Genomic DNA, 115,343 nt, shown 5'->3' with positions numbered 1-115,343 from the left:
ATTCTTCTTGCCCTGTGGCCGGGGGCTTTTGAACGCACTGAGGTTCTTGCAGATAACGTACCCGGTCAGACAGCCATTTCACGTCGTGACCTAGCAAAGCTGGTACAAACCCATGTCGAGCGGGTCGATGGTGTTCACAGCACCAGGGTTCGAGTCCGTCGAACGCGCGTGAATGTGACCGTGTTCAGCGTTCTGGATGACCTCGAACCTGTGCGTCAGGCAGCACAGAAGGCAGCTGAGCAGGCTATACAGACCTTGAAACCCGTCGGAACCGCACACAGCCGAGTGCGTATCCAGCACACGAGCTGAAAGAGAGAAAACCATGCGTTCTGTATCTGGAATTCTCAATAGGATAGTCCTTGCGGTATGCGGTTTGCTGATCACCGCAGCAGCCCTCTGGGTTGTGGCTTCCGGCATAAGTTTGGATCAATCATGGCCCACGCTTAGCTCGGTTCTCGCCAAAGCTGACACCCGGGTCGGTACCTGGGCCGGGCCCCAGGCGAACTGGCTGTTGCCAGCTGCCGCCCTCGGGTCGGTTCTTCTCATCGCGTTGGGCTTGGTTCTGCTCATTAAGCAGGTGCCCCGTAAAGCTGCCGCGTCTTCCTTGCGTCTGACAGGCTCCGACGGCACACTGCTGGCCACACTCAGCCCCGATGTCATAGCCCAAGCGCTGTCTGAGCGGGCCGAAGACGTCCCTGGGGTTCAGCGGTGCTCAGTATGGGTCACCGGTTCACCCAGCAACCTGTGGGTGCAGGCAACCGTCACCGTAGCAGAGAACAGCGAGGTTGCATGGACCGTGAGCGAGCTCAGGAACCGACTTGACCACGACGTTAGTTCCTCTCTGGGAAAGCACGCTCGTCAGATCGACGTACTGCTGCACCTAGAACAAGCCACCAAACCCCAGAGTGCAGCCCATGCTGTGGCCGGCAAACACTCATTAGAAAGCGGCGGTTCTGATAATCATGACCGATGAAAAGCGCAGCAATGCAGGGCAGTCCACCGGTCCGCCCACCGACCCTGTGCCTCATCCGAACACTGCGTCTGAGGGCAAAGACAGGTACCTGGTGCTGCGAGCCCAGGACGGCGACATTGACGCGTTCGAAAAGCTTGTCGAACGTTATCAAGGACGTCTGTTCCGCACCGCCTACATGATCGTGCGCAACCGCCACGACAGTGAGGACATCGTCCAAGAGACCCTTGTTCAGGCGTGGCGGAGCCTTCATCTGCTTCGGGATCCTGATGCCTTCCGGGGTTGGCTCATGCGCATCTGTACGAATAAGGCCACCAGCAGCATTCGTCAGCACCAGCGCCGGGCCACTGACCCTTACGATTCAGAAGGTCTTGAGAGCGCGAGCATCCTACCTGACACAACGTCGACAGCGACCGAGGATCCGGCGCAGTCCAGTGAGGTAAACGCCCAGATAGAAGCATTAGCCAAACTGTTGGCATCCGCTCCCGAAGAGCTGCGCATCGTCTGGGTGCTTCGAGAGGTTGATGACATGTCCTACGAGGAGATATCCCAAACCCTAAACCTAACCGAATCCACAGTCCGGGGGAGGCTGGCACGCGCCCGCTCCCTCGTGATGCGCCACATGAAGGAGTGGGAATGATTTCCACCACCCGCATCCCACACGAAGAACCGCGGCACGCACAGTCGACTCAGTCTTATGAGCTTGACGAAGCCTCCACACGGGAGTACCTGCGTCTAATCGCTTCACTCCACAAGACCTGGGACACATTGGAATCACAGTCGAGTCCATCGGTTATGCCTCAGCGTCATATGATGGATGCTGTCATCGCCGAAACCCGCCATGGTGCTCAGGTAGAGATGCCGCCGACCGGCTTAGGACCATATAGCATGTCCGAATTCTCCCTGCGCGCCCTAGTGCGACGCAGTGTAGACTCCGTACCCGGAGCTCATGCACTAAAGTCTTCCTTTAAGCATGACCCAGCACCCGAAGGTCAGCGGGAGTTGGGAATACCGAATACAATCTTCTGCCGTATCTCCGCACAAGCTACAACCAGTAGCCTCTCCCAACTTGCTCAACAGGTCCGTGATGCGGTACGCCAGGCGTGTTATGAGAACCTAGAATTGTCCCCAACCGTCAATATTCATATTGAGGATCTGCACGATGACGATTAAACTCTCAGCAGCCGAATTGACTCATGTAGTCACGGCCGTTCCCGGAGTGCGCGGCATTGAACCGGGAGTCGGCTCCACGCTGAAAGCTATCGGTAGCCGTATGAGCGGCGACCCTGCGGCCGCCCGATTCGGGGTTATCATCAAGTCGGGCGGGCAGAAGGTTCTTATCGAGATTGGAATCGATGGCTCTCGTAAGGTCAAAGAAATTGTCCACAATGTTCAAGAGGCAGTTCTAGCAAGTCGAGAGGGCGGCGCTTCGGGGTCAGGCTCCAAGCCCCGGCCTCAGGTCAGGGTGCGAGTACAGTCCCTTCTCTGAACGCGGCGTATCGCAGAACCCTCTCCCGTTTCAGGGAGCACACATACCGCTAAGGGTATAGTCCGTTCGCCATAGATACTGTGGGGTCGCCAGTCGATGCCTCAACGCGATGCGTAAGCTAGAAGACCGTGAAAACACTTGTCCTCAACGCCTGAATTCTGCGTAAACCCCGGAAAAAATTAAGCTTTAATCCACACGTCCGAGGCGGCGCGGCGGCCAAAGATGAACGCCCGCACGCCCTGGTACCACAGGATATATGCCGCCCACAGCCCCAGATACCCCACCGTGGCGCTCAGCAGGCCACTGGAAACCGCCCAGTAGATCCCGAAAATGACGGGCGCATAAACAACCAGCATTACAAATGAGCCAATAGCCAGGTACTTCACGTCCTGAGCACCCATGAGGATACCATCAAGAACGAATACATATGCGGCTATCGGCTGCCCCACACCAATCACGAGGGTAGCCCACGCGAAGAGGGCGGCGACGGGCGCATCCTGCGTGAAAATCCAGTTCCCACAGAAGCCAATCACGGGCGCAACAACGCCGGTAACAACCCCGTACACCAGGCTCATACGCACCAGGCGATTCTTGAGCTCACGCACTTTCGCACGCCCGGATTCAGCCGTCAGGTCGCGTTCCCCAAGTTCCTTACCCAGCAGCGCCTGCGCCGCAATTGCAAGAGAATCCAGGGCGAAGAGCAGCAGGTTGAACACGCTCATACCCAGCTGATATGCCGCCGTCTGCTCGTCGCCCAGGCGAGCCACCACAAATACGGTAGACAGCAGCGCCAGGCGCATCGAGAGGGTGCGCAGCATCAGCCACGAACCGAGGGATAGCACGCCGCGCATCCCCGCAATATCGGGACGCCACGTCACGCCCTGCGGGCGCATCTTAAGATGAATAAATATACCGAGTGCAAGTGCCATGCCCCACTGCGTGAGCGATGTGCCCGTCGCCGAACCGGCCACGCCCCAGCCGACCGGGTATATCAGCACCCAGTTCAGCGCCACATTCACTACGGTGCCCACACCCGCAACTTTGAGCGGGGTCACGGTGTCTTGCAGCCCGCGCAGGGTGCCCATGAGCGCCAGAATCATCATCATGGGCGGAATGCCCCACAGCGAATGGTGCAGGTAGTCGCGCGCATAGCCGATGGTTGCGTCGTTCGCGCCCATGCCGCGCAACGCAGGATCGGCAAAGATATAACCCACACCCATAATGAGCAGGCCGAGCCCAAGCGCAACCCACACGCCGTCCACGCCGATGCGGTAGGCGTGCGCCAGCCGATGCGCCCCGAACGCGCGCGCAACCGCCGGGGTCACCGAGTATGCGAGGAAGTTCATGAGCCCCACCACGGTTGTGATGAGGGTTGCCGCAATGCTCATGCCCGCCAGGGTTTCGGTGCCCAGCTGCCCCACGAGTGCGGAATCGGCGAGCACGAACAGCGGCTCGGCAATCAGCGCGCCGAAGGCGGGTACGGCGAGCGCCAGAATACGCCTGTTGAGCGATTTTTCGGGTTGGGTTTTCCCGGAGTCTGCGTCGCCTTCCCCCAGGTGAAGGGGTATGCTGCCGGTACGTGGGGTCGCATCCAGCAGGTTTTGAGGTTCGTGTGTGCCGGCGGTGCTGTCGGATGTGTTCGCGGCGCCTGATGTGTTGGGTTCTGAGGCCTTGTTGCTCATAGGTACAGCCTACTCCCGCACGTATGGCACGTCAGCGATGCGTTTATCTGTCTCACGCTATGACCGCCTCTTATTCCGCGAGCAGGTGGTTTTTGGCTCGAGCAGGTAGGAAAAACTCACCTGTGCGGCCAAATCCTACCTGCTCGCGGTTCTTAACGACGATCGCGGGGTGAGAGAAAGCGGAACTGGGCTAACCTTTTCGCCCCCGCAGCTCGTCTAGGGCACGGCGTTCTTTCTTGGTGGGTCGCCCGGTGCCGCGTTCGCGTTTGGCGACCGGCGGCATCGACAGGTGCGCGGGGCGCGGCCCCGAGAGGTCTTCGTAACAGGTGACGGCGATCGGCGCGCCCACCCGTTTGGTGATGAGTTTTTCGACCTTAAACACGCGTTCCCAGCCGGGGTAGCGCACCCGCACGATGTCGCCTCGTTTGAGTTTTTGTGAGGGTTTTGCGGATGCATCGTTCACGCGCACGTGCCCGCCTTTGCATTCGTCGGCTGCGAGTGCGCGGGTTTTGAAGATGCGCACCGACCACAGCCAGACGTCGATGCGGGCGCTGGTGATCTCTTCGCTCATACTTCCCATTCTAGGAATCTCCCCCATGCGGCGCGAGCAGATAGTATTTTGAAAATACTATCTGCTCGCGGATCTACTTGGGGGCGAGGTCGCTATATGTTTGCCGTTTTCCAGGGAATCTCAACGTTGTCCGGCACGTCTGCGTTCTGCTCGGTCTTCGTCTCAGTTTTCGCACCGACGCTCGCGGTATCATCCTCTGCGCTCATGTGAGTTGCTCGGCGTTCCTTCCACGCCCAGCCGATCGCCCCGGCGAGAAGACCGAACCCTGCCCAGCCCAACAGCACAGCCCATTGCAGGGAGTTTGAAGCATCCGGGAAATAGGCGATATTCCGCAGCAACGTGTTGGATGCGCCCGGCACCATCAGCTGCCCGAGGGCGCCCCAGGGTGCGGGGATGAACTGCCACGGCATGTTTGCCCCGGAGAGCGGGTTGCCGATGAACATGGAGATCACGGCACCAAGACCGATACCGACGACGTCGGCAAACAACGCGGACATTCCGACCATGAAGGAGGCCGTCGCGAAAACGGTCATGCCGAAGGTCGCCCACAGTGCCCCGAAATCGCCGGGAACAAACCCGAACCAGGTTCCTAGAATAAGGGTCATGAAGAGTCCGCCAAGAATCCCGTAGAGTCCTGTAGTCGCGAAGCGTCGCACGGTTCCTTTGACAAGAGAGATACTGAGAACCCCGCCGATTATGCCGCCCATAACAAGCGGGAATGCGGCAACCGCCAGACCCATACCGTTGGGGTCACCGTCGCCGAGTGGCACGACTGCGGTGGTTTTGACCTGCGCCTGCTGCAGTTTTTCCTGCTCGGTTTTCAGCTGTTCGAGCTGCTGGGTGGCGATAGCGCCCTGCTGCCCGCCCGCCTGGGCGGCCTGTTGCAGTGCCTGAGTTTTGGCTGCGGTAGCTTGCTGCTGCACTTGAGCGTTCATCTGCTGGGCTACGCCAGTGAGCATCTGGTTTGCGGATGCGTTTGCGGCGGGCGCGGTCATGACCTCGGGCGCCGCACCTTCGGTGAAGACGATCGCGCCGTAGGTTTCACGTTCTTTGATCTGCCGTTCGGCGTCTTCGCGCGAGGATGCCTGTTTGAAATCGAAGGTTTCGATTCCTCGATCTTTGAGTCCTTGCTCGAATTGGCTGACGGCTGCTTCCGGTCCCGCGATGGAGACGGGCAGGTTTTTCGCCTCCATGGCTTTAGTGGGCCAGGTGAAGGCGAGAATCACGATGCTGACGATGACAGATGCCAGCGTGGCGATGGCGATAACTTTACGCCAGGATGAGGGCGTGATCGCCTCGGTTGTGCGTGCCATGAAACTCTCCAAACAAAATAGGTGTTTTGTTTATCAACATGTAAGACTCTACTCTGCATAAAGACCAGATGCAAACACAATAATCATTTTGTTTATAATCTCACAACAGAGAATAAACATTCTATTTTTATCTAGCGCAAACTCCTCGGAGAGGTATAGTCTTAAGGCATGCCACGTCTGACCGAAGCCACTAAACAGGCACGTCGACGCCAAATTATCGACGCCGCCTTCACGTGTTTTACCGCCAAGGGGTACACCCATACCTCCATGAGCGACATTATTAAAGAATCTGGGCTTTCCTCGGGTTCCATCTACTCGCACTTTGACGGCAAAGGCGATATTCTGCATGCCACCGTTCAACAGCGTATCGATATGATCACCGCTGCTTACCAGGAACTCAATACTCCCTCACCACGCGATATTATGCGCATGATTTTTAGCACCTCAGCCGTCGAAGCGAACTTCACCTCAATGTTGCGTATCCGCCTGGAAGCTTTTACTGTTCCCGAGGTGCAAGAATCCACCAACACGCTTTTTACTACCCTGCACGATATTGTTGCCCGCTCGCTCACCCCTTGGGGTCAGCAGTATCTCAAGGCGAAAAATAAACGCAAACCTTCTGCCGACGAACTGCATTCTTTCGTCAGCGACACAGCGGATGCGCTCATCCTCACTTTCCAGGGGTTTATGGTGCGCTCAACCCTGTCAGCCTCAACCAATCGGGAGCATCTCTTCAACATTGCACTGAACCTGCTACCTGAATAGAAAAGCAATCTACAGAGATTGTTTACGGGGTTTTAGGTTCGATAGTTAACAGTATGCGCCCGGGCAGGAAACCACCTGCCCGGGCGCGGTATTCGCTGCGCCTCAGCACTATAGGCGTATCACACCAGCTCCTAGGGCACCTCAAATGCCCACACATTATGGATATAGGGGCGGCTACTGAAATCACCATTCCAGTCCACCTGCATCCCGTTTCGCTCTAAAACAGGCACCACTTTATCGCGCATCATAGCGACAGACAGACGCTCATATATTTCGTCTTTTTCTTCCTCACTCATTGCTTCGAACTGTTCTTTCGTGCAGTGAGCGGGCCAAAATATGCCATACCCCAGGAAAACACCCCGCCCCTGTGGGATGGCTTCGGCATCTTGCTGGTGGTAGAACACATACCCGTACCAGGTGCGGGAACTATCGTGCTCATCAACAATTTCGTAGTTGCCGCAGGTGCCGCAGCAGGTGAAGTTGCTGCGCCCCAGAATGCCCTCTTCTGCCAGCTGTGCAAAGGCACGCTCGAGGTTGCCGTCTTCACGGGTAATGCCGAGCTCTTGAGCTAGGCTGCGGTGCCGCTCAATCACTTGGCACGCATAAGCATTAATGGCTTCTTCGGTGAGGCAAGACGACTTTTCAGTGTCCTGATCGTTGTCAGACAGATAGTCGATACTATCTAGAATCACCTCCGCGTACAGCTCAGGGTCACCTACTCCCCTCGCGAGGTGGGTGCGAATATCGTCCTCAATTACCTCACGCGTTTCTTGATCGACACCCCATTCGGCGGGCACGGGTGGGTCGAGGGTAAGACAATGGTTATACCAAGTGGTAGCGGTTTCTTCAGTAATTTCTTGGCTCATGCCCCCAGTGTACAAGCTCTGCTGTGTGCTGGCTCGTGGTTTCGTCACGCCAGCGGGCACCATAACTTCGCACACAATAACCCAGTGATACACAGAGAATACCGCGCGGAAAATATTGCCCAGAGTATGCGAATGCGGGGTGCCGCCTACACTTTAGGGGGCACCCCACATCCTTCATATCCCTAAAAAGCAACCGCTAACAACTGCTTTTTGCTGTTTCACGTGAAACATTTGCCGATTAGCTACAGCATGATGCCGCCCGGCCATCAAGCACTATGCCCACGATTCGCGCGCAACCATTCTGGTCAGCGCCAACGGACCACCATTGCTATTACCGTGGTACCGGCCGAAGTGCACATAAGGGCCGCGGTGTGCAGTATCATTCAGCCGCGGCGAGTACTGGCCATTAATCACGTAGTAGAAGAAATCCTTCTTAACAATAATCTTTCCGTCAATATTGCGGTTGGCCGCTAGAGGCTTCTCCAGCTTCATGGTGTGCAGCACCACCGGCTCCTTGCCGCGTTTGGCCGGGTCATAACGGAGTACCTGTGCAATATCGCCGCTGAGGTACTTGCCGTTTTCATCGCGCACGCGGCCGCCGGGGCGCAGCGTCAGCACATAGCACCCGTCGGTGGCCTCACCCCGGAATTTTGAGGCAATGCCGAACGGCCCATCGTGCTCGCGGCCAAATACCAGGTAGCCGTACTGCCAGGTGGTGGAGGGCAGCCTGTTTTCCCAACGCATCGAAAAGTCTAGGGTGTAGTTCTGGCGCGTGGTCATACTCACCAGCGGGCCCAGCAGCACCGACTCATCATGGGGCTGACTGTGCACGAGGGCCCCACGGGAATAGTCGGGCATATCACGCGGGTTCGTAACTTCAGCCGGAATCATCCCGTGCAGGCGGCGCCCCTCCCCCAGCTTTAGGTTGGGGTCGAGGTTACCGCCGGTAATCCAATACGGGTCCGGGCACATAAACCCGCGCACACCCAGAGCACGGAAACGCTGGTGCACACTACGGCGGTGAATCTCCCACACAATCACGGGCTTGCCGTAACCTACCACCTTACGCACATTCTCCACAGACATGGAGCCGGATGCGGTACCGCGCGTGTTCTCGTAGAAGGGCACTCCAATAGCGTCCACAGTGGCGGAGGCGGCCATGCGCTGGATTCCAGGCTGGCTGTCATTGGCATCGAAGTAGCACCAGGTCTGGCATCCTGCTGCCTTGGCCTGGGTGAGGAAGCGAGAGTTGGGGTCGTATTTACCATTGCCGTCACGGTAGACTTTTACGACGGTGCGGGCGGCAAGATTGCGGCGCTTAATCGTCTCAAGCAACAGGCGCTGGCCTTGGCCGTCTTTCGCTTCAATGAACAGAATGGTGTTGCGGTTAATGGCATCGATAGAATCCAGTGCCTCATCCAGTGTAGGAATCAGCTCCAGCGGGGCGCCTTCACCGAGGGTTTCACGCATGTTCACGTATACGCTGCGCAGCCGCACGTAGGTATTGTGGCGCACTACCATATTTGACCCCGTAGTGCGCTGCAGGGTTTCGTCGTGCATGCACACAAGCCTGCCGTCCGAGGTAGTGCGCACTGAGATTTCGACGGCTTCCGCGCCGCGCCGCACGGATTCTGCGTATGCGTAGGCGGTGTGTTCGGGGTTAACGTCTCCTGCGCCACGGTGGGCGATGAAGAATTCCTGACGGCGGATAAAGTTGTGTGCAGCAGTTGATACGGCACCTGGGAGTGTCCCCTGCGCCTGCGGGGCGGCGTTTTGCCTCGCTTCTGCGGCAGATGCACTGCTTGCCGTCCCAAAGACGCTTGCGGCCGCTCCTAGTGTTCCGGCGCCAATAAAGGCACGACGGTTCAAGTTAAAGTTGAATGTTGTCATCGGGTAGTCTCCCTCGTTCATTCGTTGTTAATTCAGTTTTACGTGTGTTATGTGTGTGCATTAAGCCCTACTTGTAGTGAACTTATGCTTTAAGTAGCATATCTATTTTTAAGCTGTCTGTCTCTGTTTTCTAAAGATTTATGCGTGTTTTTTGCATCAGAAAATAAAGCCCCTAGTCAGGGGTATAAAATGGTTTCGGGTAGCAGCCGTTCTATCCGGAGCATTACGCGGCTAACAGGGCCTCCAGCGCCCGGCAAATACGCAAAGTACGCATAAAAATAGCCCGCCGGGCGGGTATCGGAGGGTCTCGATACACGCGACGGCGGGCGAGATTAGGTGCGGAAAAGTGAAATTTACTATTTCTTGGTGGCTTCAGCAACGCGGTCGCCAGCTTGAACGGTGCGGCGAGCGTCAGATTCCTTAGAAATATTGAACTTCGCGGTATTAGTAATCATCACCATGGTTTCTTTTGAGGGGATGCGCCCTTCAATTGCGGCCCAGTCCACCTTCACAATGGGGTCGCCTGCATCAACCTTATCGGCGACTTTAGCCAGACCCTCAAAGCCTTCACCACCAAGGTCTACGGTGTCAATGCCGATGTGCACCAGCACCTCACCGCCGTTAGGGGTGCGAATCATAAATGCGTGCAGGGTGTCCTGAATGAGCGCAATCTCGCCGCTAACAGGGGCGCAGATAACACCATCGGTGGGGTCCACAGCGTAGCCATCACCCATCACACCCTGCGAAAAAACAGGGTCTGAAACCTCGGCGAGAGGCAGGTATTCACCGCTGACAGGTGCTACATAAATTTCGGCGGCAGGCTGTTCTGCAGCTTCTTTTTTCTTGCCGAATCCAAACATATAATCTCCTTCAGTGGGGTGGGGTGGTCATGAAACCGATGCGATCCCCTGCGGCGATCTGGAACACGTTTCTGCATCAAGGATACCGTATTCAGCGGGTGAGGGGTGTGGCCAAAGCCCCATGACGCATTGTGGAAGATGTGCCGCACCACTCGTTTTACAGGTTTCCCGGCCTGGGGGTTAGGGCAGTTAAGCCGTGCGCGCATCCTTGCGGCATCCCCCTGTCAGCACGGATGCAACGCGAGTAAACTTAGGAGCAAGTTCAGGCACATGATGGTGCACCAATCAACAATGGCGGAGTGGGTATGAGCGAAGAGCAGCCAACAGGCACTATTCTTGAGGTCTTCATCCCGGGCCCGGGAGAGAACCCCAATGACCCGGGCGATGTGGAACGCAGCGCCTTTTTAGGCGCGGCGCAGCAGGCTTTGGATGACGGGGTTGATATTGAGGTATTTGCCACCGACACCTACCCCTCAGCGTTTGAGGAGTGCGAACCGGTGGCGGAGCAGATTTCTATGAGCGGCCTTGAGGTTCTGCCTATTATGTTGGTAAATGGCGAAGTAAAAGTATCATTCATGTACCCCACCGCTGAGCAGCTGAAACGTTTTGCAAAGGCACACACGGTCAAAAGTCCGAAGGTTAATGCGGCTGCGGCTGCCTGTGGGCCAACCGGGGGCGCGGGCACCCCGGTGCCTGACTTATCGCCGGGCGGGTTACGTGAACCCGCCGGGTTCGCGGCTACTCTTGCCGGGAAGAAGCCTCAGGTGGTGGGCGGTCCCGATATTGGTAACCGCGTGAATCTCATGGGCGGGGATACCGGTGACGGCATTCCCACAGAGGGTTCTGTTGCTACCAAGTCCGGCGGCTGCGGATGTGGTGGCTGCGGGTGTGGCAGCAAGTAGCCCGCCATCAACCAGCAGCTAAATATTTAACACCAAAACATGGGCCTCACCCTTCACGGGTGAGGCCCACACTGCTATTGGTAGTAATACGGTGGCTGCTGCTCGTACCCTATTTGGGTGTATTGCGGTACCACCCCGCCCCCATATGCAGGGTAGGCTGCAGCTGCTTGCTGCATGGCTAGCCGCTGATGTTCACGCTGCCTCTTAATGTCCTGCATATGCCGTGCACAGTCTACCGAGTAGAGAATGCAGACCGTCATCCCCAACAAAGACATAAGACCACCACTAATTAATTCTACTTTTCCGCCCTCAACCCCCAAAAAGAAAAGGAAGACAACAGCGATTCCCGCAAGTACCGCACCGTAAATATTTATACCCATGGCCAGGCCAAAAAGTTTTCCGCGCTGATACATAATAGCGCTAATAATCTGCAGGATAATATACAAAATATAGGGGGTGCCTAAGATCAAAAGCATGATACCGATGACCATGCCCAAACCTTGTTCATAGTCGGTCGACCCTGATCTAAGAGTTGCTACTATAAAAATCCAGAAACCAATGTGTGCTGCATGCACAATAAAACGTAACCAATAAAAAACAATATATATAGTATTGGGTTTCTGTGCATTTGGCATATACGGCGCTACGGCGGTCGGGGGCACCTGAGGGGGCACTCCCATGTAAGGGTTCTGCGGGAATCCAGAAGTATTCATATGGTATGTATCCTTAAAATTTTAAAAAACTGTAACTATGTGCTACCGGCCACTTTGACGGCGTTATCTATTGAGTGCGCTCCTGATTGGGGCGCACGTCCGGGGTGGCGGGTGGGTATGGATAGGGTGTCTGACCGGCCTGTTGAGCTGGAGGGACGGGGACGGCGGACGGGTACGCATACTGCTGTGGCACCATGCCATTACTGCCGAGATACATCGGCTGCGAGGCGAACATACGTGCCGCCTCTTCCTGCCGCCGATGGCTTGCTATTTCTAACATGTAAAAGATTCCCATAGCAATGTCAAACACCAAGAACGGTAAAATAAACGGGTTTATCGCAAAAGCTACAACCATAGGTAACCCACAGGCCACGAATCCATAAATATTAATGGCCCGTACTACACCTAACAACTTTCCTTTACTATAAAAATAAGCACAGAAAGCCTGCAATATGATGTTCACCATATATGTTATATTGGGTACAACAAACAGGATGGTTACAATAAAGTAATATTCTTCTGCACCGCGAAGAAAGTTAAAATATATACACCATAAGCCCAGAAGCATAATAACCATTGGTACATAAGCACGCACCCAGTATAAGGCAACATATTTAAGCGGTGAGACCTCTACAACAGGCGGCGACATAGCTCCCTGCGGCGGCAGCGGTGCGGCTGGAAAAGCAGGTGGAGCATAGGCGGGAGGCTGCATCTCGGCCCCCTGTGATACAAACTGATACTGAGTCTGCTGATTGACTGGCCCATAAGGGTGCACCGTATGCGATGATTGCACCGGCGCCTGAGGCTGTTCGTATAACAGCGAGTAGGGAAGGTGATCTACATCGTACACAGACTCTTCAGTGTGTCGTTGCTGAAATATGTTATCGGCACTCATGTAGGCATCCTAAACACCCAACCTGAAGGTAAGCTGGCAATCTGGCGTGGAATTATTAAAAAACATCAAATATCAACCCAAAATATCAAATAGTGAGAAATTTGCGTCTTCTCCGAACCCGCCACCCCCTCCACTAGATTACTAACACACGGGTGGAATGATGTGCTGTTTCCCAAGGTTTTACAACGGCCGGTGCCAGCCAGTGCTCACCCGCACAATGCGATATGCAGGCGTTTAGTGATCGTGGGTCTTATGTTGCTTGGAACTTGGGTGGGATTGCGGCGACAGTTGAGAGCGTTGGGCTTGCTGCACCAGATGCTCGGGAGCAGGAGAAAAAGAACCGGACTCCAATAAAGACTTTAAAGGTACGTACAATCTTGGCGAGCGTGTACGCCTCAGCCTTAGTCTTGGGAGGAACGATAGAGGTTTCTGACGCTCCTCCAGTGGATGCAACACCAGCAGACACGCGGTTTGTCTGCTTAGCGTCCTCGCTAGCAGGTGCGGGTTTTTCGGAGGTCTCATCCGGCTCCCCCTGTGTGCTTTGCTCCGCATGGTCATTGCGGCGCGTATCTTCATCCGCCGATTGAGGCGCCTGATCGTTTTTGTCCGTGTCTTCTGGCTGGACACCCTTCCCTGTTTGCTGTACGGTTCGGTCTTCTTCTTTGTCCTGCGTTTGCTCCCGTGCTTCTTCTTCGGCGGCTTTGTTCTCAAGCTGTTCAGCCAGCTCAAGCAGTGAAGGTACAGCGTGTAATTCCTCATTGTTTTTTGACATGCGCGCTCCTTGCCAGTCTGCAGCTTTTACGATGAGCCGATATTTTCAGGGTATTCTGCACATCTGAAGGATGACTTAAAAACAGGCGCGCTTTGAAGGCTTCAGTCTTTGTATTTGCTGGCAGTTCTCCGGGCAAAGGCGCAAAAAGCGGAAAGCAGCATCAAGAAGGCCCGTTGTAGCTAAAATACGTATGCCCCGAACCGTCCATAGTTCGGGGCACTCATGTACTTTCACAGCTTGCGAGTATCGGCTACATTAGGAGCTACGCTCCCTGGGTTCAAACCGTTTTATTCTTCCGGCGGCGAGAATATTCACGAACCGTCACGAAGATAAAGACGATGCACAGGGCTACATCTATGAAATCTATGAAATATAGACCCCAGTTGAGGTACCCCAAGCCATTGGTGTACTGAAAGGAGCCACCCGCAAGGGAAATGCTGAACAGTTTAATGAGTGATGCTACTTCTGTACCTTGAAGGAACAAACCAATAATATTGATGCTCAGAATAAATCCCAGCGCTTTAGACTTGAGATAGAAGATAGCGGCGAGTATCTGAAGGCTATAATATACCAGAAATGCACATGTCAATACTACGTGCAGAAAATATTCTGCGTCCCAATACTTGAATCCATACTCAGCGATAAACTCCACAATGTTATATATGCTCCACACGGACATCCCCAGGCTCACCATCATGAACGCAATACGCACCCCGTACAGCCAACGGAGCGGAAATTTAGGGTATGCCGTCGTCACGGCTATGGGCGCTTCCGTTTGGTTCGCGGCTCCCAGGTATGCATACTGCCCCGGTACCGTCGAAGCTTGAGAACCGGAAGACTGCGACGTCGTCCAAGGCTTTACCGCATCTTGCGGGTTTTGTTCGGCAGAGTTGTCTTTCGATGATTGCTCGCTCATAAATTTAAAACTACCATGTATATCTTTCACGTCCCACTATTTTTGCCTCTTCGCAGGACTCGTACGACAAATTCTCCGCACATACTAAAAAGGCTCTTTATGTGATAAAGCATTACAGTTATCACATAAAGAGCCTTTTGATGCCGGGGCAATCCGGCTAAGAATTACCTACTTGTTCAGCGAGGTGCCTACCGAACCGAGCTGCTGGCAAGCCTCGACCACGCGAGCTGCCATGCCCTCTTCAGCCTTAGCGCCCCACACGCGGGGATCGTATGTCTTCTTGTTGCCGACCTCGCCGTCAACCTTAAGCACACCGTCGTAGTTGCTGAACATGTGACCGGCAACCGGGCGGGTGAAAGCGTACTGGGTATCGGTATCAATATTCATCTTGATCACACCGTAGGAAACCGCATCCGCGATCTCCTGAGCGGTCGAACCGGAGCCGCCGTGGAACACGAGCGAGAACGGCTTCTCCTTACCGTACTTAGCGCCGATCTCGTCCTGAATCTGCTTGAGCAGTTCGGGGCGCAGGTGCACGTTACCGGGCTTGTACACACCGTGCACATTGCCGAAGGTCAGCGCCGCAATGTAGCGGCCCTTCTCACCCAGCCCCAGAGCCTCAACGGTCTTCACGGCATCATCAACGGTGGTGTACAGGGTGTCGTCAATAGCGCCTTCAACGCCGTCTTCTTCACCACCGACGGCACCGATCTCAACCTCAAGCACAATCTTTGCCTTGTGAGTGCGCTCCAGCAGCTCGGCTGCGATCTTGAGATTCTCGTCAAGATCGATAGCGGAACCATCCCACATGTGGGAGTTAAAGATGGGGTCTTCGCCGCGGGCCACAGCCTTCTCAGACTCGGCGAGCAGGGGAAGAACGAAGCCGTCCAGCTTATCCTTGGGGCAGTGGTCAGTGTGCAGTGCAATGTTCACGTCGTACTGCTTTGCAACCTCACGGGCGTATGCGGCGAACGCCAGGGAACCAACAACCATATCCTTCTTCGACGCACCCGACCAGTACGCTGCGCCACCGGTAGATGCCTGAACAATACCGTCAGAACCAGCCTCAGCGAAACCGCGAATAGCGGCGTTAAGAGTCTGAGAAGAGGTGACGTTTACTGCCGGGTATGCGAAGCCTTTAGCCTTCGCGTTCTCCAGCATCTCTGCGTAGACTTCGGGGGTTGCAATAGCCATGCTGACTCCTTGACTAGGATTCGACCACCCGCTTCAGGGGCGGCTCATATTGTTGGCGCACTCATGCGCCACCTGCACCCTCCATTTTAGCAAGGGCAGACCGATTTTCAGAGAGCAAAATAGGCGGTTTTTCCGCTCAAACACAGGTAAAGTAAGGTGTAATCGCACCTTAAGGAGAGACCCCGGACTATGGGTACCCAAGACAGTAACACCCAGCCCCAATCGCCCCTTCACCACAAATTAAACGCGGTGCAGGCACGTATTGACGCGCACGTTTTCGGCAGCGGACCCATGGCACAGTCGCTGGCGATTATCGAGAAGATGCGCGCCGAAGGTGCCACCGACCATGAGATAGACACCACCCTCCACAAGAAAAAACTGCCGTCAGTAGTGGATGTAGGCCGTAAATCTGTACGTCACCTGCCCAGCTGGTGGTGGTTAAACCGCCGCAAGAGAAGCCTGGAGAACAAAATCAGCAAGCGCACGAAGCGCAATTAAGCACCCTCACCTTCTCCGACATATCATGCCGTTCAAGGTCACCTATGGCACGGTTTTGCGTAATTTATCGACCAATATATCCGACTGAGATTCACGCCTCAAAAGGAATATTCTATGTATTTACATCAGAGGTGTCCTCGATTACATCCTAAGAATTTTTCTGTTATAGTCATTGACATACTATCTCGTGGGTTGCGCCACAAACTTGTGGTGCGATCCGCTGCTTATGCGTTGCGCTGCACAGGTTGCAAAGCCGCACGGGGATCACCGACCCCGAGCTGCGCAATCCAAATAGGAATGAGGTTTCAATGAGCGCCCAAAAGTCTACGGACGCACCAACCACAGCGCCTCCCCAAGAGGACGCCTTCGCCCATGAGCAGGAAGGACTGCACAAGGGGCTAGGGGCACGACAGCTCCAGATGATCGCCATCGGATCAGCTATTGGTACTGGTCTATTCTTGGGCGCTGGAGAAAGTCTTCAAAAGGCAGGCCCCATATTGGCCCTTATCTTCGCAGCCTGCGGTTTCTTCGGATATCTAATTCTGCGAGCCCTTGGCGAACTCATCCTGCACCGACCGTCCTCAGGTTCTTTTGTCTCATACACCCGCGAATTCTACGGCGAGAAAGCAGCGTTCGTCTCCGGCTGGTTATACTGGCTCAACTGGGCAGTAACCGCCGTGGCAGACGCCACCGCAATCGCTATCTACGTCAACTGGTTTGGTCGGTACAACCAGTTTTTCTATGACCTGCCGCAGTGGCTCACCGCGTTTATCGTGGTGATTATAACCGTCAGCTTCAACCTAATCTCGGTCAAGATCTTTGGTGAGCTTGAATTCTGGTTCGCCCTCATTAAGATTCTGGCACTGTTGACCTTTATGGCGGTTGGTATCTGGTATCTCTTCTTTGGCCAGCCTATTGATGGCGTGCAGCCGGGATTGCCTCTCATCACGAGTAGCGATGGGCTATTCCCCCATGATGCCCTCACAACACTCATCGTGGTGCAGGGTGTGGTGTTCGCCTATGCCGGTATTGAGCTGGTGGGCACCACCTCCGGCGAAACAAAAGACGTACAAAAGGTCATCCCGCGTGCCATTAATGCTGTGGTGTGGCGCATCGCCATCTTCTATGTAGGATCGATTACACTACTATGTCTACTCATGCCCTACACCGTCTACCGTGATACTGAATCCCCCTTCGTGACCTTCTTCGACAAGATCGGTGTGGAAGGAACAGCCCCGATTATGCAGCTGGTTGTGATTACCGCAGCCGCCTCCTCACTGAACGCAGGCCTGTACTCAACCGGACGCATTCTACACTCCATGGGTGTTGCCGGCTCGGCACCCCAATTTGCCACCAAGGTCTCTAAATCCGGCGTTCCGGTGGCGGGTATTCTACTGACCGGCGTAGTAGGGCTTTTCGGTGTGGTACTAAACTTCTTTATCCCCGAAGAAGCCTTCTCTGTGGTTGTCAATATCGCCTCATTCGGAACCATGGCTTCGTGGGCAGCCATCGCGTTCTCCCACCAGAAATTTCTCAAACTGGCCGGAGAAGGCAAGTACAAACGTCCCAGCTACCGAGCCCCCGGCGGGCGCTTTGCTGACTGGTCAGTCATAGCATTCATAGCATTTGTGGTTGTACTCTTGGCGATAAATTACCCTGTAGGCACCTACACTTTCGCATCCTTGACCATCCTTATTCCCTTACTGGTTATTGGGTGGTTCACGGTTCGTAAGCGCGTGTACGAAATTGCTCGTGTGCGTGAGGGCTACACCGGTTCGGCGCCGATCATAGCTCAGCGCCCTGTGGTGCGCAAACTCGTGCACGAGCCGCGCGTACACGTTGATATTGAGGGACTGGGCGTTGAAGATACACCGCGCAGCCACCGGCATGATGACAAGCCGAAAGACAACGATAAGTAGCCTGTAGCAGGGGCGGGCGGTGTGTTCAACGGCCAATTCTGCGGGATTACCCAGCACGCCGCCCACCCCAACACTCCCAACATAAAACAATACAATCACATGATGTGAATTACTTTTATAAGCTTTAGACATAAAATCATCATTGTGATTGGAAAAACTTTTAAGCCGCGTACGCCGGGTAAAAATGCATTGCTATAATGACACGAGCACCCGCTACTACTGCCAAATAAAGGAGAATTAATGAGCGATCACAAAGTTGAATTCGTGGATGTTGCAGCTATGGCGCAGTGGATTCAGAAAGACGGTGTTGGGAACATCATCGCCGGAATGGTGGATTTCCTGGAAGAAGACTTCAAGAAATGGCAGAGCTTCGATAAGATCCCGCGCGTGGCATCCCACACCCCCTTCGGCGTGATTGAGCTAATGCCCACCTCAGATAACGTCACCTATTCCTTCAAGTACGTGAATGGGCACCCCTCGAACCCTGCACGCGGGTACCAGACCGTGACCGCGTTCGGTCTGCTGGCTGATGTGGATAACGGTTACCCTGTCTTCCTTGCAGAGATGACCCTGCTGACCGCCCTTCGTACCGCCGCTGTTTCAGCCATGGTGGCCAAGCACCTGGCGCGCAAGGATTCGCGGAAGATGGCGATGGTCGGCACCGGTTCGCAGTCCGAGTTCCAGGCCCTTGGGATGCGCGCCGTCCTCGGCATTGAGGACCTTGCGGTGTACGATGTTGATCCCGCCGCTATTGAGAAGTTCCGCCGTAATCTGGAGCCACTAGGGTTCAGGATTCATGCAGCATCCAGCGTGGACGAGGCCGTTGCAGACGCCGATATTATTACCACCTGCACCGCCGATAAACAGCAGGCGAAGGTGCTTCTGAACTCGCAGGTGAAGCCCGGCGTGCACCTGAATGCTATTGGAGGCGACTGCCCCGGCAAAACCGAGCTGGAGAGCGAGATTTTGGATCGTTCGACCGTGTTCGTGGAGTTCCCGCCGCAGACCCGCATCGAGGGTGAAATTCAGCAGAAGGACCCGGACTTCCCGGTGGTGGAGTTCTGGAAGGTTCTGACCGGCGAGGAGCCCGGGCGCGTCTCGGATGAGCAGATTACTCTCTTCGATTCGGTGGGCTTTGCGATCGCTGATTTCTCGGGTCTGCGTTATGCGCGTGCAGCAACTCAGGGTACCGATCTGCAGCAGTTCATTGACCTGGTGGCGAACCCGGACGATCCGAAGGATCTTTTCTCGCTCGTGAACGTGAACGTCCCGGTAGGCTAGGATCCACTCCCCTACACAACACCGCGAGCAGGTGGTTTTTGGTTCGGGCAGGTAGGATTTTCCTACCTTTTCGACAAAACCCTACCTGCTCGCGGTGTATTTGTTTTAAGGTTTCTGTCCGAAAACGTGGCGGCGCACCCAGGCGTGCATCGCGATCCCGGCGGCGGTTGCCGCGTTCATCGACCGGGTTGAACCGAATTGCTCGATCGAGAGCGTATCGCGTGCGGCGGCGTGAATTTCCTCCGACAACCCTGGGCCTTCCTGCCCAAAGACCAGCACACAGTTCTTCGGCAGATCATAGGTTTCAAGCGGCACCGAATCCGGAAAAATATCGATGCCGATAATGTCCAGTCCCTCGCCCTGCGCCCACGCCACAAAGTCCTCAATCGTGGGGTGATGCCGCACATGCTGGTACCGGTCGGTCACCATCGCACCGCGACGGTTCCAGCGTTTCTTACCGATAATGTGCACTTCCTTCGCTAAAAAGGCATTCGCGGTGCGCACCACGGTACCGATATTCAGATCGTGCTGCCAGTTCTCGATCGCGACGTGAAAATCGTGGCGGCGCGTATCAAGGTCGGCGATAATCGCCTCCATGCTCCAGTAACGGTACTTATCCACCACATTGCGACGGTCGCCCTCACGCAGAAGCTTTTCATCCCAATGCTCGCCCTCGGGCCACTCGCCCTCCCAGGGTCCGACTCCAACCTCAAACCGGGGCGTTCCGAAAGCCTCGCTTTCGGGGTACTCCCGCGGTATATTCTGCGGCTCTGCAGACTCGCTCACGCGGGAATCCTGCCCGGAATCTGAGGGGTCAAGGGGGGTCTGATGGCTTGGGGAACTCATAGTTTCTTTCTGATGGCGCGTACATATAGTGCCGGATGCGCGGCGAATGAATCTGGGGGCGGGCGGTGCGGCAATGCCCGCACGCCGCTAACTACCGGCACGCGCGGGCACCTACAAAGCCCCTAGTCGAGCCCTAAATCATCCTTGGAGTAGGCGTAGAAGCAGGGAACCCCGGCAACCTCTTCGATATGTTCTTTCGCCCCGGTTGCACGGTCTACGATGACGGCGACGGCGACGACCTCGGCGCCCGCTGTGCGCAGCGCATCCACGGCGGTTAACGCAGACCCGCCAGTGGTGGAAGTATCTTCAACGGCGACCACACGGCGACCCTCAACACTGGGACCCTCAACCTGGCGACCCATGCCGTAGGACTTTTGTGCCTTACGCACCACAAACGAATCGATAGCGCGGTCCTGATCGCCCGCCGCGCGCATAATTGCGGAACCAACGGGGTCGGCGCCCATCGTCAGACCACCGGCGGCCTCAAATTCGATACCGTTGCGGTCGAGCAGATCGAGCATCACCTGACCGACCAGGCGCGACGCTTCGTGATGCAGGGTGATACGGCGCAAGTCGACGTAGTAGTCGGCTTCTTTCCCGGAGGCAAGAGTCACTTTACCGCGCACCACGGCAAGCTCGGAGATGAGCTGGCGCAAACGTTCGCGGGCTTCTTCGATGGGCAGGGTTTCGGAAAGTTTAGTCATATTTCAAGTTTAGCGGGTGACCCTACGATTCAGGGGTGTGCTGGGGGCAGACCCGCTGCGTCGTGGTCCGCCCCGTACTGCAAAGACCCCTAGCAGGGAAGGGTATATATGTGTTACTCCTAGTTCGATTTTTGAGGTTGAACATGCTGTGGGTGCACAATTACCGGCTGAACCGAGGGATTCTGCGCCAGACGATACACCTTAGAGTTGAACATAAAGGCATTGGTACCGGGCAGCCACAGGAACACAAACAGAACGATGTTCACAATAAACAGCGTTATGTAAATTATCAGGAGCGTGTATAGAATAGCGGAAATTCCAGGCGTCCTTGCTAACCGTTCTTCCCTCAATCCGCTTATCAACAGCTCCGTGGAAAATCCATAGAAGTATACGCTGGCAAAAGCCAGAAAGGCCATGGCGCTCACAACAACACGCGCCCAGTCGTAGCCCCGGAAAATATAGAAACCACACACAATATACAGAACAACACTGAGGAACAGTGGAACAGAAATGACGAGCAAAAATGACCAATTATTGCTATACCGCTGATCACTCATCTCGCCTGCGGAGTGCAGAGAGTTTATGGTGGCTACCATGATCGTGAACTCCATAATGCGCAGCAGCGCACATAGCAGCGTGGTGATAAAAACGGTCTTGGCCGTAGCCGTGATTTTAGGGCGTGCAGTCGGTGCCGGTACTGCGAACGCATACACTGCCGGTGTGGACTGTTGAGTAAAAGCCTGAGTCTGTTGAGGTAATGCGTATATTTTCAGAAGTACAGATTTCTGAGGGTCTTGGTGGTCCGTAGTCGCACTCTCACTCATGGCGCATATTCCTTCATAGATGTAGTGGCACACAGAAACTCGGGCATCGAGTCATTGCACATAAGCATAGCCGAAACTAACGCTGGCAAAGAACATCATGGCCGCACACCAAGATTTCATGAACATAATAAGAATGTAGAAGCTACCGCTCGTAGCGCTGTCCCGTCACAGACTGTGCTGTTGTGTTCAAGGCTAAGCGGTATGTCTTGGCCTGACGCATAAAAATGTTGGTTCCGGGCAGCCACAAAAATACCAGAAGGACAATATTAGCAATAACCAATAGCTCATAGATTACTGTGAGTATAGAAAAAGTGGGCGCAAGATCGGAAGCATATGTTAGCCATTCACGCGCTATGTGTACAGAAGCCTCACTCACAAAAACTGCGTGCAGAGCAAGACTTATACTATTCCCAATAGCAACAATAGTCATAATGATACGTGCCATATTATATCCACGATATACATAAAAACCGAGCATGACGTAAAGTAAAATACTGCATAATATTAAAAATAAAAGAAAATGTGCAAATGATTGAAAAAATTGATAATTACGAAGACTATCTGGGAACGCCGAGTCAACTGTAGATTTTAGAATACCTAAAGCAACTATCATAAAACCGAATTCGGCCAAACGCACCAGTGCGTATACCCACGAAATAATAGCAGCGGTTAAGGGCAGTGTCGTGATTTTAGGGGGAACAGCCACCATAGTAGCGGTAGCATCAGCATTGGCGGCCGATGCAGACTGCCAAGCGGGCGCTGAGGTTTGCGCCGATGCCGGTTTTTGCGGCTTGGGGTGGCCTGGGGTCACGCTCTCACTCATGGCGTATATTCCTTCATAGATGTAGTGGCACACAGAAACTCGGGCATCGAGTCATTGCACATAAGCATAGCCGAAACTAATGCTGGCAAAGAACATCATTACCACACATCCATGTTTTATAATTGCTGCCGCCGGGAGCCTGTGAACCATTATTTGCACCGCTGCCTCATCTCGGGCTAAGCCATAGATTTCTGCGCCAGGCGGTATATCTTAGAGTTGCGAATAAAGGCGTTAGTGCCGGGCAGCCACAAAAATACCAGAAGGAAAAAATTCGTGATAATCAGTGATGCGTAGATAAATACTAGGACAGGAATCATAGACTCAAACTCAAAGTGGGGCACCGGCAGCCCTGACTGAATTAATTCTTTTCCCTCCTCAACCATGTAGTGCTGAATGTTCAACATGCAGAGAAGATGCAAGGTGCTACCTATTATCCCAAAAATAGCGATAATAGCCATCAGAATACGAGCCCAGTTACGCCCACGGTAGACAAAAATACCAAGTGTAAAGTATATGGCAACACTTATCAGCAATAAGATATTCAGAACTTGCAGAACGTGACTAATCCCATTACTAGCAGAGATAACATCTTGCGCCTCTCGTGTATGTGAATCTGCGAAGAATTGATACACGAGGCTGTTATAAGAGTTAACCATCTGAGTGGATGCAATAAGCTCTGACACCCGCAAAACGATGCATATGGCACATATAATCAGCGTGATAATGGGCGTGATTGTGAGTTTAGGACGGGCCACCGGAGCAGGCTGAAGCACACCCGCATACACCGGAGCATAGGGCATAACAGGAGGCTGTGAATATGCAGGGGGCTGATGTGCAGGGAGCTGGTATGCAGGGGCCTGATTGTAGTAGGGGGAATTCTGCGGCACCGGATAACTTGGCTGCCCCGCAGGATCGGGCAGGTGATATTGGCTCATCGGTGATGCTCCTTTTGATGTATAACAGCTATTCGCTGTAATGAAGTCGCATATTGAGCATAACCCACATTAGGTTCATGTGATGGTACATCATGCGTTTCCCTGCAATAATTATCCCTTCATACAAGAAGATAATTGTTTTTAGGGTTGATACTGGAAGATCAGAAATCCTCCGCGAGGGCGCGGATGGCGGCGGCGACCGCATCCGGATGCGGGTCCACCGTCAGATCTGCGAGCGGCAGCAGGGCTTTATGCGAACCCACCGCGACCGCATACTGAGCACCCTCAAGCACCCCTGCATCGTTCATATCGTTGCCGAACGCGATATAAGGGTCGGTTTTTTCGCCCGGACGCGTGCCAAGCGCCTGCGGGAGAGCCGAAACTTTATGCACACCCCCGGGTGCCAGGTCAATACTCGTGGTGGCGTCCTGATGCTTAGTCACATGCAGGTTTAGGCTCGCAATGGTCTCTTCAAGCTCGGCGTAAAGATGCGGATTATTGATGTCAAGCAGAATTATTTTGACCGGATTCTCCAGGTATTTCAAGGAAACTAGGCGGTCCGTTCCCTCGGGGTTTAGCCGTTCCACGAGCACATGCGCATCGGGCAAATCAAAGGCGTAAGAGTCCAGGGAGTCCGCGATATAGTGCAGCCTGTGACGTTCGATAAGGTCCCGAATTTTCGCATAACTATGCGCATCTAGGTGTTCCCGCGCCCGCAGATGCCCGTCCCGGTACAGCAGCGAACCGTTCGCGCCGATCAGCGCCAACCCGCTATGCGTGCGCACATCCTCAGAGAGCATGGGCAGAATATCGCGCACCGGTCGGGCGGAGGCAAAAACCACGCGGTGGCCCGCCCGCAGCAGCGCATAAATTTCGCGCTCAATGGCGGGTTCGATCACCATGCCATTAAAGCTAGTGGTGCCGTCAATATCGAAGACAAAATTCATAATACCCCTGAGTTTTCTCGGTCGGTCGCGGCGACGCTCTGCTTACTCACACCCTTTTCAACGATGCGCCCCACACTCAGCGGAAGCGCCGCACGTAGTTTCGTCAGCATCTCTTCGTACTCGGCGTTCGGATCTGAATCGGCGACAATAGCGCCGCCAGCGGCGAGGGTTATAAGCCCGTTATCGTGCGCGACCAAGGTGCGTATAACAATGGAGAGATTGGCACCACCATCCGCCGAGAAAAATCCGAGAGCACCCGAGTATACGCCGCGGGGGTGCGCCTCTAGATCCTCAATAATATTCATTGTTGAGGGCTTAGGTGCGCCGGTCATAGACCCGCCAGGAAAGCACGCCGCACTGGCATGCACCGCAGAAATTTCGGGTTTAAGACGCGCAGTGACGGTCGAAACAAGCTGATGCACCGTTGCATAACTTTCCACGCTCATGAGCACAGGAACCTGAACGCTCGCGGGGTCACTCACCGTCGAGAGGTCGTTGCGCAAAAGATCGACGATCATCAGATTCTCGGCGCGGGTTTTTGCATCGTGCTGCAACCAGTGAGCCGCAGCGGCGTCTTCCTGAGGATTCGCACCGCGCGGGCATGTCCCTTTAATCGGCTTTGTTTCGGCGTTTCCGTGCGTATCAACCATCAGAAAACGCTCGGGAGACGATGAAAGCACCGAGAAATCGCCACACCGCAAATAGGCCGCGTAAGGTGCAGGATTATGCCTGCGCTGAGTGCGGTACAGCTCAAAAAGCTGATCTGGCGTGAGAGGATGTTCTACCCGCGCGGTGCTTTCAGCACTCAGGCAGACCTCATAACTATTCCCCTCATAAATATGCCATTGTGCGCGCTCAATATCTGCGCAATAGCTTTCGCGGTCAGGGGCTTCAAAAAGCAGATGCTCCACGTGCTGACTCAATGGCTTATCGCCGTCATGTGCGTTATCACCCGGTATCTCACGCCAAGAATCCCGCGCCAATTCGCGCAAACGCGGCTCAATTTTCTCAAGCCAGGGTTCATCGCCAAGCAGCCACGCGCGGCGAGTTTCATGTTCATAGACCAGGTACCGCACGGCGGGCATCCAGAGAGAATCCGGGGTTTGTGCCGTGTGCCGGGGTGTGTATCCGATGCGCCCGGGGTGCAGGGCGGCGCGCGCCTCATACCCGAAATAACCCACGTAACCACCGCGCAAACCTTCGGGCAGCTCGGCAATGTCATCGGGTTCAGGCATACTGGCAAGCGCGGTATCGAGGGCATCCCAAGGAGTCGTGTTTGTTGCCTCACGTGCGTTTTCGATGCGCAGCACAGCCGCCCAATAAGGGACGACGCCCACATACGAGACGCGAGACATAGGCGATTCTTCTCGTGCGGAATCAAGCCAATAGGCGTACCGAGCACCCGCAGCAATCACGGGGTATGCGGCCTCGGGCGTTATCTCAAAGTCGAGGGCACGCACGTGCAATGTTGGGTATTGATCGGGCTGAAGAATCACGTTTCCTATTGTAGAGTGCGTTGCCGTTGGTCTTGAGCGGTGTGGCTTTGACCCAAATACAAAGGATGCGGCACCGGCAGCCGTTTCGGGGGCTGGAAGCACCGCATCCTTATATATAGTTTTAGCTATATACACTAGTCAAACCGCATATATTCCAAACTTTTATGATATAGCGTCATTAGTGAACGACGGCGGGATCCTTCCCGTTTTCACTATCCATGGGTAGGTTTGCCTCAAACCAGGCGGTCGTTCCTCCCGCAATATTGTTTGCCTGGTACCCGTTCTCCCGCATGTACTCTGCTGCCCGGTTGGACCGCCCACCACCGTGGCAAATAACGTAGAAGTCCTCACCCTTGGGAAGCTCACCCAAGCGTTCCGGGAGCTCGCTGAGCACAAGATGCTGCGCACCCGCAACATGGCCAGCTTCCCATTCGTAGTCTTCACGAACATCAATAATCGTGGCTCCTGCGGGCACATTAGTGGGGTTTACCTGGGGTACATCACTCATGATTTTCTCCTTAACTTCCGGTGTCGATTGTATTTCAATTATTTATCTATTCTACTCCTGATAATTGGGGTTGCGCGAAAAAATGCTTTTGTGCAAAGGAGTATATTCCAAGCTATTTTTAGGTAAAAAATACTTCTTCCAGCAACATTACTCCGCCCCCGCTCGCAGCCTGTAAATCCCCTTGTGGAGGGGTATATTCGCACTGTGAACAGCGGAATTTTTATTCTCGAAACTATATACATTTTCTAAGGCATACTCTAAAATTCAGGTAATAGAGCCGGTTGTGACCGGGAACCTATTCGGGAGGTGAGCCATGTCAGCCACTACACCCGTCACAGAACATCAGCAGCACAATAGAACATTCTTCGGGCATCCACCGATGCTTGCCAGTCTCTTCACCGTGGAGATGTGGGAACGGTTCTCATTCTATGGCATGCAGGCACTTGCCATTTACTACCTGTACTACTCCATTGATAAAGGCGGGTTAGGGATACCCGAAGAAGCGGCAACCGGCGCTATGGGAGCGTACGGGGCAACCGTTTACCTCATGGCAATCCTCGGCGGTATTTTGGGCGACCGCGTCCTGGGCCCCGAACGTACCCTCTTCTATTCCGCGATTGGTATTATGGCGGGCCATATTGCCCTCGCCGCCATACCCGGGGCAGCTGGCGTACTCATAGGCCTTCTTCTGGTCGCGATCGGTTCAGGCTGCCTCAAAAGCAGCGCATCGGTTCTGGTTGGCTCGCTCTACAACAAAGATGACCCCAAACGCGAAGCAGGGTTCACGCTTTTCTATATCGGCATCAACATCGGTGCGCTTTTAGGCCCGGCACTGACCGGCTGGGGATGGGGCTGGTTAGGCTTTCACTTCGGCTTCGGAATTGCGGCTATCGGCATGGCGGCAGGACTCATCCAGTATGCGTTCACCCGCAAGAACCTGCCCGAGTCGGTGCACGAAGTGACCGCCCCTTTCACCCCGCGTCAGAACGGTATTCTAGCGGGCACCCTGCTGAGTATAGCTCTCATAATATTCCTGTTGGTCACCATGGGGTGGATCACCACCAGCAACATCTCCACATGGGTGGTGAGCGCCGTTGGCATTGGTGCGGTGGCCCTATTCGTTCAGCTGCTCACCGCCAAGAACGTGACCAGCGACGAACGCTCACGGGTGTGGGCATTCATTCCCCTCTGGATTGCCAATGCTATTTTCTGGGCACTCTACCAGCAGCAGTTTACGTTTATTCCCGTATACTCCGAAAAGCGGCTCGACTGGCATATTCTGGACAGTGACCTGCCCCCGACCCTTGTCAATTCTCTAGCCCCCATTTTCGTGATTCTTCTAGGCTCAGGGTTCGCCGCCATGTGGACCAAGCTGGGCGACCGGCAGCCACGCACAACCACCAAGTTCTCGCTCGCACTCGTGACTATCGGCCCGGCATACTGGGTTTTCCTCACACAGGTGGGTGTCCCTAAAGTGGCAGTCTATTGGATGGTCATCATCATGTTTATCTTTACTGTTGCGGAGCTTACGATTTCGCCTACGGGCATGGCGCTGACCACCCGGCTCGCGCCCGAAACCTATAAGGTGAACATGATGGCGCTCTACTGGACCTCTCTGGCGATGGGGAACGCATTTGCGGGCTGGTGCGCACAGTTCTACAGCCAAGACACCGAGGTTCCCTACTTCACCTATGTGGGTGCCGTCTCGGTTATTGCTGGTATCGTCCTCTTCCTCTGCCGCGCACCCGTGCAGAAACTCATGCGCGGAGTGAACTAGAACGCCCATTCGGTGCCACAGACGTATTCTGCTCCACCATCTGTACCGTAAGGGAATACCCTAAAAATGAGGGAAGTACAGGCAGCTAATGAGAATCTGGAACTCTATGTTCTCAATAAGGCTCTTATTGAGAACATAAAGTCCTTATTTCTCACTAAGGCAAGCTACTGCACGCTATTCAGCCAGCAGGGACAAGGGCAGAACGAGCACCCCATCCGCACGCCGATACACCTGGGCTCCCGTTGTAATAACCACCAAGTTTGTAACACTATCGGGCATTTTATCCCGCAACCACAGCAGGTGCCGTACGTCAGTGTCGGTAATAACTGGCGCCAGCTTCACTTCTATGCCCAAGACCTCCCCCTCGGGACCCTGCACAATCAAATCTACTTCGTGATCACCGCTCTTAGTGCGCAGATGACTCACCGTTGCCTCTGCAGCCTGCGCAGCAACACGCACACTGAGAGTAACCAAAGACTCAAAGAGCGGCCCCAACATATGCGCTCCCTGTGAAGAGGTCAGTGTTGATGCCGAAAGCTGCAGAAGACGTGCAGCCAAGGCCGGATCAGCCAGCTGGTGCTTGGGAGATACTGTAAGACGAGTAAACTCGTTGCTAGCGGGAGCCCATCCTGGTACTGGATCTAATATCCACAGTTTTGTGAGGAAATTACGATACAAATTAGTAGTGGTCTTAGCAGGCTGTACACCGTCCCCGGCCGTTGTAGCATCTAAAATTCGTGCATACGATGCGGTGCTAGATGAGGCAGCTGCATACGCTTGCATCCAACGTTTTAAAGTTTCGGGGTATCGCACAGAATGCCCAAGCTCAGGTATGTCCCTATCGATAATACGTTGCACATAAGCATCTAAGTAGGCACGGCAGACCCTATCAGGCTGGCCTAACGTAGCGGGAAAACCCCCTTCAACAATGGCCTTCACATAGTCATTGAGCGATACGTCCGTAAAGCCTTCTATAACAGGTTGTTCACCCCTCAAAAGACTGCGGAGACTAACCGGATTTGAAGGTCGGTATCGCTCGTAAAACGTTAGAGGCCGCATTCGGGCCGATAAAATCCTGCCCGCCCCACTATGGGTTCCGCTCTGGTCAACGGGAGTAGCACTACCAGTCAGAAGAAAACGTTTAGCGGGAGCTCCTTCATCTACATTGCGGCGAACTGAGTTCCAGATTTCAGGTAGCTGTTGCCATTCATCCAACAGAACTGTTCCAGAAGGTAACGACGCAAGAAGGAAGTCAGCCTGTAGGAATTCTCTCTGCGCTGCGTTATCGAGGTAGTAGACTTGATCAGCCCTTCGGAGAGCAGTAACAGTTTTCCCAACTGCTTTAGGTCCATCAATTGCAATGGCAGGAACGAAGGGGAAAAGCTCATCAAGCTCTAAATCTAGGCTTCTTTTCAAGTAGCTCATACATCTACGCTACCAAAAGTCAGGTGTTTACGCTACCAAAAGTCAGGTGTTTACGCTACCAAAAGTCAGGTGTTTACGCTACCAAAAGTCAGGTGTTTACGCTACCAAAAGTCAGTTTCTGCTCCTCGGTGCCCCTAACCCGCTACCTCCAAACCCTTCCCCGAACACCAGAGGCGGATGAATATTCCCGCCACCGGACAAGATGACGATTTATGTAGATTCGTGACCTCATGTGACGGGTGAAAGGTTCTTAAACCTTCGTTTTAGGACTTATAGCGAAAAAATATTAGGTGCCGTGCCCGCGACCGGTTTAGGGTATATGCCAGACCCGCCGCACAGGCGGGTAAAAGACAACGTTCTACCTGAGGAGAAAACAGACATGGCACTGTACCTGATCGAGCTGACCCCCGCGAACGCCTCCAAGGATGAGGCAACCGCGCTCATCGAAACCGTTTCCAACTCCCTGAGCGAAGGCGCGGAGCTCATCGAAACCCAGGTTTCCGCCGATCACAAACTGATCTTCGCCATCATTGAGTCTGAGAATACCGCGTTCGCGCCCGCCCTCACCGCGGCTATTGGCGAGCACGCATCCGTGGTTGGCCCCGACGAGGTTCGCTTGGTGGGTGCCGATCTCGACGACATCAAGAAGCTCAAGAAAGATGCAGACTACCTGGTCGAGTGGGATATTCCTGCCGAAATCACGATGGAGCAGTACCTGACCCGCAAGAAGGCGAACGCACCCAAGTACGCCGAGGTGCCCGAGGTTTCCTTCCTGCGCACCTATGTGCGTGAGGATACCGCTAAGTGCCTGTGCTTCTACGACGCACCCGATGAGGATGCGGTGGTGCGCGCCCGCGAAGCCGTGAGCACCCCCATCGACCGCCTGTTCAAGCTACACGCATAAACGTGCAAGGAGCCTGCTATGTCTAATGTGACGGTTGAGCCTCTCCACAGCTATCCCGAACGTGAGCGTGTGCTTGCGCTTGCCGCCGAACACGCTGATGCCGTTGATGCCGGTGAGCGTTCCCCGTTTGAGAATCTGCGCGAGATTGCGAAGGATGGTCTGCTGACTCTGGGGCGCACCGGCTCCCTCGTACCGCAGGCTGCGGTGGCGTATGATCTTGCTTCGCAGGATGCCTCCACCGGGTTCTCGCTGTGGGCGCATCGTTCCACGATTGCGTTCTTTGATGCGGTGAACCGTGAGCTGCCCGAGGGTTTGACTGAGGCCACCACAAGCGGCACCACCGCGATGGCCGCCGCCTATAAAGAGGCCGCAGGTATCGGCCCGATCAAGGTGCTGGGCACCCTGGTAGAGGGCGGTGTGAAGCTTAACGGCACGGTGTCGTGGGCTTCTAACCTGTACCCGAACGGTGTGATTGTGCTGCCGGTGGCGGTGCAGAATGCGCAGGAGGGGCATCCGGACCGGTATATTGTGACGGTTCGCCAGGATACTCCGGGGTTGAAGGTTGCATATCACCGTAACCTGCTGGCGCTCAACGGAACCGAGTCTGGCACGATCATTTTTGAGGATGTTTTTGTGCCGACCGAGGATATCCTGACCAAGGACTTTGCGGGGTTCTTAGCGAAAGTAACCGCGCCGTTCTTACTGGTGCAGTCCGCGTTCTGCTTGGGTCTTGCCGCCGGTGCGTTACAGAGTGCGGCGGAGCATCTTCAGGTGTCGGGCGGCATCTTTAAACAGGAGTTTGAGGGGCTTCTCGGTACGTACCGTACCCTGCGGGACACTCTGCTGCGTCTAGCAGCTGAACCTGAGAACGCCCAAAAACGTGACTTGCTGCAGCTGCGTTTGGATGTTTCGCACCTGGCGACGGCGGCAACCCATTGTGAGCTGCAAACCGTGGGCGGGGCCGGGTACGTGGCAGGCTCACCCACGGCACGCCGAGTGCGTGAGGTCGCGTTCCTGCCGGTGCAGTCGCCGACCGAGGGGCACCTGCGGTACGAGCTGGCGAAGCATGACCACCCGGAGGGTTTGCAGGCGGCACTGTAGTGGCTTCCCCTCCCCGCTAATAAAGGCTCTTTATGCGAATAAAGCAGATTTTCTAACGCTTTATTCACATAAAGAGCCTTTTTACAACGCGCATACCAGGCTCAACGGGTGTAGAATTACTGGGAATTTTATCCTCACCTTCACCTGGAGAATCGCATCCCATGAGCACACAGAAATCCGGTTTCGGCTGGCGCCTGCACGGCGACGGCAGAAGCATTAAACCCGGCTCGGTCGTGGCACCGAGCGAACGCCTCGCCTGGCCTATTACGATCGGCATCGGCGCCCAGCATGTGGTGGCGATGTTCGGCGCAACCTTCCTCGTGCCGTTGCTGACCGGGTTCCCGCCCGCAACCACGCTGTTCTTCTCGGGCCTGGGCACCGTCTTGTTCCTGCTGATCACGCGCGGGCGTGTGCCTTCTTATCTGGGCTCTTCCTTTGCGTTTATCGCACCCTTGGCGGCGGCGACAAACCAGCACGGCCCGGCGGGTGCGCTCGGCGGCATCGTCATGGCGGGCCTGTCGCTCTTTTTGGTGGGCGTTATTGTGCAGTTTGCGGGTACCGGCTGGCTGACAAAGCTCATGCCGCCCGTGGTAACCGGCGCGATCGTGGCGCTCATCGGCTTCAACCTGGCACCGAGTGCGAAAGCGAACTTCATGAAGGCGCCCATCACCGCGCTCGTAACCCTTATCTCGATTATCCTGATTTCGGTGCTGTTCAAGGGTATTATTGGTCGCCTCTCGATTCTGTTGGGCGTGATTATCGGGTATGTGACTGCGGTTGTGCGGGGCGAGGTAGACTTCTCGACCATCGAGCAGACCGTTCAGCAGCAGGGCATTATCGGCCTGCCGCATTTTCAGAGCCCCGAGTTCCACTGGGAGCTTGCCGGGCTGTTTATCCCCGTGATTCTGGTGCTGGTTGCCGAGAATATTGGGCACGTGAAGTCGGTGGCGCTCATGACGGGCGAGAACCTGGATAATTACTCGGGTCGCGCTCTCATGGCGGACGGCCTGGCGACCACTGTCGCCGGTTTTGGCGGCGGTTCCGGTACAACCACCTACGCCGAGAATATCGGTGTCATGGCGGCAACCAAGGTGTATTCGACGGCGGCATACTGGGTGGCTGCGATTTTCGCGATCGCTCTCTCGCTTTTCCCGGCGTTTGGCGCGGCGATTGCGACCGTTCCGGCGGGTGTTCTTGGAGGTGCCGCAACCGTGCTGTACGGCATGATCGGGATGCTCGGCGTGCGCATTTGGAGCGAAAACCGCGTGGATTTCTCAAACCAGATTAACCTGACGACCGCCGCTGTTGCGCTGATTGTGGGCATCGCGGATTACACCTGGGAATTCTCAGGCTTGTCGTTCGCGGGTATTGCACTCGGTACGGCGGCGACCTTGATTGTGTTCCACCTGATGACGTTCATCGCCAAACGCACTAGGGCGGCGGGCGACCCGCTGGAACCCTTCACTGACAGGGACCACGACGAGCTGGGACACTAACTGCTGGGCTTGCCCACAATCCCTTGAGTTCCGGGAGCGTTTTCTTCATTCGGGAGCGGTTAAAGTGCTCCCGAATGAAGAAAACGCTCCCGCTTTTGTCCCATCAAGAAATATCAGTAGTTTGCCCTCCGGTTAGCAGCGTCCTCATGAGCATGAGCAACAACGAGCTTGAAGTTCTCTTCGGAGTCCTTCATGTACTCAACTGCGGGGCGATTATCGTAGAATTTCGACGGACGAGCAAGCCAAAAAGCTACACCCCACTCGGTAAGACCGCTATCTAACAATATTTTAATAACCTGCCGAACCTGCGGATCCACTGCCCCGTCTTTGAACTGAAAAACCGGATATCCGTTACGTCCCGCCTTGTTTTTGAGGCGCAGAATATTGTTCTTGCGCACCCTATCGTTGAGGGCCTGCAGACTGATGCCGCCAAGGTATTCGCGGGTGCTGCGGCTATCTTTCACCTTGCCAATATATTTCCCAGACCCCCGCGCGCCCTTGCGCACCTCAACCGTATGCGAGAGCGCATTCGAGAGCTCCTGCATAGACTCGGCAGTGGGAGTGATTTCACCCCGATCGATCTGTTCACGGATGCGCCGCTCAGTATCGTGCAGAACACCTGTGATGAACTCTTCGGTCGCTAAACTCTTAGGCATGATGCACTCCTTCCCTTGTACACATCACCCTATCAGCTTTATATAGCTTTATAAAGATGCGAACCAAAAACATTCAGCTGCTTAGCTCCCGCACCGTTTGTGTTGCACGCTCAAAACGCGGGCGCATCACAGAGGCGCTGGGCGCATCCACCCCATAGCCGCGAGCGCGTTCCGAGGCACGTTCCAGCAGAGGGGCTGCGGTTCGCAGCCAGCCGTGCGCATCCTGCTCAGATACTCCAAAAAGAGAAAGCGAATCTTTAGAGACAAGCGCGGAAGATTCATACGAGGGGTCGCCGAAGAGAGCCAGCTGATGGGCATCACCGTCAGGGGTTGGATTCATATCGAAACACGGGGCTATTTCCCATTCACGCCCAAACCGCAAAAACCCGTGGTTACGCAAATGGTCGTCGGTATTCCCCACAAGCACCCCAAGCATAGCGCGCTTCCACAGCTGCTCGGTATCTGCGCCTTCTTCTCGGGCGTATTCCACCACATCGACCCAGTCCCCGCCATCGCCGTCGGACGCTTCCAGTGCCGTCATCGCAGAAATATAGGGGATGCGCTGCCGACTGTCCTGCAGACGGTCAAAACGACGCGCCACATAGATATGCCGATCTTCACCATTAATATCGGTAATTTTCAGCAGGCGCGCTTGCGGCACGATAATACCCAGATCAGCGCCCAGGCGGTTGAGAGTGTACTCCCACCCCATGAGATCCCACTCATCACCCACAGGCTTAGGAAACTTTGCGAGCCACAACTCGCCGTTGATCAGCACATTTGCCTTTGGGCGGGCGCCGCCAAGCGAGCCGGTAGCACGGAAAAGGCGACGCGCCTGAATATCATCTACAGCAGACGGATCAAGCTCTATAGCATCCGCTGTCGTCAGTAGTTCGGGCAAATCCAGCTCATGGGGTATACCTGTACCATCGGAGCTTAACGGGGTATCGTTTATCCAATATCGTAAAGATCCCTGACGCCCGGCATCATCTACCCCCAGAAGATAGTCGAACTCACTGAGCGAGGTGCGTTTTCGTGCACGCTGCAAGAGTTTACGTCCCCACCTATCAGGGGCAGAATCGCTCAAACCGCCCAACCCATCAAGGGGCTGTGCGCCAGCAACAAGAGGGAGCGATGGGGCAAGAGCGTAGGCGGCAGGGTTCGCTAGATATGCTGCATCGTAGTGAAATACTCCGGTTCCACGGTTGATGAAAAGGCGACCAGCGGTTACCTCACGGTCGCCTGTCATTGTAGTAACCTGCACTGTTTCACTCATAGTTACCAGCCCATTTCGCTTTTGGGGATGCGCACCGACTTGGGGAGTTTTTCGCTGGCACGCAGGCGACCGACGTCCGTGAGGTACGGGTCGGTGGCGGTGACGACCGCATCCAGCATGCCGAGCACCCGCAGCACACGAAAAAGCACGTCAGTACGCACCGATTCGCCCTGCTCAATACGCCGCAGGGTCACGGTCGTAATGTCTGCACGTTCCGCAACCATCTGCGCGGTCAAACCCATCAGTTTGCGTTGGATGCGCAGCTGCTCGCCGATCGTCCGCGAGGCTCGGTGCACCTTGGTGGGAATATACGCCATAATCTCCATACCCTCATATAGAAAGAACTATTTCTAGTATAGGCGATAATAGAAAGAATTATTTCTATATAGACGACCGTTTTATGCCCAGCACGCACTCTCGGGGATTCCCTCATCCAAAAAATACGCCTCTCATCTAAAAATTTTTAGATGAGAGACAAAAATTTAGATGAGGATTTGGATGAGACCGCACGGCTCGCAGCCGCGCGAAGGCTACACCGTTCGGGGCTCTGCCTCTTCGTGTTCCTGAAGCATTGCCTCGATCACCTGCGCCACGCCGTCTTCCCCGAAGGGCGGGCAGGTGCGCCCCACCTTCTCAATCAGTGCGGGCTGCCCGGATGCCATCGCATACCCGCGGCCCGCCCAGCACAGCATCTCGGCATCGTTCGGCATATCGCCGAAGGCCATCACCTCGTGCGCCTCAATACCGTGCCGTGCAGCAAACTGGGCGAGAGTGTACCCCTTATTCACGGTCTTCGAGCCCATCTCAATCAGCGGCTCACCCACAACCCCGCGCGTGACCGACACCAGCTCACCCACGGTCTGCGCCACACGCGCCTGCAGAATATCTGGGTCCATGCCGGGCACATGCACCAAATATTTAATCACCTGCTCCCCCGCAAACCCGTCTAGCGCGCCCAGCAGATGCTGCTCCACCACGCGCGCACCCTCAAGCACTTCCCCGCCCTCATACGGGCCCTGAATGTAGACGGTATCGACGGTTTCAAGGGTATATGTGGCGTTGGGAAAAACCGGCTGCAGCAGCTCGTGGGCGCTGCGGATAGCGTGCGCCGGGGCCCCGTTCACAGTTTCCACCTCGTCAGCGCCCAGGTGATAGATGACCGCCCCATTCGAGCAGATGGCGTAGGAATCGAAATCGGTTTGTTCCCTAATGGGCGTGAGCCAGCGGCTGGGGCGCCCGGTCACGAACACGATCTGGATGCCCGCCGCCCGCGCAGCCTGAAGGGCGTGCAGGGTGCGGGGGCGGAACCGGAAATCCTTCCCAATGAGTGTGCCGTCAAGGTCGCTGGCGATTAGTCTAATCATGCGGTAACGGCTAGTTTTCCTCGTAGGTGACAGTCAAAAAGGCGCGCGCAATGCCGTGGAAGAAGAGTTTAAAGTTCACGACGGCAGGTGAGGTGTTCTCGTCTACCTCAAGTTCGGGTACGTCCACGGCGGTCACGCAGAAAATGTACCGGTGCGGCCCGTGCCCCGCCGGAGGTGCCGCGCCCAAAAACCCGGGAACACCGGCGTCATTGCGGTGGGTGAGCGCACCGTGCGGTGCGGCTGCGCCCGCCTCAAGAGAGGTAACAGCAGCCGGGATGTTCGATACGGTCCAGTGCCAGAACCCGCTGGGGGTGGGGGCGTCCGGGTCGTAGCAGGTGATAACGAACGACTGAGTGTCTGCGGGGAAGCCGCTCCACGACAGCTGCGGAGAAAGGTCCTGCCCGCCGGGCACGCCGAACAGCGCCGACAGCATTGTTGTCGGTGCCGTGCCGCCATCAGTAATGTCGGTGGAGGTGAGCGTAAATTCGGGCAGTTTCGTCAAACCCTCGTAGGGGTCGCGGGGCAGGGGTGCGTGGCTGGTGGGGGTGTAATCGGGCATAGCTACTCTCCTTATATTCTGTATCCGGAATGAAGGTTTTTAGCCCGCTATAACGCGGATCTTTAGCCGTTGAGTACGGCAAGCAGTTCGTGACGGTTTGGCGGGTTCGCCCCGGATCGAGAAACTGTAATACCGGCTGCGGTCGCCGAAAAACGCAGCAGCTCAGAAATCTCTTCACGCTCAAGCGCCGCCACCTTCGCACGCGCACCTGAGCCAGCGATACCGCGATCGAGCAGGCCGCAGATAAGCGCCGCCATGAGAGAATCGCCCGCACCCACAGTATCGGCCACCTGCACACGGTACGCAGGCTCCTCAATACCCTCAGGGTAGGTGCGGGTGTAGGCAATTGGCCCTCTCTCGCCGCGGGTCAGCACCACCAGCTCAGCCCCAAGCGCCACCCAGGCGCGTGCCGTCTCCGCAAGGGAACGGTCGGGGTACAGCCACGTGAGGTCTTCATCGCTGGCCTTCACCACAGAGGCGAGCCCCACAAACCGTTCAGCCCACTCCTGTGCGGCGGCGCGGTCACTAACGATACTGGGGCGGCAGTTCGGGTCGTAGCTAATGAGCGCGCTCTCACGGGCGGCGGTGAGCGCGTTAGCGACCACATGCGCACCGGGTTCGAGCATCGCCGCAATGGATCCGGTGTGCAGCGCCTGGGAGGTGCGGGCAAGTTCCACCAGTTCGTTGGCGAGCGCATCCAACGACCAGTCAATATTGAACTCGTATTCTGCGGCACCGTCCTGTCCAATGTGGGCTTGTGCGGTGGAGGTGCGCGCAGCGGTGGGGGCAAATGGCACGTTCACGCCGGAGGCCCCCAGGTGCTCGCTGATGGCACGACCATAGTCGTCGGTGCCGTAGTGCCCCACGAACTGGGTGGGGTGACCTAGGCGACTCACCCCGACCGCCACGTTCATGGGGGACCCGCCGGGGTAGGCGTGGGTTTGTTCGCCTTGTTTGTGGACGACATCTACGAGGGCTTCACCGATCACTGTTAGCATGTTTTCAATTCTACCTGCGAGCGGGCCTGCGTCGTGGTGCACGCACCACCTTCTTACCTGTCTTTTTGTGGGTTTTTGCCGTGGCTTCTTCCTCCTTTGCGAGGGGTTGTTTGGGTTGTTGCGCTCGTATCACAAATGGGCGTGTGACGTGCGCGTATTCCCGGGCGGTTCTGAGCGCACAAACCAGAATTACCCGTTAGACTTGAGGTGAAGCGGTCAGCACAGACCGGCACGAACCGCCCCTGGCATCCCGGGGTGCGGCGAGTATATTACTGACGACGATGTCCACCTAGGAAGAAGGTCAAGAGTGACGACTCCCGAAAACACTCACGCACAGTGGATTGCCCGCGAGACCGAGGCTGAGGAGCTAATCCCCCTCATCGGTAAGCTTAACCGTGAGAACGGCGTGGTGCTGAATATTCACGGCCGCAGCCTGGTCAATAAATCTGTAATTCAGATGCTGCGTTTGCATGATGGTGCCGCGAAGATCGACGGCGCGCCCCTGAATCCCGCGCACACCCTTGAGCTGGTCCGGGCCCTGGCCGACCTTGACCTTGGCCCCTGCTCCATTAATATTGCGTCCCTGCACCGTCAGCATGTTGATGCGGATTCCCCCGACTTCTCCATGTGGCTGCCCGAGCAGGTTGGCGCATCGGTTGGCAAGAAGGGCGAGACCGTCAAGCAGCAGGATGTGGTGCTCTACGGTTTCGGACGCATTGGCCGCCTGTTGGCGCGTATTCTGCTGGAGCGTTCCTCATCGCTGGGGGCAAACCTTCGTCTGCGTGCGGTGGTGGTGCGTAAGAACACCGAGAACGACCTTGAGAAGCGTGCTTCTTTGCTGGCACGCGATTCGGTGCACGGCCCGTTCAAGGGCACGATTAAGGTAGATGCCGAGAACGACACCATTATTGCTAACGGTCTTCCGGTTCGTTTCATCTACTCCTCGGATCCAACCACTGTGGATTACACCGAGTACGGTATTGAGGATGCGCTTCTGGTCGATAACACCGGCCGCTGGCGCGATGTTCCGGGCCTGACCCAGCACCTTGAGCGCCCCGGTATTTCGCGCGTTCTGCTGACTGCCCCCGGTAAGGGCGATATGAAGAATATTGTTTTCGGCGTGAACGATAACATCATTACTGACGACGATAAGATTCTTTCGGCGGCATCCTGCACGACCAACGCGATTACCCCCGCACTGAAGGTTCTTGATGACGTGTACGGTGTGGAACGCGGTCACGTGGAGACCGTGCACGCTTTCACGAATGATCAGAACCTGATCGATAACTTCCACAAGGGTGATCGTCGCGGCCGTTCGGCGGTGCTGAACATGGTGATTACCGAAACCGGTGCAGCGCGTGCTGTTTCTAAGGCACTCCCCCAGTTGGAGGGCAAGCTGACCGGTAACGCTATTCGCGTTCCCACCCCGGACGTTTCGATGGCTATTCTGAACGTGAAACTGGCTAAGCCCGCAGGGTCTAAGGATGAACTAAACGAGGTCTTCCGCCAGGTTGCCCTCAAGGGTGAACTTCGCCGCCAGATTGGTTACTCCGATTCACATGAGGCCGTCTCCACCGACTTTGTGGGTTCCCGCAACGCGGGTGTAGTGGATGCGCTTGCCACCGTCGTCACCGACGACTCGGCCATCCTGTACGTTTGGTACGACAACGAGTTCGGTTACTCCTGCCAGGTGGTGCGCGTGCTGGAACGCCTGGTGGGTGAAGAGGCCCCCTCATACCCCGCACAGTAGGTTTCGGCCTGCGCACTCGGCGGCACACCGGCGAGTAGCGACATAAGTGCTGCGGCGTCAAAAGACGGCTTAGGCTGCTCTTTTGACGCCGCAGCGTTCTCTGGGGGTATCCGCCGCAGCGTGCGAAGGAGATCAACTATGGGGGCGGAAACGCTCACGGGCAGAATCGTGAACACCATAGACCTTATTGACGGCATCTTAGACGCGGGCAGTATCCGCGACTATACGAGCCGGGACCAGCTGATGTTTATGCGGGAGCAGCTGACGAGCATGGCCTCCCACCTGCGGCACCACACCGCACCCGCCGCGGGCGTGCACGCCCTCATGAGCCGGATGGTGGTTGATTCGTGCCGCTCGATAGCACGCTCGGGCGGCAGCTGGTGGATATTGAGGATGACTACCTGGCGCTGCTGCAGGGCACCCGGAGGCACCCGTGACGGGCAGGATACGCAAGCTGCTTTCGTCATGCACCCGGTGGGTGTCGCGGGAGGTTAGGCAGGAAGAACTCAACGATTTCCGTGTGGCCGTCACAGAAGGCAGCGGCGGGGCGCGCATCAGGCTGTCGGGGCTGCTGGGCAATAGTGCACTGGGGATTTGCGCGGTGATGGTGCGTACCCACGGCGGTCGCGTCAATATTATTCTGCGCCAGAGGCTTTCAAACGGCGTGTATTCGGGCAGTTTTGACCGTGAGTTCAGCGTGCCTGCCGGTGTTCATGAGGTCACCTTCGGGAGCGGGAACGCAGTTATCTGGCGGCGGGAGCAGGGAAGATCTGGGTACGCCGCTGTTTCCTGTCAGTAGGCTGGCACGCACGTTGCACCAGCAGACACTCACGCCTTCACCTGCGGAAAATATGGTGCAGGCCCTCATCGGATGATGCCGCCTCGTCCTCGTAAACCTGCACGGGTTCTGCCTCACCGCATAGCAGGTACCCGTTATAGTTATCGTTCGGCACGTAGCACACAACCCCTGCGGCCCGTGATGCAGTGACCACTTTCTCCTGTATCTCTTCTGGGTTTGCCTCCACCCGGTAAAGGCTCACCAGCAGCGCCGCGTCTCCCGTTACATGCCAGTACAGGCACAGGCAGCGCAGGGCGTTGAGCTCCACCGGTGGGATGCCCTGCAGCTCGCTGGAGGTGACCACCAGCACGTTCTCCGCCGGGCAGCCCAGGGCGACGGCAATAAAAGCCGCTAATTCCTGCGGACTTAACCGGTTTTTCACGAAAAAATCAAACATGCGGCTCTTGTACCTGCCCTTCTCCCCTAACGCTCTGTGTACCGGCGTCACCACCGCTGTGGGTGTCTAAAAACTGCTGGAGGCGCCGGGACAGCCCGTCCGTTTGCGGCAGACTCACAGTAAAACATGAGCGCAGAACATCCAGCAGCGAAGCGGCATCGGTGATGGTGCGCACCCTGCGGGAACCGTCCGGGCGGTGCAGAGTGTAGCGGGTATTCAGCAGCGTGTGGCGGCTGCCGTCCGGGACGGCGCGGGCCGCCATGAGGCGGGTGCGGAACGGCGAGTGCGGGTGGGTGGACACGAACCAGTTACCCACCTGAAGGTCAATGCGGCGCTGCGGCTGGCGGTCAAAGGTGTACAGCAGCTGCTGCGTGGCACCGGTGACAGCGCATAAAACCAGGCCGTCCCGGTGCGGTTTTAGGCGGTACTGCCCGTGCGGGGTTAGCTGCGTCTTTTCGCTCTCAAGCAGCAGCGGGGCGGTTGGGGCCAGCCCGCCGAACCCCGCATCCACCAGCCACGGCTGCCCTTGAAGCGTCACCTGAAGCAGCATGTGGGTGCGCGCCCCAGCCTCCTCCAGCTGGTTATTGGGGATGACGCTGCCGGTGAGCGGGCGGGCCTCAAACCCGAGCAGGGTGAGCGCATCAAGCAGCAGCAGGTTCAGTTCGTAGCAGTAGCCGCCGCGCCGCTGCGCAACGAGCTTACGGAAGATGCTGCCGCTATCAATCGGTACGGGCTCGCCCAGGACGGTGCTCAGGGTCTGAAACGGCAATGCCGCCATGTGCCGGGTGAGCAGGGTTTTCAGTGCGGTAAGGTCGCACCGGGTGGGCTTAAACCCTATCAGGTGAAGGTACTCACCGAACTGTGCGGCGTCCATGGCATGTCCTCTACACGGTCAAAACTGTGGCCGTTCCATTATCTCAGGGGTTGACCCGCTGAATACGCAGATTCTCGCCGGGCTACAGGAATACTGGCGGCGCCCGCAGTCTTTCGGCCGCACCGCTAGGCCGGGCCGAACACCTTCTCCAGGTGGGCTATATAGTTCACAATATACTGTTCAACCTGCGGGTTTTTTATGACGTCATTACAGATGAAGGTGGGCAGCTGCGAGGTGCCGATGAACTCGTTAGCCTTATGGAACGGCAGGTATACGGCATCCACGCCCGCACCGCCGAAAAAATCACCGGCACGGGTGAACGCCTCAAGGGGTGCGTTCCAGGTGAGTGAGAGCATATGCTGACGGCCTGTGAGCAGGCCGCCGGTGCCGTACCCCTCGGTGGGGCTGGCGCTGCTGCGGCCGTCATTGGAGAACAGCATACCCGCGCCAGCGGTGAACACCTCGTCCATGTATTTTTTGACGGTCCACGGCGGGCCCATCCACCAGCCGGGCATCTGCCAGATCACCGCGTCCATCCACAGGAACTTATCTACCTCCTGCGGCAGGTCGTACCCCTCATCAATGACGGTTTCACGCGTTTGGTGCCCTTGAGCCTGTAGGGCGCTGCGGGCGGTCTGATGCAGGGTGTGGTTCAGGCGGCCCGCCGAGTGGCCGAATGCTTTGCCGCCGTCCAAAAGTAGGATATTCATGTGTTCGCTCCTTTGATTGCTCAAACCGGTACTCACTGAACAGCCTACCGATGCGCACCGCAAAAAACGACCCGTTTCTTAACCTGCCTACCCGCAGCACCCCGCCTGGGGCCTCAATGACCGGGCGTGCCCGGCGGCCCAGCACCCCGCTGAGTGCAGCATAATTCCGTCGGGCAGCGCCCGCGCATGACCCTACTTGCGGTAGAGAACCCCCTGGTGCGCCTGAAGCGTCAGCGTGCTGGGCGGGGTATTGCCGGCGGCGTCTTTGAGCCCGCTGGGCACACGCACCATGCGGGAGGTGGTGCCCAGGTTAATGGCCGCCCAGCCGTGTGTAAACGCCCGCGCATGCACCGCCCCGTCGCTTTTCACCGCCTCGGCGGGGGTGCCCAGATCGTACGACATTTCTGGGGAGAACGGGGTTCCGTTGTAACTATCGTGTTCGGTGGCGGCAATGCCCGTGAACCGCCCGCCGCCGAAAATCCAGAACCCCGCCAGCCCGTACAGCAGGTTCTCGTCTGTGCCCGTCACTGGTGCTTTCGGGCCGCCGGAGGGGGTGCGCAGGATCGTCACTTTCGGTGCTGTCCGATCGGCGCGCTGAAGCCCCTCGTCGTAGGCTAGGCGCACCTGCCCCTGGGCGCCGCGGCCAATGTGGCGGCTTTGCAGCATGGCGTAGGTGGAGTCCAGAAATTCTTGGGCACCCCAGCCCAGCCAGACTTCCTCAAAACCGCCGCCGTAGGCGCTGTGCGCCTCCCATTTGCCCCACCGCAGGCGCGCCTCGGCAATATTTGGCACCAGAATCTTACCGGCCTTGTTCAGCTCGGCGCCCGCGTACTCGATCAGGTGGTCTAGGCCCGCGCGTACAGTCGCCATGGAGTCGACGTTGCGGATAGGCAGGTTCAGCCCGTAGTAGTCGCTCTCAATATCGTTATCGCCCATCACCCCGTCAAATGGCGAGTCACGCAGTTCTTTGACGACCGAGTCCATCCAGTACCAGCGGTAGTCGGGGTTCCATACCGCCATCTGGTAGTGCTGGGGGTAGCCGCGCCACTCAATGAGTGAGCCGTCCGTACGGCGGGCGTACAGGTCTTTGCCGTTTTGCAGCGCCTGCTGCGCCGTATCCCAGGAGACCCCGGAGGAGTAGATGGGCCCCGGCTCGTAGGAGCGGGTGGAGGAGAGGCATTTATAGGCCAGTACCACCATATCCGGCGCATTCTTTTTCAGGTACAGTGCCGCGTCCTGCTCCCAGGGCTGCAGAATAGCAACCGAATAGTTTTGCACAGCAAACTCTAGCTGTTTCCGGGTGATCGGGTCCCCACCGTAGCGTATCCACGCACCAAAACGGCCGGGCACACCAGCCCGCAGAGCTGTATTATTAATCATTCCTCAGTATATTTTGACGGTCGTGCGGGCAGCCCACCAAGCTTACGGTAGATGCGGTTGTAATGCTCCATCACCAGGCTCAACTGGAAAAACTTCTCCACGCGCGCATACGCGTTACGGCTATACTGCTCATACAGCCCAGGGGTTTCCATAATGATGCGCAAGGCGCGGGCAAAACCGGTCACATCCCCCGGAACAGTTAAGATGCCGCAGTTACCAATTTCTTTCCCGTCGGAGGCGTCCAAAATATCGTCGATCAGCTGCGACATGCCGCCCACATCGGTACTCACCAGCGGTATGGACGCAGCCATCGCTTCCAGTGCCACGACGGGTTGCCCCTCATTATAGCTAGGCATTAGCAGCAGGTCGTAGTTCGCCAGCATCTGGCGCACCTTCACCGTACCGTGGAATGTGATGAACTGGCCCATCCCCAAGTCTTCAATCAGATTCAGGCACTGCTGGTAGTAGTCGATGCTGTGGTCGGTGGGACCCAGCACATCCAGGTGGAAGTTCATGATGCCGGCATCACGCATCTGCGCCAGGGTGCGAATCAGATCCGCCAAGCCCTTAATCGGCACCACGCGCGCAATGAACACGAACCGCCACACGTGGTTGCGGGCGTCCTCAAAGATTTTCATGCGCGCAGCCATGCGGGCTTCAAGGGCCGAGTGCACGCTCTCAATCAGCATACCGTTGGGCAGAATAATCGCGTGATCTTCACGATCGCCGGGGTTCAGCTGGTCGATGGGCGCACCCAAACCGCGCGCCTCTTCCAGGGCTTTGGGGTACAGGTAGGTGATCATGTCGGCGCTCGGGTAGCAGAACCTGCCCATCTCAATGAACCAGGTGACCCAGACTCGCTCGTCGAAGGTGACCGGGCGTTCCATGAACAGCTTATAGTCGGCCGTGACCGGCTTATCCATTGGGCGTTCAAGCTTCGTATTTGCCGTGTCGCGCACATACAGGTTGTGTTCGGTCAGCAGGAACTTAGACCCGTAGTCGCGCGCAGCGGCGGCCGCAATGAGTGAAGCGTACCCGGTGGTGTGCGCGTGGTACACGCGGGCGTACGGCATGTTCTGGCGCAGCAGGGCGTACAGCAAAGACGTGAAATCGCGGACTTTCCAGAACAGTTCGGTCAGCGGAATCTCGGAGAGGAACCCCCAGGTGCCCATCGCCTCCATGAACTCGCGGCTGCCCACCACCGAGAACAGCGGGAAGGAGCGGGTGCGCGGGTTAATACCCTCATCGTACAGGTCCCACAGCGGGTTCATATCCCCCTTCACCAGCGCGGAGAACGCCTCAAGGATGCGCCGCACCAGCTTTTTCCGCTGCCGCGCGTTCATGCGCAGGTGCGTGGGGTCGCAGTCGTGGGCGAATTCTTCCTTAAACTCCTCCATGCTCAGGTAGATCACACGCACCCATTTAACGTTCTCCGGCACGCCGTAGAGGTCTTCTTGGGGGGAGTTTGAGTCCCAGGCGATGTGAATAATCCCGAACGTCAGATCCGGGTTCTCCGAGACAATGTCGTGCACCACCGACGACACTCCACCCTTAAGGTACGGGTAGGTGGACTCCATGACGATAGCGACATCGACATCCGGGTAGTCGGGGTCTGGGGTGCGCGGCACCGGTGCTGGGCGGCGCAGAGGTTCATAGACGTTTCGCATGTGGTGTTCCTAGTGGGAAAGCTACCAGGCGAGCGCGCGACGCCAGAAGAGAGAATGCTCCGGCGAAGCCCACGCGCGGCGGTAGAAGGTGTAGGCAATAATGGCGAGTATGGCCTCCCCCAGGATAAGGGGGAAGTAGCCGCCCTCGTTGGGCATAATGGCGAAGATGATGCATACCAGCACCAGGTGCGCCACACCGATAAGCTGAGAGATACGGTACAGGCCCATGAATTCGATCTGGTAGTTGCACAGGGTAACCACCAAGAACAGCCCGGCGGCAATAATGCCGGCGAACCCTATGGGGAACACATGCGGGATGGCGACGAGCATGATCAGCCCGGTAATGACCGAGGCGAAAATGGCGACCGTGAGGCTGCGAACCATCGCGTAGTTCGACACGTGGGTTGCTTCTTTGGCGGTGTTGGTGACCTGGGCGAAGGGTTTCTCTTCGAAGGTGCTCCACAGTTTCTTAATGACGAGGTTCACCCGGTCTGCTTCGGCCACGAAGAAGTAGTTGTAGGCCAGCACGCACGGGATGAGGCTGATGTAGATGGCGACCACGTTAATCTGCCCGTGGGCGGCGACGAACAGCACGTACTTATCGGCCCACAGCACCGAGCCGGTGAGGAACCCGCGCAGCGCATCCTGGGCCACATGAATAATGGGGGTGCGGCTGAATACTTTGAGCTGGCGGATGTTCTTGCGCAGGCACAGCAGCAGCACAATAATGCCTGCGGTGGGCGGCAGGAACCAGAAGATGGGGAAGAACAGCAGCGCCGCCGCGTACCCGAGCCAGGCGAAGAACCAGTCCACCTGGTTTTTAGCCAGGCTCGGCAGCACGAGCAGCTGCGCGAAGGCGAGGTTAAGCACGCCGAGTATGAGGTAGGAGACAACAGCGGATGCGCTCCAGTGCATGATGAAGATCAGCGGCAGCGCAAAGAGGATAATGAGGGGCAGGGTGGTCAGGTAAATGTATGGCCAGTTGCGGGCGAACGCGGCTACGTCGCTCACGCGCTGGTATGCGGGGGTTTTGAGGAGGGCTTTGAGCTGGCGAACTTTTTCGACGGTACCTTCCTTGAGTTCCGTCTCAAGTCTTTCGGTGAGTTCTTGACGGTTTTTTGCGACCCGCTTGTGCTCTAGTTCGATGGCGCGGTAGATGGGCATACAGGCGGCCTGGCTGAGCCAGGGCACGGTGATGGATGCTGCAAGAATAACGTGTACGAGGGGTACGTCGCCGAGACGGTACTTGCCCAGCTCTGGTGTGACAACCGGGAAGACGACCATCAGCAGGGCGACGGGCGATACGTAGAGTAAAAAGTTGTAAAGAAGACGCAGTTTTTTACGTGTGGCGTCCTCTTGTGCGTCGGTGGGTGCCAAGGGAATATGCCTTTGTGGTTGGGGTAGTGGTTGGGTGTGGCTGGTTATAGTACTAGTCTACGGTGATTGTGAGCGAGACCTTCACACCCCGTGCGGGTGGGTGCACCGTGCAATGTGTGTAGTGTTGGCGGCTGGTGCTTGTCTCGCCTAAATATTGTTTTATCTGCGTCTGAGCCGGCTGCGGGCGGGCCTTTCCATCATGTTGTCCTCAAGGTATAGGCTTACGTTAACTTTCAGTCTGTACATGATATTAGCGCACACCGGGATGGTATTCATTAACCGGTATAAATGCGCGTGTTTATCGTTGGGGTTATTTCCGCGTAATTGCGGGTTTTACCTTGATTTCTAGAGTATTTTTCCTTCGGCGTGGTGTATTTAAATCTCTACTTAACGGCGAATAAAATGAAATATTATTCGCACCACGTTTGTTTGACGTATTGTGTAAAACACCGTGCTAACTGCCTGCGGCAACAATCTCCAGACGTTTAATAATGCCCCCATACCCCCGTGGTACGTCAAATTGAGATTACCAATAAATCCCTCGCTATGTGTGGGGTTTCACACTAAAAACCACATTTTTATGTCCTGCACCACCCGGAGGCGGGCGCGGGGCGCCTTCCTAGTCCGCGATGCACCTTCAAACCAGATGCTGGGCGTCTCCTTGAAGCCGGGCGCGGAGCACAGCGAAAGGCCCGGCACCCCGCTCTGCTGAGTGGGAGCACCGGGCCTTTTCAGCCTTATCTGGCGGTAACGCCCCTTAGGATGCGCTAGAGAGCGTGCGCAGAGCCACCGAAATCACAGCCAGACGCGGGTGCCCGGCCGGTGCCGGTTCAGCCTCACGGATTTCGGCGAGAACACGGTCAATATTGCCCACACGGGTCGGGTGGTTCTCAACCCATTCCTGAAGCGCCAGCTGCGCCCCGGCGGGGGTGTGCGTCTCATGCTTACCGTTCTCAGACGCCACAGAGATCGCCAGCTCGGCGGCGGTCTCGTACAGGCTGCCGCGCATCGCCTGCCGTGCCAGGGTCTCCCAGCGGTCATTACGCGACAGCTCGCTGATCAGGCCCAGCAGCTGATCCACCTTGAACCGGTCGTAGGATGCGAAATAGATCGGCGCCAGCTCGGTTGCGCCCAGGCTGTTGTCCCGTGCGGAACGGATAACGTCCATGAGGGCGTAACCTTCGAACCCGCGAATCCAGATGACGATAAGCTCCTCCGGCAGGCCCCACTCTTCACCGAGCACACGCTTAGCGCGCACCCGCTCACGGGAAGCTTCCGAGAGGTATTCGGGCAGGTTGTGGCGCAGGGAGACAACCTCACCGAAGTTCTGCAGCATCTGGCCGATGCTGATGCCGGCAACCACGCCGCGCTCAGCAATCAGCCAGCGCACCACGCGGTCCAGCACACGCTGGTTATCGTGCAGTACCGTGTACCATGCCTCCAGGGCGGTGGTGGCCGGCAGTGCACGGTGCAGTGCGGCAGACTTGCCAAGCTCGAACAGTTCGCGGGCCACAATAAAGGCACGCGCCACAGAGTCCACACCAACATTGGTTTCTTCCATTGCACGGTAGGCGAAGGTAATACCGCCCAGGTTCACCATCTCGTTGGCGACGCGGGTGCAGATAATCTCCTTACGCAGCGGGTGTGATTCCAGGTACTCGCCGAAACGCTGCACCAGGGCCGCCGGGAAGTACTCGTGCAGTACCCCGCTCAGGTAGGGGTCGTCCGCGAAATCGGTTTGCTCCAGGGCGTGCGTGAGGTAAATCTTCACGTAGGCGGCCAGCACCGACAGCTCGGGGCGGGTCAGGCCCAGCCCGGTCGCCTCAAAACGCGCCTGCAGCTGCTTGTCTGTGGGCAGGAATTCGACCTTGCGGTTCAGCCCTGCGTTCGCTTCCAGGTGGCGCATCAGGCGCTTGTACACGTTAATGCCCAGGAACGTCTCGTGGAACTCACCCTGCAGCAGCACGTTCTGCTCAATATTGGTTTCAAGCACCTTAGCGCCCACCTCGTCCCGCAGGGACTCAATGAAGTCGGCGCGCTCTTCAGCGGCAAGCTCACCGCCGGTCACCAGGCGGTCAACCAAAATCTTAATGTTCACCTCGCGGTCGGAGGTCTCCACACCGGCAGAGTTGTCGATCGCGTCAGTATTAATGATGACGCCGTTCTCGGCGGCCTCCACACGGCCCAGCTGGGTGAAGCCCAGGTTACCGCCCTCACCCACGATCTTGGCGCGCAGCTCGTTACCGTTCACGCGCAACGCGTCGTTGGCTTTATCGCCCACCTGCAGGTTGTCCTCGGTGGATGCCTTCACGTAGGTGCCGATACCGCCGTTGTAGAGCAGATCAACCGGTGCCTTCAGAACCGCCGCGAGCAGCTGCGGGGGCGCCAGTTCGGTCACGTCCTCGCCCAGGCCCAGGGCTTCACGAACCTGCGGGGTGATCTCAACCGACTTGGCGCTGCGCGAGTACACGCCGCCGCCAGCGGAAATCAGCTCACGGTTGTAGTCCTGCCATGAGGAGCGCGGCAGGTTGTACAGGCGCACGCGCTCTTCAAACGAAATCGCCGCATCCGGGTTCGGGTCAAGGAAAATGTCGCGGTGGTCGAAGGCAGCAACCAGGCGGGTCTTCTGCGAGAGCATCATGCCGTTGCCGAACACGTCACCAGACATATCACCAATACCGACGGCGGTGAATTCCTCCGCCTGGCAGTCATGGCCCAGCTCCGCAAAGTGGCGCTTGACGGACTCCCACGCACCGCGGGCGGTAATGCCCATCGCCTTGTGGTCGTACCCGACCGAGCCGCCGGATGCGAACGCATCGCCCAGCCAGAACCCGTACTCGGCGCTAATAGCGTTCGCGGTATCGGAGAATGCGGCGGTTCCCTTATCGGCAGCGACCACCAGGTAGTAGTCGTCCCCGTCGCGGGCCACAATACCTTCGGGGCGTACCACGGTCTCGGTGCCGTCAGCAGACACCTTGAGGTTGTCGGTCACATCCAGCAGGGAGCGGATGAACACCTTGTAGGATTCGCGGCCCTCAGTGATCCAGGCGTCACGATCCACGGCCGGATCCGGCAGCTGCTTGGGGTAGAAGCCGCCCTTGGCGCCGGTGGGGATAATCACGGCGTTCTTCACCATCTGCGCCTTGACCAGGCCCAGCACCTCGGTGCGGAAGTCGTCGCGGCGATCCGACCACCGCAGGCCGCCGCGGGCCACGTCGCCGAAGCGCAGGTGCACGCCCTCCACGCGCGGGGAGTATACGAAAATCTCGTACTTGGGGTGCGGCAGGGGCGCGAAAATGAGTTCCTCGGAGGCGACCTTAAACGCCAAGGATTCACGGTTAAGGTACGCGTTGGTGCGCAGCACGGCGCGGATCACGCGGGTCAGTGACCGCAGGTAGCGGTCGGCGTCCAAGGTGGGGATCTTATTGAGCTCTTCACGCAGGCGCTCGATCAGCTCGGCGCGCTTAGCCTCACGGGCCTCGTCGGTGAGCCCGTTCTTCGGGTTAAAGCTGGTGTGGAAGAAGTCCACCAGCAGCAGGGTGACGGCGGAGTTCGCCAGCAGGGTGTTCGACATGAACGAGGGGGTGTACCCCAGGCCCAGCTGAATCAGGTAGTGGTTAAAGGCGCGGAATAGGCTCGCCTCCTGCCAGGTGAGGCCCTCCACCAGGATCAGCCTATCGAGCGTGTCAGATTCGCGCTGGCCCAGCAGGTAGGCGTTCAGCGCGTCCTCGTAGAGCGAGGCGACTTCCTCGGGGTCCACACCCTCGGGGAATTCCACACCGAAGTCGTACAGGTAGACGCGTGAACCGTCTTCCCTGGTGAGTTCGGAGGGGTTCTGATCGGCGACGATCAGGCCCATGTTCTGCATGACGGGCAGAAGCTCGGTGAGGGTGTGGGGACTGGTCAGGTAGGTCTTCAGGCGGGTGACGTTGCCTGCGCCGTTTTCAACTTTGATAGCGGCGGGCTTAGTGGTCTCAGCCATTAGAGATTCAAAAGTCACGATATCCTCAATTGCATTTTCTACTTCGTATTCGGCACGGTAGGCCATGGGTGCGGCTTCCGCCCAGGCGGCGGCCAGGCGGCGGCCCTCAATGCCGGGTTTGAGCGTCTCAAGTGCGGCGGCGGTGGCTTCCGCCCAGGAGCGGGTGGCCGTCTGCAGCCGCTTTTCGAGAGCGCTAATATCCGTTTCCGGCACAACCGTGGGGTCGGTGAGCCGGATACGGAAAAATATACGGGCCAGCGACGACGACGAGAGGTAAATCTGGTAGTCGATGGCCTGCAGGTCAAACTCCTCACGGAATACCTGCTCGATGCGGTTAAGCACGGTGGTGTTGAACCGATCACGCGGAAGGTACACGACCGCGGTAATGAACCGGTCAAACCGATCCACACGTAAAAACAACCGGGTTTTACGGCGCTCTTCCAGCCCCATAATCCCTTTGAAAGTTTCGGTGAGGAAATCCACCGACGCCTGAATCAGCTCAAGGCGCGGGTAGTCTTCAATAGCGCCAATCAGCGCCTTATCAGAGTGGGAGCCGGGGTGGAACCCTAGACGACGGCGAACCATGGCGATCCGCTCACGAATCAGCGGCGTCTCAACAGCCGGCAGTGAGTACGCCTGCCGGGAAAACAGCCCCAGGATGACGTACTCGCCCACCACCCGGCCGGTGGCATCAAAACGGCGCACCCCCACATAGTCGAGATAGTCGATGCGCCCCACAGTGGAGCGGGTGTTCGCTTTCGTCACGTACAGCGGGCGGGGCATAAGAGCACGGTCCAGCGCCTTCCCGGAGAGGGCGATACTGTGCTTGCCCTCGGTGGAACGCAGGATACCCAAGGCACTGCCGGGCTTGTCAACAAGCTCAAACCCTGCAGCGCCCGAGGTGAGCACGCGCTCTTTCACGCCGAGGAACAGGAAATTCCCGCGGGTCAGCCAGCGCAGGAACTCCTGGCAGGCAATAACCCTCGCGGCTGGCTCGTTCCCGCCGGGGTGGGCATTGAACGATTCCTGCCCGTCACCAAGGGTGACCCCGCGCAGGGCATCCATGGAGGTGATGATGTTATTGACCTGCAGGATCATTTTCTCCTTATCGCGGGCAGCAGCGTGCACGTCGGAGAGGGTTTTCGTCACGCCCTCACGCAGCGCCTGAACCCGTTCGGCGCTCAGGTGCCTGGTTAGCCGTAACGCAATCCACGACTCCACGGCCACGCTTGAACCGGGCGGGGCATCTTCTGAGAGTTTCAGGGCGGGGATCCCCAAGGTGGCGGTGTCGCCGCTGGCTACGGGCTTATCGACCCCGGTGCCGCGCACAACCAGCAGGTTACCGTCGGGGCCGCGCTCAACCACGAAGAGGGGATGGAAGATCGACTCGATACCGCCGAACTCAGAGGAAACATAGGCGGTGATGGAGCTTACCAGGTGCGGCATGTCGTCATTTACGATGAGCACCATGGTGGAGTGTTCGGTATCGTGCACCTCAATCAGGGGAGTGCCGGGTGCGCGTGTCTGCGCCAGCTCACGGTGGGTGCGGGCCAGCGCCTCCAATTGCGCCGAGGTGTAGCCTTCGCGGTCGGTGTCTGGGCTGTTGTGGAAGTATTGCTCTATCCATGCATCGGCGCCAGAGTAGCGTCCCATAGCGTTGTCACTCACTGACAAGGTATGCCTCCGAAGTTCTATCACTTCACTGTGACGGTGTGTCTGTTATCTGCGCTTGCGCGTGTAACCTAACTCAAGCTTATACCTATTCTGCCTGTATTCTCTTCAAAATGCACGACTAGTCCCCGAATTTTCTAGCTCAGGGCGAAGAACAGCACCATATTTCGGCTCCGAAATATACGGTGCGCAGGCAGCCTCTCACATGGTGGAATCCACGCCGTGGGTGCCCCTAATTATGAGGAGGTAAGCCCCAGGGTGCGGCTGTAGCGGGTTGCGAGCCAGGTGCACATCATCAGCTGCACCTGGTGGAATACCATCAGCGGCAGCATCAATAACCCGAGCGAGCCGGAACCGAAAATAATAATCGCCATGGGCAGGCCCGCCGCCAGCGACTTCTTCGACCCGCAAAATTGGATGGTGATGCGGTCCGCGCGGTTAAACCCGAGCTTTCGGGCGATCACGTCGGTCACCCACAGCATGAACGCAACCATGAGCGCCGTAATAACCACCAGCAGCACAATCTGCCACCAGTCCACGCGCGTCCACACCCCCTGCACCACCGAGGCTGAAAACGCTGAATAGACGATCATCATGACCGAGAACTTATCGAGCCACTTGGTGGTGGGTTTCTTCGCGAACTCCCCCACCCACCGCCGGGTGAGCTGCCCCAGCAGAAACGGAAGGAACAGCTGAATAGCAATATCAAGGAACACGCTGCCGGAGATCGCCACATGGTCGCTGTTCATGAGCAGCATCGCTAAGAGCGGGGTGGCAAGCACACCCACAATACTTGAGAGGGACGCGCTAACAATCGCCGCCGCCACATTCCCCCCAGCAATGGACGTAAAGGCGATTGATGCCTGCACCGTTGAGGGCACGAGCGTCAGAAACAGCAGCCCCAGGTACAGCCCGTCACCAAGCACGAACCGCAGCGGGTAAAGCGCCAACCCGAACAGGGGGAAAAGCACGAAGGTGCAGGTGAGAATCATGGCGTGAAGCCGCCAATGCGCCAGCCCTTTGAGGGCCTCACTGGTGGAAAGGCGCGCACCGTACAGGTAGAACAGCAGCGCCACAGCAAACTTGGTTCCGGTGCTAAACCATGCGGCGAAGTCCCCGCGTGCCGGGATAAAAATCGCCAGTATCACGGCGGTAATAAGCATGACGATAAGCGCATCAGGGCGTTTTCCCTTGAGTTTGCTGAGCATGACCCCATTCTACTCGCACCCCAGGCGCCTTAGAGCTCCGGAACGCACCGGTGTGCCTGCATCGCGGCGCCTTCACACAGCGCTTTCCCAGCCGTGTATACCGCACCGAGCGCCCCGGTGTTACCCGAGGCGCTATGTGCTGTAGTACGCGGCGGCCGCCTCACAGTACCTGCAAGACGGCCGCGCACTGCCCCGCAATATCAAGGCAAAACGTTATATTCAGTTTTTAGAATATTTAATCAGTGGAGGAGCCGCCGAAATCCGTCCCGGAGTCTGACCCGCTATCCGTACTGACGTCCGAGCTGGAACCTGAATCGTAATCTGCGGCAGAGCCTGCGCAGGAGTCCCCCGCAGAGTCGCCGGTATCGGCGGGCGCGTCGGTGCCCGAACACGTGGTGTCAGGCTCAGCCGGGGTTTCTGGTTCAGCGGGTCCAGAGCCTGCCTGCGGGTCAATACCGTACGTATTATGGGCCTGCTGCTGTGCGCTTTCACCATCGTGCTGCGGTGCCGTTGAGCCATCCTGCCCCGTTGGCACATAGTACCCGTAGCCCCGCCCAGGTTGAGGCTGCTGCGGCTGACCGGGGCGGCTCGGGGCACCCTGCGAACCGGGGTCGTAGCCGTACGGCTGCTGCATCTGCCCAGCGCCGCCTGGTTGTGCAGTACCCGGCTGAGCACCGCCGGGCTGCTGCCTGGGCTGCACATAGTATCCGTAGGTACCCTGCTGCGGCCCGGGCTGTGCGGGTTGCTGCGGCTGCGGGTACTGTTGCGGTTGCGGCTGTGCCTGGTGCGGCTGGTACGGCTGAGGCTGCCCCGGCTGCGGTGCTGGGCCGTACCCGGGCGGCTGCCACATGGGTTGCTGCCCGCCGCTGGCGGCGTACTGTTCCCACCGGGAGGCGTAGGCGGCGCGGGCAGCCGCATCCTGCCACCCGGTGTATAGGGTGCCCTCGAACTTCGGTGCGCCCTCGGGGTTGGGTGGGGTGTGCAGCTGCACGGTGTCCAGGCTGTAGTTCTCCCAGGCAGGCTTCTGTTCCTGCATAAATGCGTCCGCCTGCAGCGGGTCGGGCCACAGCGGCACCGGCTCGGAGGAGGGGATGAGCGCGGGCACCGAGGGCGGGTTGTAGGTGGGCCGCCAGAAGAGGCGCCCCGGTTCTTGGCGGTTACGGATCGCGTGGGCGCGCCAGGTCAGCACCGGGTGGGAAGAGATGAGGTTAACGAACCATACGGCCAGTCCCCCGTCGGTGACGGCGCGGTCGGCGAACTCGTCAAAGTTCACCTGCTTGTTCAGGTACTTACCGCCGGCCAGCACTTTCATGCCTCCCCTGGCGCCATCGGGTGAGAGGCGGTAACCAAAGTTATCGGCGGTGTACTCCTGCGCGCGTGAAAGCGCCTGCCCAACAACGGGCAGCCGCATAAAACTATTGGTGAACAGCAGCCGGAAATAGCTCACGTGGCCTGCGGCGATATGCCCCACCTCGTGCCCGATGACGTAGCGCAGCGCCTCGGGGTCACGGGTTTTACCGCCAACCTCGAACATGTCGGAGTATACGCAAATGTAGCGGCGGAACCCGTGGCCGGCGGCGAAGGCGTTCAGCGTGCCGTTGCCGCTAATAACGTAGGCGTCGGGGACGCGGCGCAGACCGGCGGCGCGGGCGGCCTCAACGACCATCTGGTACCCCTCAGGGAACTGGGTGGGAGACATGCGGATGCCGCGCACGCGCTGCTGTGCGTAGAGTATGGCACGCGCAATGTAGATGAGCAGCGGCCCCAGCACCAGCAGCACCACGAACTGTTGGAGGTACTCCTGCATGTAGTATTCGGCGGATCCGGTACGCGGGTAATCACCGAAATCCCCCAGGGAGTCCCTGCTGTCTATCACGAGCAGGAAGGATTCGATAATGAAAACGATCAGACCAATGTACGAGATGAGGGTAAACGAGTAGGCGGCAATGAGCCAGGGCAGCTCACCGGGGTGCCGCAAACCGTTGACAGCCTTATACGGCAGCAGGCTCTGAAATCCCCAGAATTTAGGGGCGGGTAGCGGGCTGGTGGGGGTTTGCCGTTTGTCTTCGGGCAGCCACCCTTGACTGAGGTCGTTGGGCAGGCCGCCCCCGCTGGCGGGGTTCGGCTGGTCCGGTCCGTGCTGGGTCATGCAGTAGTCCAGTTCTTGGTGTCTTTTTGTCTTTATCCCAACTGTACCGTGTTTCTTTGAGGGCGGGTACACGGTTGGCGGCTCTCTCACGGCACTTTAGGGTGGGCCGCGCCGGGGTGTGTTACCCGGCCATGACCGCGCGGTGGGTGCTGCCGCTCGGGTAGGGTAGATAGGGTGGATGCTCAGAGAATCAGCGTAGAGGCCCGCTTGCGCTGCCTCCCACTGCGTACCGTGCAACTAGGTGTGCGCGGTTTCAAGCGTGTGGTGCGGCCGCATATGAACAGCACAAGGGGCGGCCCGCCGCCGGCGCTCGTTACCTCACCGGCGGGAACCGCCCCTAGCCTTTAAGTTATGGGGATGTTCCGAAGAATACAGGGCACCTTACAACCCTGTACCACTCTCGCTCTACTACAACACTCGCTCCATTACACCCCCATAACTTCTGGTCCTGCTTGTTTAGCAGTACCAGAACTTAATGGCGCCGTGGATGCGCTGGCCGACCACGCCCCGGTTTTCTCCGGGCGCGATCATGCCTTTTTCGACTGTTTTATCCACGTAGCTGCCGCCCGCGCCGCCGCCTGCACCGAATGCGCCCGCGCTGAACGCTCCGGTGGGGCGGGTGATACCTTTGCTGGTTTCACCTTTGGCGTGGTCTTCTGTGGGCGTGCTTTTTGCCGAGTCTTTAGTTTCTTCGGGGGCCGATACGCCGGGTGCGGTTCCGCCTTCGCCCTGGTATGCGGCCAGTGCGGCCACTGACCCTGACCCGCCGCCGCCGTAGCCGCCTCCACCGGTGCCGGAGTGCACAATGGTGGTGAGGGTTTCAGCGCCGAGGGTCACGCTGGAGTACTGTGCGGAGCTTTGCGCGCCGTCAGCTTTGCGGTCGTCGCCGGCTTTGCCGCCTTTCTGGCCCGCAATGGTGTTATTGACGATGCTCACCCCTTGGGATGATTCGGCGTGGATAGCCCCGCCGCTGGGGAGCCGCAGCGCCGGGTTGGGTCCGCCTTGGCCGCCGTCTCCAGTGGGCTCACCGCCCTGACCGCCGTTGGCGGGGATGGCCGCCGAGGTGTCGTTGACGAAGGTTGCTGCCGTACTGGCTGCTGCACTTGCTTTTTCACCGCCTGAGCCGCCGTAGATCGGCTCGTTCATCTGCCAGTACAGGTCTTGGTTGTCGTTTGAGCGCTGGTTAATGAGGATGCCAGCGCCGCCACCGGCACCAGCGACCACGAGGGGCTCGTTATTAAAGAGGATGGCGGATGCGCCGCCACCGGTGGGGCCAAAGAATTCTTTAGCGTTTTCACCGGCCCTGTCGGTGAGGGAGGGGCCGTGGGCGCCTCCGCTGCCGTAGCCTTTGCCGGGGTTTACGCTGTTGCCGCGGTTGTAGCCTCCGCCTTCGCCAGCAATAAAGGTGAATTTTCCGGTGCCGTTAAGGCGCACGATGCCTTTAATGGTTGTACCCGCACCGCCTATACCGGTGATGCCGGTGGAGTCATCACTGAATGAGCCGCCTGCGGCTCCGGTGACTTCAAAGTGCAGTTCTTTGGCGTCTGCGGGGACGTCCCACACGAGTTCTTGTGCATAGTTTTCGTGTTTTTTCAGCCCGCCTTTGCTCTGGTCGGGCAGGCACTCGGTAGATGATGCATACGCCGGGACTGCGGTGGTGGCTAGCACTGCCGGAGCTGACCACGCTGCCCCTGCCACAAGTTTGCGGCGTGAAATATTGTTATTCATCCGTATTCTCTTATCTATCGGCGCTACTTTTTTATTGCGGCCGCTGATAATACATGAAGTGTAACGAGGTCGGGGGTTCCGCTTTCTTGCGGATACTGCCCTAATGCATTATCTGCCGCTTCTGACCCCTTTAGTCTAGCAGTATAATTCTTCGCTTTTTTGCGTTTTGTGCATTCTATGTGCGGTATCACTAAATATTTTTAGAGGGCCTTCACGCGGGGGCTTTGGGCGGCTTTCCCCCGTCATACCGCGACTTTAGGGGAACCACCCCAGTCGGAATAACGAAACATACAGAATGTGTAAATATGCAGAATATTTATTACTTTTACACCACAAAATACCGTAAAAAATGGAATATTTTACCCATAAAGTATTCATATTTTAGAAATAAAAATAGCATTCTCAAGAATATTTAATCATAGTTGCCACGGAATATAGTGCGAGGGTATTCACTAAAACTTTATACATTTAAAGCCCGGCGCCTCCCCTTTCTGCGGGGAGGCACCGGGCTTTAAACCGGGGCGCACACGCTACACTGCGGCAGCCTTCGCTTGTCAGCAGCTTATACGTGTGCTACAAGGTTACGGTTATGCGCGTACCAGTTCTTCGGTGGCTTCGGCGATCGCCTTCTCCTCGTTGGTGGGGATGACGAATACGGCAATGCTCGAATCCTCGGTTGAGATCAGGCGCGGTTCGGGGGAGCGCTTCATGTTCTCTTCCTCGTTGTAGCGAATGCCCAACGGTGCCAGGCGGTCCAGCACCAGCTTGCGGAAGTCGCCGGAGTTCTCGCCAATACCTGCGGTGAAAATAAGCGCCTGCGCGCCGCCAACCACCAGGTTGTAGCCGCCGATGTACTTCATCAGGCGGTATGCGGTCATGTCCAGAGCCAGCTGTGCACGCTCATCGCCCGACTGCGCAGACTCCACCACCTTACGCATATCGTTGGAACCCGCCAGCGCCAGCAGGCCGGACTCCTTGTTGAGAATGGTATCCAGGCGTTCCGCGTCGATCTCGGGGTCGCGGGTGAGAATCGTGGTCAGCGCGGAGGGGTCAATATCGCCCGAACGGGTACCCATCACCAGGCCAGCCAGCGGGGTGTAGCCCATTGAGGTATCCACGGACTTTCCGCCCTTCACAGCGGTCACGGATGCCCCGTTGCCCAGGTGCGCCACCACACCGTTAAATTCGTCGCGGGCAATGCCGAGCATATCTGCGGCAACGTGGGAGACGTATTCGTGGCTGGTGCCGTGGAAGCCGTAGCGGCGAATGCTGTACTTATCAGCCAGGTCGTACGGAATAGCGTAGCGCCAGGCGTGCTCGGGCATGGTCGAGTGGAACGCGGTATCGAACACGGCAACCTGCGGCAGGTCGGGCCAGGTGTGGAAGGCGGCACGCATACCCTTCACGTGTGCGGGGTTGTGCAGCGGCGCGAGCGGGGACAGTGCATCAATCTCGTCGATCACCTGCTCATTGAGCAGCACGGGGTGGGTGAACTTCTCGGCGCCCTGCACCACGCGGTGGCCGATAGCCTGCAGTTCGCGGCCGTGCAAAACGTCTTTGAGCTTGTCAGCCATCATATGCAGGGCGACTTCGTGGTCGGGAACGTCAGTACCGATGTTTTCAATGAGACCGGAGGTGAGCATCTGCTCTGCTTCGGGGGCGGAGGTGTCGCGCACCTGGTATTTGAGAGATGAGGAACCTGCGTTCACAACAAGAATAAGCATGGGTTTTTAGTTTCTTTCTGAAATAAGTTGGGTTAGCCCCAATCGTCGTCCTTTATATCCTACTTGAGGTGTGGGCCAACGAGCCAGAATCCGCGGGCAGCGGGTATTTGGTCCGAGCAGCGAAGAAAATACCCTCTTTCGGGCTACTATCCTCTGCCCGTGAAGAAGATAGGGTAGGGTGAAGGGTGCCTATACCAGGGCAGGTGGGTGTTAGGCGTGGGCTGCGGTGAACGGGTGCGCATCCAGGTAGATGGCGAGCAGTTCATCGGTCACATCCAGCTCATAGGCGAGCGCGGAGAGGTTATCTGGGTAGAACGCGGCGGCACGGCGCAGTATAACCGGATCGATAAGGTTTTCGGCGGCTTTCAGGTCGCAGGCGCGTTCGCGGCGGGCGCTGTATAGGGCGTCCCAGGCGTCGTGTTCGTCGCCGCGGGTGGCGTGCACAAGTTCGTGGGCGAGTACGGAGCGTTCTTGCCGGGTGAGCATGCCTTCCCGCAGGATAATGGTGCGGCTGGCGTGGTCATAGCGGCCAAGTATCCCCTGCCCTGGGGTTCCCCAGATAATATCTACCCCGAGCGCGTGTGCGTGCGTGTAGGGGTCGTAGTTAGGCACCGAAGAATCCCTCCTCACTGTCGTAGGGTTCGCCGCGTTTTGCCGCGAGGGCGTAGTTGTCGGCGGTGTATTCGTTCTCTGTTGCGGTGGGTGCGCCGCCGGTGGGGGTTGAGGGTGTGGGCTGCGCACTGGCGGGTGCTGCGGCGGGTTGCGGCGTGGCGGGTGATACTGGGGTGGTGTTCATACGGCGCAGGACTTCGCCCATGAGGTCTTCATTGGAGACGTCGCGGATGGAGCCGCCCACGCGCAGGGAGTTGGCGCGGTCGGCGGTGATGAGCCCGCTTTCTACCATGAGGTCAAGCAGGTCGAGGCTGTAGCGGTCGGCTATTTTAACGAGGGTTTCTACATCCATAACTCCCGCGCCGGAGAAGCGCCGCTGAATAGCGTTGTGGTTCATGCCGAGTTCGGCGGCGAGCGCCCGCTGGGAGAGTCCTGTCTTGTATTTAATGTAGTCACCGATAGCCATGCCACCAGTGTAACAGAGTGGTTCATTTTGTGTGTCACACACTCTGAGTTTTCAGGCATACCGCCCGAATATTTGAGACTTTCACCCCTTTATGCAAGAATTTTTCTATCGTTGTGCATGACTTTTTCTTTCAATTCGGGTATGCTGGATGCTGGCTCCAGCACCCTGCCCAACACCCCGCGGCTCATCAGCACCCGGTTCGCCCCGCCCCCTTCCAGAGAACGCACTATGTCAATCACCAAGGAGAGCAATATGTCACGTTTAAACAACACACCTCAACATGCCTCTCACCGTCTGCGGTGGGTGGGCCACCTCGTCACTTTTCTTCCTGCGCTGATAACCGTCCTGCAGGCGTACGGGATACTGACCGGGGAGCAGGTAAACGCCTGGGTCGCCCTGGCAATAACTGTGCTGCGGGTGTGGCTACAACAACGTGCCACGCAAAAACCCTGTACGGATAACAGCCCCTCTTGTTCCGAACAGCGAGGGAAAAGGTGACTTCCCCTGCGCATGCACACAGCCCGGGCTGCGCCCTACTCCACGTTCTATCTAGAAGACTTTTTTGCATTCAGAAGCGTATATCTCTTCTGAATGCAAAAAAGTCTTCTAGATAGAGCCGCCACAGGATGCGGTAGCATGAGTATCGAATCATCTACTATGACAGAGAGCTTTATGACGATCCCCCGCACCAGTATTATTATGCCCGTCTACAACACAGCCGACACTGTTGTGCGCGCCATTGACTCCGTCCTAGCGCAAACCGACCCGGATTTTGAACTGCTCATCATGATTGACGGCTCCCCCGATAACGCCGCCCAGGTTATTAATGACTACTTGGCGCAGCACCCCGATCAGCGTATTCGAGTCTTCGATAACCCCAATAATCAAGGAGTCTCGGCTGTACGCAACCAGGGGCTCGACAACGCCCACGGCACCTGGGTGGCCTTCATCGACTCAGACGACGAGTACCACCCCGAATTCCTCGAAAAACTTCACGAAGCGGCACGCACCTACGACGCCGACATCGCCGTATGCGGACATATCATCAGACACAGCGACGGTACCGAAGTGCACCGGGCAAAAGTTACCCCCGGAGTGCACGAAGGCGAAGATATTGCCATCGAGTTTTTGGAAGACCGCTACACCGGGTTCATGTGCGATAAAATCTTCCGTGCCCAGCTATTTGACGGGGTGCGGTTCGCCGAAGACATTCATCGCGCCGAAGATGCCCTCGTCGTCTTCGCCTGCTGCATGAAGGCGAAGCGCCTAGTCGGCATCACCGATCACCTCTACACCTACAGGATGGAACAGGGCGGGCTCACCTGGGGGCGCATCACACCCGTTGAAGAGAGTATTCGCCACACCGACTATATGCGCCGCGTCGCCGGAGATTTACTGAAAACCCCGCGAGGCAAAAATGCTTTTGCCGCATCTACAAGCGTCACCTTTCTCAATAATGCGCAGCAGGCTCTTCTTGCCGGCGGTTCGGATGCACCCGGCGTTATCGCCGCATGCCGGAAACAGCTTTCGTGGGGTCAGGTTTTTGCGACTCTGCGTTCACGCCCGCTCATGGGTGCTGCGGGTGCTCTCTTGAAGTTCTCGCCAAAGCTATACCGCGTGCTCTACGGCGCTTATGTCAAACGTAATTACGGCCTTTAACCCTATATCGATCCAGGAAGAACTTATGCTTACCCCTCGTACCAGCATCATCATGCCGGTCTACAACACCGCCAACACCGTCATCAACGCCATACAATCCGTCCGAAACCAAACAGACCCTGACTTTGAGCTCCTGATCATGATCGACGGATCCCCCGACAACTCCGCCGAGATCATCACCGAATACCACAAGAAAAACCCCGACACCCGCATCCGCATCTTCAACAACCCCGAAAATAAAGGTCTCTCCGCTATGCGCAATCAGGGGCTTGATCATGCACGGGGTGAATGGGTAGTTTTCCCCGATTCTGATGATGCCCTCGAACCTACCTTTTTGGAACGGTTACATCAGCAGGCTGAGCTTACCGGGGCAGACGTGGTGAATTGTGCTCATAACATGGTAGATACGCGGGGGCACAAGACTAAACGCCTCAAGGGTACACCAGGTATACGCACCGGTGAACAAGCAGCTTACGAGCTTCTACAAGATAAGCTTTCCCCTTACGCCTGGGATAAAATTATTCGCCGTTCTCTTTTCAACGATGTTCGTTACCCCGATATTGAGCGCGCCGAAGATGAATGCTCTCTCCTCAAGTGCTACTTGGCGGCGCAGAGCGTATCAGTGATAGAAGACTCTCTCTACAACTACTCCGTAACTCCAGACAGCCTGACGTGGAGTCGCATCACCCCGGTAGAAGAAACACACCGCCTTATCGCATATTTTGAGGAAGCTCTCGGAGAACGCCGCAGCGAACCTGACGCACAAAAAGCCCTAACCGTCGCACGAGTTCTTGCGTTTCTTAACAACGCCCAGCAGGCATTAGTGGTCGGCGGTGATAGTGCACGAGAGACACTACGCGCATGCCGCAAAGGCTTCACCTACACACAAGCGCTCGCAGTGCTTCGCACCAATCGAGTCTTTGGAGCAGCGGGAGTACTTCTTAAAACTTCCCCAAAACTCTACCGTGTTTTATACGGAATATATATAAAACGTACTTATAAAATGTAGAATATGAATTTTAGTACTTTTACGCATCTATAAGCATGAACGGCAGTCATAGAACGCAAAGGGGTTGGTATGGTAGGCACCACACGGGATAATTCCCTTCACCTTCCAGGGACAATATCGTCAAAGCAGCGCCGTGTGTACCTTGACCTCATCAATTCGGTGGCAATCATGTGGGTGGTACTCCTGCATGTGCGTTTTATTAGCCCGGATAATCCGTCATCTTCGGCGTGGTGGGTTGAAAATATCCTATCTGGCTTCGGGATTGCGGCAGTGCCTCTGTTTTTTATGGCGACCGGTATTAATCTCTTGGATTTTACTCGCCGCGAATCTATAGGAACGTTCTACCGCAAGCGTTTTACCAAAATTCTGATTCCCATGATCCTGTGGGCGCAGGTCTATCTTTTCGTTCATATGTGGACGGGTTCTACTCCGTTTCCTGGAGTTCACGAAATTCTGCGAACATTAGTAGCTCCCAGCAGCGAGGCAGCTACCTTCTGGTATCTTGAGGTTCTTGTCGGCGTCTATTTAGTGCTTCCAATTTTCTCTTACGCCATACGTGGTGTTCAGGCGGAACAAGCTACCACGGCACGCACCGGGTTCCTCTGGCTTATGGCGGCGCTCGGGCTTTTTCTGCCGATTCTTACCCAGGGAATTCACCTTTTGCGCCCCAATATTTTCCCCGAATTCATAGCGCCTATTACTGGATACCTGGGGTTCTGTCTTCTCGGGTATGCACTTGCCAATACTGAGTTTTCCCGTGCGTGGCGCATCGTTATTTATTTGTTGGGGGTACTGGGCTTAGCGGTGTATATCTTCGGGGGTGCGTACCTTATCGCTCACCGCCCCGATCTCAAATCTGTAGCGCACGGTTACCTTGCATTACCGGCGATCCTCTGGGCAAGCGCGGTCTTGGTGTTCTGCAAGTATTCACGTATTGGTCAAGCATCGGCCACAGTGCAGAATATTCTAAAACGCCTTGCGGCTCTCACTTTTGGAATTTATCTGGTTCACCTTCTTATCATCCAGATTCTAGAGACGATGAACTTCTCCCTAACCAAAGTGCAGTGGGAGGTTCCCTATGCGCTCTTCGTGTGGGCTTTATCCGCCGTGATTGTCTGGATGCTGCGGCTCATTCCTCCGATACGCCGCTGGATTCTTCCTTAACGAGTTTTACTCCAAGAAATCGTCATGAGGTTTATTCAGAATACGTAGATTATGCTAGTGGGTTTCATCCCGGGAAGTACCCTCAACCAGTATTTCCCGTAAAGCCTCGCCCTCACTGAGCGCCTGTGCGGCAGAACGGGCGTGAATCCGCATAGCCGTCACATGCACTATAAAACCGCTGAGCGGACCAGCGTAAAGCGCCACAAGGGCACGCCCCACCAGCGGTAACGGAACAAGGAACGCCGCCGCAATAGCTACAACCGCAGCGACCGCCCAACCTGCCACGTAGGCGCGGTGCCGGTTAATCGCCAACACCATATTTCCCGAAAGGGTTACCAGCGCCAGCATAGCTGACCCAAAAACCAGAATCCCCAGCACAGCCCCGGTAATAACATGGTCATAAACCGCCTGGGTCTCGGGCTTAGGCGGGTAAATCAGGCGAAACAGCAGAGGCCCGATCAGGTACGCCGCTCCAGCCCCCGCAGCGCCAATACCCAGCACCGCCGCTGCAGGCTTGATAAACGCCGCTATCGGTCGGTGCTGCTGCTTCAAAAACGCCGAAACGGCTACCCCCTGGAACGCCTGTAGGGGAATCATAATTGGCGAGCGTGTAATCGAAATTGCCAGAATCAGCGTTCCTAAAACCACTTTTGTGTAGTCGTCCTGGTTTGCTTCGCTCTCCTTCAAAATATTGGGGAATCCCATCATGAGCACCGCAGCGGATGCCGAAGAGAGAAACGACCAGATCAGGTTCATGCTGAACTGTTTGACGTCAATATCGGCGCGTGCCACCCAGGCTTTACGCCCGCCCGGCAAGAACAGAGCCAACAGAATCCACAGCATCATGGGGGCTACGGTGGCAACTTCCAGACCCGCGATAGACGGGATCATCAGCGCGGCAAGAAGCATCAGCACGAGACGACCCGCCGATTCTAAAGCGCCGATTCCGGCGAAAAGATACCAACTGTCGCGCCCGGCGCTTGCGCCGCTCATCGCCGCTTGGAGGGCATAGAAGAACACACCGGCGGCCATAGCACCCACCGCCCACGGCATGCTGATAGGCATCTGTTTAGGCGCCCATAGCGGGGACGTGAGAACCACAAGTATTCCCGCCAGCAGACCAAACGCGCCAGCAACATACACCACACGCACCCGGTATATACCGTCACGCCGTGCCGCGCCGACCGCGCGGGTTACTTCCGGCTGAATGCCCGTAATAATACCAGTTACCGCAAAAAGCGCGCTCCAGAACAGCAGGAATTCGGTCAGGTGCGTCTCTAACAGCGACCGGTGGGCAATAATGGTGACGCCCAGGGTCGCTAATGCCGTCAGTACCGAGGACGCTAAAAGCGCCATCGATTGATACCGGCTGATAGTCCCGCCAGCTGTGCCCTGCTGATCCGTATTCTCGGAGGTTATATCCTCTGGGGCAGGGTCATCCTGGGGTGTGTTCTTCGCGCCAGCCATTGGACCTTACTTCACCACATGAATGGCAAGGTTCTTCACACCCTGCCATTTCTTCGCCATGGCCGCCTTCGGAAGCAGCGTCAGCGCGTGAGCACGGGACGAGAAGCGGATGCGCGCCACCCGCGCCGCCTTCTTCCACCCGAGCTCGTCCATCTCGGCGGCCATCGTCTTGTAGTAGCCGCGTTCCTCTTCAAAGCGGGTGCCTTCTAGGGCACGCCATGACGAGTCGGAGCCTCCGTGACGCCGGTACATGAAGGCTACCTGCGGATCGTAGTAGAGGGCGCCGCCGCGCATCGTAATGTCGAGGATAAGCGCCATGTCTTGGATAACGTTAAGGCCTTCACGGAATCCGGTATCGACGATAGCCTCAGCACGCCAGCCGAGCGAGGGGAAATAGAACCAGGCACCGCGCAGCAGAGAAACCGCGAGCTCTTCACCCTGAAGAACAGCCTCTGCCGCAGGACGGTAGTGTTCTTTCGTGCGCTCCACAAGGGTATTAGACAGCGCATTATTCTCGTCAATAACCACCACACCGGGCTGGAAAATACTGGCTTCTGGGTGGGCGGCGGCGGAATCTACCAGCCACTGCACATAGTTGGGGAGCATCACATCATCCGCGCCCATAACGGTTACAAGGTCGTTCTCCACGAATGTCAGACACTTACGGTAGTTGGCGTTTGCGCCCAGGTTCGTTTCATTGCGCATATAGGTGATGCGCTCATCGTTCAGCGAGGCAAACCAGCCGGGAATAGACTCGTCCGGGTAGCCGTCATCCACTACAATCAGGCGCCAGTCGGGGTTGGTCTGCCGCACGATAGAGAGCACAGCCTGTTTCATCATTGAAACATCGCCGTAGTAGGGGAAGAGGATATCAACGGTCATCGTGTTCAGCTCCAGAGGTCGGGTCTTGGGGATCTTGATCGGGATCTTGCGGGGTGCGATGCGCTGGCGCACCACCGGGCTGCTCGTGAAGCGCCCACAAGATAGCCACTTCTTCAGCAAGGATGCGCGTCTTCTCCGAAAGCCTGGACACCTCCAGCGTGAGGTGCAGGCACACGGACATCAACAGCACAATAGAGAGCAGGAAGAGCAGGTTAACCGGCAGCGCTAAACCCACAAATCCGGTAATACCGTCCAGCAGACCGGGGAATATCCCCAGCACAATAATGACGGCACCTACACCCAGCCACAGGGCCGCATATTTTTCTTTCATCTTCAGGTTGCGCACCTGAATAATAACAAGCGTACAAATACACAACGCAACGATAAGGAAGAATATACTAGCGCTCATGCTGATCCTTCCTATCAGTCTTTTTACGGTTCATCGAAATCCAGTAGGCGAAGAGTGAACGAACAAGATAAATCGCCGATTTCACCGGACCGGAGGAAGGGGTTCCACCTTGACGCTCACGCATTCTCACAGGGGTCTGCTTTACCCGCAGACCCTGACGAATAGCCATAGCGGTAACATCGATAGTATCGCCTAAATACTCGGCGGGCAGGTATTTACAGTAAAATTTGATACCTCTACGGTTGGCGATTTTGAAGCCGCTCGTCACATCGGTGAAAGGGGTTTTCGCAGCGCGGGTAAAAAGGTGTGAAAGCAGGCTCATCGCCCATTTTCGAGGGCCAGATACATCATATTCACCCGAGCCCGCGAATCGGGACCCAATAACAATATCGTAATCCTGCGCGTGCGCAATCAAATCTGGAATGCACGTAGGATCATGCTGACCGTCGGAATCCACTTGCATCGCATAATCGTAATCGGCGCGGCGAGCATACTTATACCCGGTGCGCATCGCCGCCCCTACCCCCATGTTGTAGGGCAGATCGATCACAAAAGCACCGGCTCTGCGCGCGATTTCTGAGGTATGGTCTGTGGAACCGTCGTTCACCACGACTAGGTCTACCTCGGGAACCCTCTGTAAGAGCTCAGTGATAGTGTTACCGATAATTTCTTCCTCATTCCACGCAGGCATAATGACGAGTGTGCGCGGCGTCGGCTGCGAACTCTCTGAACTCATGCGTAGGGGATTCCTCTCGGTGGTACTGGAATACACGTGTTATGACTGTACTCAGTCTATCAGTCAAAGGCAGAGAGCACTGAAACACCCGTGACAGCCGCCGCTGCCCCGTGTATGTATGGTTCTCAACAGGAAATACCGCTCATTACTGAGGGGTGCCACAAGCCGTAATGCGGTAAAGAGTTGCCTCGCCCTTTGAGTACACAGGCTCCGCAACGCCTTTCTCTTGTAGTTTTTCCAGACCGGGGTATTGGGAACGGTGATCTCCACGAATCTCTTCGTTAATCTCCCGTCCCTTGAAGTCCAGGTAGTAATATGCCTTTGAATTTTGCACCGCAGAGCATACGGCGGGGTTATCAGCGGCCTCGTTGAGGTGCTGATAGATTTCGCGGGCATCGGGGGTAGCTGTGTACAGAGGATGCGCAGCCGTCACCTTATATCCGGTGAGCGCATACGTCACTGCGCTGCCGGTCCAGGGCTGCACAATTACGGTTTCTCCAGTTGGCACGTAATCATGCAGATGCTCAATCACGTCACGTTCATCGGTCGAGAGGAGCAAGGCGTCTGACTTGGGAAGATACCGTTCCTGGGTGCCCTTAATATAACCCTGGATATTAGGATCTGTCTGCAGGTTGATACCCAGCGGAATCAAGAGAATAACTGCCAGCGCCAAGGATATAATTCCGCCGTGTTCCTTAAGCGGTGCGATGCGCTCGCCTAGAACCGCAATCACCGCCTTAAGCCACTGATACGCGGCGTGCACGCCAACAACGGCCATCGGCGCCGCCAGAATTGGCACATTCGCGGCAAGGCGGAACGGATCATGGTACCACACACCCAAAACCCAGTCTCGCCCGTCGTCCCAGACCATCCACCGGGCAGCAACATAGAAGTACATCACGTACACCCAGCTGAGCAGCAACCAAACACCGATGCTTCGGGTACGCAGCAGATAGTACGCGCCCATGAAGGCAAGCACGGAAACGGTCCAGAGCAAACCATTACTCATTTGACCGTTCAGAAGAGCTTCACCCACGGCCGTGCTATCCCATTGTGTGGGTTCCCAGCCACCCGCCTCGCGAGTTGGGCGAACGATACCCCACAGAACATTCAAGATAATCGGGTATATCGCCAAGAGAACTAACTGTATAACGCAGACAAGCGGTTTGAGTTCACCGCGCCACGCCGCACGAATCTGCAGTGCCGCACGCACCAGAATAATAGGCAGAGCGAGCGCGAGCATGGTCATCAAGACGTTAGGATGCGCCAGCGCAAGCCCCAGCGTCATGAAAAAGCCCATGTACAGCGCCGGAACCGTCTCGATGCGGCGCGCCTGTACCGTGCGCAGAAGCTGCGCGAACAGACCCAGCACGGTGGGGAGAAGCGCAAGACCCAGGCTATTGGGGTAGAGCACACCAAAGTTAATGAGCAGCATGGGGAACGCCGTAAACGATGCCGAAACAACGCCCACGCTGAGCAGGGCCGGAATGCTGGCGCGCATCGTGGAACGTACCAAATACATGACCGACAGCGGCCAAATTACCGCCCCCACCAACACGCTCATAAGGTTTGCGGTAGCGGGTACGCTTATGCCCGTTACCTGGTAAATAACCGTGGCAATACCGTGCCAAACGGCGGGATAGAAAGTTGGTGCTTCCCCGCCCGAGGTCATATTTGCGATGGTCAGCGAGGAAGCATCGCCCGTATCTGCCATATAGCGAATGGCGTTGAGGTGAAAGTTTACGTCATAGGTTTGCGAAATGTATTCGGGGCGTCCGATAGCGCGGGCAATGCTGATGTACAGCAAGATAAAGCCGACGAGAACGCTAAGCCCCGCCGCAAGAGTCTGCGGGGTAAACCAGCCAGAACGCACAATTGCGGTGTTTTCCTGCTGATCGCGCCGTTTCTGTGGAGCGGGAAAATCCAGCCAGCCTCGACTGCCAAGCAAACGACAGATCAAATACCCCAGACCGGCGAGAATAACCGCGAAAGCAAGCGGAATCAGGAATGAAAAACGTACCCCCACTTTGGAGGCCACAATTGCGCTCACACCAAAAATTCCGACGGAGATAGGCGCAGCTGGACCCAGCGCCTCCACGCCGCGTTGCCGTAAGGCTACGGCAACGATAAGACCCGGGATGAGAAGTATCAGAGTACCCACTATCAGCGGAATAGTGAGCGATGCCCAGGTCGTTTCCATTCGGTGTTCTCCTAGCCGTTAAGCCTTACTCTGCGGGTGTCTGCGTTCTGGTGGGAATCAGACGGTTCTCCCTCTCAATAGTAGTGGGAATATATGAAGTCACAATATAGGGGCGCATATTCTGCTGTGCTGCAGGGGCTGAAATTGCCGGTATGGCGCGGTATGAAGGGTATCTGATGCGTGAAGTTGGGACGGCAAGCTATGATGAAAGACAACTATGTTTTATGACACATAAAACTGCAATATTGGCACGACAGCTGATATAGCACCCCGTTCCCCCACCAATGGTGCACAAGGTGCGCGGTCACCGCGCACAGCACTGCACCTTGAAAGCGAGACCCCCATGACCTATAACGTTGGAAACTACCTGCTTGACCGCCTCGCTGAACTGGGCGTGAACCACCTTTTTGGTGTGCCCGGCGATTTTAACTTACAGTTCCTCGACGACGTACTCGCCCACCCGGATATTAGCTGGGTGGGTAACGCCAACGAGCTCAACGCCGGGTACGCCGCCGACGGGTACGCCCGCATCAGAGGGGTTGGTGCGCTGCTGACCACCTACGGGGTGGGGGAACTATCCGCTATTAACGCCACCGCCGGTTCATATGCCGAAAACGTGCCCGTCATCCATATTGTGGGTGCGCCCTCGCTCGCCGCCCAAAACGCGCACCTGCGCATGCATCACACCCTCGGCGACGGCGACTTCCAGCATTTTGTGCGCATGGCCGCTGAAGTTTCAGCCGCAACGGCGGTGCTGCAGCCCGCCACCGCCGCCAGCGACATTGACCGGGTGCTGCGTGATGCCGTGCTGCACCACAAGCCGGGGTACATTATGCTTCCCGTGGATGTGGCTGTTGCCGCTGCCGCAAAGCCCGCCGCGCCGCTGAACGTAAACCTGCGCGTCTCCTCCCCCAGTGTCGAGCATGAGTTTCGGGTCGCTGCCACCGAGTTTTTGCGCGGCAAAAAGATCGCCGTGCTGGCGGACATTATGACCGAACGCCTTGGCGCCACCGAAAACCTGCGTGACCTTGTGGAAAGCACCGGGCTGCCCTTCGCCACCATGATCTGGGGCAAGTCCATCCTGGATGAGACCTCCCCGCAGTTCGCCGGCGTCTACATTGGCGGGCTTTCCGCAAGCACCACCCGCGCCACCGTTGAAGAGGCCCAGGCGCTCATCCTGGCGGGTGTGCAGTTCACCGACACCACCTCGGGGTTGTACACCCACCAGATTGACGCGGCCCGCACCATCACCGTTGATGCCGAACAAACCCAGATTGGGCGTAAAATTTTCGCTCCCTTAGCCTTCACGGATGCCTTGCGCATCCTTAAAGAAGCCGCGCTGGATGCCGGGGTGCGCCCAGCCGAGCACACCGTACCAGCGCACGGCACCACCCTGCCCGACTACGGTGAGCCCGAACCTACCGGGGCGCCAGCCTGTGGCGACAGGCCGCTCACCCAGCAGGCGCTGTGGAGCATCATCCCTTCGCACCTGGATTCCCGCAATAATGTGGTGGTTGAGATGGGCACGTCGTTCTTCGGTATGGCGCAGCAGTCATTCCCCGCCCAGACCAGGTTTATTGGTATGCCGCTGTGGGGTTCGATCGGATACTCGCTGCCAGCTCTGCTTGGGGCGGCCCTGGCGGATGAGCAGGCACGCGGGGTGCTGTTCATTGGTGACGGTTCGGCGCAGCTGACCGTGCAGGAGCTCGGGTCCATTTTCAGGCACCGGCTCACCCCGGTGATCTTCCTTATTAATAACGACGGGTACACGATTGAGCGTTCCATCCACGGCCCTAACGCCGCCTATAACGACATCGCCACCTATGATTGGCAGAAAATCCCGGCTGCGTTCGGGGGCACCGACCAGACGGTGCTGGTGCTGCGGGCGGCGACCGTGGATGAGCTGGCCACCGCCTGCGCAACCGCCCGCGAAACCCGGGATAAGGCGGTATTTATTGAGGTAGTCACCGACCGGGATGACATGCCGCAGCTGCTGCGTGACTTCGGGGCCATGGCGGCCGCCATTAACCGCAAAGAGTAGCGCACCCTAACCGTAGGGCGTGGGTCTGCCCGCACCGTCAGCGAACCCCGACCCCAATCGTCTTTTCTGGCACCCCGTGCGGGCCCGCATCCCGGCGACTCTATGCCTTCAGCGCGCCGCGCAGTATTCACCGGATGCGCCCGCCTCAGGGGGGCGCAATGTTACGTAACATTGCGCCCGGCGCTTCACAAAAAGTAAGTCTTAGAAATATTGGGACATAAAACAGGCGCTGCGCCAACCCGAGATTTACCCTAAAGGTAGATTAAACCGAGTGCAGCCGCAGAGAAAGAACCTACTATGACCGAGGTCGCTTACCGAACTGTAGACACCACCGAGCTCTTCAAGCAGGCGTTCGGGCATCACCCCGCAGGTGTCGCCGTCATTACCGCAACCGATGAGAACGGCGAACCGGCAGGTTTCACCGCCTCCTCCGTCACCTCCATTGCGGCAGAGCCGCCCATTGTGGCGTTCTCTCTCAAAGCAGACAGCGGGTCGGCCGGGAAAATCGCCGCCGCCGACTCGTTCCTCATCCACCTGCTGGATGCCGAAAACGTGCAGATAGCACGTAATTTCGCCACGCACGGCTACCCTCGTTTTGCGGACACCTCCGCCTGGGAGTTCATTGCAACCGGTGAGCCGCTGGTGCACGATATCCGCCGGGTACTGCGCGCAACCCCGCTCAGCCGGGTGGAAGCTGGCCCGGCCCTAGTCTTCACCGCCCAGGTGGAAGAGTTCGTACGCCACGACCTCACCGGCACCCCGCTCGTGTACCATTCACGGGAATTCCATGCACTGGGGGAGCACTCCACCGTCAATTACGCTATCTAAAATACGCCGCCGCGAGGCGTCAAACGTGGCTTTTCGGCCCGGAAGCGGCGCATAGGGCGCTGATGTGCGCTGAAAAGCCACGTTTTGCTGCCCATTAAGAGACGCCTGGCACCTGCGGGCAAAAGCACTGGGATTACGAGGCGCACTAGGGTTAAATAGGTAGAACAACATAAAACCACACAGGTCAACACCTGAAGGAGAACCCCGTGACCGCCGACGCCGCCCCCGCAGAGAGCGCCTCCGCCCCGCTGCTGCCTGAATCTTTGGAGTACACACGCCGCCTGATTGCATTCCCCAGTATCGCCCAAACCTCCAACCTAGACATTATTGACTACATTGAGGCCGAATTTGCCCGCCACGGGCACACCGGGCACCGCAGCTACAGTGAAGACAGCACACGGGCCAACCTTTTCATCACCATCCCCGCAGCCGACGGCACGGTGAACGGGGGCATTATTATTTCGGGGCACACCGACGTGGTACCCGTGGAGGGGCAAATCTGGGACTCAGACCCGTTCACGGTGCGTGTTGAGGGAACCCGCGCATATGGGCGGGGCGTGTGCGATATGAAAGGCTACCTGGGGGCGGCACTGTGGCTGCTGCCGCGCATCCGGCAGGATAGACTGCGTGTGCCCCTGCACTTTGCGTTCACCTACGACGAGGAAGTCGGGTGTGTTGGGGCGCCCGCCCTCATTGAGGAGTTCACACACCGCGGCGTTCACCCGCAGTTCTGCGTGGTGGGTGAACCCACCTCAATGCGCGTCATCTCAGCCCACAAGGGTGCGCACCGCGGCAGGGTCAGCATCACCGGGGTCGCCAAACACGCCTCTCTGGCCACGCACGGGGTGAGCGCCGTCAATGCCGCCGGGGAGTTCATTACGTTCTTCGCACGTCTGGCTGATAGCTGGGAGCAGGAAGGCCCGTTCGATCAGGCGTTCGTGGTGCCGCACGCAACCGGTGGGGTGAATTTCGCGCGCGGCGGCGTGCAGTACAATATCGTGGCCGAACGCGCCGTGCTGGAGTATGATTTCCGCATCTTACCGTCAATGACCACGGAGTCCGTGGTGCAGCGCCTTGAGGACGAGCTTTTTGGGGAAATCCTGCCGAGGATGCACGCCCGCGCGGCCCGCGCCGAGGAACTCTCGGGCGCCGAACCGGGGTCGTTGACGGCACAGGTGCAGGTGCAGCATGAGCTGCTGGCGGCCGTCCCCGGTCTGGGGACCCCGGACGATGCTGAGCTGGTGCGCCTGGCAAATACACTATTAGGCTTAACCGAGGCACCGCAGAAGGTCACCTACGGCACGGAGGCGGGGCTGTTCCAGCGCGCCGGGGTTGAGAGCATCGTGTGCGGCCCCGGCGATATTGCCCAAGCCCACTCACCGAACGAGTGGGTTGAGCTTGAACAGTTACGGGACTGCGAGCGCTTCTTTGAGGCCATCCTGGGCTGGGCCTCACAGTAGACCCCTCCCCGCTTGTCTATTCGGCGAGCTATTGTGCATTTCGCGGTTTATTTCGCCGCATGCGCAATAGCCTACGAAACGTGGGCTTCCGACATGTCAGCATCCTCATCTGCTTCCAAATAACGGTTAGCAATTGGAATCCAGGTGAGGGTTAGTGCCAGCAACACCCCGCCGATCGCTAGCACGGTGAGGCGCGTGCTCGTTTCCGCACCCAGACCTACGAGCGGGTTCACCACAATACCCACGAGGCTCCCGACAGAGCTTGCCACATTCAGCACTGTGGCGCGGCGATGTGCAGGAATCAGTTTATTGGTTACAGCAGAGGTGATCGGCCCGCGCGCGTGAATACCCACCACCACGAGTAAGAACCCCGATACTACGGCAAGGACATGCGGCACCGCCATCAGGCAGAAGCCCGCGGCACCATACCCCATGGCCAGCAGAAGCGCGGTTTTGCGCCCTACCCGCTTCTCGATACGCCCTGCCGCATAGTTATACCCTGCCGCAAGGAGCTGACCGGCACCAGCGATCACGCCCCATGCTGCAATAGGAACATCTTGTGCGGCAAAAAGCGGCTGGTTCAGCGTGTACACCGCGTTGAAAAGTGCAAAGGATGCGCTCGAACCTACCGCAACGTATAGCAGAAGCGGTGAGGTAAAAAGTAGTTTCACACCTATTTTTAGCGAAATCCACGAAGTTTCAGGGTGTTTATCGTGATTTTTCGGGTTCTGCTGCGGCAAAAACGCCACACAAACTGCCGCAACTACGGCCATTGCCGCCGATAACAGAGCGGGCAGTGAAATATCGACGGACCCCAACGCAGAACCCACCACGGAACCTGTTACCCCCGCGGTGAGCATCAGGGCGCTAAGATGCCCCCACGCGCCAACCGCTTTCGCATCAGCATCATCGCCAAGGGAATCATAAATATAGGCGTCTTGCACCCCCGTAAGCATGGCAATACTCAGCCCACTCATCACAAATGAAAGAGCATAAATGGAGAAATTTGTGCCAGTGGCAAAAAGAATCTCGGCAATCGCGTTGAACACAAAACCGGCACCTACGAGTCTCCGGCGGTCGAAACGGTCGCCAATAATCCCGGCAGGAATTTCAGCCACCAAAATACTAGCGACCAAAACACTTTCCAGCATGAAAATATCGGTGAGCGATAACCCACGGCTTTCCAGGAAGAACGCGCTGACTGGCACATAGAAATCAAATCCGGCGGCAATCATGGCGAGCGCCATGGGTATTAGGGATTTGCTCGACCAGACGATCCGACGTGCGGGGTATGTGGTGCTCACCTGTTTCTCCTGATTTGTAGAGTTAGTCAGGACACGAATATGGAAGAGGGTCTCATGTGCCATGCATCCTTATTTTCTATTCTCTAGCATCCCGCATAAAAAGTACCTTTATGTGAATAAAGCGGGTTTTAACGCTTTATTCACATAAAGGTACTTTTTATCGGGTAAATCCAGGTGAAGATTACCGCCAGTAGTTGTTGGCCGCTGCGATGGTCTGGAACTCGATGGCTACCACCTGCGCCGCAGCCGTCAGCGAGTCCGGGTCTACCGCGTATTCCGGGCGTCCCGCTTTGAGAGCATCCGGGTTAGGCTGAATCTGGTGGATGGTGTGCCGTGCGATAAGCATCGCCAACTGCCGCCCTTCTTCGGGGGTTTTGGTGATGAGGGTGCCACCGGGAATTCCCGTTAGTTCTTCTGCTGGAAGTCGCTGGCTCATAGTGTCCGCTCCAATCTGCGTATACTCCTTCAACGCCACCATAATGAACTGCCCCGGGCGCCCTCAAGCAAGTTTCCCCTGATGCTCGGGTTAAGCCACCCCTTATAGCCAGCGCCGTATCAGCACGTAAAAACCGCATGTGATACACACCCTATTTTCCCACATAAACCCATGAATACCGCTTATGTCTTTGGGTTACCTTATCCCAAAGTATTGCTATTTTACGCCGTATCACGTCTTATATAAATCACAGCCAAAACCAAATATTCCAACATAAACACAAGCGGAGGGTTCCGTGCACACCATCAGCCCCTACCTCGCCGAATTCTTAGGCACGCTCATTATGTGCGCTATCGGGTGCGGCTCCATCGCCACCGTCGAGCTGCGACGCTCCAAAGGGCACGGCGATAACTTCTTCACTATCGCCTTCGGCTGGGGTTTTGCCGTAGCTTTCGGCGTCTACGCCTCGCATCCGTATTCCGGCGGGCATCTGAACCCCGCGGTCTCGGTAGGGTTGGCGGCTTTTGGTGAATTTGAGTGGGCTAAGGTCCCCGGGTATGTGATCGCCCAGCTTCTTGGGGCTATGGCGGGCGCGGGGCTGGTGTACTTGAACTACCTGCCGCATTGGAAGGCCACCGCCGACCAGAAGATTAAGCTTGGCGTGTTCTCCACGGTTCCCGCCATTCACAACTACTTCACGAACGCGCTCTCTGAAATTATTGGCACCTTCATGCTCGTCTTCTCGGCGCTGTACACCGGCGTGAACTTCAAGCCCACGATTACCACCGGCAGCGTGGAACTCTCCCTAAACCTCAACGATGTGCTCAAGCCTCTCGCTTTCGGCTTCATGGTGGCTGTGCTCGTAATCGGCTTGGGTGGGCAGACCGGGTACGCCCTGAACCCTGCGCGGGATCTTGGCCCGCGCATTATGCACGCCCTGCTGCCTATTCATGGCAAGGGAACCTCACGCTGGTTCTACTCGTGGGTTCCTATCTTTGCCCCGCTTGTGGGCGGTTTTATGGGCGGTGCATTCTTCAAACTCTATTACGAGAGTGAGTTCACCCTCTGGGTTGTTATCTCCTCGGCATGCGCCGTCGTGCTTTTAGGGTTCGCGTATTGGGCAAATAGCCACTTGTACCGGGCACCCAGCGCGGAGGTGATTCCCCAGGGCGAGGATACTTTTGCGACGGCGGCAAAAGCGGCGGCGACCTATACCGCCACCGGGTCCATCCCGATTATCGAGAAGCGAACCTATCAGCAGTAGCTTCTGCCCGCACGGCACGAAGCCGCCCAGTTGATAAACAATCAACGGGCGGCTCCTGCGTTTTCGGGTTTTACGTCGTGCAGCTACCCGCCATCCACTGAACCGCAGAGGGCACAGTGCTGCTACCAGTTCGCTGTGGCGGCGCGGGCGGCACGGCGGGCGCGGAGGCGGGAACGAAGCAGACGCCACAGCATCACCAACAGCGCCCCCATGAGCGCCCCAGCGGTGTTATTAATCAAATCATCCACGTCGAAGGTGCGGTACGGGCAGGGTGCCAGCCCCCAGTTACCGCTGAGCTGGCTCAGCTCAATGAACAGTGAAAGGCCAAACCCCGCCAGGGTGGATGCGCGCAGCCCCCACCACAGACACCCGGCGGTGAGCACCCCCAACGGAATGAACATCGCAATATTGAAAAATAGTTGAGCGAACACCCCGGTGGTGAAGCGGCTCAGCCCCATCCCTTTTGTCTGCTCCAGGGCTTGGCCCCAGCTCCAGCCCGCATACAGGCGCGGATAGTACAGGTTGGGGTTGCATAGCTGCCCATCCACCCGGATGGGGGTAAGTGTGAACGCAAGAATACACGCAATAAACGCCGAGAATGCGCCCGTGACAAGGTAGTGGCGGATAGTGACGGGGCGGTTAAGGTGGCGCGCCCGAAGATGCATGGCGATCACCCCGACCGCAAAAAGAACGAGCAGGGCAATACCAATTTCCGCAGCGAAAATAGCGGCCATCTGCTCGTTAAATACGAGGTTTCTCACACCCAACCCCTAATATACCCTTTTGGAAATATTCCCCGAATAAAATATTTTGCGTTGTGCTGTTCTCATAAGGATACCCGGCAAATTTACGCTGCCCGCCCGAGATAACCTGAGAATTCCCAGTGAATGACAACTGCACGTGTATAAGGTGTGCCCGCACACCCAGAAATCTTAACGGCTGTATGCGTATCACCTCGCCGAAAACACCGCCAAGAACACAGCCGCCGCAGCCGTATACCCCGCGATGAGGGTAATCAGTGAAAGCATTGGCTGCACCAGCCACAGCATCACAAAACGCGCGTACCTGCCCGCAAGAAGTGCCTGCACCGCCTCAACCATAGCGGTTGAAAACGTGGTGAAACCACCCAACAGTCCCACAGAGAGCCCCGCATAGGCAACGGCATCCTGCCCACCCAAAACGTTCACCGCCGCACCCACAATACCCAGCGCGAGAGAACCCAGAACGTTAATCACAAACACCGCGCTGATGAGCGCATCGGAGGTGCGTCGCGGTGCCAAGAACCGCTCCAGATAGTAACGCAGCACCGCTCCCAGGCCGCCGCCCACAAAAACGGCTGCCGCGCTCATCCACTCCATCTATACCCCTATATCCGCTGACGCCCGCCGGGTGCACTGGGAATCTTGCTCCCCACCCACAGTCCGGCACCGCTGGCGGCCAAACCTGCAACACACACGAGCATGGCTGCCCCCACCAGGCGCGCCATGAGCGCATCACCAGTACCGTTATGTTCATCGAAAATATTGAGCGCCGCAATGAGGGCAGCATACGTGGTGTATCCGCCCAGCAGGCCGGTACCGAACAGTAGCCGCTGTGGGCGTACCGCCTCATCTCCGTACCGGGCGGCGCGCCGGGACCACCATGCGGTAAGTACCCCAAGCGCAAACGCACCCAACATATTTGCAACATAAATATAACTTGGAGTGTATATTCTGCAGAGTGAGCCGACCCCGCCGCCTATAAACACCAGCAGCGGCGCGGGGATTCTGCTCAGTGCTGAGGAACGCCTCGCAGACACTCAGCCCCCTCTCGCATTACGCGCCATGGTGCGCACAAAATCCTAATCGGTACAGAACTACTATCGTAGAATACTCCGAACACCACTAACCGCACCAACGCCCCCTTACCTGTCTAAGGCAAAATCCGCACGGGTAGCCTGCTCTCACCGTACTACCCGCGCGGATTCCCTGCCCGCCAGTAAACAGCAGCTAGCCGCGGCGTTTGTACTCGCCGATCTCGGATTTATCGATTTTTGGCCCGCGCCGCCTCTTCCACAGGTTCATTTTCAGTGACCCTTTGGTTTTGACGCTATCGTCGTTCCCCTTCGGGGCGGCCCCGGAGGCGGCTGCATCAGCTGCGCTCTCACCGGGTTTGGCAGCAACACGCTCAGACTTATCAGAGCCGCCCCTGCGCCCAAGCTTCTCGGTGACCAGCCGCTTCACCCCCAAGTCGGAAAGCAGCGTGTGCGGGCGGACGCCCCTAACGGCAGAGGCTGCTGTCACAGGGCTGCTGGCGATACCCGTGGCGGGCTCTTCACATTCGGTTGTTTCCGCGTTATCCTCCGCAGAATCATCCGTGACGGCAGGCTCTTTAACCTCACCAGTGACGGTGATATCCGCTGCCGTTTCAGGTTCTGCGGGCTCATCGGTTACGGCAGTGGCCAGTTCACCTGTCTCAACGGTTTTACGAGTAATATCTTCCTGGTTCTCATCAGAGGTTCCGGGCACCTCAGGCTCATCGAGAACCTCGATATCCTTGGTAACCACCGGGGCGTTCTCGTGTGCAGGTGCCTGCGCCCTCTCGGGTGTTTCGAGGTTCTCCGGTTCAGCTTCGGCGGCAGCCGCAGCATCCGGTTCGGAAGCCACGGAGCTGCTGGGTGATGTCGTAGCCTCGGGCGTCTCATCAGCGGCTTTAATGTCCTTGGCGACGAATATCTCTATCTCGTAGGTGCCGTCGCTGGGCCCGCCAGCTTCAAGCTCAACACCTGCCGGTACGGTCTGATCGGCTGAGGCAGGTTCATCGGCGTGGGGGCTATCCTCAGCGGCACCCTCAATAGTGGATGTGGTGGGTTTGCCTGCGGCAACTTCAAAGTCCACAACCTCCGTGATTTCGGGGCCGTCAGCCTGTTCGGGGGTGTCCACTATGGTGGTGGCGGTATCATCTGCATTATCTGCGTTATCACTACCCGTTTCTGCCGCACGGCTGCCGTCGGTTGTGGGCTTCACAATGGGTATAGCGCCGGTGAAAGTGGAGCTGTCAAGAACAGCCACCCCGCCCACGCGGGTCACGTCCTTAGTGCGGCCCGCCAGTAGTTTAGCACCCTCCGCTTTGGTGGCTGAACGCACCGTTTTTGGTGACTCATTCTCCACTTCACCCTCGGATAGGGGGCCGGTAAGGGTTGCGCCCTCCACATCCATATTCGGGACGAGCTTATCAAGCCACTTCGGCATCCACCAAGCTTTATCACCCAGCAGGGTCATTATTGCGGGGGTGAGGGTCATACGCACCACGAACGCATCCACCAGCACCCCAAACGCCAGGCCAAAACCGATGGGGCGGGTTGCTGCATCATCAGCGAAAATAAACCCGCCGAACACCGAAATCATAATGATCATCGCCGCGATCACCACACGCACCGCATGGTTATAGCCAGCAACTACAGCGGTTTTCGCGTCCTTACCGTGCACATATGCCTCACGCATACCGGAGACCAAAAATACTTGGTAGTCCATCGCCAGGCCGAAGAGAATACCGATCATCAGAATCGGTAAGAAGGCCAGAATCGCCCCCGGGTCGTGCACCCCAAAAAGCGTGCCCATGAAGCCCATCTGGTAGACCGCAACCACCGCGCCGAAGCTCGCCAGAATCGAGAAGAGGAACCCCGCAGATGCGACCAGCGGCACCAGAATCGAACGGAACACCAGAATCAGCACAATAAACGACAGGCCCATCACCACCGCAAGATACAGCGGCAGCTTCTGCGCGAGCACATTTGAAACATCAATATTGCTGCCGGTCACACCGGTCACGCCCAGGCGCACATCGGTACCCTGCACGTTCACATCCACCTGGCGCAGCTGATCCACCAGTGCGACGGTCTCGGCAGAGTTAGGCCCGTGGGCGGGGATCACCTGGAAAATCTGCAGGGTACGGTCATCAGTCTGCCCGCCAGGAATAACGGCTTTCACCTTATTGCCGCCCTTGGCTTTAATGGCGTCGGCAATATCGATCTGGGCCTGCTCAGCCTGCGCCTCGCTCATGTCTGAGGGGGTGTGCGCCACCGCCAGCACGGGGCCGCTCACACCCTCACCGAACTTATCCTTCACCAGTTTGTACGCCTGGTACTGTGTGCTCTCAACCGGCGAGCTTGCAGCCGACGGCAGGCCCATGCGCATCTGGCCCATCGGAATGGCAATAGCACCCAGCACCAGCACACCGGCAATAATGGTCAGCACAGGGCGGGCGAGCACAATTTTCAGCCAGCCGTGCGGGGATTCCTCACGCTTCTGCTCGTCAGCACGGCGGGCCGCGATTTTCTGCGGGGTGCTGATCGACTCCCACGCCTTTTTCGGTAGCGCCTTGCGCCCAATAAGGGCAAGCACCGCCGGGGTTAGAGTCACCGAAATCAGTACAGCCACAAACACGCACAGCGCCGCAGCATCACCCATATACCCCAGGAACGGAATACCGGTCACATTCAGGGCCAGTAAGGCAATAATCACGGTGACACCCGCGAACACCACCGCATTACCGCTGGTGCCGTTAGCCAGTGCAATGGAGGCGCGCATGGGCATCCCATTCATCAGATTAGAACGGTGCCTATTGAGAATGAACAGCGAATAATCAATCCCCACCGCTAGTCCGAGCATCATACCCAGTATGTAGGTGGTTGAGCTCATATCAACCAGGGACGAGAACGAAAGGGTCCCCAAAATACCCACCACCACGCCCACCAGGGCCATAAGAATGGGCAGCCCGGCGGCGATGAGGGTGCCGAGCATAATAAGCAGCACAATAAGCGCCACCACAACGCCTACAATCTCGCCAACACCCATTCCCCCGCTGGAGGTCTCAGCAATATTCTGGTCAAAGTAGACTTTCAGGCCCTTCAAATCCGCGTTTTTGAAGTGCTCCATGAGCTTAGTGGTGTCTGCGGCAGAGACTTCCTCGTTCTTGGCGTTGAAGGTTACAGCGGCAACAGCGGTCGAACCGTCCTCAGAGACCGTGCGGTAGCCGCTCGTCAGGTTAAAAAGGGCCTCTTTGCGGTCGAGGTCTTCTTTCTGGGTGGGAAAGTCCTTCTCAGCTTTCGCCAGCTCGGCTTTCTTCTCGTTAAGCTGTTTCTGCCCGTCTTCGAGCTCTTTCTTTTTGGCGTCCAGCGCCGCCTGGTTCTTTTCAAGTTCCGCCTGTTTAGCGGTGGTTTCGGCCCGGGTGGCGTCTAGTTTCGCCTGTGATGCGTCGGCTTCGGCACGTTTATTGTTCAGGTCTGTTTGTTTTTCGTTCAGCTCGGAGCGCTGGGCGTTCAGCTGCTCCTGCTGCTGGTTCAGTGGGGCCATGACGGAGGCTTGAGACCCCTGCGCCTCGGCTTGGGAGAACGATGCGTCTAGTTTCGCCTGCTCTTCGGCCAGCCGGTTTTTGCTCACATCAAGCTGCTTCTGCGCATCCTCTACCCGCTGTTTCGCCTGGTTTACCTGCGTCTGGGAGCTATCGAGACCTTTTTTGGCGGCCTCTACCTGCTTATTACCGTTATCAACCTGCTGCTGCCCGCTTTCAACCTGCTTTTTACCCTCATCGATCTGCCGCTGACCGTCGGCAATCTGTTTTTTGCCGTCTTCGAGCTGCTCGGGGGCACCGCCTACTTTCTGTTTACCTTCGGTCAGCTGTTTCTGCCCGTCGGTGAGCTGCTTTTCAGTCTCGAACGGGTCGCTGACGGCATCTACAGAGCTCACTTCCCCTTTAAGGCTCTTGAGAGAGGCTGTAAACGACTGTTTCTGCTCATCGGTGATCCGTGAACCGTCACTGGTGGTGACAACCACCTGGCCGCTGCCCCGGTTGGCATCTGGGAAGCGTGAGGACAGCTCGTCGGAGAGCCGCTGGGTTTCGGTGCCGGGCATGGTGAACGTGTTCTTCAGCTGCCCGTGGAATGCGGCGTAGCTGGCGCTCACCCCGCCAATGAGAAGGGCCCAGATGGCGATAATTACCCAGGCTTTGCGGGCTGCGAAGTCGCCGATGGAGTAGAGCCATTTGGCCACTGTGGTTCTCCCTTGGTTGATATGCGGTAAAGGTGCAGGTTTTTAGGACTAAGAAAAATATTATCTCAGGTTATTTGCTCCACTATTTTTTAGGCGCATTTTTTCATCTTTTAGCGCTGTTGTAAACCCCTTAATATGCAAAGAAATACTATGTTGAACCCCACTTTTACGCTAAATTATTATGCACAGAACCCACCCCGCAGAGCGTTTTTAGCCTGTCTTTCCGACCAAGAAGCAGGTTTTACCCAAATGCAGAATCTGTGGGTTTCTTATAAAAACCCACATATTATGCGGATAAAAATTCATAGGTGAAAGAAAATAGCTCCGCACCAGTAGGGTCACTGGTGCGGAGCTACATATTAATGTGTGTTGTATCAGCCACAGTATGTATTGTTGGGTTTTATACCAGCATACTGTGCGGCATCATGCACGCGCCGCCTAGGAGGATGCTCCCATGGTGCTTTTAGCCGTCTCGGCTTGTTCATCGTGCTCGGCGGCGGGCTGTTCGGTCTCTTCTTCCAGGGTGTCCAGAAGGGTTGCACCTTCCACATCCATATTCGGAACGAGCTTATCGAGCCATTTCGGCATCCACCAGGCTTTATCACCCAGCAGGGTCAACACTGCGGGGGTGATGGTCATGCGGACCACGAAGGCATCCACCAGCACGCCGAAGGCCAGGCCGAAGCCGATGGGGCGGATCATTGCGGATTCGGCGAAGATAAACCCGCCGAACACCGAGATCATAATGATCATGGCGGCGATCACCACACGCACCGCATGGTTGTACCCGGCGACAACAGCGGTTTTCGCGCTTTTACCGTGCACATAGGCTTCGCGCATGCCGGAGACCAGGAACACCTGGTAGTCCATCGCCAGCCCGAAGAGGATACCGATCATCAGGGTGGGCAGGAACGCTAGGATCGGACCGGGGTCGTGCACCCCGAAGAGGGACCCCATGAAGCCCATCTGGTAGACCGCAACCACGGCACCGAAGCTGGCCAGAATCGAGAAGAGGAACCCGACCGAAGCAACCAGGGGTACCAGAATCGAGCGGAACACCAGAATCAGCACAATAAACGACAGGCCCATGACGACCGCCAAGTACAGCGGCAGTTTCTGCGCCAGCGTATTGGAGACGTCGATATTGCCGCCGGTCAGGCCGGTCACGCCCAGGCGCACATTGGTACCCTGCACGTTAACATCAACCTGCCGCAGCTGCTCAACCAGGTTCACGGTTTCAACCGAGCTCGGCCCGTGTTTGGGGATCACCTGGAAAATCTGTACGGTGTGGTCATCGGTTTGCCCGGCGGGAACCACGGTTTTCACGTTGTCGGGGTCTTTCGCCTCAATCGCGTGAGCAATATCGATCTGCGCCTGCTCAGCCTGCGCCTCGTTCATCCCTGCGGGGGTGTGCGCCACCGCCAGCACGGGGCCGCTCATGCCTTCACCAAACTTGTCTTTAACAATCTGGTAGGCCTTATATTCAGTGCTTTCAGTCTGTGAGCTTTCTGCCGAGGGCAGGCCCATGCGCATCTGACCCATCGGAATGGCGATAGCACCCAACGCCACCACGCAGAGCAGGATGGTCACCACAGGTTTGGCGAGCACAATTTTCAGCCAGCCGTGCGGGGATTCCTCACGCTGTTCCTGTTCGGTGTGGCGTGCCGCGATCTTCTCAGGAGTATCAACGGACGCCCATGCCTTCTTCGACATGACTTTACGGCCAATCAGCGAGAGCATGGCGGGGGTTAGGGTCACCGAGATCAGTACGGCCACAAAGACGCACAGTGCCGCCGCATCACCCATGTATCCCAGGAACGGGATACCGGTCACGTTCAGGGCCAGCAAGGCAATAATCACGGTGGCACCCGCGAACACCACCGCGTTACCGCTGGTGCCGTTAGCGACCGCGATAGATTTCCGCAGCGGCATGCCGTCCATGAGGTTGGAGCGGTGCCTATTGAGAATGAACAGTGAGTAGTCGATGCCCACCGCTAGGCCGAGCATCATGCCCAGCATGTAGGTGGTTGAGCTCATATCAACCAGAGACGAGAATGAGAGGGTGCCCAGGATGCCCACAATCACGCCCACAATCGCCATGAGAATGGGCAGCCCGGCGGCAATGAGGGTGCCGAGCAGGACGATGAGCGTCATAAGGGCCACCACAATGCCCACAATCTCGCCAACGCCCATACCCACATCGGGAGATTCGGCGACATTCTGGTCAAAGTTGACCGTCAGGCCCTTCAAATCCGCGTTTTTAAAGTGCTCCATGAGCTTTTCTTTATCAGCATGCGGGGCTTCCGAGCTTTTCATTTTGAAGAAAACCCCGGCGACCGCGGTCGAGCCGTCCTCAGAGACCGTACGATAGTCGCTCGTCAGATCCAGAAGCGCCGATTTGCGGGCGAGCTGCGCCTGCTGTTCGGGAAGCTTCTTTTCAGAGTCGGCAAGTTCAGCGGCCTTTGTATCCAGCTGCTTCTGGGATTCGGCCAGCTGGGCACGCTGAGCATCAATCTGCGCCTGCTGGGAGCCGAGCTGTTCACGCATAGACTCTAGAGCACCAGCTGCTCGAGCCTGTTCGCGGGCCGCATCCAGCTGCTTCTGTGCCGCCTCCAGCTGCGCTTTGCCGTCATCTGCTTTCTTCTGAGCATCCCGCAGCTGTTTCTTGCCATCCTCGATCTGCTTCGGGGCGGCATCTAGCTTCTGTTTACCCTCTTCAAGCTGCTTCCTACCGTCGGCAATCTGCTGCTCAGTGGCGAAGGGGTCGCTCACATCGTCAACCGCCGAATTCTCGTTCTTAAGGCTATTCAGCTTGTTCACGAAGGCTTGTTTCTGCTCATCGGTAATGCGTGAACCGTCACCGGTGGTCACGATTACTTGGCCGGTTCCTCGGTTAGCGTCCGGGAAGCGTGAGGCCAGCTCATCGGTGAGCCGCTGCGTCTCAGTGCCAGGCATGGTGAACGTGGTTTTTAGCTGCCCATGGAATGCACTATACGTACCGGCAACACCGGCAATAACCAGCACCCAGATAGCAATCACTGCCCAGGCTTTGCGAGCGGCAAAGCTACCAATAGAGTAAAGCCATTTAGCCACTGCGGATCCTCCTCAAACTCAAAAATCTCTGTGTTGATTGATATGGTGCGCGTATTCGCTGCGCCTATGCGTATTTGCCGTCGATTAGCTCTTCGACATAGTCGAGGCAGTGTTCTATGTTTTCCCGCATTTTTTCGGCATTTTCGGGGGGTTTGGGGTTGCCTTCGGCGTCATAGAAAGACGCCGCAATGCCCTCACAAACAGCAGAGGCGATAAGGTTCCCGAAGATTGCGATGCGCATCCGCGGGATGTCTTGGCGCTGCTGCCAGAGCTTGTCAACGACCATTTCGATGGAGTTCATATAGGAGGTTGAGCTGTATTCGTTGAACTTATTGTCGATCGAGTAGTCGTGGAGGGCGAACAGCAGCCGCGCGTGGGGTTCCACATGTTCGGCGAGGCGTTCAGTGGTGAACGCGGCGCGCACCCCGTCGAGCATGTCCCGTTCAAGATTCGGGCCGGTGGGGGTGCAGAAGTCAGGGATGACCTCAAAAATACGGTCCAGGTACTCGTTCAGGCGTTCAACGGCGGCGGCTTCAACTGAGGAAAAATGGTTGAAAATGGTGCGCCGGGATACGCCGGATTCTGCGGCGAGCGTATCCGCCGTGAGCGCCTTAAGGCCGCCTGCGAGCACGAGTTTTTCGGCCGCATCCATAATGGCGATGCGGTTCTCGGCTTTGCGCGCGGAGCGTTTGTCTACAATCTTTTGGGCAATACACACAGTTATTACACTAAGTGCAATATTGCACTAAGTGCAAGTTTTAGCACTGTGAGCTCGCCCATATTTTTGCACTGAGTGCAAATATGCAGGGGTGTTCGGTCCCAAGAACCAACACAGGACGCACACGGTGACCAGCAAACTGAGCACACGGTTCCTTCACACCGCCCGCAAACGGCGGGCATCCTTGTGAATACCCGCCGTATCAAAAGAAGCAGCGCCGTTAGTGCCCGCCTGCCCCCTTTTGCACGCTCAGCCGAGCCTGCGCAGGTGCCGCACTCACCAACGGCAAACGCACCATGAACTCGGTGCGGCCTGGCCTGGATTTAACCGAGATCGTGCCGCCATGCACGCGCACAATCGCCTGCACAATCGAGAGTCCCAGCCCCGTGGTGCCGTCCGAACCGGAACGTGCCTTATCGGCGCGCGCGAAACGGTCAAAAATCTTATCCACAAACTGCGGGTCAATCCCCGGCCCGTTGTCCACCACGGTCATTAGGGCGTGGCTGCGATCCGCTGAAACCCGCAACCCGGCAATCACAGTGGTGCCGTCATCCGTGTGTTTACGGGCGTTTGACAGCAGATTCAGAATCACCTGCTGCAGCTGTGAGCGGTCAGCAATCATCTCAACCGGCTCATCCGGCACATCCAGCCGCCACACGTGAGTGCGGGCCGCCGCCTGCATATCAGAAAGGCACTCAATCAGCAGCTCCGTCAAGTCAATCAGCTCAAACTGCGGCTCACGCCCCTCATCCAAACGCGCCAGCAGCAGCAGGTCTTCAACAAGGCGCGACATGCGCACCGTCTGCGAGTCGATGCGCGCCAGCGACGACTGCCCATTCTCACTCATTGCCTCTGTCCAGCGCATCATATCTGAGTAGCCTTTAATGGCAGCCAGGGGCGTGCGGAGCTCATGGGAGGCATCCGCAATGAAAGCGCGAATCTGCTGTTCGGTGCGTTCACGCACCTCAAGGGCCGAACTCACATTATCGAGCAGCTGGTTCAGAGCGTACCCGACCGCGCCCACCTCGGTTCTGGGGTCGGCGTCTTTGGGCATCACCTTCACCTGCTGGGAGATGGTGTGTTCACCCAGGTTTAGGTTCGCCACGTCGGTGGCAACCGCCGAAACACGCTCCAGCGGGCGCATGGTGCGGCGAATAATATATGAGCCAAGCATCCCGGCCAGCACCATAACAGCCACGGATCCAATCACCATCACAGTGATGGTGGCGGCTAAGGTCTGGTGCATATCGCCCATGGGTACACCAACCAGCAGGTTTCCCGAGCCTGGCTTACCTTTTGAGACCTGCACCAGGTAGTGGCCTCCGCTTTCCAGCTCAACCTCCACTGGTACGCCGTCTTGGGCACCCAGGCGGATAGCAGAGAGCAGGTTCTTATCGGAGTCTGAGATCCCCTGAGTATGCGCTTTGCTGTCGAGGATGCCTGCGAAAGTGGTCTGCCCGTCTCGGTCAAAGCACATGCCAAGTGTGCCAGGTACCTGCCCGGGAATGAGTAGCGGGTTTTTGCCGGTGGCATTATTGTCCGAGGTGGGGCACGCGAGGTTCCCACTGGATTCTCCCCCTTCGGGGCCGCCACCCGCACGCAGGGAGGTGCCGTTGAGGTTAGCGATAACCTGACCCAGTAGCGAGTTATGAATAGCAACGTAACTTGAGCTGCCGATAATAATGCAGGCAACGCCGAGCATACTTACGAGGATGGCAATAAGGCGGGTGCGCAGACGCGGGGAGTAACGCACTTTTTTGTTTCGTCGTGCGCGTTTAGCGGGTGCCTGGGGTTGGGGTGGTGCTGTGTGCGTGCTCTGCGCTACGTTCATTCAACCACCCTTCCATGCCACATTCGGAATTTATTATATGCAGTATTTGCGAGGATTAATCCTTGATTTTTAAAACTTTACTGCTGTTTTTATACAGCTGGACGTATAACATAACCTGCGCCGCGTACTGTGTGAATCATAGGCTCACGCCCCACATCAATCTTCTTACGCAGATACGAGATGTAAAGCTCCACAATATTTGCTTGCCCGCCAAAATCGTAGTTCCACACGTTATCAAGAATCTGGCTTTTAGAGACCACGCGTTTAGCGTTCTCCATGAGGTAGCGCAGCAAATCGAACTGAGTTGCGGTAAGCGTGATGGGGTCGCCGCCACGGCTCACCTCACGGGTGTCCTGGTTCAGGATCAAATCTCCCACCACTAGTTCGGCGTCATCAACCGCAGCCACACCCGAGCGTTGCACCAGCCGGTGCAGGCGAATCATCACCTCCTCCATTGAGAATGGTTTAGTCACATAATCGTCGGCACCCGCCGCCAGCCCTTCAATACGGTTATCAACAGAGTCTTTGGCGGTGAGGAAGAGGCACGGCACCTCGGGGTAAAATTTGCGGATGCGTTCCAGCAGTTCCAAACCGTCAAAGCCAGGCATCATAATATCGAGTACCAGTACGTCTGGCCGCCAGTCACGGGCAATGGCGAGCGCGGTGGGCCCGTCGGTGGCAGACTGCACGTCCCAGCCGATCATTTTCAGGCCCATGCTCACGAGCTCTTTCAGCATCTCTTCGTCGTCGGCGACAAGGGCGCGGATGGGGCTGCCGTCTGGGTGTTCAAGGGTGGGAAGATTTTTAGCGATTTCGGTTGCTTTGCTACTCATGTCTTAAAGGGTAGCGGTAGTTTGGGGGTGCAGTGGCGGTTTTTCCCGTTTTTCTCGCACAACATAGTGGATGCATAAGCCGCTCACAGCAACAGCACAGTATCCCGCCCCCTGGGGTCGTTCTAAAGATGCCGCACCCCTGTGTGCTTACCGGCAGGACCGCATAATAATGACACTGTGACACCAGATGAGGAATGGAGTTGCCTTGGCGTCACAGTGTCTTAGGGATGTGGGCGAGTAGTGGTCAGGCGTTGCGGCCCTACCCTGTTAGAGGCGCACCCCGCCCTTGAGGATACTGCGAGGTTTCAGTGGTTTCACCCCACCAGCCCCCGGGGCTCCGTAGCCGGATACACTCAAATCGTTGCGGGTATTTCGTGGGCCGGAGAATCCTTCGTCCTCGATTTTCCCGTCGGAGGACACCGTGGTGGTAATCTCTTTATCTCTATCCCCCACACTCACGCTGCGGGGAGTGATCTCAACCCACGATCCGTCCGCACAGGTCACGGTTTTTACCTCTTTGTCTTTCATGTACCGGAAGGTGCCGTCGGGGTTCACGTGAATCACCTGCCTAGAACCGTATCCCACGTTTTCTTTAACGGTCATGTCCCAGGAGCCGTCGGGGTTCAGCTGCATGCTTTTCATCCCTGTTTCTGCGGTCCAGGTGCCGTCGGCTTTTACCTCAATGTGGTCGCTGCCGCGCTTAATGTAGGTCCAGGAGCCGTCGAAGTCGTTAATTTTTACCCAGGGTTTGTCAGAGCTGCTGATGGGGTCGTTCGGGCGCGGGCGCGGCTTACCGGCCTTATTATCATCGGTGAGAGCAGCTGAGCCGCCGGGGGCATTCTGGCTTTCGAAGGGAACCTTGTCGGGGTTTTTGCCGACTTCATGGGCGGGGCAGGTGATGGGGAATTTTACGTCGGTGAAGAAGTTATATTCCCGCGCTTTTTCGGGGTGTTCAATGAGTTCTTTGGCGTCAATTTGTTCTTTTGGGGTGGGGGTGGCGGATGCCGTGTAGCTTGATGATGCTGCGCTTGAGGCTCGGCTGCTGCTGGCGGACTGTGATTTTGAGCTGGATGAGCTTGAGGTGGAGGCTGCGGTGCAGGCGCTGAGTGCGAGAACCATGACCGCGCCTACGGAAAGTATGCGAAGCTTATGCATAGTAATTCCTTACCGGTGAATATTATGGGTTTATGGGCGTTTTCCTCTTCTAATATACCCTTTAGACTTTTTTGAGGCCGCTAAAACACGCCCCTGGGCGCAGGATCCTTTTCGCGATGCTCTCATCCCATCCGCTATTGCGGCTTTGTGGGTTTTGTCTATAGCCCGTCCCGCAGGATTGATGGGAGCATCCCCAACTCGTCGAGCCTGCGCACCAGGTGGATACTTAGGTCGTTACCCCACGCCCGTGCACTGTATTTGCGGGTGCCTTCAGGCCGGTAGAGCAGGTCGCGGTCAAGCAGGCTTTTCAGTTGTTTACTGCGCACTGCGGAGGAGCCGGGAAGCAGGTCTTTCACATCACCGGCAGAGACTTCCCAAACAGCATTATTTAACAGGCACGAATCTGATATTTAACGGGGAGAGCCGTTTTCCCTTGGTATTTCAAGGTTTTTAGAATCCCCTGTCGGGCAATTATTTAACGCCAGGCGTTTTAACATTTAACGCAAAAGCCCTTCCTGGAGGCAGCGCAGCCGGGTACAGCAACGCCCGCGTACGGAGCGAACCGTAGCGGGCGGGTACTGCTGTATTCACCGGTTACAGTGTTAGCGGTGCTGTGTTTTATGGGAATGCTTTCTGCCCTGCGGCTATGGGGTTACGCGCCCTTAGGGGTATAACACCATCTTTAACAGTTAATGGCGCGAGGGGGGTTTCCGGGTCTTTTATGCTTTTATCGCTGCTCCGGTTCTCCCAAGTTTTTTGTGCAACTTCCCTCCATTTCTTATCCGAAACGCCCTCATAGATTTTGCCGTCGGGGGTACCGTAGGTGATTTCGCTGTCCTTGTATTCATAGCACCATGAGCCGTTGGCAAACATCTGTATCTTTGTGGATTCCCCGGTTTTCTTCACCCACGTGCCGTTCGGGTTCACATGCATATTCACCTTGGTTTTTTCGGTGTAGGAGTCCCATGACCCGTCCGCGTTCAAGGTTGTGGTGTCACCGTCACTATTTTTGGATTTCCATGTACCGTCGGCGGCAACTTCAGCGGTTACATCTTCTTCTTTAGTGGAATATGAGTAAGACCCATCATCTTTGAGGTGAACGTTGCTTAGGCCCCAATCATGGGGCTCCGTTTCCCGACGGCGTGGCTCTTTACCCGCCTTATTATCATCGGTGAGGACAAGCCGCTGCTGCTGCGCTATGGCGACACGTTCCTGTTCGGAACCAACGGGTGCCTGTACGGCCTTTACACCCCTGGGCAAGGGTGTACGCGGTATCAGCGGGATGACGCCGTTACTTCCCACACCGTATTTAATATCTTCTGTCCGCTGCACGATAGACGATCGCTCGTAGTCGAAGGGTTTCACGAGGCTCCACGCGGGGCTTACTGAGGTACTCTGCTGCCCATTCTCCGAATCGGTGATTGTGACGGTTCCGTCCGCACTGCCAATAATGGTTTGGTAGCGACCTTTCTTCTCCCAGCTGCCGTCAGGGCGCACCTGTTCTCGGGCCTCTACAGCTTCTTTCCCCTCTTCGGCCTCATATTTAGTAACTGTATCCCACGACCCGTCAGGGTTGACGTGCGTTTTCTCCTGCGTGGATTTGCTATTTTCCACAGTATCCCACGACCCGTCGGCGTGAAGTGTAACTTCCTGATGACGATAACCGTCTGATCGATATGACCAGGTGCCGTCAGCGTTCACGGTCAGCTCCCGGTCTTTATCAGGGGAATACTTCCAAGAGCCGTCATCATGCACCGTCACATACTTGCTGGTTCCCCCCTGCGAGCGCGGGCGGGGTTTACCGGCCTTATTGTCGTCGGTCAGACCAACGGTGCGCACCTCGCCGCCAGATGCTGACGGGGTGGCGCTGGGTGACACGGACGCAGAGGCCGTGGCGGATGAGGTGGCCTCAGCCGGGTTGAATTTGCCGGGCTCCGGGCAGGCTGGCATTTCGGGTTTGGTGTACCTGCTGTATGGGCTGTATGAGCTGGAAGCCACCGGGCGTTCTGGGGCGCGCGGTATTGTTTCTTCTTTCCTCGCGGAAAACACAGCACACGAGCTTAAAACCAGTGTCAGCGCGGTACCTGCTGAGATGGATGCAAGAACACGGTGATAGCGTAAGATTGTCATTGCCAGATTCCTTACACTCTCTCCTACGAGAAGGCCTTCTGCCCGGGGTACAGCGGTTTACGCGGGGTCAGCGGCAGGACGCCTCTCCCACCGATACCGAGACCATACCCCACCCTGGGTGATGGAACACTGGGGGTGCGCACAGTTGTATACGTTTCATTCGTAATCTCGAACGGCTTACCGCTTGAGCCTTCCATGTACACTTTGCCGTTGACATCGCTGTAGGTGACGAACCCGCCGCTACTCTCTGAGCGCCACGTCCCGTCAGCATGCAGCTCTTCTTTCCTGGAACCGTCGGTCGTACGCCAAGTGCCGTCAGGGTTAACGTGCGTGACAGCTTCCTCACCGCCACTCTTAGTTTCCTTCTCTTCCCACGAGCCGTCGGCGTACAGGGTCGTTGTTTTCTGCCCCACCGCTTTCTCATGTTGAACCCAGGTGCCATCGGTGGCGACAGTCAGCTCAGTGTCCCCTTTATTCCAGCTCCATGAGCCGTCAGGGTTAACCTTGGCTTGCGGGTTTACTTCACGTTCAGGGCGCGGGCGCGGCTTACCGGCCTTATTCTCATCTGTCAGAAGCGTGCCTTCAAGCTCAGCAAGGTCCCTGCGGTATTCATCAGTTTCGGGTACAGCCTTTTTAGCGGAGACGCCCAACGGCAGGGCGGTACGCGGTTTCAGGGGAATAACACCGTCTTTCGGGACGGAAGTTACCAAGCTTCCATCTTCCTTGTAGAGCGATGCCACGTACTTGGGGAAAATATCGGGCCATTCGCTGCGAGAAATAGGTTTCTCTTCATCTGCTTTGGAGTCTTTCTTGGTGGCTGTACCATCAGCCTTACCAACATATTTAACGCCGAGCTCGTCTACCTCCCAGGTGCCGTCGGCGCGAACCTCTGCCTTATTTGAAGGCTCTTTATTTTCTTTGCGTTGCTCTTGAATGCTCCACGAGCCGTCAGGGTTAACGTGGATTACGGTTTTTGAATTAGACAGTTTTTCGGTGGATTCCCACGAGCCGTCGGCGTGAAGCGTAAATTCCTTCTCACCAGTTTTATTCACCCAAGTGCCGTCAGCATTCACAGTTATTTTTTCCTGGCCAGACAAGGTTTTCTCCGTCCACGACCCATCAGATTTCACCTGGTTCTGATTACCACGAGTTTCACGTTCGGAGCGGGGGCGGGGTTTGCCTGCCTTATTGTCGTCTCCCAGACCAACTATCTGCCGCCCGTCCTCCGTTGGGGCGGATGCAGATTCTGACGACCCCGAATTATTGGTGCCCCCTCCCTGGTTCACCCCGGATGATGAGCAGGCACTCAACGCCAGCAAGAGGGCGAATGAGGCCGAGACGGGGGCTGCCATACGGTTGCGGTTGGTCTTCTTCATTGGAGTTTTCCTTCTTCATAACGTATGTCGGTGTGCGGCGCACCGGGTGCCGTTACCCTCAGTATATGAACCGGGGCAGTGGCTGCGGCGGCACCTCACCGGTGCTCGTTACGATGTACAGAGAACCCGTAGCCAGCTCCCACCGTTCCCCCAGTAAACCCCCAGCTTTAAAGACGCGTGCAGGCCGGATGCTCCCCACTCAACGGGTAGTATCCGGCCTGCACAATACGCGTATTTCTCGCCCGCCACCGGTACCGCACGGCGGCCCCAGCGGCGAACCGGCTCAGCTACGAAACGGCTTTCTGCCCCACTTTCAGCGGGGTGCGGGGCTTGAGCGGAACCACACTATTGGGGCCCACGCCGTTCTTTGAGACGTAAGAGGTGGGGAATCCGGGTACTTTCGCCGGGAAGTGCTCTTTCTTGATTTCCCGGTTAAAGTTGCTGTGCTGTTTATCCACGTGGTGGGCGGTGCCATCTGCCAGGCCGGTATCGAGTGACCTGTCGTCCTCGTACCGCCACGAGCCGTCCGCGTGGGTTACAGTAACGGATTGGTTCCGTTGATCCTCCCAGGTCCACGAGCCGTCAGCGTTCACATGAATTTTCTGCTGATATTTCACGTCGTCAAAGTCCCAGGAACCATCAGCGTGCAGGGCGGCAGACGAGCCGTCTTTTGTGCTCTTCCACTCCCAGGTGCCGTCGGCGTTCACCTTGACCTCCACGCCACCGACGGTGGTGTGCGTCCATGAGCCGTCCTCATTAATGGTGGCGTTGGATTCGGAGTATTTATCGGTGGAACGCGGGCGCGGTTTACCGGCCTTATTGTCGTCGGTCAGGGCGGTACCGTCCGCCTCAGCTGAGGCCTGCTTATCCTCCTCAGATCCGGGAACAGCATAGGTGACTTTCAAACCGGGTTTGAGACCAGCACGGGGTTTGAGCGGAACCACACTATTGGGACCCACAACATTCTCCGTCACCTGCGTATGGGGCGCTGGGGGAACCACGGGAAAACCTTCCTTGGGGATTTCACGTTCCTCCCCGGTGGCCGTGTTCTTCTTCGTCGCGGTTCCCTCCGTCGTACCGGTGGTTACGTACTTACCGCCGCCTTCGTGGTTTTCCCAGCTGCCATCGGCACGGGTTTCTGTGGAGTCACCGGTCTTCTCGTCTTTCTGCCTCCATGTGCCGTCTGCGTTCATGTGAATAGTTTTCTTCACATACTCGTTGTGGGTGGAATAATCCCATGAGCCGTCGGCGTGCAGGGTGGCTTCCTGCCCGTTCTTTTCGTCCTTCCAGTGCCAGGTGCCGTCGGCGTTAGTGGTCATGACTGTGCCGTCGGGCTTATCGTATGTCCACGAGCCGTCCTCATTAATGGTTGCACCTTTGAGGGTGTCTTTCATGGATGAGCGCGGGCGCGGTTTACCGGCTTTATTGTCGTCGGTCAGGCCTACGGGCAGCTTATCGTCCGCCGATTCGGAGGCAGCTGCCGTGTTCACCGGGGAGGACTCGCTCGTAGCGGCGGCTGCGGAAGACTCGCTCATAGTCGGGGAACTTTCCTGCGATTTCACGGAGCTAGTGGTGCAGGCGCTCAGCACCAAAACCAAGGCAACACTGGCCGATAGTGGCGCGGCGAAACGACGGGGCGTCAACATATGCATTCTCTTTTCAACGGTGAATAATAATGCCCCACAACACCACTTCAGTGAATATGCAGCAGTGTGGGTTGTGCAGCATCTTTAAGTGTACCTTGCTGGCTAAACCAGCCATACCTTCACCCAAGACCCACTATGCACAGTTTTACATGCTTATGCGTTTTGTGGTGTTCTATCACCAGTTAGGGGACGTTTTTCTGACCCGCCTTCAGCGGGGTGCGCGGGCGCAGCGGGATGATGCTCTTATCCCCCACACCATCCTGCCCATAAATAGTGGGCAACGCCGGGGTCTCATCGGGTATTCGGTCCGGGCCAACCTCACGCATATCCGGCTTCTGCTGGTACACCTTCCCGTCCGATGTGCCGTACAGGGTCACATGCTCGGCCTGCTGACGCCATGAACCGTCCGTGTTCACCGCCATCCCCAGCCCAGACGGGACCAGGTCATAGCTCACATGATCCACCACCCGAATCCAGCTGCCGTCCGGGTTCACCCGGGTGCGTTCCTTAGTTTTAGCGATATAGCTCTCCCACGTGCCATCAGCTTTCAGGTTCGCCTTATCCCCGCCGCTATTGGACCACTCCCAGGTGCCATCCGGGTGCACGTGCACGCTCACATTCGCGTCCTTATACTCCCACGACCCGTCACCATTAATTTTTGCACCCGCCGGGGTAGTCCCACCGGATGCGCTCGGCCGGGGCCTGCCCGCCTTATACTCGTCCACTTGGCCCACAGGCACGGTGTAGCTTGTTGAGGTGGACGGGGCCGGAGTGGCGGCCCGCTCCTCATACGTGGGGTTGGCGGTGCAAGCGCTTAGCACCACCAATAAGACGGCACCAGAGCATAACGGCGCCACACGGTAACGGGGCGTAAACATGTGTTCTCTCTTTCACCGGCGATAGTTTCAGGTGCCACGGCAGCCTCCGGAAGGTAGGGCACCTGTTCCCTTAAATTTTATCGTGCGCCACCTTTGAGAGTGAGGGCACGCATCACGGTGTCTCCCGCGCAATCGTAGAAGAACCCCGGCGAAACGTCGCGTGAAGGCGCCGCCCCGCCGGGGCTATCAGGGAACCGCCGGGCTACGAGCTCACTTTCTGCCCGGCCTTCAACGGGGTGCGCGGTTTAAGCGGCACCACACCGCCGCCGCCCGGGCCGTTCGGCTCAAGCACGGTGGGGGCGCTAGGAATGCCCTTCGGTGCATCCTTCTTCGACAGCTCACGCGCAACAGGTTTCTCCTGGTACGCCTTGCCCTCCGCGGTACCGTACAGCACGAACGACTCGGTCTCATTACGCCACGAGCCGTCCGCGTTCACCGTGATCTTATGGTTACCTTTCACCAGGTCTTCGGCACCGCCCTTATACTCCCAGCTCCAGCCGCCATCGGCTTTAACGTGCACAGTCTCATCGCGGGAGGCAATATACTCATCCCACGACCCGTCAGCGTGCAACGCGGAGGTGTTACCGTTAGCGTCCTTCTGGGTCCAGGTGCCATCGGCTGCAACCGTCATGGTGACGCCCTTAGCATCAGAGTACGTCCACGATCCGTCCTCATTCACCGTGGCATTTGCTTTGAGCTTGTGCTTTGAGCGCGGGCGTTCGGTGCCCGCCTTATTGTCGTCGGTCAGCAGCAGCCCCTCCTGCTCGGCGGTGGCTTTCAGGTCTTCTTCAGAGCCTGGGACAACGTAGATCACTTTCGTACCCGGTTTCAGGCCCTTACGGGGCTGCAGCGGCAGCACGCTCTCACCGCCCACCCCGTCCTCAGAGACCACCGTTGCGGGGGCGGGAGGCACCACGGGCCATTCCTTACGGGAGAGCTGACGCTGACCCGACGCGCTCTTACTTACCGCCGTCCCGTCGGCGTTGCCGGTGTTTTCGGTGGTGCCGTGGGTGTGTTTCCAGCCGCCGTCAGTGTGCGTCTCGAAATGCCCCACTTTCCTGTCATCCATAGTCCAGGTGCCGTCAGCGTTAACATGCACCTGCCGGTGGATCATCTCATTATTCATAATGTGATCCCACGAGCCGTCAGCGTGCAGGGTGGCCTCAGTGCCTTCTTTCTGGTTTTTCCAGGTCCAGGTGCCGTCGGCGTTAGTGGTCATAACGGTGCCGTTGGAGGCGGTGTACGTCCACGACCCGTCCGGGTTCACTGTCGCGCCTGTGGCAACATCTTTCACCTTCGAGCGGGGGCGGCTATCGCCAGCTTTATTATCTTCAGTTAAACCGAGGGGGAGCTTCCCGTCAGCAGCATCCGGTGTAGTGGCGGAGGCGCTCGCCGAGGCAGTTGACGACGCACCCGCCTGCGGTGAACTATTAGATGCCGAAGAGCACGCGCTCAACCCCAGAAGTAGACAGGCACCGGCACATAGCGGTGCCACAATTCGGCGGGATTTAAACATATAACTCCCTCGTTATTTATCGATAATCATGGTGGTGACGTTTTGGTCACCCTTGTTTCATTGTAACGCGCACCTTTCACCACCTAGTACCGGTGCTTACGCCCCTTCAGCGCGTCGCACACTGCCGGTTTTCGGCACCTTCCCCCTGAACTTTCCGCCTTTTTGCGGGAATGAACCGCTGCGGCAGGCTCTTATAGCTGAGGGTGACGGTAAAATTTGAGGAAATACCCGAGAGCCGACGGAAAGGAGAGGACCATGCGCATCAGCCGCATCTACAACAATAATGTGGCCCTCACCGTCGATACTTTCGGTAAGCAGGCGGTGGTGATCGGCCGCGGGCTGGCGTTTGGTAAACGCAAAGGGGACATGGTTAACCCCGCGAAAGTTGAGCAGACCTTCGTCCCTGAGCAGGGTATCTCGGCGGAACGGCTCAGCTGGTCGCTGTCCGAAATTCCTGCCGATATTCTGGCGATAGCCACCGAAATAGAGGGCGACGCCCGCAACGACACCGAGATTGAGCTCTCAAACTCTTTCATTATCCCGTTCGCAGACCACCTGCACTACGCGGTCATACGCGCCCGTGACGGGCTGCGCGTGGATTACCCGCTCGCGCCCGAGGTGAACCTGCTGTACCCGCACGAGGTGACCTACGGCCACCGTGCCCTGAACCTGGTGCGCGAGCGCATGAGCGTGGAGCTGAACACGAACGAGGCGATCCCGCTGGCGCTGCACCTGGTAAACGCCCAGTTTGCGACCGCCGACATGTCGCGGGCATTCCGTATGACGGAGGTGTTTGCGCAGGTTTTTGAGGTGATTGAGGTGGCGTACAGGCGCGCTATCGACCCGGCCTCCATGTCCGCGGCACGGTTCATTACGCACCTGCGGTACCTGTTTGTGCGCGCCGATCAGGGCAAGATCGGGGCGGCAGGTGCCGGGATTTCGCAGCCGAGCCTGCTGGCGGCTTTACGCGCGGATGCGCCACGCGCCCACGCGTGCGCACAGAAGGTGCTGCTGCTTCTTGAGATGCAGCTTCAGCAGCCACTCACCCAGGATGAGCTGACCTATTTGACGATTCATATTGACCGCTTGGCGAAAGACCTGTGGGGTGCTGCCCCCGCATAGGGCAGCCGCCTCACCCATTCCGCAGCAGGTGCAGTACGGCCTGCACGCGGCGGCGGAGCTGGTCACGAACGCCGTCAAACACGCGAACGCCCAAAATATTACCGTGAGTATTACGCAGGGTAAATCGCTCATTATGTTGGAAGTGCAGGATGATGGCACCGGCGGTATCCCACAGGATGCGCTGGGCAGCAAAGCATCCGGCGGGTTGGAAGGCATTCGCCGCAGGCTCGCCACCTTCGACGGGGAAATGTTCGTCAGCAGCCCAGCGGAAGGACCAACGTCGGTGCGCGCAATCGTGCCGTATGCCGCCCCCGCACCCCAGCAGCACTAACCTACCTTCACGGGAAGTACTGGTGCGATAACAACCGGGCCTCTGCAACGTTCTCTGCTGCGACGCCCCTTATATAGACCCACCCACCCGGGCAAGTTCCTCCATAGCCCGGGTGGGTTATTCATGTTTCATTCTTTCGCCTTGCGACCCTGCGGGTCTTTTAGCGTGTACCTGAGCGTATGGGTGTGCGCTATTGCAGCCTGGCTTTGTCAAGGCCCATCATCTTATCCGCGCTTCCGGGGTCGGTCGCGTAGGCCACCCCGAGACGGTTCCACGCATTAATAACGGTAATAACAAAGGTCAGCTCCGCTAGTTCCTTCTCGTCAAACTGTGCACTCACCTGCGCGTAGTCGGCATCGCTCACATGTGAACCTTCAAGGCGGGTGAGTTTCTCGGCCCACTCCAGCGCAACACGTTCTTTATCCATAAAAAGCGGTGATTCGCGCCAAACCGGCAGATGGTACAGGCGCAGCTCCCGCTCGCCGTGAAGTTTAGCTTCTTTGGCGTGCATATCTGTGCAGAACGTGCACCCGTTAATCTGTGAGATATGCAGTTTAACGAGTTCTTTAATGGTGGTCTCTAGTGTCAGAGTACCTTCCAAGGCCATCATTGCTTTGAAAGATTCGGGACAAGCTGAGAGTAGTCTGCACGCATAAAGACTCCTTACAATTAGTGAGCACGGTTATTCTGTGACTGTACAGGCGGTGTATAGGCAGGTCAAGAGGCTATTCGGCGGGAACCAAATCTATAGTTTGGTTTCACCTTTTTGTATACACTAGTAGCGGGAGAACCTGGATGAAAGAGCGCACGCAGAATGAACACAGACCCGCCGCAGCATATGGCCTCGTCACCAAATTTTTCGCAGCCTTTAGCGTCGGCTGCCCCTGAGGCACAGCCGTCAACGTATGCTGCGATAGTTCAAAAATACTCCCGCTTTTATCTCGTGCGCCTGTGCACCGTGGGGCCTCTTATTGTATTGCATATAGTGGGCGCTATTATACTGCTGCTGGCGTTCATGAACGATGTGCAATCCTATAGCAACAGTAAGTACTCCGATGATTTATTCTATTCGCTAGAGTACCTTATGGTATTTGTGACCGCCGCAATACTATTTATATATCTGTTGTATCCTTTCTGTCATATTTTTGGATGGAAATCTGTAAAAAATAATCTGCACCCTGTGCGGGTTTGTATTATTAATATATTTGGGTTTATTTTTTCTCTTCTAGGGATTATTTTTTATATACTGCCAACTCTGGATAACATTAACTCAACTCTCCCGACGGGTGCCGCCGGTGAAGTACTCATTCTTGTGCTTGTATTCGCTGTACCCATTGCTGAACTTGTTTTCTCCGGTATTTTTATCAAGCATTCGCTGTGGATGATAAGGAATAAGCATTAGCCCTTGTTTCCCTCCAGTTGCCACAGAAATAAAGGTTACTAACTATGAATGATGAAGAGATGAACAGATTCATGGATCTTCTCTTGGAACACGGGTGGAGAATCCGAAATACCGCCAGATCGGACATATTCCATGTCTCGGGGTCTGAGATGGTGTGGGAGTTAACGAATGAAGATCTTTACACAACTAATATTTTAATATTTTTTATTATTGGAGATTTAGGTCAGCCCAGCACAAAAATCAAAGACATTATACATGTTACAGACAAAAATAATAATCAGCTTATTTTCACAAAGAACAATATTATTGATCAGATAAATTTTATCGAGAATTTATAGATCAAGCTTCATCAGATGGCTACAACGGAATACCCTGATCGTCTAAACCAAAACACATCATATGTATATATTGGGGCATACATTACCTATATTTAAAATTTTACGCAAGTTACGATCTGCTATGAAATATATTTACTACATACCGGTAATTTTTATTTCCAATAGGTTTTTGATGTTTACAGTTATTTTTTGCCCATTCGAAGATGTCAATGATAATTTTTCTTCACATATTTTACAATCGATGATAGGGTTACTGTCTTCAAAAAATATAGACCATTTTAATGTATTATTTTTATCGGTTACACAGATAAACCCTTCATTTCCCATCGCCCCTTCTCCAAATTTAATAATTTCATCATTTTTGTACGGTATGCTCTTATATTCTTGAATCTCTGTCCAAATATCTTTGTTATATTTTTCTAGACTGTTAATAGTCGTGTCGCAAAATGGAAACGCAAGCCTTTCACCATTGTCCATTTTATAAAAATTTATTAATGTAATGGTTTCGGAAGAACTATTGTACAGAACACTATTCACCCCAATTAATTCATTATTTAACCATTTTTGTTGAGATTTACTCATTACTTACTCTTTCAATGATAAAGAACATTTCAAAATTCTAATTCTAACTACAATAAATTGAGTACAGGTAACTTTGGTGATTCACTGGGATAACAATAACTTGGATGTCCATCGTTATACATAAGTTAATTTATAAGATGCTTTATGCAGATATTTTATCCTCCGAAACATGTCAAATAATCTAAATAAGCGGATAACTCTTTTTAAGGGGTGGAGATAACGACCCCTTACTGGCACGAGCATACGATGGTGAAAATGGCTAACCTCCAATCACATGCGCAGAAGGAATCGTTGTCTTTTTACAGTACCAACCGGACTCACCGTCATACAATTCACTGCTCTAGTAAAATCTACTCACCAGTTACCTGAGCTAAGATACCCTAACCCTAAACATCAATTCCCTACCCTAATCCTGGCACAGCCCACCCTCTAACATATGCCCTTAAAGTAATATATACTATAATTTTAAGGAAGGGTAGTTATTGTATCCAAAATATCGATCTGGTTAATAGAAAACAAATTAATTTTATTGATAAGGATTATTTATATTGTGGAATTAAAATTTTCAGTTATAGGAACCATTATTGACTTTCCGTATAGTCATATCTTACAGCAGAATCTTCAGAATTTTTTTAATCACATTAAACCACGATTATCTCATGAACAACTAAATGATTGGGTCATAGAGTTTCACATAAACCCGACTAATATTTATTGGCTTGAAACTCAAGAATATAGTAAGAGCTTTCTTGGGGTATATAAAAGAGGTATTACCTACCCCAAGATAAAGAGGAAAATATTTTCAGTTATCATACCAATTCCTAATAGCAATCAAATATCTTGGGGGCTACCAGAGGAAAGGTACCTTCATAGGCCTAAAGCGAATCCTAATAATTTTTTTCTTACTGAATTTAGCACTAAGGGATTTACAGATTTAGAGGACTATTTTTTAGAATCTACCAAAGAAGCAATTAGTATTTTCTTAAACAAAGGTTTTAAAATACAGGGAATTAATTTGAAATTTGATATAGTTGATGTGCGTAAAGAAAAGTAAATTTGTAAAGACCATAAATTTAAATATTCGCAATATTCAATGAGAATTTGGAAAAATATATAGCCAAGGTATAATGTAAATAATTTATTGCACCATTAAAGAGAATGTATTTAAAGAGTGCAATCAATTAAAAAGGAAGTATACAAAATGTTAAAAATCAGGAAAAATACTTTAAACAGCATACAGGTAGGACGAAAAAAGAAGGACTTAGCAGAATCAATAATTAATGATCCCGTATATTTTTTGGAGTTTGATAGAAAACATAAAGTATTGTCAGAGTCAATACTCATTACAGTCTCTATGAGGGAGGTTCAATCTTTTGATATAAACGGCAAGGTTGTATCATTTGAGAGCCTAATTTCTTTCTTAGAGGATGAAAACCCATTGGTTGAGGATAACTCATTTTATATATTCCCTCAGTATAACCTAAGTTTATATATAGACTGGGAGAGGAAAATATTTAACGAAGTTCTAATTTATGATAAGACATTAAAAAGAGAATATGAAAAAAGTTCGTTCTTAACGTATGAAGAAATCCAAGAGAATCAGCGGGAAACGACAAAAAGAGCTGCTCATAACCTATACTTTATTCCATATACAGCTGTGGGAAATTTTAAATTCGGAACAGATCCTAAACTATTTTCAGAAGAAAATAATTTTAATATTCCAAAAGAAATTTCAGCAAAACAAGTTATTGAGTTTGATGAAAATATTTTAGTGAGATTTGACAAAAATAAATTAACTCAAGTCGTGATAAGTAATAAAAACACTTCTATACTTTATAATGAATTAAAATTATTCTCTAAAGATGTTTTAGACGAGCTAATAAAAAATGAAAAATATATAGAGAGAACTATGGGATATGTTTTTGTTGACTTAGGTCTTGCTATTACTCACGATATGAAAACTATATATTTTTTCGATCAGTCTTTATTACCCTTTTGGAAGAATAAAAATAGACCTATTACTAGTTGGTGAAGCTGAAGAGGGTAATAACTAAAGGATATACGAACTGTATAGCACAGTATGATCCTCCCAAGAACCTAAAACTTTCAGCGGTGCTGTATCAGTCCTCGTATAGTACAGCTGACTGGTCGGTCAGGCCCCGAAGCCTCGAAGCCTCAGATCGAGGTTTTCTTCAAATTCCAGCAGATAGAGCAGCATAGCCTTCAGGGCTACTGAGCAAGAACGGGTGTGAGGGGTGGGTCTAGGGTTATCCAACATCAAGCTGTTGCTCGGATAGATAGAACAGTGACTTATATGGGCAGGGCCTGTCTCCCAATAAGTAAACCTCTATACATTACAGATAATAATCAGCTTATTTCGAGAAACAATATTATTAATTAGATAGATTTTATTAAACTTATCAGAAATAATATAGAAAATGTATATTTTACTTTTATATCTACGGTGAAATGGGTGTAGAGATAAATATCAACAGACCCATGCTCCCCCCGGCAACATCGCCTACACGGCGGGCTAGAGGCCCCGTCTTCCAGTCTAAAAGACTATTATTAAATATGTGACATTATGTCATTAAAAATACCGGCGTACCACTATGCTATATCTCTCATTTTGATGATATACCGTGATATTCTGAAAGGGTCTTGCCCTCACAAGGGGCACAACACACACTGTTCGTTCAATTAAGAAAGCTATCATGGTCACTATCATTGTGGCGGCACACGGGGAGTCAGCGCCCGCTCTTCTGAAGACCGCCAGCATGATCCTCGGAAACCTCGATAACGTGTATCCGGTGACATTTCTTCCTGGGCAGGGTCCGGAAGATTTGATCGAAGAGTACACGCACATCGTTGCGGAAGCAGGATCTGAAGAAACCCTTATTCTCGTCGATCTCTTCGGCGGCAGTCCCTATAATGCGGGTGCCCGATTCGCGGCAGAACACGAAAATATTGATGTTGTCGCGGGCGTCAACGTGCCGATGCTCATTGAAGTCATCAGCAGCGCCGGTCGCAAAAATGCGACTCTCAAGGGCCTGGTCGCCAAAGCCCATAAGGCGGGCGTGAAAGGTATTCGCTCTTTCCAAGAGGCCAACCAACCGGTACAGGACAAAAAACCTGCCGCAGAGACAAAACCCACCGAAACACCGGCGGCACCGGAAATACCAGCAGAACAGCAGGTTGAAGGCGGGCATATGGACGCTATTTTCACGCGCATCGACTCCCGCCTTATTCACGGGCAGGTCGCGGGCACCTGGGTTCCTTATGTGGCACCGCAAACCTTTATTGCCGCATCGGATGCAGCCGCCCACGACAACCTCCGCAAGAGTCTGCTGCTGCAGGTGGCGCCTGCCGGAGTCAAAACCAATGTGCTCGATATTGCTAAAGCGGGGCGCGTATACAACAATCCCAAGTACACCGGCATGAAAACCATGTTTGTGCTCGAATCCCCGGTCGATGTGGTGCGTCTGCTAGATGAAGGCGTTGAAATTCCAGAGGTCAATGTTGGCGGCGTAACCTACAAAACCGGTATGACGCAGCTTTCTGAGGCGGTTTACGCATCTGAAGAAGACCTCGACGCATACCGTGAGCTTCTCAAACGTGGCGTCAAACTGTACGTGCAGCAGCTTCCTAACCACTCCCCCGTCGATATGGCAAAAATTTTGAAAGAGAAAGGCCTCGCCTCATGAGTCCCCTCGCATTTATTCTCGTCATTGTGGTGGCGTTCATTGCGGGTGTCGCATCCGTGGTGGATGAACGCCAGTTCCACCGTCCCCTAGTGGCATGTACCCTCATGGGTTTTGTGCTGGGCGACCCGGGCACCGGCATTATCGTGGGCGGCACCCTTGAGCTAATCGCCCTCGGGTGGATGAACGTGGGTGCGGCAATGGCACCCGATGCAGCCCTAGCCTCCACCATCGCAGCAGTTGTGGTGATTCACGGTCACCTTGATGTGGCTCAAGGTATCGCTGTTGCCGTTCCGATCGCCGCAACCGGGCAGGTGCTCACCATTTTCGTGCGCACCATTACTGTGTTCTTCCAGCACCAAGCCGACAGGTTCGCGCAGACAGCGAATTTCCGTGGTATTGAGCTCATGCACATGAGCGGCATGGCGCTGCAAGGGTTGCGTGTGGCTATTCCCACCGCAGTGGTCTCTCTCATTAACGCTGACACTATTAAAAGCTGGCTGGATTCCATCCCGGGTGAAATTACCACGGGCCTGCGCATCGCTGGCGGCATGATCACGGTGGTTGGTTTCGCCATGGTTATTAATATGATGAGGTCAAAAGCCCTCATGCCGTTCTTCTTCCTCGGGTTCATTACAGCGGCCGCTATCCCCGTCTCTCAGACGGTTAAACTCAATGGTGTCAATACCGACGTTATGGGAAACCTCACCGCTACTCTCACCGGCCAGGCGCAGCTTGACCTGGTGGCTATCGGCATTATCGGGGCATGCCTGGGGCTGCTGTACACCCAGCTCAACCCCATATTTCATAAGAGCCAGGCGGCACCGGCAGCCGCACGCCCAGCTAACGACCTCGACAACGAGCTTGAGTAGGAGAGAACCATGACTGAGAACACTCAAGAAAAAGTCACCACCGAGGTTCCCGACCTCACCAAGGGCGACAAGATTAATACGTACATCCGCTCCACCTTCCTGCTCGGCTCGTTTAACTTCGAACGCATGCAGTCCATTGGGTTCGCGGTCTCCATGATTCCCGCGATTAAGCGTTTCTACACCAGGAAAGAAGACCAGGCGGAGGCGCTCACCCGTCACCTGGAATTCTTCAACACCCAGCCGTGGGTGGCATCCCCCATTATCGGTGTGACTGCCGCAATGGAACGTGAAAAAGCAGCCGGTAAAGAAGGCATTGACGATGCCGCCATCACCAACGTGAAGGTTGGCCTGATGGGCCCGCTCGCGGGCGTAGGCGACCCGATTTACTGGGGCACCGCGCGCATCGTGCTGGCGGCTATCGGCGCCTCCTTCGCAATTTCGGGCAATATTCTGGGGCCGCTCATCTTCTTCTTCGGAATGACCGCGATCCGCTGGGCCACCCGCTGGTACGGTTTCCAGTACGGCTACGAAAAAGGCACCCAAATCGTGGGCGATGCAGGCGGAAACACGCTGCAGAAAATTACTCAAGGCGCATCGGTCATGGGCTTGTTCGTGATGGGTGCACTGGTGTACCGGTGGACGAGCATCAACATTCCGCTCAAGCTCACGGAATACGAACAAGCTGACGGTACACACGTGGATGTGACCGTCCAGTCTATCCTCAACCAGCTGCTGCCGGGGCTTGCGGCACTGGGCCTATGCTTCCTGTGCATGTGGCTGCTGCGCAAGAGGGTTAACGCCATCTGGATTATCTTCGGCCTCTTCGCCGTCGGTATTGCTGGTGCCTACCTTGGGTTCTTGGCACTCCCCCAGTAAACTTGCGTGACCACAAGCAAACCAGCGGGATGCGTGCTCCGGTAGACTTTTGTACCGGGCGCGCATCCCGTGATTTTTAACCACCACACAGACCTGAGGAATCCCATGAAAAAACTGATGGCATTCGATTTGGATGGAACTCTGCTCTTTGACCGGGAGATCGAGCCCGCGAATGTACAGGCTATTCACCGCTGGCAGCAGGCCGGGAATATTGCGGTGTGCGCGACCGGGAAAAGTATTTTCGCCACGAAACTTGCCCTTGATACAGCTGATGTTACCTTCGATTACAACGTGCTGTACACCGGCGCTGTTGTGACCGATGCCGAGTACAATATCCTCCACGCGCAAACTCTTTCGCTTGCGGTGGTGCACGCCTGCTATGAGCGGTTCACAAAGGAGCCGGGGGTCGCTCTTTTTGCAACGACTTTAACCCATGATTATCGTCTGGCGGATAATGTGGGGTCTTCGACTAATATTCTGCCCGAGTTCCTGCCGCTGGCTGAGTCCGAGATTGATACCCAAGATTATGTGGGTGTGCCCCTATGGATTCCTGAGGATGATGCTCGCGAGCGCGCCTACCGCTGGATTCTTGAAGAGTTCGGTGATTCAGTGGATTGTCACAAGAACCAGGATTTTCTGGATATTGTGCCCCAGCGGTGCACAAAAGCGACCGGGCTGGCGTGGCTTGTGGAGTATCTGAAACCTGTCGAGTATGAAACCTATACGATTGGGGATTCCTGGAACGATGTACCCATGCACGAGTGGGCGGATCATGCGGCGTCGTTCAGCTATTCCCCGGATGATGTGAAGGCGCGCACCGAGGTTTCGGTGGATCATGCGTGGGAATTTATCGGCTCTTCGTTGGGTGCGTAGATTCTGCGTTTCACGTGAAACTTTTCTAAAAACAATATCTATAGATTGTTAAAACGGGGTGAATGGTGAATGTCTTCAACGAATAAAGAGCGCAATCCCGAGAGTTTTGGCGAGATTTTTCGGCAGGCCGCTCGTGAGTCTTTGGTGAAGAACCAGCGCGAGCGTAGAAGTGATATTGTGTCTATCGCCCCGATTCAACTGGCGCTCGCCGCGTTGGCGATAGGTATTTACGTCCTGTGGAATAGTTGGTTCTGCCTGATTCCGCTGGGTGTGGTGCTGGTGCTCATGTGGGTTCGTTACACCATGCAGCGGCAGATCTCCCGCGATTTTGCGCAGCTGGATGCGGCGCGCACAGCCTGGCGCAAAACCCGCGATCAGCAGTATTTAGAGTTTATGGCGGAAAATGCCGGGCGCATCCTGAAGGAGAATAAGGCGCTGACGAAGGATGCGCGCAAGCGTGTGCAGGAGCATGCCGACTACGCATCATCCCGGCTTTAAGCTCTGGTATATCACCCCTGGAACATCCTCATGTAATAGTTGTATATTAGGGTTCCAGAATACTTATTACTTCCATTAGGTTGGAAGTATGGCGTAGTTGGCGCACGGAGATGGGTTGCACGCGACATAACGAGTATGTACAGGATGCTTTTGATGGGTGAACCGCATAATTTCTTTGGAGAGAGTGCAGTTGTTGTAAGTAATGAAAGCGATCATGAATCCGTCTGTCGATAAACGGATTGAGTGAGTTACCGAGGTTGATATTGCCCCCAGATGATGGGAAAGCTATTGAATAGACATGTTAATATATGGGAGAAAGTAACCTGATACCTGCCCACCATGACATCCCAATCCCTCACCAAAGGTTTAACGGAGTACACAATGAGTGACCAGATCAATAAAATCCCGAGCGGCTCCCCCAATTTCCAGACTGACGCTGCACAGAAACTGGCAGAGCTGTTCCCAGAGATCATTATGGATGGAAAGGTCGACATCACCGCGCTTCAGACAGTGCTGGGAGAAGATGCAGCAACAGGAGTTGAGCGTTTTGGGTTGTTCTGGCCAGGTAAAACGCAAGCGATCAGGGCCGCTCAGACTCCAACCACAGCCACACTTGCACCCGACCATGAGAACTCGGTGGACTGGGAGAACACGCAGAACGTGGTCATTGAAGGGGACAACCTGGAAGTCCTGAAGATCCTTCAGAAGCATTACTACGGCAAGATCAAGATGATTTATATTGATCCGCCTTATAACACGGGAAAAGACTTGGTCTACAAAGACGACTACGTGGATCCTATTGGCACCTATCTGGATATAACCGGTCAGCGTGATGGCGATGGCAAACTCTCCACCAACACCGAATCGGCAGGACGTTTCCACTCGAACTGGCTTAATATGATGTATCCGCGCCTGAAGCTGGCAAAGAATTTGCTGCGGGAGGAAGGCGCTATTTTTATCTCTATCGACGAAACCGAAATTGGAACGTTGAAGCAAATCTGCAACGAGGTGTTCGGCGAAGACAATTTGATGGGTTCGATGATTTGGGCAGCGGGCAGGAAAAATGACTCGAAATTCATCTCTGCATCCCACGAGTACATCCTGTGCTACGCACGAAACCGCAAGATTCTGGCGGAGAAGGGGATCACCTGGAAAATCCGAAAGAAAGGACTCGATGAGATTTACAAAGCGACAGAGAGAATCGTTCAGGAACAAGGCCACGACTACAATGCAGCTTCACAGGCCCTGAAAGCCTGGTTCCGAAGTCTTGCTGACGGTAATGAGTCAAAACGACATAAGCACTATTCTCGAATCGATGCCCAGGGTGTCTACTTTGCCGATAATATTTCATGGCCAGGTGGTGGTGGCCCGAAGTACCCAGTGCTGCATCCTGTCACTGGTAAACCTGTCAAGATCCCCTCCAGAGGATGGCTTTTCCAGAAGCAAGTAATGGATGAACACATTCGTGCTGATCGCGTACTGTTCGGTAAGGATGAAGGTGCGGTTCCGACGTTTAAACGTTATCTGAAAGATACTGAACTTGAAACTCCCTATAGCGTTTTTTATCAGGATGGACGAGCTGCAACAAAGCGCCTCACCAAGCTCATGGGAAGCAAAGTCTTTGATTTCCCCAAGGATGAGCATATCCTCCAAACTCTCATAACCATGACTACAGAGCAGAATGACCTCGTCCTTGATTTCTTCGCTGGTTCAGGTACGACAGCTCATGCAGTCATGGCATTGAACGCTGAGGACGGCGGGACTCGGCATTGCATTTCCGTTCAGTTGCCTGAGCCTACGAATGAGAAGTCTGAGGCTCGCAAGGCTGGTTATGAGACGATCTCGGAGATTACGCGTGAACGCATTCGACGTGCTGGTAAAAAAATCCTTGAGGAGGAAGTCTCGAAATTGGATGGGCAGGCCGAGAGCTTGGATGTGGGTTTCCGCGCATACAAGTTAGTGGATACAAATTTCACGAAATGGCGTGCCGATTCTTCTTTGCACGAGGAAGAGCTTTTCGATTTGTTTGCGCAGATGGAGGAATCAGCCGATGGCAATGCTCAACCAGAAGCCTTGCTAACTGAGATTCTGCTCAAACTCGGATTCTCCCTCACAGAACAGGTCACGAGCGTGGACGTGGCTGGTTTACATGCCTTCAGCGTCGCGGATGGCTTAGTGATGGCTTACCTCAATGAACATAAGAAACCCACACTGGAGCAGCTGCGATCGCTCGTCGCTCTCGAACCCGAACGCCTCGTCATCCTAGAAGATGCTTTCCAGGGCGACGACGAACTAAAGACGAACCTAGTGCAAGAATGCCGCACTAGCAACGTGGACTTGTGGACCGCGTAAGGGGGTATGGGTTTCGATGCGTTTTCAGTTTGATCCCCACCAGCCTTATCAGGCATCAGCTATCGACGCGGTCACTGATCTCTTCGATAGTCAGCCAGCAGATGCGGATCAGTTAATAACTTCTTCCAGTCTGCTTCCTACTCAGCCGTCCCTGATTGACCAGCGTGAAATTTCCGGTCAACGCGAGTTTGATATTGCGACCGAAGTTGACGCTGTAGGAAATAATCTGGTGTTGGATGAGAGCACGATCTTGTCTAATCTCCGCCATGTGCAAGACCGCAATGGTCTAGACGTTACAGATGAGTTGGTTGATGGCCTGCAGTTTGACATTGAGATGGAAACTGGTACGGGCAAAACCTACGTCTACCTGCGCACCGCATTCGAGCTGGCCAAGCGTTACCAGTTCACCAAGTTCATTATCTTGGTACCCTCAGTTGCGATCCGTGAAGGTGTAAAAACCTCTATCAACTTGATGCGCAAGCATTTTCAACACCTGTATCCAGAAATCAACATGAATGCCACAGTATATGCGGGTGAACGAGCCGAAGAAGTGCGCGACTTTGCCACTGCCACGAGCTTGCAATTCTTGGTGATGACGATTGATTCCTTGCGCGGGGATAAAAACACTCGCATCGTCCACCAGAGTCGGGATAAACTTGCAGGTCTGCGTCCGCTGGACTATCTGCGTGCCACCCGCCCGATTATCATCATGGACGAGCCGCAGAACATGGAATCTCTGCTCGCACAGTCAGCAGTCGCAGAGCTGGATCCGTTGTGTACGTTGCGCTACTCAGCAACCCACCGCACCACTCGCAACGTGGTGTACCGCCTTGATCCATTGGATGCTCACAACTTAGGTCTAGTGAAAACCATCGTGGTCGCTGACACCCAGGAGCTCGGTAACACCGCTAAGCCATATGTGAAGCTGCTAGAGGTGCGTAGAGAACCAACGTATAGTGCGAAATTGGAGTTAGTGTGTCGAAAAAAGGACGGCTCCTATGCTAAACGCAAGGTGAAGGCATCTCAGGGGGATGATCTGGAGCGCTTGTCGGGTGGCAACCCAGCATATGAGGGTAACTGGCGTATCAGTAATATCAGCATCGCTCTCGAACAGATTGAACTCTCGAACTACAGGATCCTGGGGGTTGGTGAGGCAGTCGGCTCCAACCAGGATGCTGTATTCCGTGAAATGATCCGCGAAACTATCCGGGAACACATTCGCAAGGAACTCCAGGTCCATGACCGTGGCATCAAAGTTCTTTCCCTTTTCTTCATCGACAAGGTCGCATCCTACCTTGGATCCGGGAATAACAATCTAGATGCAAACGGGGATTTTGCCAGCTGGTTTGACGAGCTTTACCGCGAGGAACTGGCGAAGTGCCCTAAGGCTGCACGTTTTCTACCCGCCGATCCGCTTCAGGCGCGCTCAGGCTATTTTGCTCAAATGAAAGGCAAAGGTAAAGGCGCGCCAATGGTGTTCAAAGATTCATCAGGTAAGACGAAAGCCGATGATGATGCCTACGAATTGATTATGCGGGATAAGGCCAGGCTTTTGAGTATGGATGAGCCGGTACGTTTCATTTTCTCTCATTCAGCTTTGCGTGAGGGTTGGGATAACCCCAACGTGTTCCAAATCTGCACGCTACGTGACATGGCCTCGGAGACTGAGCGTCGCCAGACCATTGGGCGTGGCCTGCGTCTACCCGTCAACCAAGAAGGTGAGCGGGTTTCCGACCGTGGACTTGCGCAGCTAACCGTGGTGGCCAATGAGTCATATCAGGCGTTTGCTGCTGCCCTTCAAGATGAATATACGAAGGCGGGTGTGGCGATCGGGTTTGTGCGGCATACGGAGTTCGCCCACCTACCCATCATGGAAGACGGTAAAGAATCCAGGTTGGGTTCGCGGCGCTCGGGTAAGATCTGGAAGTTCTTGCATGATCGTGGTTATATCAATGATTCCGGTGAAGTCATGGGCACCTGGGTTCCTGAACAGCTCAATTTCACACTTGACCTGCCCGCTCAATACGCAGACTACGAAGATGACATCATCAACATTGTTAATGGCTGCAAGATCGAGACCATAGTTAAACCCAAACGCAAGCGAGTGGTCCGTAAACTCAACAAACAGGTGTACGCCACTCCCGAGTTCGAAGAGTTCTGGGAGAAGATCACTAGCCGCACGACCTACCGGGTAAGCTTGAACCGTACCGACTTGGTCCAGCGGTGCGTGGCACGCATCAAGGAAGCCCCGCCCATTGACCCGATCCGAATTCAAGTGACCCGCACAGGACTGGAACTGACCCGTGGCGGCCCTAAAGGATCTATTCTCGATTTACGCAATGAGGTTCTCAAGGAATCCTATCCCCTCCCTGACATCATTATGCAGCTCCAGAAGACAACCTCTCTGACACGTAAGACTATTATCGATATCCTGCTTGGATCAGATCGTTTGGGCGAGTTCCTCACAAACCCTAATGACTACATCAAGATGGTCACAGACTGCATTGAAACCGAGCTGGCCCATGCTCTCATTAATGGCATCCAATACGAGCCAATTGGAGGCAGCATCTATGAGCTTCGTGAACTGCAGGCAGATGGCTTAGACGAGAAAGACCGGTTCATTGATCAGCTCTACAAGGTCACGCACACGGAGAAAACCGACTTCAACTACGTTGTGTTGGACTCCGCGGTGGAGCGGCAGTTCGCCCAGTACCTGGATGGGCGGGAGGACATCAAACTGTTTATGAAATTGCCTGACAAGTTTCGTATTCCCACACCAGTTGGTGACTACAACCCAGACTGGGCGATCATCAAGATCGAAGACGGAACTGAACACCTCTATCTGATCCGCGAAACCAAGAGCAGTCTGGATCCGAACAAACGTCGCCCAAGTGAGAACGCAAAAATCAACGCTGCAATCAAACATTTCCAAGCCATTGGCGTGGACTACAAAGTCAGTGCACCTGAGCGATGGGGTATCTAAATGGAGGTAAATGCTGGTGCTCTCAGCGACTATCAGGCCAAGTTCTACGCCCATGAACTCGACCGTTCCTATGCTTCCGACCATGTGGGTCGCCTAGCCGGGTTGTTGTTTGATGCACAGGTAGAGCCCAAGCCCCACCAGGTCGACGCCGCGTTATTTGCTTTGCAAACCCCGTTTACTTCTGGTGTGATTTTGGCCGACGAGGTGGGCCTTGGGAAAACCATCGAGGCTGGAATTGTGATCAGCCAGTATTGGGCTGAGCAAAAGCGCCGTATCTTAATCATTGCGCCGTCATCTTTGCGTCAGCAGTGGAGGCAGGAACTCAACGAGAAATTTGCCTTACCTGCGTTCCTGTTGGAACGCGGCAGCCTTGATGAACTCAACAAATCGGGCACACAAGCACAGATTCTTATCTGCTCTTATGAGTTCGCAAATTCTCAACACGTTAGTCTCACACGTACATGGGATCTAGTGGTATGTGATGAGGCGCACCGGCTGCGCTCCTATTGGAACGGGCAGGCGAAAATTGCATCGAATGTCGCAAGGATCTGCCGTGGTGCGACAAAAACCATCATGCTCACGGCTACTCCATTACAAAACCGGCTTGAGGAACTATATGGGTTGGTGAGCGTGTTCGCTCCCGACTATTTCCGCTCTTTGGAAACGTTCAAAGAACGCTAT

100 protein-coding genes and 1 pseudogene (2 of these 101 cut by a window edge) are annotated in these 115,343 nt (G+C 55.8%); 37 read left to right on the top strand and 64 right to left on the bottom strand.

Annotation, left to right across the window (positions count from 1 at the left end; translation table 11 throughout):
* The 4 genes in view from D8M41_RS09855 to D8M41_RS09840 are tightly spaced (at most 13 nt apart) and all read left to right on the top strand, a layout consistent with a single transcriptional unit that may run on beyond the window.
* A protein-coding gene (locus D8M41_RS09855) for a DUF6286 domain-containing protein (RefSeq protein WP_126926919.1) crosses the window boundary here: on the top strand, window positions 1–309 show its 3' portion. 240 nt of this gene lie to the left of the window's left edge; 309 of the gene's 549 nt are visible here — the last part of the coding sequence; the start codon falls outside the window, past its left edge; the stop codon is at window positions 307–309.
* A gap of 13 nt (window positions 310–322) precedes the next feature.
* Window positions 323–973 carry a hypothetical protein gene (locus D8M41_RS09850; RefSeq protein ID WP_126854339.1) on the top strand — a complete coding sequence of 217 codons (651 nt, stop codon included), beginning with the start codon at window positions 323–325 and terminating at the stop codon, window positions 971–973.
* Window positions 963–1,610: an RNA polymerase sigma factor gene (locus tag D8M41_RS09845; protein ID WP_126926918.1), complete on the top strand. Its 648-nt coding sequence runs from the start codon at window positions 963–965 to the stop codon at window positions 1,608–1,610. Before D8M41_RS09850 ends, D8M41_RS09845 begins: the two co-directional genes overlap by 11 nt.
* The gene (locus D8M41_RS09840) at window positions 1,607–2,143 is read left to right on the top strand and encodes an Asp23/Gls24 family envelope stress response protein (protein ID WP_126854341.1); all 537 of its coding nucleotides are present in this window, start codon (window positions 1,607–1,609) and stop codon (window positions 2,141–2,143) included. The genes D8M41_RS09845 and D8M41_RS09840 overlap by 4 nt, the downstream gene beginning before the upstream one ends.
* Before the next feature lie 4 nt (window positions 2,144–2,147).
* Here the strand turns inward: D8M41_RS09840 and D8M41_RS11585 are convergent, their stop codons facing one another.
* The 4 genes from D8M41_RS11585 to D8M41_RS09820 all read right to left on the bottom strand — a co-directional run bounded on the left by D8M41_RS11585 (window position 2,148) and on the right by D8M41_RS09820 (window position 6,025).
* On the bottom strand, window positions 2,148–2,366 hold the full coding sequence (locus D8M41_RS11585; protein ID WP_153269374.1) for a hypothetical protein: 219 nt from the start codon (window positions 2,364–2,366) through the stop codon (window positions 2,148–2,150).
* A gap of 272 nt (window positions 2,367–2,638) precedes the next feature.
* Entirely contained in the window at window positions 2,639–4,141 is a 1,503-nt protein-coding gene (locus D8M41_RS09830) for an MATE family efflux transporter (protein WP_126926916.1), read from the bottom strand.
* Window positions 4,142–4,331: 190 nt separating this feature from the next.
* Entirely contained in the window at window positions 4,332–4,721 is a 390-nt protein-coding gene (locus tag D8M41_RS09825) for an RNA-binding S4 domain-containing protein (RefSeq protein WP_006888382.1), read from the bottom strand.
* Window positions 4,722–4,804: 83 nt separating this feature from the next.
* Window positions 4,805–6,025 (bottom strand): ABC transporter permease, encoded by a 1,221-nt coding sequence (locus D8M41_RS09820; protein WP_126926915.1) that lies wholly within the window; start codon window positions 6,023–6,025, stop codon window positions 4,805–4,807.
* Between the two features lie 168 nt (window positions 6,026–6,193).
* On the opposite strand from D8M41_RS09820, the gene D8M41_RS09815 reads away from it, so the two are divergent.
* The gene (locus D8M41_RS09815) at window positions 6,194–6,790 is read left to right on the top strand and encodes a TetR/AcrR family transcriptional regulator (RefSeq protein ID WP_126926914.1); all 597 of its coding nucleotides are present in this window, start codon (window positions 6,194–6,196) and stop codon (window positions 6,788–6,790) included.
* Between the two features lie 131 nt (window positions 6,791–6,921).
* On the opposite strand, the gene D8M41_RS09810 is transcribed toward D8M41_RS09815, so the two are convergent.
* The 3 genes from D8M41_RS09810 to D8M41_RS09800 form a co-directional block, all read right to left on the bottom strand.
* Window positions 6,922–7,656, bottom strand: coding sequence for a DUF6891 domain-containing protein (locus tag D8M41_RS09810; RefSeq protein ID WP_126926913.1), 735 nt, complete (start codon window positions 7,654–7,656; stop codon window positions 6,922–6,924).
* 273 nt (window positions 7,657–7,929) lie between these two features.
* Window positions 7,930–9,546 carry a glycerophosphodiester phosphodiesterase gene (locus D8M41_RS09805; RefSeq protein WP_126926912.1) on the bottom strand — a complete coding sequence of 539 codons (1,617 nt, stop codon included), beginning with the start codon at window positions 9,544–9,546 and terminating at the stop codon, window positions 7,930–7,932.
* 356 nt (window positions 9,547–9,902) lie between these two features.
* Window positions 9,903–10,406, bottom strand: a complete 504-nt coding sequence (locus D8M41_RS09800) for a PTS sugar transporter subunit IIA (protein ID WP_006888337.1) — start codon at window positions 10,404–10,406, stop codon at window positions 9,903–9,905.
* A 305-nt stretch (window positions 10,407–10,711) separates the two neighbouring features.
* Between D8M41_RS09800 and D8M41_RS09795 the strand changes: the two genes are divergently transcribed.
* The gene (locus D8M41_RS09795; RefSeq protein ID WP_126926911.1) at window positions 10,712–11,308 is read left to right on the top strand and encodes an arsenic metallochaperone ArsD family protein; all 597 of its coding nucleotides are present in this window, start codon (window positions 10,712–10,714) and stop codon (window positions 11,306–11,308) included.
* Window positions 11,309–11,382: 74 nt separating this feature from the next.
* On the opposite strand, the gene D8M41_RS09790 is transcribed toward D8M41_RS09795, so the two are convergent.
* The 5 genes from D8M41_RS09790 to fbaA all read right to left on the bottom strand — a co-directional run bounded on the left by D8M41_RS09790 (window position 11,383) and on the right by fbaA (window position 15,798).
* The gene (locus D8M41_RS09790) at window positions 11,383–12,021 is read right to left on the bottom strand and encodes a hypothetical protein (protein ID WP_126926910.1); all 639 of its coding nucleotides are present in this window, start codon (window positions 12,019–12,021) and stop codon (window positions 11,383–11,385) included.
* Window positions 12,022–12,088: 67 nt separating this feature from the next.
* The gene (locus D8M41_RS09785; protein WP_126926909.1) at window positions 12,089–12,916 is read right to left on the bottom strand and encodes a hypothetical protein; all 828 of its coding nucleotides are present in this window, start codon (window positions 12,914–12,916) and stop codon (window positions 12,089–12,091) included.
* Window positions 12,917–13,166: 250 nt separating this feature from the next.
* Window positions 13,167–13,688: a hypothetical protein gene (locus D8M41_RS09780; RefSeq protein ID WP_126926908.1), complete on the bottom strand. Its 522-nt coding sequence runs from the start codon at window positions 13,686–13,688 to the stop codon at window positions 13,167–13,169.
* Window positions 13,689–13,965: 277 nt separating this feature from the next.
* Entirely contained in the window at window positions 13,966–14,604 is a 639-nt protein-coding gene (locus D8M41_RS09775; protein ID WP_238693514.1) for a hypothetical protein, read from the bottom strand.
* A 168-nt stretch (window positions 14,605–14,772) separates the two neighbouring features.
* Window positions 14,773–15,798: a class II fructose-bisphosphate aldolase gene (gene fbaA / locus D8M41_RS09770; protein ID WP_006888554.1), complete on the bottom strand. Its 1,026-nt coding sequence runs from the start codon at window positions 15,796–15,798 to the stop codon at window positions 14,773–14,775.
* 189 nt (window positions 15,799–15,987) lie between these two features.
* On the opposite strand from fbaA, the gene D8M41_RS09765 reads away from it, so the two are divergent.
* The 3 genes from D8M41_RS09765 (at window position 15,988) to D8M41_RS09755 (ending at window position 19,496) form a co-directional block, all read left to right on the top strand.
* Window positions 15,988–16,296 carry a hypothetical protein gene (locus D8M41_RS09765; protein ID WP_023133486.1) on the top strand — a complete coding sequence of 103 codons (309 nt, stop codon included), beginning with the start codon at window positions 15,988–15,990 and terminating at the stop codon, window positions 16,294–16,296.
* Between the two features lie 308 nt (window positions 16,297–16,604).
* Window positions 16,605–18,215 carry an amino acid permease gene (locus tag D8M41_RS09760; RefSeq protein ID WP_126926906.1) on the top strand — a complete coding sequence of 537 codons (1,611 nt, stop codon included), beginning with the start codon at window positions 16,605–16,607 and terminating at the stop codon, window positions 18,213–18,215.
* A 240-nt stretch (window positions 18,216–18,455) separates the two neighbouring features.
* Window positions 18,456–19,496 carry an ornithine cyclodeaminase gene (locus D8M41_RS09755; RefSeq protein WP_006888350.1) on the top strand — a complete coding sequence of 347 codons (1,041 nt, stop codon included), beginning with the start codon at window positions 18,456–18,458 and terminating at the stop codon, window positions 19,494–19,496.
* A 105-nt stretch (window positions 19,497–19,601) separates the two neighbouring features.
* On the opposite strand, the gene D8M41_RS09750 is transcribed toward D8M41_RS09755, so the two are convergent.
* From D8M41_RS09750 to D8M41_RS09715, 8 genes are all read right to left on the bottom strand, one after another.
* A complete protein-coding gene (locus D8M41_RS09750) occupies window positions 19,602–20,342 on the bottom strand; it encodes a TrmH family RNA methyltransferase (RefSeq protein ID WP_126926905.1) in 741 nt (246 codons plus the stop codon).
* A 122-nt stretch (window positions 20,343–20,464) separates the two neighbouring features.
* Complete coding sequence (gene pyrE / locus D8M41_RS09745; RefSeq protein WP_013398063.1) at window positions 20,465–21,046, bottom strand: orotate phosphoribosyltransferase; 582 nt, start codon at window positions 21,044–21,046, stop codon at window positions 20,465–20,467.
* 119 nt (window positions 21,047–21,165) lie between these two features.
* On the bottom strand, window positions 21,166–21,870 hold the full coding sequence (locus tag D8M41_RS09740; protein ID WP_006888358.1) for a hypothetical protein: 705 nt from the start codon (window positions 21,868–21,870) through the stop codon (window positions 21,166–21,168).
* A 142-nt stretch (window positions 21,871–22,012) separates the two neighbouring features.
* On the bottom strand, window positions 22,013–22,693 hold the full coding sequence (locus tag D8M41_RS09735) for a hypothetical protein (RefSeq protein ID WP_006888465.1): 681 nt from the start codon (window positions 22,691–22,693) through the stop codon (window positions 22,013–22,015).
* A 176-nt stretch (window positions 22,694–22,869) separates the two neighbouring features.
* A complete protein-coding gene (locus tag D8M41_RS09730) occupies window positions 22,870–23,628 on the bottom strand; it encodes a hypothetical protein (protein ID WP_126926903.1) in 759 nt (252 codons plus the stop codon).
* 161 nt (window positions 23,629–23,789) lie between these two features.
* Window positions 23,790–24,575 (bottom strand): HAD-IIB family hydrolase, encoded by a 786-nt coding sequence (locus D8M41_RS09725; RefSeq protein WP_006888427.1) that lies wholly within the window; start codon window positions 24,573–24,575, stop codon window positions 23,790–23,792.
* The gene (gene pabB / locus D8M41_RS09720) at window positions 24,572–26,071 is read right to left on the bottom strand and encodes an aminodeoxychorismate synthase component I (protein ID WP_126926902.1); all 1,500 of its coding nucleotides are present in this window, start codon (window positions 26,069–26,071) and stop codon (window positions 24,572–24,574) included. Before pabB ends, D8M41_RS09725 begins: the two co-directional genes overlap by 4 nt.
* A 178-nt stretch (window positions 26,072–26,249) precedes the next feature.
* Window positions 26,250–26,579: a rhodanese-like domain-containing protein gene (locus tag D8M41_RS09715; protein ID WP_126926901.1), complete on the bottom strand. Its 330-nt coding sequence runs from the start codon at window positions 26,577–26,579 to the stop codon at window positions 26,250–26,252.
* 313 nt (window positions 26,580–26,892) lie between these two features.
* Between D8M41_RS09715 and D8M41_RS09710 the strand changes: the two genes are divergently transcribed.
* The gene (locus tag D8M41_RS09710) at window positions 26,893–28,356 is read left to right on the top strand and encodes a peptide MFS transporter (protein ID WP_006888535.1); all 1,464 of its coding nucleotides are present in this window, start codon (window positions 26,893–26,895) and stop codon (window positions 28,354–28,356) included.
* A 174-nt stretch (window positions 28,357–28,530) separates the two neighbouring features.
* Here the strand turns inward: D8M41_RS09710 and D8M41_RS09705 are convergent, their stop codons facing one another.
* On the bottom strand, window positions 28,531–29,781 hold the full coding sequence (locus tag D8M41_RS09705) for an ATP-binding protein (protein WP_006888577.1): 1,251 nt from the start codon (window positions 29,779–29,781) through the stop codon (window positions 28,531–28,533).
* Between the two features lie 379 nt (window positions 29,782–30,160).
* On the opposite strand from D8M41_RS09705, the gene D8M41_RS09700 reads away from it, so the two are divergent.
* From D8M41_RS09700 to D8M41_RS09690, 3 genes are all read left to right on the top strand, one after another.
* Window positions 30,161–30,685 (top strand): DUF4242 domain-containing protein, encoded by a 525-nt coding sequence (locus D8M41_RS09700; protein WP_037285614.1) that lies wholly within the window; start codon window positions 30,161–30,163, stop codon window positions 30,683–30,685.
* Between the two features lie 18 nt (window positions 30,686–30,703).
* Window positions 30,704–31,786, top strand: a complete 1,083-nt coding sequence (locus tag D8M41_RS09695) for an acyl-CoA dehydrogenase family protein (RefSeq protein WP_006888355.1) — start codon at window positions 30,704–30,706, stop codon at window positions 31,784–31,786.
* 161 nt (window positions 31,787–31,947) lie between these two features.
* The gene (locus tag D8M41_RS09690) at window positions 31,948–33,282 is read left to right on the top strand and encodes a uracil-xanthine permease family protein (RefSeq protein ID WP_126926900.1); all 1,335 of its coding nucleotides are present in this window, start codon (window positions 31,948–31,950) and stop codon (window positions 33,280–33,282) included.
* A 113-nt stretch (window positions 33,283–33,395) separates the two neighbouring features.
* Here the strand turns inward: D8M41_RS09690 and D8M41_RS09685 are convergent, their stop codons facing one another.
* From D8M41_RS09685 to D8M41_RS09660, 6 genes are all read right to left on the bottom strand, one after another.
* Window positions 33,396–33,938: a hypothetical protein gene (locus D8M41_RS09685; RefSeq protein ID WP_006888496.1), complete on the bottom strand. Its 543-nt coding sequence runs from the start codon at window positions 33,936–33,938 to the stop codon at window positions 33,396–33,398.
* Between the two features lie 73 nt (window positions 33,939–34,011).
* Window positions 34,012–35,214: a type II toxin-antitoxin system HipA family toxin gene (locus tag D8M41_RS09680; protein ID WP_023133478.1), complete on the bottom strand. Its 1,203-nt coding sequence runs from the start codon at window positions 35,212–35,214 to the stop codon at window positions 34,012–34,014.
* Window positions 35,215–35,216: 2 nt separating this feature from the next.
* Window positions 35,217–35,531: a helix-turn-helix domain-containing protein gene (locus tag D8M41_RS09675; RefSeq protein WP_037285824.1), complete on the bottom strand. Its 315-nt coding sequence runs from the start codon at window positions 35,529–35,531 to the stop codon at window positions 35,217–35,219.
* A gap of 213 nt (window positions 35,532–35,744) precedes the next feature.
* Window positions 35,745–36,578 carry an HAD family hydrolase gene (locus tag D8M41_RS09670; protein ID WP_023133476.1) on the bottom strand — a complete coding sequence of 278 codons (834 nt, stop codon included), beginning with the start codon at window positions 36,576–36,578 and terminating at the stop codon, window positions 35,745–35,747.
* Window positions 36,579–36,588: 10 nt separating this feature from the next.
* Window positions 36,589–37,137, bottom strand: a complete 549-nt coding sequence (locus D8M41_RS09665; protein WP_006888648.1) for a YbhB/YbcL family Raf kinase inhibitor-like protein — start codon at window positions 37,135–37,137, stop codon at window positions 36,589–36,591.
* Between the two features lie 62 nt (window positions 37,138–37,199).
* Window positions 37,200–38,135, bottom strand: a complete 936-nt coding sequence (locus tag D8M41_RS09660) for a carbohydrate kinase family protein (RefSeq protein ID WP_023133475.1) — start codon at window positions 38,133–38,135, stop codon at window positions 37,200–37,202.
* A 307-nt stretch (window positions 38,136–38,442) separates the two neighbouring features.
* Between D8M41_RS09660 and D8M41_RS09655 the strand changes: the two genes are divergently transcribed.
* The 3 genes from D8M41_RS09655 (at window position 38,443) to D8M41_RS09645 (ending at window position 40,684) form a co-directional block, all read left to right on the top strand.
* Window positions 38,443–39,885, top strand: coding sequence for a glyceraldehyde-3-phosphate dehydrogenase (locus D8M41_RS09655; protein ID WP_023133474.1), 1,443 nt, complete (start codon window positions 38,443–38,445; stop codon window positions 39,883–39,885).
* A gap of 138 nt (window positions 39,886–40,023) precedes the next feature.
* Window positions 40,024–40,380 carry a hypothetical protein gene (locus tag D8M41_RS09650; protein WP_023133473.1) on the top strand — a complete coding sequence of 119 codons (357 nt, stop codon included), beginning with the start codon at window positions 40,024–40,026 and terminating at the stop codon, window positions 40,378–40,380.
* Complete coding sequence (locus D8M41_RS09645) at window positions 40,364–40,684, top strand: hypothetical protein (protein ID WP_161970781.1); 321 nt, start codon at window positions 40,364–40,366, stop codon at window positions 40,682–40,684. Before D8M41_RS09650 ends, D8M41_RS09645 begins: the two co-directional genes overlap by 17 nt.
* Window positions 40,685–40,721: 37 nt before the next feature.
* Here the strand turns inward: D8M41_RS09645 and D8M41_RS09640 are convergent, their stop codons facing one another.
* The 13 genes from D8M41_RS09640 to D8M41_RS09580 all read right to left on the bottom strand — a co-directional run bounded on the left by D8M41_RS09640 (window position 40,722) and on the right by D8M41_RS09580 (window position 60,668).
* Window positions 40,722–41,120 carry a hypothetical protein gene (locus tag D8M41_RS09640; protein WP_126926898.1) on the bottom strand — a complete coding sequence of 133 codons (399 nt, stop codon included), beginning with the start codon at window positions 41,118–41,120 and terminating at the stop codon, window positions 40,722–40,724.
* Window positions 41,113–41,994: an arylamine N-acetyltransferase family protein gene (locus D8M41_RS09635; RefSeq protein WP_023133470.1), complete on the bottom strand. Its 882-nt coding sequence runs from the start codon at window positions 41,992–41,994 to the stop codon at window positions 41,113–41,115. Before D8M41_RS09635 ends, D8M41_RS09640 begins: the two co-directional genes overlap by 8 nt.
* Window positions 41,995–42,119: 125 nt before the next feature.
* Complete coding sequence (locus tag D8M41_RS09630; protein ID WP_006888411.1) at window positions 42,120–42,704, bottom strand: NAD(P)H-dependent oxidoreductase; 585 nt, start codon at window positions 42,702–42,704, stop codon at window positions 42,120–42,122.
* A 192-nt stretch (window positions 42,705–42,896) separates the two neighbouring features.
* A complete protein-coding gene (locus tag D8M41_RS09625; protein ID WP_051122086.1) occupies window positions 42,897–44,081 on the bottom strand; it encodes a putative glycoside hydrolase in 1,185 nt (394 codons plus the stop codon).
* Window positions 44,081–45,751 (bottom strand): GT4 family glycosyltransferase PelF, encoded by a 1,671-nt coding sequence (gene pelF, locus D8M41_RS09620; RefSeq protein ID WP_023133469.1) that lies wholly within the window; start codon window positions 45,749–45,751, stop codon window positions 44,081–44,083. The genes D8M41_RS09625 and pelF overlap by 1 nt, the downstream gene beginning before the upstream one ends.
* A gap of 21 nt (window positions 45,752–45,772) precedes the next feature.
* A complete protein-coding gene (locus D8M41_RS09615; protein WP_126926897.1) occupies window positions 45,773–47,128 on the bottom strand; it encodes a hypothetical protein in 1,356 nt (451 codons plus the stop codon).
* Window positions 47,129–47,885: 757 nt separating this feature from the next.
* On the bottom strand, window positions 47,886–52,778 hold the full coding sequence (locus tag D8M41_RS09610) for an NAD-glutamate dehydrogenase (protein ID WP_126926958.1): 4,893 nt from the start codon (window positions 52,776–52,778) through the stop codon (window positions 47,886–47,888).
* A 239-nt stretch (window positions 52,779–53,017) separates the two neighbouring features.
* The gene (locus D8M41_RS09605; protein ID WP_006888493.1) at window positions 53,018–53,989 is read right to left on the bottom strand and encodes a bile acid:sodium symporter family protein; all 972 of its coding nucleotides are present in this window, start codon (window positions 53,987–53,989) and stop codon (window positions 53,018–53,020) included.
* Window positions 53,990–54,224: 235 nt separating this feature from the next.
* Window positions 54,225–56,138 (bottom strand): M48 family metallopeptidase, encoded by a 1,914-nt coding sequence (locus D8M41_RS12100; RefSeq protein ID WP_126926896.1) that lies wholly within the window; start codon window positions 56,136–56,138, stop codon window positions 54,225–54,227.
* A gap of 456 nt (window positions 56,139–56,594) precedes the next feature.
* The gene (locus tag D8M41_RS09595; protein ID WP_126926895.1) at window positions 56,595–57,866 is read right to left on the bottom strand and encodes a glycine-rich protein; all 1,272 of its coding nucleotides are present in this window, start codon (window positions 57,864–57,866) and stop codon (window positions 56,595–56,597) included.
* A 587-nt stretch (window positions 57,867–58,453) separates the two neighbouring features.
* A complete protein-coding gene (locus tag D8M41_RS09590) occupies window positions 58,454–59,590 on the bottom strand; it encodes an acetate/propionate family kinase (RefSeq protein ID WP_006888463.1) in 1,137 nt (378 codons plus the stop codon).
* Between the two features lie 210 nt (window positions 59,591–59,800).
* Window positions 59,801–60,202, bottom strand: a complete 402-nt coding sequence (locus D8M41_RS09585) for an ImmA/IrrE family metallo-endopeptidase (RefSeq protein ID WP_006888560.1) — start codon at window positions 60,200–60,202, stop codon at window positions 59,801–59,803.
* Window positions 60,195–60,668: a helix-turn-helix domain-containing protein gene (locus D8M41_RS09580; RefSeq protein WP_126926894.1), complete on the bottom strand. Its 474-nt coding sequence runs from the start codon at window positions 60,666–60,668 to the stop codon at window positions 60,195–60,197. The genes D8M41_RS09585 and D8M41_RS09580 overlap by 8 nt, the downstream gene beginning before the upstream one ends.
* A gap of 672 nt (window positions 60,669–61,340) precedes the next feature.
* Here D8M41_RS09580 and D8M41_RS09575 point away from each other — a divergent pair.
* From D8M41_RS09575 to D8M41_RS09565, 3 genes are all read left to right on the top strand, one after another.
* Complete coding sequence (locus D8M41_RS09575) at window positions 61,341–62,327, top strand: glycosyltransferase family 2 protein (protein ID WP_037285602.1); 987 nt, start codon at window positions 61,341–61,343, stop codon at window positions 62,325–62,327.
* Between the two features lie 25 nt (window positions 62,328–62,352).
* Window positions 62,353–63,336 carry a glycosyltransferase family 2 protein gene (locus tag D8M41_RS09570; protein WP_126926893.1) on the top strand — a complete coding sequence of 328 codons (984 nt, stop codon included), beginning with the start codon at window positions 62,353–62,355 and terminating at the stop codon, window positions 63,334–63,336.
* A gap of 69 nt (window positions 63,337–63,405) precedes the next feature.
* Entirely contained in the window at window positions 63,406–64,500 is a 1,095-nt protein-coding gene (locus tag D8M41_RS09565; protein ID WP_126926892.1) for an acyltransferase, read from the top strand.
* A gap of 54 nt (window positions 64,501–64,554) precedes the next feature.
* On the opposite strand, the gene D8M41_RS09560 is transcribed toward D8M41_RS09565, so the two are convergent.
* The 5 genes from D8M41_RS09560 to D8M41_RS09540 form a co-directional block, all read right to left on the bottom strand.
* Complete coding sequence (locus D8M41_RS09560) at window positions 64,555–65,967, bottom strand: hypothetical protein (RefSeq protein ID WP_006888371.1); 1,413 nt, start codon at window positions 65,965–65,967, stop codon at window positions 64,555–64,557.
* A 6-nt stretch (window positions 65,968–65,973) separates the two neighbouring features.
* Complete coding sequence (locus tag D8M41_RS09555; RefSeq protein WP_006888631.1) at window positions 65,974–66,849, bottom strand: glycosyltransferase family 2 protein; 876 nt, start codon at window positions 66,847–66,849, stop codon at window positions 65,974–65,976.
* Complete coding sequence (locus D8M41_RS09550) at window positions 66,839–67,258, bottom strand: DUF2304 domain-containing protein (RefSeq protein ID WP_006888542.1); 420 nt, start codon at window positions 67,256–67,258, stop codon at window positions 66,839–66,841. The genes D8M41_RS09555 and D8M41_RS09550 overlap by 11 nt, the downstream gene beginning before the upstream one ends.
* A complete protein-coding gene (locus D8M41_RS09545) occupies window positions 67,248–67,994 on the bottom strand; it encodes a glycosyltransferase family 2 protein (protein ID WP_094758487.1) in 747 nt (248 codons plus the stop codon). The genes D8M41_RS09550 and D8M41_RS09545 overlap by 11 nt, the downstream gene beginning before the upstream one ends.
* Window positions 67,995–68,139: 145 nt before the next feature.
* Window positions 68,140–70,194, bottom strand: a complete 2,055-nt coding sequence (locus D8M41_RS09540; RefSeq protein WP_126926891.1) for a DUF6541 family protein — start codon at window positions 70,192–70,194, stop codon at window positions 68,140–68,142.
* 343 nt (window positions 70,195–70,537) lie between these two features.
* On the opposite strand from D8M41_RS09540, the gene D8M41_RS09535 reads away from it, so the two are divergent.
* From D8M41_RS09535 to argE, 3 genes are all read left to right on the top strand, one after another.
* The gene (locus D8M41_RS09535) at window positions 70,538–72,235 is read left to right on the top strand and encodes an alpha-keto acid decarboxylase family protein (protein ID WP_006888576.1); all 1,698 of its coding nucleotides are present in this window, start codon (window positions 70,538–70,540) and stop codon (window positions 72,233–72,235) included.
* A 297-nt stretch (window positions 72,236–72,532) separates the two neighbouring features.
* A complete protein-coding gene (locus D8M41_RS09530; protein WP_006888600.1) occupies window positions 72,533–73,063 on the top strand; it encodes a flavin reductase family protein in 531 nt (176 codons plus the stop codon).
* Window positions 73,064–73,269: 206 nt separating this feature from the next.
* Window positions 73,270–74,523 (top strand): acetylornithine deacetylase, encoded by a 1,254-nt coding sequence (argE, locus tag D8M41_RS09525; protein WP_126926890.1) that lies wholly within the window; start codon window positions 73,270–73,272, stop codon window positions 74,521–74,523.
* Window positions 74,524–74,594: 71 nt separating this feature from the next.
* On the opposite strand, the gene D8M41_RS09520 is transcribed toward argE, so the two are convergent.
* On the bottom strand, window positions 74,595–75,890 hold the full coding sequence (locus D8M41_RS09520) for an MFS transporter (RefSeq protein ID WP_238693513.1): 1,296 nt from the start codon (window positions 75,888–75,890) through the stop codon (window positions 74,595–74,597).
* Between the two features lie 118 nt (window positions 75,891–76,008).
* On the bottom strand, window positions 76,009–76,263 hold the full coding sequence (locus D8M41_RS09515; protein ID WP_006888380.1) for a hexameric tyrosine-coordinated heme protein: 255 nt from the start codon (window positions 76,261–76,263) through the stop codon (window positions 76,009–76,011).
* A 295-nt stretch (window positions 76,264–76,558) separates the two neighbouring features.
* On the opposite strand from D8M41_RS09515, the gene D8M41_RS09510 reads away from it, so the two are divergent.
* Entirely contained in the window at window positions 76,559–77,527 is a 969-nt protein-coding gene (locus D8M41_RS09510) for an MIP/aquaporin family protein (protein ID WP_126926889.1), read from the top strand.
* Between the two features lie 122 nt (window positions 77,528–77,649).
* Here the strand turns inward: D8M41_RS09510 and D8M41_RS09505 are convergent, their stop codons facing one another.
* From D8M41_RS09505 to D8M41_RS09435, 15 genes and pseudogenes are all read right to left on the bottom strand, one after another.
* Window positions 77,650–78,288, bottom strand: a complete 639-nt coding sequence (locus D8M41_RS09505; RefSeq protein WP_238693512.1) for a VanZ family protein — start codon at window positions 78,286–78,288, stop codon at window positions 77,650–77,652.
* Between the two features lie 189 nt (window positions 78,289–78,477).
* Complete coding sequence (locus D8M41_RS09500; protein ID WP_126926887.1) at window positions 78,478–78,885, bottom strand: fluoride efflux transporter FluC; 408 nt, start codon at window positions 78,883–78,885, stop codon at window positions 78,478–78,480.
* Between the two features lie 8 nt (window positions 78,886–78,893).
* The gene (locus tag D8M41_RS09495; protein ID WP_231375390.1) at window positions 78,894–79,274 is read right to left on the bottom strand and encodes a CrcB family protein; all 381 of its coding nucleotides are present in this window, start codon (window positions 79,272–79,274) and stop codon (window positions 78,894–78,896) included.
* Between the two features lie 1,345 nt (window positions 79,275–80,619).
* Window positions 80,620–83,556: pseudogene (locus D8M41_RS09490) on the bottom strand (MMPL family transporter); the annotation flags it as partial.
* Window positions 83,557–83,994: 438 nt separating this feature from the next.
* Window positions 83,995–86,649 carry an MMPL family transporter gene (locus D8M41_RS09485; protein WP_126926885.1) on the bottom strand — a complete coding sequence of 885 codons (2,655 nt, stop codon included), beginning with the start codon at window positions 86,647–86,649 and terminating at the stop codon, window positions 83,995–83,997.
* A 64-nt stretch (window positions 86,650–86,713) separates the two neighbouring features.
* Entirely contained in the window at window positions 86,714–87,367 is a 654-nt protein-coding gene (locus D8M41_RS09480) for a TetR/AcrR family transcriptional regulator (protein ID WP_126926884.1), read from the bottom strand.
* A 220-nt stretch (window positions 87,368–87,587) separates the two neighbouring features.
* Entirely contained in the window at window positions 87,588–89,198 is a 1,611-nt protein-coding gene (locus D8M41_RS09475) for a sensor histidine kinase (RefSeq protein WP_006888619.1), read from the bottom strand.
* 89 nt (window positions 89,199–89,287) lie between these two features.
* Window positions 89,288–90,031 (bottom strand): response regulator transcription factor, encoded by a 744-nt coding sequence (locus tag D8M41_RS09470; RefSeq protein ID WP_023133453.1) that lies wholly within the window; start codon window positions 90,029–90,031, stop codon window positions 89,288–89,290.
* A gap of 267 nt (window positions 90,032–90,298) precedes the next feature.
* The gene (locus D8M41_RS09465; RefSeq protein WP_023133452.1) at window positions 90,299–91,186 is read right to left on the bottom strand and encodes a hypothetical protein; all 888 of its coding nucleotides are present in this window, start codon (window positions 91,184–91,186) and stop codon (window positions 90,299–90,301) included.
* A gap of 158 nt (window positions 91,187–91,344) precedes the next feature.
* Window positions 91,345–91,542 carry a hypothetical protein gene (locus tag D8M41_RS09460; protein ID WP_023133451.1) on the bottom strand — a complete coding sequence of 66 codons (198 nt, stop codon included), beginning with the start codon at window positions 91,540–91,542 and terminating at the stop codon, window positions 91,345–91,347.
* 262 nt (window positions 91,543–91,804) lie between these two features.
* A complete protein-coding gene (locus D8M41_RS09455) occupies window positions 91,805–93,316 on the bottom strand; it encodes a hypothetical protein (RefSeq protein ID WP_126926883.1) in 1,512 nt (503 codons plus the stop codon).
* A gap of 23 nt (window positions 93,317–93,339) precedes the next feature.
* On the bottom strand, window positions 93,340–94,692 hold the full coding sequence (locus D8M41_RS09450) for a hypothetical protein (protein ID WP_126926882.1): 1,353 nt from the start codon (window positions 94,690–94,692) through the stop codon (window positions 93,340–93,342).
* A 287-nt stretch (window positions 94,693–94,979) separates the two neighbouring features.
* Window positions 94,980–96,338, bottom strand: a complete 1,359-nt coding sequence (locus tag D8M41_RS09445) for a hypothetical protein (RefSeq protein ID WP_126926881.1) — start codon at window positions 96,336–96,338, stop codon at window positions 94,980–94,982.
* Between the two features lie 182 nt (window positions 96,339–96,520).
* Entirely contained in the window at window positions 96,521–97,216 is a 696-nt protein-coding gene (locus D8M41_RS09440) for a hypothetical protein (RefSeq protein WP_126926880.1), read from the bottom strand.
* Window positions 97,217–97,418: 202 nt separating this feature from the next.
* Window positions 97,419–98,732 carry a hypothetical protein gene (locus D8M41_RS09435; protein ID WP_126926879.1) on the bottom strand — a complete coding sequence of 438 codons (1,314 nt, stop codon included), beginning with the start codon at window positions 98,730–98,732 and terminating at the stop codon, window positions 97,419–97,421.
* Window positions 98,733–98,987: 255 nt separating this feature from the next.
* Here D8M41_RS09435 and D8M41_RS09430 point away from each other — a divergent pair, with 255 nt between their 5' ends.
* Both D8M41_RS09430 and D8M41_RS09425 read left to right on the top strand, forming a co-directional pair.
* The gene (locus D8M41_RS09430) at window positions 98,988–99,854 is read left to right on the top strand and encodes a PRD domain-containing protein (protein ID WP_126926878.1); all 867 of its coding nucleotides are present in this window, start codon (window positions 98,988–98,990) and stop codon (window positions 99,852–99,854) included.
* Window positions 99,838–100,185 (top strand): sensor histidine kinase, encoded by a 348-nt coding sequence (locus D8M41_RS09425; protein WP_006888566.1) that lies wholly within the window; start codon window positions 99,838–99,840, stop codon window positions 100,183–100,185. The genes D8M41_RS09430 and D8M41_RS09425 overlap by 17 nt, the downstream gene beginning before the upstream one ends.
* A gap of 190 nt (window positions 100,186–100,375) precedes the next feature.
* Here the strand turns inward: D8M41_RS09425 and D8M41_RS09420 are convergent, their stop codons facing one another.
* Window positions 100,376–100,786 (bottom strand): carboxymuconolactone decarboxylase family protein, encoded by a 411-nt coding sequence (locus D8M41_RS09420; RefSeq protein WP_232617554.1) that lies wholly within the window; start codon window positions 100,784–100,786, stop codon window positions 100,376–100,378.
* A 213-nt stretch (window positions 100,787–100,999) separates the two neighbouring features.
* On the opposite strand from D8M41_RS09420, the gene D8M41_RS09415 reads away from it, so the two are divergent.
* Together D8M41_RS09415 and D8M41_RS11520 are read left to right on the top strand one after the other, a co-directional pair.
* The gene (locus D8M41_RS09415; protein ID WP_006888466.1) at window positions 101,000–101,587 is read left to right on the top strand and encodes a hypothetical protein; all 588 of its coding nucleotides are present in this window, start codon (window positions 101,000–101,002) and stop codon (window positions 101,585–101,587) included.
* A gap of 44 nt (window positions 101,588–101,631) precedes the next feature.
* Window positions 101,632–101,925 carry a hypothetical protein gene (locus D8M41_RS11520; RefSeq protein ID WP_039955181.1) on the top strand — a complete coding sequence of 98 codons (294 nt, stop codon included), beginning with the start codon at window positions 101,632–101,634 and terminating at the stop codon, window positions 101,923–101,925.
* Between the two features lie 135 nt (window positions 101,926–102,060).
* Here the strand turns inward: D8M41_RS11520 and D8M41_RS09410 are convergent, their stop codons facing one another.
* On the bottom strand, window positions 102,061–102,507 hold the full coding sequence (locus D8M41_RS09410; protein WP_006888347.1) for a hypothetical protein: 447 nt from the start codon (window positions 102,505–102,507) through the stop codon (window positions 102,061–102,063).
* Between the two features lie 550 nt (window positions 102,508–103,057).
* On the opposite strand from D8M41_RS09410, the gene imm9 reads away from it, so the two are divergent.
* From imm9 to D8M41_RS09360, 10 genes are all read left to right on the top strand, one after another.
* Complete coding sequence (gene imm9 / locus D8M41_RS09405; RefSeq protein ID WP_039955180.1) at window positions 103,058–103,561, top strand: Imm9 family immunity protein; 504 nt, start codon at window positions 103,058–103,060, stop codon at window positions 103,559–103,561.
* 147 nt (window positions 103,562–103,708) lie between these two features.
* Window positions 103,709–104,539, top strand: a complete 831-nt coding sequence (locus D8M41_RS11745; protein WP_193901409.1) for a hypothetical protein — start codon at window positions 103,709–103,711, stop codon at window positions 104,537–104,539.
* A 682-nt stretch (window positions 104,540–105,221) separates the two neighbouring features.
* Window positions 105,222–106,211, top strand: coding sequence for a mannose/fructose/sorbose PTS transporter subunit IIA (locus D8M41_RS09395; protein WP_126926877.1), 990 nt, complete (start codon window positions 105,222–105,224; stop codon window positions 106,209–106,211).
* Window positions 106,208–107,080 (top strand): PTS mannose/fructose/sorbose transporter subunit IIC, encoded by an 873-nt coding sequence (locus tag D8M41_RS09390; RefSeq protein ID WP_023133431.1) that lies wholly within the window; start codon window positions 106,208–106,210, stop codon window positions 107,078–107,080. Before D8M41_RS09395 ends, D8M41_RS09390 begins: the two co-directional genes overlap by 4 nt.
* 9 nt (window positions 107,081–107,089) lie before the next feature.
* Window positions 107,090–107,956 carry a PTS system mannose/fructose/sorbose family transporter subunit IID gene (locus D8M41_RS09385; RefSeq protein ID WP_126926876.1) on the top strand — a complete coding sequence of 289 codons (867 nt, stop codon included), beginning with the start codon at window positions 107,090–107,092 and terminating at the stop codon, window positions 107,954–107,956.
* A 105-nt stretch (window positions 107,957–108,061) separates the two neighbouring features.
* The gene (locus tag D8M41_RS09380; RefSeq protein WP_126926875.1) at window positions 108,062–108,829 is read left to right on the top strand and encodes an HAD family hydrolase; all 768 of its coding nucleotides are present in this window, start codon (window positions 108,062–108,064) and stop codon (window positions 108,827–108,829) included.
* 69 nt (window positions 108,830–108,898) lie between these two features.
* Window positions 108,899–109,327 carry a hypothetical protein gene (locus tag D8M41_RS09375; RefSeq protein ID WP_126926874.1) on the top strand — a complete coding sequence of 143 codons (429 nt, stop codon included), beginning with the start codon at window positions 108,899–108,901 and terminating at the stop codon, window positions 109,325–109,327.
* Between the two features lie 381 nt (window positions 109,328–109,708).
* A complete protein-coding gene (locus D8M41_RS09370) occupies window positions 109,709–111,679 on the top strand; it encodes a site-specific DNA-methyltransferase (protein ID WP_126926873.1) in 1,971 nt (656 codons plus the stop codon).
* Window positions 111,680–111,695: 16 nt separating this feature from the next.
* The gene (locus D8M41_RS09365; protein WP_126926872.1) at window positions 111,696–114,662 is read left to right on the top strand and encodes a restriction endonuclease; all 2,967 of its coding nucleotides are present in this window, start codon (window positions 111,696–111,698) and stop codon (window positions 114,660–114,662) included.
* On the top strand, window positions 114,663–115,343 hold the 5' end (the start) of the coding sequence (locus D8M41_RS09360; protein WP_126926871.1) for an SNF2-related protein. Its footprint extends 2,178 nt past the window's final position; the window shows 681 of its 2,859 coding nt (coding positions 1–681); the start codon lies at window positions 114,663–114,665; its stop codon lies off the right edge, out of view.

Origin of the sequence: Rothia sp. HSID18069 (assembly GCF_003989155.1) — a bacterium.
GTDB classification, from domain to species: Bacteria; Actinomycetota; Actinomycetes; order Actinomycetales; family Micrococcaceae; genus Rothia; species Rothia aeria.
This window is presented reverse-complemented; position numbering and strand designations above follow the sequence as displayed.

Coding starts and splice junctions, on each gene's coding strand:
- D8M41_RS09685 (WP_006888496.1), bottom strand. CDS start 33,938: ATGCCTAAGAGTTTAGCGACCGAAGAGTTCATCACAGGTGTTCTGCAC.
- D8M41_RS09790 (WP_126926910.1), bottom strand. CDS start 12,021: ATGAATACTTCTGGATTCCCGCAGAACCCTTACATGGGAGTGCCCCCT.
- pyrE (WP_013398063.1), bottom strand. CDS start 21,046: ATGACTAAACTTTCCGAAACCCTGCCCATCGAAGAAGCCCGCGAACGT.
- D8M41_RS09640 (WP_126926898.1), bottom strand. CDS start 41,120: ATGTTTGATTTTTTCGTGAAAAACCGGTTAAGTCCGCAGGAATTAGCG.
- D8M41_RS09705 (WP_006888577.1), bottom strand. CDS start 29,781: ATGAGCTACTTGAAAAGAAGCCTAGATTTAGAGCTTGATGAGCTTTTC.
- D8M41_RS09515 (WP_006888380.1), bottom strand. CDS start 76,263: ATGAGCCAGCGACTTCCAGCAGAAGAACTAACGGGAATTCCCGGTGGC.
- D8M41_RS09595 (WP_126926895.1), bottom strand. CDS start 57,866: ATGAATAACAATATTTCACGCCGCAAACTTGTGGCAGGGGCAGCGTGG.
- D8M41_RS11745 (WP_193901409.1), top strand. CDS start 103,709: ATGTTAAAAATCAGGAAAAATACTTTAAACAGCATACAGGTAGGACGA.
- pelF (WP_023133469.1), bottom strand. CDS start 45,751: ATGCGAAACGTCTATGAACCTCTGCGCCGCCCAGCACCGGTGCCGCGC.
- D8M41_RS09500 (WP_126926887.1), bottom strand. CDS start 78,885: ATGGAGTGGATGAGCGCGGCAGCCGTTTTTGTGGGCGGCGGCCTGGGA.
- D8M41_RS11520 (WP_039955181.1), top strand. CDS start 101,632: ATGAATGATGAAGAGATGAACAGATTCATGGATCTTCTCTTGGAACAC.
- D8M41_RS09365 (WP_126926872.1), top strand. CDS start 111,696: ATGCGTTTTCAGTTTGATCCCCACCAGCCTTATCAGGCATCAGCTATC.
- D8M41_RS09660 (WP_023133475.1), bottom strand. CDS start 38,135: ATGCTAACAGTGATCGGTGAAGCCCTCGTAGATGTCGTCCACAAACAA.
- D8M41_RS09750 (WP_126926905.1), bottom strand. CDS start 20,342: ATGAGTTCCCCAAGCCATCAGACCCCCCTTGACCCCTCAGATTCCGGG.
- D8M41_RS09830 (WP_126926916.1), bottom strand. CDS start 4,141: ATGAGCAACAAGGCCTCAGAACCCAACACATCAGGCGCCGCGAACACA.
- D8M41_RS09545 (WP_094758487.1), bottom strand. CDS start 67,994: ATGAGTTCAGAGAGTTCGCAGCCGACGCCGCGCACACTCGTCATTATG.
- D8M41_RS09800 (WP_006888337.1), bottom strand. CDS start 10,406: ATGTTTGGATTCGGCAAGAAAAAAGAAGCTGCAGAACAGCCTGCCGCC.
- D8M41_RS09735 (WP_006888465.1), bottom strand. CDS start 22,693: ATGAGTGAGAGCGTGACCCCAGGCCACCCCAAGCCGCAAAAACCGGCA.
- D8M41_RS09465 (WP_023133452.1), bottom strand. CDS start 91,186: ATGCATAAGCTTCGCATACTTTCCGTAGGCGCGGTCATGGTTCTCGCA.
- D8M41_RS09650 (WP_023133473.1), top strand. CDS start 40,024: ATGGGGGCGGAAACGCTCACGGGCAGAATCGTGAACACCATAGACCTT.
- D8M41_RS09740 (WP_006888358.1), bottom strand. CDS start 21,870: ATGAGTGAGAGTGCGACTACGGACCACCAAGACCCTCAGAAATCTGTA.
- D8M41_RS09760 (WP_126926906.1), top strand. CDS start 16,605: ATGAGCGCCCAAAAGTCTACGGACGCACCAACCACAGCGCCTCCCCAA.
- D8M41_RS09445 (WP_126926881.1), bottom strand. CDS start 96,338: ATGTTGACGCCCCGTCGTTTCGCCGCGCCACTATCGGCCAGTGTTGCC.
- D8M41_RS09385 (WP_126926876.1), top strand. CDS start 107,090: ATGACTGAGAACACTCAAGAAAAAGTCACCACCGAGGTTCCCGACCTC.
- D8M41_RS09840 (WP_126854341.1), top strand. CDS start 1,607: ATGATTTCCACCACCCGCATCCCACACGAAGAACCGCGGCACGCACAG.
- D8M41_RS09755 (WP_006888350.1), top strand. CDS start 18,456: ATGAGCGATCACAAAGTTGAATTCGTGGATGTTGCAGCTATGGCGCAG.
- D8M41_RS09700 (WP_037285614.1), top strand. CDS start 30,161: ATGGCACTGTACCTGATCGAGCTGACCCCCGCGAACGCCTCCAAGGAT.
- D8M41_RS09375 (WP_126926874.1), top strand. CDS start 108,899: ATGTCTTCAACGAATAAAGAGCGCAATCCCGAGAGTTTTGGCGAGATT.
- D8M41_RS09710 (WP_006888535.1), top strand. CDS start 26,893: ATGTCAGCCACTACACCCGTCACAGAACATCAGCAGCACAATAGAACA.
- D8M41_RS09450 (WP_126926882.1), bottom strand. CDS start 94,692: ATGAAGAAGACCAACCGCAACCGTATGGCAGCCCCCGTCTCGGCCTCA.
- D8M41_RS09390 (WP_023133431.1), top strand. CDS start 106,208: ATGAGTCCCCTCGCATTTATTCTCGTCATTGTGGTGGCGTTCATTGCG.
- D8M41_RS09780 (WP_126926908.1), bottom strand. CDS start 13,688: ATGTCAAAAAACAATGAGGAATTACACGCTGTACCTTCACTGCTTGAG.
- D8M41_RS09540 (WP_126926891.1), bottom strand. CDS start 70,194: ATGGAAACGACCTGGGCATCGCTCACTATTCCGCTGATAGTGGGTACT.
- D8M41_RS09395 (WP_126926877.1), top strand. CDS start 105,222: ATGGTCACTATCATTGTGGCGGCACACGGGGAGTCAGCGCCCGCTCTT.
- D8M41_RS09550 (WP_006888542.1), bottom strand. CDS start 67,258: ATGAGCGCTAGTATATTCTTCCTTATCGTTGCGTTGTGTATTTGTACG.
- D8M41_RS09730 (WP_126926903.1), bottom strand. CDS start 23,628: ATGAGCCAATATCACCTGCCCGATCCTGCGGGGCAGCCAAGTTATCCG.
- D8M41_RS09765 (WP_023133486.1), top strand. CDS start 15,988: ATGGGTACCCAAGACAGTAACACCCAGCCCCAATCGCCCCTTCACCAC.
- D8M41_RS09810 (WP_126926913.1), bottom strand. CDS start 7,656: ATGAGCCAAGAAATTACTGAAGAAACCGCTACCACTTGGTATAACCAT.
- D8M41_RS09430 (WP_126926878.1), top strand. CDS start 98,988: ATGCGCATCAGCCGCATCTACAACAATAATGTGGCCCTCACCGTCGAT.
- D8M41_RS09630 (WP_006888411.1), bottom strand. CDS start 42,704: ATGAATATCCTACTTTTGGACGGCGGCAAAGCATTCGGCCACTCGGCG.
- D8M41_RS09805 (WP_126926912.1), bottom strand. CDS start 9,546: ATGACAACATTCAACTTTAACTTGAACCGTCGTGCCTTTATTGGCGCC.
- D8M41_RS09690 (WP_126926900.1), top strand. CDS start 31,948: ATGAGCACACAGAAATCCGGTTTCGGCTGGCGCCTGCACGGCGACGGC.
- D8M41_RS09665 (WP_006888648.1), bottom strand. CDS start 37,137: ATGCCCGATTACACCCCCACCAGCCACGCACCCCTGCCCCGCGACCCC.
- D8M41_RS09520 (WP_238693513.1), bottom strand. CDS start 75,890: ATGGCACATGAGACCCTCTTCCATATTCGTGTCCTGACTAACTCTACA.
- D8M41_RS09440 (WP_126926880.1), bottom strand. CDS start 97,216: ATGTTTACGCCCCGTTACCGTGTGGCGCCGTTATGCTCTGGTGCCGTC.
- D8M41_RS09680 (WP_023133478.1), bottom strand. CDS start 35,214: ATGAGTGAAACAGTGCAGGTTACTACAATGACAGGCGACCGTGAGGTA.
- D8M41_RS09775 (WP_238693514.1), bottom strand. CDS start 14,604: ATGAGCGAGCAATCATCGAAAGACAACTCTGCCGAACAAAACCCGCAA.
- D8M41_RS09820 (WP_126926915.1), bottom strand. CDS start 6,025: ATGGCACGCACAACCGAGGCGATCACGCCCTCATCCTGGCGTAAAGTT.
- D8M41_RS09475 (WP_006888619.1), bottom strand. CDS start 89,198: ATGAACGTAGCGCAGAGCACGCACACAGCACCACCCCAACCCCAGGCA.
- D8M41_RS09575 (WP_037285602.1), top strand. CDS start 61,341: ATGACGATCCCCCGCACCAGTATTATTATGCCCGTCTACAACACAGCC.
- D8M41_RS09380 (WP_126926875.1), top strand. CDS start 108,062: ATGAAAAAACTGATGGCATTCGATTTGGATGGAACTCTGCTCTTTGAC.
- D8M41_RS09570 (WP_126926893.1), top strand. CDS start 62,353: ATGCTTACCCCTCGTACCAGCATCATCATGCCGGTCTACAACACCGCC.
- D8M41_RS09815 (WP_126926914.1), top strand. CDS start 6,194: ATGCCACGTCTGACCGAAGCCACTAAACAGGCACGTCGACGCCAAATT.
- D8M41_RS09670 (WP_023133476.1), bottom strand. CDS start 36,578: ATGATTAGACTAATCGCCAGCGACCTTGACGGCACACTCATTGGGAAG.
- D8M41_RS09785 (WP_126926909.1), bottom strand. CDS start 12,916: ATGAGTGCCGATAACATATTTCAGCAACGACACACTGAAGAGTCTGTG.
- D8M41_RS09370 (WP_126926873.1), top strand. CDS start 109,709: ATGAGTGACCAGATCAATAAAATCCCGAGCGGCTCCCCCAATTTCCAG.
- D8M41_RS09605 (WP_006888493.1), bottom strand. CDS start 53,989: ATGCTCAGCAAACTCAAGGGAAAACGCCCTGATGCGCTTATCGTCATG.
- D8M41_RS09795 (WP_126926911.1), top strand. CDS start 10,712: ATGAGCGAAGAGCAGCCAACAGGCACTATTCTTGAGGTCTTCATCCCG.
- D8M41_RS12100 (WP_126926896.1), bottom strand. CDS start 56,138: ATGACCCAGCACGGACCGGACCAGCCGAACCCCGCCAGCGGGGGCGGC.
- D8M41_RS09415 (WP_006888466.1), top strand. CDS start 101,000: ATGAACACAGACCCGCCGCAGCATATGGCCTCGTCACCAAATTTTTCG.
- D8M41_RS09580 (WP_126926894.1), bottom strand. CDS start 60,668: ATGGCTATCGGTGACTACATTAAATACAAGACAGGACTCTCCCAGCGG.
- fbaA (WP_006888554.1), bottom strand. CDS start 15,798: ATGGCTATTGCAACCCCCGAAGTCTACGCAGAGATGCTGGAGAACGCG.
- D8M41_RS09565 (WP_126926892.1), top strand. CDS start 63,406: ATGGTAGGCACCACACGGGATAATTCCCTTCACCTTCCAGGGACAATA.
- D8M41_RS09455 (WP_126926883.1), bottom strand. CDS start 93,316: ATGACAATCTTACGCTATCACCGTGTTCTTGCATCCATCTCAGCAGGT.
- D8M41_RS09435 (WP_126926879.1), bottom strand. CDS start 98,732: ATGTTTAAATCCCGCCGAATTGTGGCACCGCTATGTGCCGGTGCCTGT.
- D8M41_RS09675 (WP_037285824.1), bottom strand. CDS start 35,531: ATGGCGTATATTCCCACCAAGGTGCACCGAGCCTCGCGGACGATCGGC.
- D8M41_RS09635 (WP_023133470.1), bottom strand. CDS start 41,994: ATGGACGCCGCACAGTTCGGTGAGTACCTTCACCTGATAGGGTTTAAG.
- D8M41_RS09850 (WP_126854339.1), top strand. CDS start 323: ATGCGTTCTGTATCTGGAATTCTCAATAGGATAGTCCTTGCGGTATGC.
- D8M41_RS09725 (WP_006888427.1), bottom strand. CDS start 24,575: ATGAATTTTGTCTTCGATATTGACGGCACCACTAGCTTTAATGGCATG.
- D8M41_RS09410 (WP_006888347.1), bottom strand. CDS start 102,507: ATGAGTAAATCTCAACAAAAATGGTTAAATAATGAATTAATTGGGGTG.
- D8M41_RS09590 (WP_006888463.1), bottom strand. CDS start 59,590: ATGCTTATTCTTGTTGTGAACGCAGGTTCCTCATCTCTCAAATACCAG.
- D8M41_RS09695 (WP_006888355.1), top strand. CDS start 30,704: ATGTCTAATGTGACGGTTGAGCCTCTCCACAGCTATCCCGAACGTGAG.
- D8M41_RS09560 (WP_006888371.1), bottom strand. CDS start 65,967: ATGGCTGGCGCGAAGAACACACCCCAGGATGACCCTGCCCCAGAGGAT.
- D8M41_RS09825 (WP_006888382.1), bottom strand. CDS start 4,721: ATGGGAAGTATGAGCGAAGAGATCACCAGCGCCCGCATCGACGTCTGG.
- D8M41_RS09845 (WP_126926918.1), top strand. CDS start 963: ATGACCGATGAAAAGCGCAGCAATGCAGGGCAGTCCACCGGTCCGCCC.
- D8M41_RS09535 (WP_006888576.1), top strand. CDS start 70,538: ATGACCTATAACGTTGGAAACTACCTGCTTGACCGCCTCGCTGAACTG.
- D8M41_RS09715 (WP_126926901.1), bottom strand. CDS start 26,579: ATGAGTGATGTACCCCAGGTAAACCCCACTAATGTGCCCGCAGGAGCC.
- D8M41_RS09470 (WP_023133453.1), bottom strand. CDS start 90,031: ATGAGTAGCAAAGCAACCGAAATCGCTAAAAATCTTCCCACCCTTGAA.
- D8M41_RS09555 (WP_006888631.1), bottom strand. CDS start 66,849: ATGACCGTTGATATCCTCTTCCCCTACTACGGCGATGTTTCAATGATG.
- D8M41_RS09530 (WP_006888600.1), top strand. CDS start 72,533: ATGACCGAGGTCGCTTACCGAACTGTAGACACCACCGAGCTCTTCAAG.